The 108203-nt window shown below is 67.7% G+C and carries 123 protein-coding genes, 1 tRNA gene and 2 pseudogenes; 54 read left to right on the plus strand and 72 right to left on the minus strand.

Annotated elements, in window-relative coordinates:
- A pseudogene (locus CJZ78_RS08595) lies at positions 1-120 on the minus strand (photosystem II D2 protein (photosystem q(a) protein)); the annotation flags it as partial.
- 168 nt (positions 121-288) lie between these two features.
- Between CJZ78_RS08595 and CJZ78_RS08600 the strand changes: the two are divergent.
- The 4 genes from CJZ78_RS08600 (at position 289) to CJZ78_RS08615 (ending at position 2473) form a co-directional block, all read left to right on the plus strand.
- Positions 289-552 (plus strand): hypothetical protein, encoded by a 264-nt coding sequence (locus tag CJZ78_RS08600; RefSeq protein WP_094560692.1) that lies wholly within the window; start codon positions 289-291, stop codon positions 550-552.
- Between the two features lie 33 nt (positions 553-585).
- Positions 586-1269: an ABC transporter ATP-binding protein gene (locus tag CJZ78_RS08605; protein WP_094560694.1), complete on the plus strand. Its 684-nt coding sequence runs from the start codon at positions 586-588 to the stop codon at positions 1267-1269.
- 29 nt (positions 1270-1298) lie between these two features.
- Positions 1299-1370 (plus strand) — tRNA-Asn (locus CJZ78_RS08610).
- A gap of 338 nt (positions 1371-1708) precedes the next feature.
- A complete protein-coding gene (locus tag CJZ78_RS08615; protein ID WP_094560696.1) occupies positions 1709-2473 on the plus strand; it encodes a response regulator transcription factor in 765 nt (254 codons plus the stop codon).
- An 18-nt stretch (positions 2474-2491) separates the two neighbouring features.
- Here CJZ78_RS08615 and CJZ78_RS08620 read toward each other — a convergent pair whose 3' ends face one another.
- The 3 genes from CJZ78_RS08620 to CJZ78_RS08630 are packed head-to-tail and all read right to left on the minus strand — an operon-like array spanning position 2492 to position 6439.
- Positions 2492-3442 (minus strand): DNA polymerase III subunit delta', encoded by a 951-nt coding sequence (locus CJZ78_RS08620; RefSeq protein ID WP_094560698.1) that lies wholly within the window; start codon positions 3440-3442, stop codon positions 2492-2494.
- Positions 3439-4131 carry a dTMP kinase gene (tmk, locus tag CJZ78_RS08625; protein WP_094560700.1) on the minus strand — a complete coding sequence of 231 codons (693 nt, stop codon included), beginning with the start codon at positions 4129-4131 and terminating at the stop codon, positions 3439-3441. The genes CJZ78_RS08620 and tmk overlap by 4 nt, the downstream gene beginning before the upstream one ends.
- Positions 4109-6439 carry a heavy metal translocating P-type ATPase gene (locus CJZ78_RS08630; RefSeq protein ID WP_369802038.1) on the minus strand — a complete coding sequence of 777 codons (2331 nt, stop codon included), beginning with the start codon at positions 6437-6439 and terminating at the stop codon, positions 4109-4111. The genes tmk and CJZ78_RS08630 overlap by 23 nt, the downstream gene beginning before the upstream one ends.
- 77 nt (positions 6440-6516) lie before the next feature.
- Between CJZ78_RS08630 and CJZ78_RS08635 the strand changes: the two genes are divergently transcribed.
- Complete coding sequence (locus tag CJZ78_RS08635) at positions 6517-7038, plus strand: photosystem I assembly protein Ycf3 (RefSeq protein WP_094560902.1); 522 nt, start codon at positions 6517-6519, stop codon at positions 7036-7038.
- Between the two features lie 6 nt (positions 7039-7044).
- Here CJZ78_RS08635 and CJZ78_RS08640 read toward each other — a convergent pair whose 3' ends face one another.
- The 3 genes from CJZ78_RS08640 to radA are packed head-to-tail and all read right to left on the minus strand — an operon-like array spanning position 7045 to position 9256.
- Positions 7045-7476 carry a TA system VapC family ribonuclease toxin gene (locus tag CJZ78_RS08640; RefSeq protein ID WP_094560704.1) on the minus strand — a complete coding sequence of 144 codons (432 nt, stop codon included), beginning with the start codon at positions 7474-7476 and terminating at the stop codon, positions 7045-7047.
- Positions 7477-7500: 24 nt separating this feature from the next.
- Positions 7501-7761, minus strand: a complete 261-nt coding sequence (locus tag CJZ78_RS08645; protein ID WP_094560706.1) for a hypothetical protein — start codon at positions 7759-7761, stop codon at positions 7501-7503.
- Between the two features lie 37 nt (positions 7762-7798).
- Positions 7799-9256, minus strand: coding sequence for a DNA repair protein RadA (gene radA, locus CJZ78_RS08650; RefSeq protein WP_094560708.1), 1458 nt, complete (start codon positions 9254-9256; stop codon positions 7799-7801).
- A 123-nt stretch (positions 9257-9379) separates the two neighbouring features.
- Between radA and rpaB the strand changes: the two genes are divergently transcribed.
- The 5 genes from rpaB (at position 9380) to CJZ78_RS08675 (ending at position 14253) form a co-directional block, all read left to right on the plus strand.
- Positions 9380-10150 (plus strand): response regulator transcription factor RpaB, encoded by a 771-nt coding sequence (rpaB, locus tag CJZ78_RS08655; RefSeq protein WP_094560710.1) that lies wholly within the window; start codon positions 9380-9382, stop codon positions 10148-10150.
- Positions 10131-11474 carry a phosphate acyltransferase PlsX gene (gene plsX / locus CJZ78_RS08660; protein WP_094560712.1) on the plus strand — a complete coding sequence of 448 codons (1344 nt, stop codon included), beginning with the start codon at positions 10131-10133 and terminating at the stop codon, positions 11472-11474. Before rpaB ends, plsX begins: the two co-directional genes overlap by 20 nt.
- 63 nt (positions 11475-11537) lie before the next feature.
- Positions 11538-12530 (plus strand): beta-ketoacyl-ACP synthase III, encoded by a 993-nt coding sequence (locus CJZ78_RS08665; RefSeq protein ID WP_094560714.1) that lies wholly within the window; start codon positions 11538-11540, stop codon positions 12528-12530.
- Positions 12531-12589: 59 nt separating this feature from the next.
- Positions 12590-13504 carry an ACP S-malonyltransferase gene (fabD, locus tag CJZ78_RS08670; protein ID WP_094560716.1) on the plus strand — a complete coding sequence of 305 codons (915 nt, stop codon included), beginning with the start codon at positions 12590-12592 and terminating at the stop codon, positions 13502-13504.
- Positions 13501-14253, plus strand: coding sequence for a 1-acyl-sn-glycerol-3-phosphate acyltransferase (locus CJZ78_RS08675; RefSeq protein ID WP_094560718.1), 753 nt, complete (start codon positions 13501-13503; stop codon positions 14251-14253). Before fabD ends, CJZ78_RS08675 begins: the two co-directional genes overlap by 4 nt.
- On the opposite strand, the gene CJZ78_RS08680 is transcribed toward CJZ78_RS08675, so the two are convergent.
- From CJZ78_RS08680 to CJZ78_RS08690, 3 genes are read right to left on the minus strand one after another with little or no spacing between them, the layout of a single operon-like run.
- Positions 14195-14827 (minus strand): YdcF family protein, encoded by a 633-nt coding sequence (locus tag CJZ78_RS08680; protein WP_094560720.1) that lies wholly within the window; start codon positions 14825-14827, stop codon positions 14195-14197. The genes CJZ78_RS08675 and CJZ78_RS08680 overlap by 59 nt on opposite strands.
- Positions 14827-15498, minus strand: coding sequence for a tRNA (adenosine(37)-N6)-threonylcarbamoyltransferase complex dimerization subunit type 1 TsaB (tsaB, locus tag CJZ78_RS08685; protein WP_369802039.1), 672 nt, complete (start codon positions 15496-15498; stop codon positions 14827-14829). The genes CJZ78_RS08680 and tsaB overlap by 1 nt, the downstream gene beginning before the upstream one ends.
- Entirely contained in the window at positions 15449-15700 is a 252-nt protein-coding gene (locus CJZ78_RS08690; RefSeq protein ID WP_094560722.1) for a Ycf34 family protein, read from the minus strand. The genes tsaB and CJZ78_RS08690 overlap by 50 nt, the downstream gene beginning before the upstream one ends.
- Before the next feature lie 28 nt (positions 15701-15728).
- On the opposite strand from CJZ78_RS08690, the gene CJZ78_RS08695 reads away from it, so the two are divergent.
- The 3 genes from CJZ78_RS08695 (at position 15729) to CJZ78_RS08705 (ending at position 18431) form a co-directional block, all read left to right on the plus strand.
- On the plus strand, positions 15729-16997 hold the full coding sequence (locus CJZ78_RS08695; RefSeq protein WP_233128616.1) for a CCA tRNA nucleotidyltransferase: 1269 nt from the start codon (positions 15729-15731) through the stop codon (positions 16995-16997).
- Positions 16998-17064: 67 nt separating this feature from the next.
- Positions 17065-17490 carry an RNA-binding protein gene (locus tag CJZ78_RS08700; RefSeq protein ID WP_094560726.1) on the plus strand — a complete coding sequence of 142 codons (426 nt, stop codon included), beginning with the start codon at positions 17065-17067 and terminating at the stop codon, positions 17488-17490.
- A gap of 44 nt (positions 17491-17534) precedes the next feature.
- Entirely contained in the window at positions 17535-18431 is an 897-nt protein-coding gene (locus tag CJZ78_RS08705; RefSeq protein ID WP_233128617.1) for an alpha/beta fold hydrolase, read from the plus strand.
- Positions 18432-18436: 5 nt separating this feature from the next.
- Here CJZ78_RS08705 and CJZ78_RS08710 read toward each other — a convergent pair whose 3' ends face one another.
- A complete protein-coding gene (locus CJZ78_RS08710; RefSeq protein ID WP_369802040.1) occupies positions 18437-19348 on the minus strand; it encodes a phytoene synthase in 912 nt (303 codons plus the stop codon).
- A 2-nt stretch (positions 19349-19350) separates the two neighbouring features.
- Entirely contained in the window at positions 19351-20760 is a 1410-nt protein-coding gene (gene pds, locus CJZ78_RS08715) for a 15-cis-phytoene desaturase (protein WP_094560728.1), read from the minus strand.
- Between the two features lie 103 nt (positions 20761-20863).
- On the opposite strand from pds, the gene CJZ78_RS08720 reads away from it, so the two are divergent.
- Together CJZ78_RS08720 and CJZ78_RS08725 are read left to right on the plus strand one after the other, a co-directional pair.
- Positions 20864-21256, plus strand: coding sequence for an NAD(P)H-quinone oxidoreductase subunit M (locus tag CJZ78_RS08720; RefSeq protein ID WP_094560730.1), 393 nt, complete (start codon positions 20864-20866; stop codon positions 21254-21256).
- Entirely contained in the window at positions 21253-21957 is a 705-nt protein-coding gene (locus tag CJZ78_RS08725) for a DUF3172 domain-containing protein (protein ID WP_094560732.1), read from the plus strand. The genes CJZ78_RS08720 and CJZ78_RS08725 overlap by 4 nt, the downstream gene beginning before the upstream one ends.
- On the opposite strand, the gene CJZ78_RS08730 is transcribed toward CJZ78_RS08725, so the two are convergent.
- Positions 21948-22928, minus strand: a complete 981-nt coding sequence (locus CJZ78_RS08730) for a LysR family transcriptional regulator (RefSeq protein WP_094560734.1) — start codon at positions 22926-22928, stop codon at positions 21948-21950. The genes CJZ78_RS08725 and CJZ78_RS08730 overlap by 10 nt on opposite strands.
- Positions 22929-23068: 140 nt before the next feature.
- Between CJZ78_RS08730 and CJZ78_RS08735 the strand changes: the two genes are divergently transcribed.
- The 6 genes from CJZ78_RS08735 to CJZ78_RS08760 all read left to right on the plus strand — a co-directional run bounded on the left by CJZ78_RS08735 (position 23069) and on the right by CJZ78_RS08760 (position 30506).
- Positions 23069-23770 (plus strand): NnrU family protein, encoded by a 702-nt coding sequence (locus CJZ78_RS08735; protein ID WP_094560910.1) that lies wholly within the window; start codon positions 23069-23071, stop codon positions 23768-23770.
- 84 nt (positions 23771-23854) lie between these two features.
- Positions 23855-25885 carry an NAD(P)H-quinone oxidoreductase subunit 5 gene (locus CJZ78_RS08740; RefSeq protein ID WP_094560736.1) on the plus strand — a complete coding sequence of 677 codons (2031 nt, stop codon included), beginning with the start codon at positions 23855-23857 and terminating at the stop codon, positions 25883-25885.
- A gap of 259 nt (positions 25886-26144) precedes the next feature.
- Positions 26145-27725 (plus strand): NAD(P)H-quinone oxidoreductase subunit 4, encoded by a 1581-nt coding sequence (locus CJZ78_RS08745; RefSeq protein WP_094560738.1) that lies wholly within the window; start codon positions 26145-26147, stop codon positions 27723-27725.
- 145 nt (positions 27726-27870) lie between these two features.
- Positions 27871-28278, plus strand: coding sequence for a lipopolysaccharide assembly protein LapA domain-containing protein (locus CJZ78_RS08750; RefSeq protein ID WP_094560741.1), 408 nt, complete (start codon positions 27871-27873; stop codon positions 28276-28278).
- A 109-nt stretch (positions 28279-28387) separates the two neighbouring features.
- Positions 28388-29278 carry a segregation/condensation protein A gene (locus tag CJZ78_RS08755; protein ID WP_094560743.1) on the plus strand — a complete coding sequence of 297 codons (891 nt, stop codon included), beginning with the start codon at positions 28388-28390 and terminating at the stop codon, positions 29276-29278.
- A gap of 46 nt (positions 29279-29324) precedes the next feature.
- Complete coding sequence (locus CJZ78_RS08760; protein ID WP_094560745.1) at positions 29325-30506, plus strand: NDP-sugar synthase; 1182 nt, start codon at positions 29325-29327, stop codon at positions 30504-30506.
- On the opposite strand, the gene CJZ78_RS08765 is transcribed toward CJZ78_RS08760, so the two are convergent.
- Entirely contained in the window at positions 30503-31339 is an 837-nt protein-coding gene (locus CJZ78_RS08765; RefSeq protein WP_233128626.1) for a methylenetetrahydrofolate reductase, read from the minus strand. The genes CJZ78_RS08760 and CJZ78_RS08765 overlap by 4 nt on opposite strands.
- A gap of 129 nt (positions 31340-31468) precedes the next feature.
- On the opposite strand from CJZ78_RS08765, the gene CJZ78_RS08770 reads away from it, so the two are divergent.
- A complete protein-coding gene (locus CJZ78_RS08770; RefSeq protein WP_094560749.1) occupies positions 31469-31759 on the plus strand; it encodes a response regulator transcription factor in 291 nt (96 codons plus the stop codon).
- Positions 31760-31762: 3 nt separating this feature from the next.
- On the opposite strand, the gene CJZ78_RS14200 is transcribed toward CJZ78_RS08770, so the two are convergent.
- The 10 genes from CJZ78_RS14200 to CJZ78_RS08815 form a co-directional block, all read right to left on the minus strand.
- Complete coding sequence (locus CJZ78_RS14200) at positions 31763-31927, minus strand: hypothetical protein (protein ID WP_198953872.1); 165 nt, start codon at positions 31925-31927, stop codon at positions 31763-31765.
- Positions 31928-31953: 26 nt separating this feature from the next.
- Positions 31954-32520, minus strand: coding sequence for a CYTH domain-containing protein (locus CJZ78_RS08775; protein WP_094560751.1), 567 nt, complete (start codon positions 32518-32520; stop codon positions 31954-31956).
- A 20-nt stretch (positions 32521-32540) separates the two neighbouring features.
- Complete coding sequence (locus CJZ78_RS08780; protein ID WP_094560753.1) at positions 32541-33476, minus strand: NAD(+) kinase; 936 nt, start codon at positions 33474-33476, stop codon at positions 32541-32543.
- 15 nt (positions 33477-33491) lie between these two features.
- A complete protein-coding gene (gene nuoK / locus CJZ78_RS08785) occupies positions 33492-33821 on the minus strand; it encodes an NADH-quinone oxidoreductase subunit NuoK (RefSeq protein WP_094560755.1) in 330 nt (109 codons plus the stop codon).
- A 69-nt stretch (positions 33822-33890) separates the two neighbouring features.
- Positions 33891-34493, minus strand: a complete 603-nt coding sequence (locus CJZ78_RS08790; RefSeq protein WP_094560757.1) for an NADH-quinone oxidoreductase subunit J — start codon at positions 34491-34493, stop codon at positions 33891-33893.
- Complete coding sequence (gene ndhI / locus CJZ78_RS08795; RefSeq protein WP_094560759.1) at positions 34490-35116, minus strand: NAD(P)H-quinone oxidoreductase subunit I; 627 nt, start codon at positions 35114-35116, stop codon at positions 34490-34492. The genes CJZ78_RS08790 and ndhI overlap by 4 nt, the downstream gene beginning before the upstream one ends.
- Before the next feature lie 95 nt (positions 35117-35211).
- Positions 35212-36342 (minus strand): NADH-quinone oxidoreductase subunit NuoH, encoded by a 1131-nt coding sequence (gene nuoH, locus CJZ78_RS08800; RefSeq protein WP_094560761.1) that lies wholly within the window; start codon positions 36340-36342, stop codon positions 35212-35214.
- Between the two features lie 24 nt (positions 36343-36366).
- Positions 36367-37521: a citrate synthase gene (locus tag CJZ78_RS08805; RefSeq protein ID WP_094560763.1), complete on the minus strand. Its 1155-nt coding sequence runs from the start codon at positions 37519-37521 to the stop codon at positions 36367-36369.
- A gap of 25 nt (positions 37522-37546) precedes the next feature.
- Positions 37547-38038, minus strand: coding sequence for a histidine phosphatase family protein (locus CJZ78_RS08810; RefSeq protein ID WP_233128618.1), 492 nt, complete (start codon positions 38036-38038; stop codon positions 37547-37549).
- Positions 38031-39653: a DUF3352 domain-containing protein gene (locus tag CJZ78_RS08815; RefSeq protein ID WP_094560767.1), complete on the minus strand. Its 1623-nt coding sequence runs from the start codon at positions 39651-39653 to the stop codon at positions 38031-38033. The genes CJZ78_RS08810 and CJZ78_RS08815 overlap by 8 nt, the downstream gene beginning before the upstream one ends.
- Before the next feature lie 54 nt (positions 39654-39707).
- Here CJZ78_RS08815 and CJZ78_RS08820 point away from each other — a divergent pair, with 54 nt between their 5' ends.
- Positions 39708-40076, plus strand: a complete 369-nt coding sequence (locus CJZ78_RS08820; RefSeq protein ID WP_094560912.1) for a rhodanese-like domain-containing protein — start codon at positions 39708-39710, stop codon at positions 40074-40076.
- Positions 40077-40203: 127 nt separating this feature from the next.
- Positions 40204-41112 (plus strand): heat-inducible transcriptional repressor HrcA, encoded by a 909-nt coding sequence (locus tag CJZ78_RS08825; RefSeq protein ID WP_233128627.1) that lies wholly within the window; start codon positions 40204-40206, stop codon positions 41110-41112.
- Here the strand turns inward: CJZ78_RS08825 and trpB are convergent.
- Positions 41109-42359 (minus strand): tryptophan synthase subunit beta, encoded by a 1251-nt coding sequence (trpB, locus tag CJZ78_RS08830; protein WP_094560914.1) that lies wholly within the window; start codon positions 42357-42359, stop codon positions 41109-41111. The two genes, CJZ78_RS08825 and trpB, sit on opposite strands and share 4 nt — an antisense overlap.
- Before the next feature lie 78 nt (positions 42360-42437).
- Here trpB and CJZ78_RS08835 point away from each other — a divergent pair, with 78 nt between their 5' ends.
- A complete protein-coding gene (locus tag CJZ78_RS08835) occupies positions 42438-42770 on the plus strand; it encodes a translation initiation factor (RefSeq protein WP_094560771.1) in 333 nt (110 codons plus the stop codon).
- A 60-nt stretch (positions 42771-42830) separates the two neighbouring features.
- Positions 42831-43493, plus strand: coding sequence for an adenylyl-sulfate kinase (gene cysC, locus CJZ78_RS08840; RefSeq protein ID WP_094560773.1), 663 nt, complete (start codon positions 42831-42833; stop codon positions 43491-43493).
- Here cysC and CJZ78_RS08845 read toward each other — a convergent pair.
- Entirely contained in the window at positions 43450-44556 is a 1107-nt protein-coding gene (locus tag CJZ78_RS08845) for an AI-2E family transporter (protein WP_094560775.1), read from the minus strand. The genes cysC and CJZ78_RS08845 overlap by 44 nt on opposite strands.
- Complete coding sequence (purE, locus tag CJZ78_RS08850) at positions 44556-45062, minus strand: 5-(carboxyamino)imidazole ribonucleotide mutase (protein ID WP_369802042.1); 507 nt, start codon at positions 45060-45062, stop codon at positions 44556-44558. Before purE ends, CJZ78_RS08845 begins: the two co-directional genes overlap by 1 nt.
- Before the next feature lie 120 nt (positions 45063-45182).
- Between purE and CJZ78_RS08855 the strand changes: the two genes are divergently transcribed.
- The 3 genes from CJZ78_RS08855 to bchM all read left to right on the plus strand — a co-directional run bounded on the left by CJZ78_RS08855 (position 45183) and on the right by bchM (position 48210).
- Complete coding sequence (locus tag CJZ78_RS08855; RefSeq protein ID WP_094560779.1) at positions 45183-46349, plus strand: N-acetylglucosamine-6-phosphate deacetylase; 1167 nt, start codon at positions 45183-45185, stop codon at positions 46347-46349.
- Positions 46350-46501: 152 nt separating this feature from the next.
- On the plus strand, positions 46502-47452 hold the full coding sequence (locus CJZ78_RS08860; RefSeq protein ID WP_094560781.1) for a hypothetical protein: 951 nt from the start codon (positions 46502-46504) through the stop codon (positions 47450-47452).
- Between the two features lie 53 nt (positions 47453-47505).
- On the plus strand, positions 47506-48210 hold the full coding sequence (gene bchM / locus CJZ78_RS08865; protein WP_094560783.1) for a magnesium protoporphyrin IX methyltransferase: 705 nt from the start codon (positions 47506-47508) through the stop codon (positions 48208-48210).
- Here the strand turns inward: bchM and CJZ78_RS08870 are convergent, their stop codons facing one another.
- The 4 genes from CJZ78_RS08870 to CJZ78_RS08885 are packed head-to-tail and all read right to left on the minus strand — an operon-like array spanning position 48211 to position 51198.
- The gene (locus CJZ78_RS08870) at positions 48211-48900 is read right to left on the minus strand and encodes an alpha-ketoglutarate-dependent dioxygenase AlkB (RefSeq protein ID WP_094560785.1); all 690 of its coding nucleotides are present in this window, start codon (positions 48898-48900) and stop codon (positions 48211-48213) included.
- Positions 48893-49927, minus strand: coding sequence for a pseudouridine synthase (locus CJZ78_RS08875; RefSeq protein ID WP_369802041.1), 1035 nt, complete (start codon positions 49925-49927; stop codon positions 48893-48895). Before CJZ78_RS08875 ends, CJZ78_RS08870 begins: the two co-directional genes overlap by 8 nt.
- Positions 49928-49933: 6 nt before the next feature.
- Complete coding sequence (locus CJZ78_RS08880) at positions 49934-50677, minus strand: response regulator transcription factor (protein ID WP_094560787.1); 744 nt, start codon at positions 50675-50677, stop codon at positions 49934-49936.
- A gap of 20 nt (positions 50678-50697) precedes the next feature.
- On the minus strand, positions 50698-51198 hold the full coding sequence (locus CJZ78_RS08885) for a hypothetical protein (protein WP_094560789.1): 501 nt from the start codon (positions 51196-51198) through the stop codon (positions 50698-50700).
- 20 nt (positions 51199-51218) lie between these two features.
- Here CJZ78_RS08885 and CJZ78_RS08890 point away from each other — a divergent pair, with 20 nt between their 5' ends.
- Both CJZ78_RS08890 and CJZ78_RS08895 read left to right on the plus strand, forming a co-directional pair.
- Positions 51219-52352, plus strand: coding sequence for a cysteine desulfurase family protein (locus CJZ78_RS08890; RefSeq protein WP_094560791.1), 1134 nt, complete (start codon positions 51219-51221; stop codon positions 52350-52352).
- Between the two features lie 84 nt (positions 52353-52436).
- Positions 52437-53204 carry a hypothetical protein gene (locus CJZ78_RS08895; protein WP_094560793.1) on the plus strand — a complete coding sequence of 256 codons (768 nt, stop codon included), beginning with the start codon at positions 52437-52439 and terminating at the stop codon, positions 53202-53204.
- On the opposite strand, the gene rsmH is transcribed toward CJZ78_RS08895, so the two are convergent.
- A complete protein-coding gene (gene rsmH, locus CJZ78_RS08900) occupies positions 53197-54069 on the minus strand; it encodes a 16S rRNA (cytosine(1402)-N(4))-methyltransferase RsmH (RefSeq protein WP_233128619.1) in 873 nt (290 codons plus the stop codon). The genes CJZ78_RS08895 and rsmH overlap by 8 nt on opposite strands.
- A 70-nt stretch (positions 54070-54139) precedes the next feature.
- On the opposite strand from rsmH, the gene CJZ78_RS08905 reads away from it, so the two are divergent.
- Positions 54140-55324, plus strand: a complete 1185-nt coding sequence (locus CJZ78_RS08905) for an NAD(P)H-quinone oxidoreductase subunit H (protein ID WP_094560797.1) — start codon at positions 54140-54142, stop codon at positions 55322-55324.
- Positions 55314-55769, plus strand: coding sequence for a thioesterase family protein (locus tag CJZ78_RS08910; protein ID WP_094560799.1), 456 nt, complete (start codon positions 55314-55316; stop codon positions 55767-55769). Before CJZ78_RS08905 ends, CJZ78_RS08910 begins: the two co-directional genes overlap by 11 nt.
- On the opposite strand, the gene CJZ78_RS14670 is transcribed toward CJZ78_RS08910, so the two are convergent.
- Genes CJZ78_RS14670 through menA form a run of 5 tightly spaced genes read right to left on the minus strand, consistent with a single transcriptional unit; the run spans position 55766 to position 59251 of the window.
- On the minus strand, positions 55766-55900 hold the full coding sequence (locus tag CJZ78_RS14670; RefSeq protein ID WP_254988103.1) for a hypothetical protein: 135 nt from the start codon (positions 55898-55900) through the stop codon (positions 55766-55768). The two genes, CJZ78_RS08910 and CJZ78_RS14670, sit on opposite strands and share 4 nt — an antisense overlap.
- Positions 55901-55934: 34 nt before the next feature.
- A complete protein-coding gene (locus tag CJZ78_RS08915) occupies positions 55935-56201 on the minus strand; it encodes a TM2 domain-containing protein (protein WP_094560801.1) in 267 nt (88 codons plus the stop codon).
- Positions 56185-57420 carry an AMP-binding protein gene (locus CJZ78_RS08920; protein ID WP_094560803.1) on the minus strand — a complete coding sequence of 412 codons (1236 nt, stop codon included), beginning with the start codon at positions 57418-57420 and terminating at the stop codon, positions 56185-56187. The genes CJZ78_RS08915 and CJZ78_RS08920 overlap by 17 nt, the downstream gene beginning before the upstream one ends.
- Positions 57417-58388: an o-succinylbenzoate synthase gene (menC, locus tag CJZ78_RS08925; protein WP_233128620.1), complete on the minus strand. Its 972-nt coding sequence runs from the start codon at positions 58386-58388 to the stop codon at positions 57417-57419. The genes CJZ78_RS08920 and menC overlap by 4 nt, the downstream gene beginning before the upstream one ends.
- Positions 58376-59251, minus strand: a complete 876-nt coding sequence (gene menA / locus CJZ78_RS08930; RefSeq protein ID WP_369802043.1) for a 2-carboxy-1,4-naphthoquinone phytyltransferase — start codon at positions 59249-59251, stop codon at positions 58376-58378. The genes menC and menA overlap by 13 nt, the downstream gene beginning before the upstream one ends.
- A 158-nt stretch (positions 59252-59409) precedes the next feature.
- On the opposite strand from menA, the gene CJZ78_RS08935 reads away from it, so the two are divergent.
- Positions 59410-60843 (plus strand): isochorismate synthase MenF, encoded by a 1434-nt coding sequence (locus tag CJZ78_RS08935; protein WP_094560807.1) that lies wholly within the window; start codon positions 59410-59412, stop codon positions 60841-60843.
- Here the strand turns inward: CJZ78_RS08935 and gshB are convergent.
- Both gshB and grxC read right to left on the minus strand, forming a co-directional pair.
- Positions 60813-61775: a glutathione synthase gene (gene gshB, locus CJZ78_RS08940; RefSeq protein WP_094560809.1), complete on the minus strand. Its 963-nt coding sequence runs from the start codon at positions 61773-61775 to the stop codon at positions 60813-60815. The genes CJZ78_RS08935 and gshB overlap by 31 nt on opposite strands.
- A 3-nt stretch (positions 61776-61778) precedes the next feature.
- Entirely contained in the window at positions 61779-62039 is a 261-nt protein-coding gene (grxC, locus tag CJZ78_RS08945) for a glutaredoxin 3 (protein ID WP_094560811.1), read from the minus strand.
- Between the two features lie 112 nt (positions 62040-62151).
- Here grxC and CJZ78_RS08950 point away from each other — a divergent pair, with 112 nt between their 5' ends.
- The 8 genes from CJZ78_RS08950 (at position 62152) to CJZ78_RS08985 (ending at position 66543) form a co-directional block, all read left to right on the plus strand.
- Positions 62152-62382: a type II toxin-antitoxin system Phd/YefM family antitoxin gene (locus tag CJZ78_RS08950; RefSeq protein ID WP_198953873.1), complete on the plus strand. Its 231-nt coding sequence runs from the start codon at positions 62152-62154 to the stop codon at positions 62380-62382.
- Positions 62379-62780, plus strand: a complete 402-nt coding sequence (locus CJZ78_RS08955) for a type II toxin-antitoxin system VapC family toxin (RefSeq protein ID WP_094560815.1) — start codon at positions 62379-62381, stop codon at positions 62778-62780. The genes CJZ78_RS08950 and CJZ78_RS08955 overlap by 4 nt, the downstream gene beginning before the upstream one ends.
- Before the next feature lie 78 nt (positions 62781-62858).
- Positions 62859-63984 (plus strand): peptide chain release factor 2 gene (prfB, locus tag CJZ78_RS08960; protein ID WP_143592890.1). Its coding sequence is split into 2 segments (ribosomal slippage): positions 62859-62933 and positions 62935-63984, totalling 1125 coding nucleotides; the frame shifts between segments, so codons are not numbered across the junction.
- Positions 63977-64168, plus strand: coding sequence for a DUF3285 domain-containing protein (locus CJZ78_RS08965; protein ID WP_094560819.1), 192 nt, complete (start codon positions 63977-63979; stop codon positions 64166-64168). Before prfB ends, CJZ78_RS08965 begins: the two co-directional genes overlap by 8 nt.
- Before the next feature lies 1 nt (position 64169).
- Positions 64170-64706 (plus strand): rRNA maturation RNase YbeY, encoded by a 537-nt coding sequence (gene ybeY, locus CJZ78_RS08970; RefSeq protein ID WP_094560821.1) that lies wholly within the window; start codon positions 64170-64172, stop codon positions 64704-64706.
- Entirely contained in the window at positions 64703-65167 is a 465-nt protein-coding gene (locus tag CJZ78_RS08975) for a diacylglycerol kinase family protein (protein WP_094560823.1), read from the plus strand. The genes ybeY and CJZ78_RS08975 overlap by 4 nt, the downstream gene beginning before the upstream one ends.
- A 23-nt stretch (positions 65168-65190) precedes the next feature.
- Positions 65191-65808, plus strand: coding sequence for an aminodeoxychorismate/anthranilate synthase component II (locus tag CJZ78_RS08980; RefSeq protein WP_094560824.1), 618 nt, complete (start codon positions 65191-65193; stop codon positions 65806-65808).
- Positions 65809-65832: 24 nt separating this feature from the next.
- Positions 65833-66543 carry an MBL fold metallo-hydrolase gene (locus CJZ78_RS08985; protein ID WP_094560826.1) on the plus strand — a complete coding sequence of 237 codons (711 nt, stop codon included), beginning with the start codon at positions 65833-65835 and terminating at the stop codon, positions 66541-66543.
- Here CJZ78_RS08985 and CJZ78_RS08990 read toward each other — a convergent pair.
- The 7 genes from CJZ78_RS08990 to mnmE form a co-directional block, all read right to left on the minus strand.
- Positions 66540-67673 carry a histidinol-phosphate transaminase gene (locus tag CJZ78_RS08990; protein ID WP_094560828.1) on the minus strand — a complete coding sequence of 378 codons (1134 nt, stop codon included), beginning with the start codon at positions 67671-67673 and terminating at the stop codon, positions 66540-66542. The two genes, CJZ78_RS08985 and CJZ78_RS08990, sit on opposite strands and share 4 nt — an antisense overlap.
- On the minus strand, positions 67673-69481 hold the full coding sequence (gene argS, locus CJZ78_RS08995) for an arginine--tRNA ligase (protein ID WP_094560830.1): 1809 nt from the start codon (positions 69479-69481) through the stop codon (positions 67673-67675). The genes CJZ78_RS08990 and argS overlap by 1 nt, the downstream gene beginning before the upstream one ends.
- Before the next feature lie 31 nt (positions 69482-69512).
- Positions 69513-70715, minus strand: coding sequence for a cyclophane-forming radical SAM/SPASM peptide maturase GrrM/OscB (grrM, locus tag CJZ78_RS09000; protein ID WP_094560832.1), 1203 nt, complete (start codon positions 70713-70715; stop codon positions 69513-69515).
- Entirely contained in the window at positions 70715-71113 is a 399-nt protein-coding gene (gene grrA, locus CJZ78_RS09005; RefSeq protein ID WP_143592887.1) for a GrrA/OscA1 family cyclophane-containing rSAM-modified RiPP, read from the minus strand. Before grrA ends, grrM begins: the two co-directional genes overlap by 1 nt.
- 21 nt (positions 71114-71134) lie before the next feature.
- Entirely contained in the window at positions 71135-72070 is a 936-nt protein-coding gene (grrP, locus tag CJZ78_RS09010; protein ID WP_094560834.1) for an extracellular substrate binding-like orphan protein GrrP, read from the minus strand.
- Positions 72071-72125: 55 nt separating this feature from the next.
- On the minus strand, positions 72126-73013 hold the full coding sequence (gene nadC, locus CJZ78_RS09015) for a carboxylating nicotinate-nucleotide diphosphorylase (protein ID WP_094560836.1): 888 nt from the start codon (positions 73011-73013) through the stop codon (positions 72126-72128).
- A 227-nt stretch (positions 73014-73240) separates the two neighbouring features.
- The gene (mnmE, locus tag CJZ78_RS09020; RefSeq protein ID WP_094560838.1) at positions 73241-74629 is read right to left on the minus strand and encodes a tRNA uridine-5-carboxymethylaminomethyl(34) synthesis GTPase MnmE; all 1389 of its coding nucleotides are present in this window, start codon (positions 74627-74629) and stop codon (positions 73241-73243) included.
- Between mnmE and CJZ78_RS09025 the strand changes: the two genes are divergently transcribed.
- Positions 74619-75098 (plus strand): DUF2062 domain-containing protein, encoded by a 480-nt coding sequence (locus tag CJZ78_RS09025; protein WP_233128621.1) that lies wholly within the window; start codon positions 74619-74621, stop codon positions 75096-75098. The genes mnmE and CJZ78_RS09025 overlap by 11 nt on opposite strands.
- A gap of 10 nt (positions 75099-75108) precedes the next feature.
- On the opposite strand, the gene CJZ78_RS09030 is transcribed toward CJZ78_RS09025, so the two are convergent.
- Positions 75109-75297 (minus strand): hypothetical protein, encoded by a 189-nt coding sequence (locus CJZ78_RS09030; RefSeq protein ID WP_094560840.1) that lies wholly within the window; start codon positions 75295-75297, stop codon positions 75109-75111.
- A 151-nt stretch (positions 75298-75448) separates the two neighbouring features.
- Here CJZ78_RS09030 and CJZ78_RS14205 point away from each other — a divergent pair, with 151 nt between their 5' ends.
- On the plus strand, positions 75449-75613 hold the full coding sequence (locus CJZ78_RS14205; RefSeq protein ID WP_198953874.1) for a hypothetical protein: 165 nt from the start codon (positions 75449-75451) through the stop codon (positions 75611-75613).
- Here CJZ78_RS14205 and CJZ78_RS09035 read toward each other — a convergent pair.
- Positions 75610-77970, minus strand: coding sequence for a bifunctional (p)ppGpp synthetase/guanosine-3',5'-bis(diphosphate) 3'-pyrophosphohydrolase (locus CJZ78_RS09035; protein WP_094560842.1), 2361 nt, complete (start codon positions 77968-77970; stop codon positions 75610-75612). The two genes, CJZ78_RS14205 and CJZ78_RS09035, sit on opposite strands and share 4 nt — an antisense overlap.
- A 52-nt stretch (positions 77971-78022) precedes the next feature.
- On the opposite strand from CJZ78_RS09035, the gene CJZ78_RS09040 reads away from it, so the two are divergent.
- Positions 78023-79624, plus strand: a complete 1602-nt coding sequence (locus CJZ78_RS09040; RefSeq protein WP_094560844.1) for an ABC transporter ATP-binding protein — start codon at positions 78023-78025, stop codon at positions 79622-79624.
- On the opposite strand, the gene CJZ78_RS09045 is transcribed toward CJZ78_RS09040, so the two are convergent.
- Genes CJZ78_RS09045 through CJZ78_RS09055 form a run of 3 tightly spaced genes read right to left on the minus strand, consistent with a single transcriptional unit; the run spans position 79575 to position 81866 of the window.
- Positions 79575-80591 carry an RluA family pseudouridine synthase gene (locus CJZ78_RS09045; RefSeq protein ID WP_094560846.1) on the minus strand — a complete coding sequence of 339 codons (1017 nt, stop codon included), beginning with the start codon at positions 80589-80591 and terminating at the stop codon, positions 79575-79577. The two genes, CJZ78_RS09040 and CJZ78_RS09045, sit on opposite strands and share 50 nt — an antisense overlap.
- A complete protein-coding gene (ylqF, locus tag CJZ78_RS09050; RefSeq protein ID WP_094560848.1) occupies positions 80584-81492 on the minus strand; it encodes a ribosome biogenesis GTPase YlqF in 909 nt (302 codons plus the stop codon). Before ylqF ends, CJZ78_RS09045 begins: the two co-directional genes overlap by 8 nt.
- Positions 81492-81866, minus strand: coding sequence for a universal stress protein (locus tag CJZ78_RS09055; protein ID WP_094560850.1), 375 nt, complete (start codon positions 81864-81866; stop codon positions 81492-81494). The genes ylqF and CJZ78_RS09055 overlap by 1 nt, the downstream gene beginning before the upstream one ends.
- A 163-nt stretch (positions 81867-82029) precedes the next feature.
- Here CJZ78_RS09055 and pgk point away from each other — a divergent pair, with 163 nt between their 5' ends.
- Entirely contained in the window at positions 82030-83235 is a 1206-nt protein-coding gene (pgk, locus tag CJZ78_RS09060; RefSeq protein WP_094560852.1) for a phosphoglycerate kinase, read from the plus strand.
- Between the two features lie 142 nt (positions 83236-83377).
- On the plus strand, positions 83378-84292 hold the full coding sequence (locus tag CJZ78_RS09065) for an NAD(P)-dependent oxidoreductase (RefSeq protein WP_094560854.1): 915 nt from the start codon (positions 83378-83380) through the stop codon (positions 84290-84292).
- Between the two features lie 2 nt (positions 84293-84294).
- On the opposite strand, the gene CJZ78_RS09070 is transcribed toward CJZ78_RS09065, so the two are convergent.
- On the minus strand, positions 84295-85077 hold the full coding sequence (locus CJZ78_RS09070) for a hypothetical protein (protein ID WP_233128622.1): 783 nt from the start codon (positions 85075-85077) through the stop codon (positions 84295-84297).
- 50 nt (positions 85078-85127) lie between these two features.
- Between CJZ78_RS09070 and CJZ78_RS09075 the strand changes: the two genes are divergently transcribed.
- The 3 genes from CJZ78_RS09075 (at position 85128) to CJZ78_RS09085 (ending at position 86839) form a co-directional block, all read left to right on the plus strand.
- Positions 85128-86198 carry a glycosyltransferase gene (locus CJZ78_RS09075; RefSeq protein WP_094560856.1) on the plus strand — a complete coding sequence of 357 codons (1071 nt, stop codon included), beginning with the start codon at positions 85128-85130 and terminating at the stop codon, positions 86196-86198.
- A 78-nt stretch (positions 86199-86276) separates the two neighbouring features.
- Positions 86277-86576, plus strand: coding sequence for a type II toxin-antitoxin system Phd/YefM family antitoxin (locus tag CJZ78_RS09080; RefSeq protein WP_094560858.1), 300 nt, complete (start codon positions 86277-86279; stop codon positions 86574-86576).
- Positions 86573-86839 (plus strand): Txe/YoeB family addiction module toxin, encoded by a 267-nt coding sequence (locus CJZ78_RS09085; RefSeq protein ID WP_094560860.1) that lies wholly within the window; start codon positions 86573-86575, stop codon positions 86837-86839. The genes CJZ78_RS09080 and CJZ78_RS09085 overlap by 4 nt, the downstream gene beginning before the upstream one ends.
- Here the strand turns inward: CJZ78_RS09085 and CJZ78_RS09090 are convergent.
- The 3 genes from CJZ78_RS09090 to CJZ78_RS09100 are packed head-to-tail and all read right to left on the minus strand — an operon-like array spanning position 86763 to position 88640.
- Positions 86763-87260, minus strand: coding sequence for a type II toxin-antitoxin system VapC family toxin (locus CJZ78_RS09090; RefSeq protein ID WP_233128623.1), 498 nt, complete (start codon positions 87258-87260; stop codon positions 86763-86765). The two genes, CJZ78_RS09085 and CJZ78_RS09090, sit on opposite strands and share 77 nt — an antisense overlap.
- Positions 87257-87526, minus strand: a complete 270-nt coding sequence (locus tag CJZ78_RS09095) for a plasmid stabilization protein (protein WP_233128624.1) — start codon at positions 87524-87526, stop codon at positions 87257-87259. The genes CJZ78_RS09090 and CJZ78_RS09095 overlap by 4 nt, the downstream gene beginning before the upstream one ends.
- A gap of 19 nt (positions 87527-87545) precedes the next feature.
- Positions 87546-88640: a histidinol-phosphate transaminase gene (locus tag CJZ78_RS09100; RefSeq protein WP_094560862.1), complete on the minus strand. Its 1095-nt coding sequence runs from the start codon at positions 88638-88640 to the stop codon at positions 87546-87548.
- A 196-nt stretch (positions 88641-88836) separates the two neighbouring features.
- Here CJZ78_RS09100 and CJZ78_RS09105 point away from each other — a divergent pair, with 196 nt between their 5' ends.
- Complete coding sequence (locus CJZ78_RS09105) at positions 88837-89592, plus strand: pentapeptide repeat-containing protein (protein WP_233128625.1); 756 nt, start codon at positions 88837-88839, stop codon at positions 89590-89592.
- Between the two features lie 75 nt (positions 89593-89667).
- Here CJZ78_RS09105 and CJZ78_RS09110 read toward each other — a convergent pair whose 3' ends face one another.
- The 6 genes from CJZ78_RS09110 to CJZ78_RS09135 form a co-directional block, all read right to left on the minus strand.
- Positions 89668-91776, minus strand: a complete 2109-nt coding sequence (locus tag CJZ78_RS09110) for a general secretion pathway protein D (protein ID WP_094560866.1) — start codon at positions 91774-91776, stop codon at positions 89668-89670.
- 227 nt (positions 91777-92003) lie between these two features.
- Entirely contained in the window at positions 92004-92771 is a 768-nt protein-coding gene (locus CJZ78_RS09115; protein ID WP_094560868.1) for a hypothetical protein, read from the minus strand.
- On the minus strand, positions 92771-93481 hold the full coding sequence (locus tag CJZ78_RS09120) for a PilN domain-containing protein (RefSeq protein ID WP_094560870.1): 711 nt from the start codon (positions 93479-93481) through the stop codon (positions 92771-92773). Before CJZ78_RS09120 ends, CJZ78_RS09115 begins: the two co-directional genes overlap by 1 nt.
- Positions 93478-94293 (minus strand): hypothetical protein, encoded by an 816-nt coding sequence (locus CJZ78_RS09125; protein WP_143592888.1) that lies wholly within the window; start codon positions 94291-94293, stop codon positions 93478-93480. The genes CJZ78_RS09120 and CJZ78_RS09125 overlap by 4 nt, the downstream gene beginning before the upstream one ends.
- Before the next feature lie 104 nt (positions 94294-94397).
- A complete protein-coding gene (locus CJZ78_RS09130; protein ID WP_094560874.1) occupies positions 94398-95570 on the minus strand; it encodes a quinone-dependent dihydroorotate dehydrogenase in 1173 nt (390 codons plus the stop codon).
- Between the two features lie 8 nt (positions 95571-95578).
- Positions 95579-96298, minus strand: a complete 720-nt coding sequence (locus tag CJZ78_RS09135) for a ribonuclease H (protein WP_233128630.1) — start codon at positions 96296-96298, stop codon at positions 95579-95581.
- Between the two features lie 78 nt (positions 96299-96376).
- On the opposite strand from CJZ78_RS09135, the gene CJZ78_RS09140 reads away from it, so the two are divergent.
- Positions 96377-97135 carry a DUF3747 domain-containing protein gene (locus CJZ78_RS09140; protein ID WP_094560878.1) on the plus strand — a complete coding sequence of 253 codons (759 nt, stop codon included), beginning with the start codon at positions 96377-96379 and terminating at the stop codon, positions 97133-97135.
- A gap of 264 nt (positions 97136-97399) precedes the next feature.
- Here the strand turns inward: CJZ78_RS09140 and rplL are convergent, their stop codons facing one another.
- The 8 genes from rplL to gloA form a co-directional block, all read right to left on the minus strand.
- Positions 97400-97789, minus strand: coding sequence for a 50S ribosomal protein L7/L12 (gene rplL, locus CJZ78_RS09145; protein WP_094560880.1), 390 nt, complete (start codon positions 97787-97789; stop codon positions 97400-97402).
- Between the two features lie 69 nt (positions 97790-97858).
- Positions 97859-98386, minus strand: a complete 528-nt coding sequence (gene rplJ / locus CJZ78_RS09150; RefSeq protein WP_094560882.1) for a 50S ribosomal protein L10 — start codon at positions 98384-98386, stop codon at positions 97859-97861.
- A 243-nt stretch (positions 98387-98629) separates the two neighbouring features.
- On the minus strand, positions 98630-99337 hold the full coding sequence (gene rplA, locus CJZ78_RS09155; RefSeq protein WP_094560884.1) for a 50S ribosomal protein L1: 708 nt from the start codon (positions 99335-99337) through the stop codon (positions 98630-98632).
- An 87-nt stretch (positions 99338-99424) separates the two neighbouring features.
- On the minus strand, positions 99425-99850 hold the full coding sequence (gene rplK / locus CJZ78_RS09160; RefSeq protein WP_094560886.1) for a 50S ribosomal protein L11: 426 nt from the start codon (positions 99848-99850) through the stop codon (positions 99425-99427).
- 105 nt (positions 99851-99955) lie between these two features.
- The gene (nusG, locus tag CJZ78_RS09165) at positions 99956-100573 is read right to left on the minus strand and encodes a transcription termination/antitermination protein NusG (protein ID WP_233128631.1); all 618 of its coding nucleotides are present in this window, start codon (positions 100571-100573) and stop codon (positions 99956-99958) included.
- A gap of 103 nt (positions 100574-100676) precedes the next feature.
- Entirely contained in the window at positions 100677-100898 is a 222-nt protein-coding gene (gene secE / locus CJZ78_RS09170; protein ID WP_233128632.1) for a preprotein translocase subunit SecE, read from the minus strand.
- 62 nt (positions 100899-100960) lie between these two features.
- Entirely contained in the window at positions 100961-103672 is a 2712-nt protein-coding gene (locus CJZ78_RS09175) for an ATP-dependent Clp protease ATP-binding subunit (RefSeq protein ID WP_094560890.1), read from the minus strand.
- Positions 103673-103684: 12 nt separating this feature from the next.
- On the minus strand, positions 103685-104077 hold the full coding sequence (gene gloA, locus CJZ78_RS09180) for a lactoylglutathione lyase (RefSeq protein WP_094560892.1): 393 nt from the start codon (positions 104075-104077) through the stop codon (positions 103685-103687).
- Positions 104078-104217: 140 nt separating this feature from the next.
- On the opposite strand from gloA, the gene eno reads away from it, so the two are divergent.
- Positions 104218-105513, plus strand: coding sequence for a phosphopyruvate hydratase (gene eno, locus CJZ78_RS09185; RefSeq protein WP_094560894.1), 1296 nt, complete (start codon positions 104218-104220; stop codon positions 105511-105513).
- Positions 105514-105542: 29 nt separating this feature from the next.
- Here eno and CJZ78_RS09190 read toward each other — a convergent pair whose 3' ends face one another.
- The 3 genes from CJZ78_RS09190 to CJZ78_RS09200 are packed head-to-tail and all read right to left on the minus strand — an operon-like array spanning position 105543 to position 108009.
- Positions 105543-107240: an AarF/ABC1/UbiB kinase family protein gene (locus CJZ78_RS09190; RefSeq protein WP_094560896.1), complete on the minus strand. Its 1698-nt coding sequence runs from the start codon at positions 107238-107240 to the stop codon at positions 105543-105545.
- Positions 107237-107542, minus strand: coding sequence for a hypothetical protein (locus tag CJZ78_RS09195; RefSeq protein ID WP_094560898.1), 306 nt, complete (start codon positions 107540-107542; stop codon positions 107237-107239). The genes CJZ78_RS09190 and CJZ78_RS09195 overlap by 4 nt, the downstream gene beginning before the upstream one ends.
- Positions 107539-108009, minus strand: coding sequence for a hypothetical protein (locus CJZ78_RS09200; protein ID WP_143592889.1), 471 nt, complete (start codon positions 108007-108009; stop codon positions 107539-107541). Before CJZ78_RS09200 ends, CJZ78_RS09195 begins: the two co-directional genes overlap by 4 nt.
- Before the next feature lie 67 nt (positions 108010-108076).
- Between CJZ78_RS09200 and CJZ78_RS09205 the strand changes: the two are divergent.
- Positions 108077-108203: pseudogene (locus CJZ78_RS09205) on the plus strand (IS5/IS1182 family transposase); the annotation flags it as partial.

The following is a 108203-nucleotide window of genomic DNA, read 5'->3' on the forward strand; positions in this document are numbered from 1 at the left end:
GGCGGTGGGGAACAGGAGCAGACCCGACCAACCCACAAATACGAAGCGGTCGCGCTTGAGCCAGTCATCGAGGATGTCGAACCATCCCCGCTGCGGCGCGCGACCTAAAGCGATCGTCATGAGAGCGGCTTCATGAAGCGTTACATCAGGACTCTACGGGTCGCGGCCCTCGAAACGCGCATGCCCGACCGAAGCTGAGCACTTCTACTTAGCGCTCCAGCGCCCGGCGACGCGCGAACGCCAAGCGAGTCCCGATTCGCCACAGTGGGGCGAGTCCATTCCGGTTTCATGTACGTCGTCGAGCTCTCCCTCAAGCTCAGCCCCATGCCCGTTGCCGTGCAGCGCAAAGAGCTGGCCGACGCCCAGGCCCTCTATGACCAAGTGCGCCAGGCACTGGATGGCACTGGACCGCGGCTACTCGAGTTGACCTGCGAGAAGGAGGAGGAGAAGCGGATCAGCCTGCTGACCAGTGAAGTGGTGGCGGTGCAGCTGTATGAAAAGTCGGCGATGGGCAGCGGCGGCAAGCGCCCCGGCTTCAGCTTCGAGGGCTGAACCCCCGCCGAGCGATTTGGAGCCACTCCCGCCATGACTCCTCCCCTGACGGTGGAGCGGCTCAGCTTCGCCTGGCCCAACGGTCGCCCGGCGCTGCGCCATTGCACGTTGCAGATCCCGCGGCCGGGGCTGTGGATGCTGGTGGGCAGCAACGGCAGCGGCAAAAGCACCCTGCTGCGCCTGATCGCAGGGCTGCTGGAGCCCCGCAGCGGCCGCATCCACGCCCCCGGCAAGGCCGCCCTGGTGTTCCAGAACCCCGATCACCAGTTGCTGCTGCCGAGCTGCGCCAGCGATCTGCAATTGGGCCTACCGGCCGACCTCAGCGACGCGCAACGGCACCAAAGGGTGGAACAGGCCCTTGACCAGGTCAGCCTCCATGGGTTTGCAGAGCGACCAATCCACACCCTCAGCGGCGGCCAGAAACAACGCCTAGCCATCGCCGGCGCCCTGGCCAGCTCCGCCGACCTGGTGCTGCTTGATGAGCCCACCGCCCTGCTCGATCCCGACAGCCAGCACGAGGTGTTGCAGCTGCTCTGGCAGCTCACCCACCGCGCCGACGCCCCACTCACGGCCCTGTGGATCACCCATCGGCTCGAGGAGCTGCAGCGTTGTGACGGCGCCGCGCTGATGGAGCACGGGGCCGTCGGGCGCTGGCAGGACGGCCCCGTGCTGGCCCAGCAGCTGGACCCCTTGCAGGCCGGCAGGCCTGAGGGGTAAGTTCTTCGAACCGGTTTCGACCGGCGCATTCCTCGGTAGCTCAGCGGTAGAGCGATCGACTGTTAATCGATTGGTCGCAGGTTCGAATCCCGCCCGGGGAGCTTTTTTAATCAACCGCAACCCACAGGTTGCGGTTTTTTTATGGCCGGTAGAGCGCCAGGGGCTGGGCAACTGACCCCAGCGCCCACCTGCTACAACAAAGAACTACGAAGAAATCCTTAAGATCCACCGGCTTGACTCGTCCCCCGGGACGCGGCAAACCCTGGCCAGTCGCGCCCTGAAGGCTCTTCGCCATGGGCCCTCGCCCACGCCAGGGTCCAATCCACGGCGCTCCACACGCAACGGGCCCTCGCCCAGGCAGCAAAACCGTAGAAAATGCCTGCAACTTCGCTGCAGCGGTAGCGATTGATTCACTCCCCGCCGCTCCCCGCCTGATCCCATGAAGCCCTGCATCCTGCTGATCGAAGACGACAGCGATATGCGCGAGCTGGTGGCAGGCCACCTCGAGCATGGCGGCTTCGACGTGCAGCGGGCTGATGACGGCATCAAGGGGCAGGCCCTGGCCCTGCAGTACAGCCCCGATCTGATCCTGCTGGATCTGATGCTGCCGAAGGTGGACGGGCTCACCCTCTGCCAGCGGCTGCGGCGGGATGAGCGCACCGCCAAGATTCCAATCCTGATGCTCACCGCCCTTGGCAGCATCAAAGACAAGGTGAGCGGCTTCAACTCCGGTGCTGACGACTATCTCGCCAAACCGTTTGACCTCGAAGAGCTGATGGTGCGGGTCAAGGCGCTGCTGCGCCGCAGCGACCATGCCCCCCTCTCCGCCAAGCACAACGAAATCCTCAGCTACGGCTGTCTCACCCTGGTGCCGGAGCGGTTTGAAGCCATCTGGTTTGATGTGGCGGTGCGGCTCACCCACCTGGAATTCGAGCTGCTGCACTGCCTGCTGCAGCGCCACGGCCAAACCGTTGCACCCTCGCTGATCCTCAAGGAGGTGTGGGGCTACGAACCCGACGACGACATCGAGACGATCCGGGTGCATGTGCGCCACCTGCGCACCAAGCTCGAACCCGATCCGCGCAAGCCCCGCTTCATCAAGACGGTGTACGGCGCCGGCTACTGCCTGGAACTGCCCAGCGACGATCAACTGACCGACCTGGTGCCCCTGATCCACCAGGCCCGCCAGGCCCAGGCCAGTTGAACTGAGCCCGCCAAGAACTCAAAGGCCGGCCAGCTCGAGCAGGGCCACTTCCCAGGCAAGCCGGGGCTGCACGTAAGCCCGCAGCTGGCTACGCAGGCGCTCGAGGCGCTGCAGCTGGGCCACCGGGGCCTGGCGGCGCCAGAGGGCCAACTGCCACCAGTTGAGCAACCACAGCTGCTGCTCCCCATCCAGGGCCTCGGCCAGATCCCGGGCCAGCGCCAGGGCCTGCACAGGGTCCGCGGCCTTGGCCAAATCCAGGAGCCGCTCAACCAAACCCTCCGGCAGGGCGGCCCAGCTCTGGCGGCAGCGCAGCAACGCCCCCGGCGAGCCCGCCGCCAGCTCCAGCAGCTCCGGCGGATCGTGACTGGGGGCCGGCTGACCACACCGCTCCAGCACCGCCGCCAGCTGCTCGGAGCTGAGCCGGGTGAAGGGGATCTGCTGGCAGCGGGAGCGGATCGTACTGAGCAGCTGATCCGGAGCCGCCGCGATCAGCAGGACCAAGCCATCGCCGGGCTCCTCGAGGGTTTTGAGCAGGGCATTGGCCGCCCCTTCCGCCATCGCCTCAGCCCCCTCCAGCACCACCAGACACCCCTTGGCCTCCACGGCCCGGCGGGAGAGAAACCGCGAGACCTCGCGGATCTGGTCGAGCCGCAGCTGGGGTGCCGCCCGCCGCGCCAGCCCCAGCTCCTCGGCCTTGGAGGCGGGCACCAACTGGCCCTTGTCCTGATAGGTGGGCTCGACCCAGAGCAGGTCGGGATGGTTGCCCTCCTGCAGCCGCCGCCGGATGCCGGCATCGCCCATCGGCCCCACCAACACTCCCTCGAGAAAGCGCAACGCCGCCAGCCGGCGGCCCACGCCATCCGGGCCGGCAAACAGATAGGCCGGCGCCAGGCGCCCTTGGGCCAGGGAGGCCTCCAGCAGGGCCACGGCGCGCGGCTGACCCAGCAGATCCTCAAACAGAGCCGTCACGAAACCGAGCCAGCCGCCAGGCCGGCCAATTGGCTGCGGCAGGACGCCGCCACCTGCTCCGGCAACTGGGTGGCATCAACGCGCCGCCAACCACGCTCGCGGGCCAGGGCCGCAAAGCCATCCGCCACCCGCTGCAGAAAGGCCTCCCCACTGGCCTCAATGCGGTCGGCGGAGCGGGCGCCCCGGCGGCGCAGCGATTCGGCCAGGGGCAACTCCAGCCACAGGGTGAGATCCGGCTCCAGACCGCCGGTGGCCAACTGCTCCAACTGGGCGATGGTGGGCAGGTCGAGGCCGCGGCCATAGCCCTGGTAGGCGGCCGTGGAGCCGCTGAAGCGATCGCTCAGCACCCAGTGACCCGCCGCCAGGGCCGGGCGGATCACCTGCTCCAGATGCTGGGCCCGGTCGGCGGCATAGAGCAGCAGCTCCGCCATCGGCTCCGGCGCCGCCTCCCCGGGCGGATGCAACAGCAGCTGCCGCAGGGCGGAGCCCAGGCCTGTACCCCCCGGCTCCCGGGTGACGATCAGCTGGGCACCCGGCGCCAGCAGGCCACTGCTGGGCAACCAGGTGCGCAGGGCTTCCAACTGGGTGGTTTTGCCGCAGCCGTCGATGCCCTCAAGCACCACGAACCGACCGCGGGGAGCCACTGCCGGTTCTGCCACCTGGAGATCAACGGGAATCAGAGAACCCATCCTGCAGCAGCAGGGCGTTGACCACCACCGTGATCGAGCTCAAGGCCATCAGCAGGGCCGCCAAGGGCGGGGTGAGCAGCACCCCGAATCCGGGCAGCAGCACGCCGGCGGCCAGCGGCAACACGATCAGGTTGTAGCCGAAGGCCCAAGCGAGGTTTTGACGCACTTTGGCCATGGCGCGCCGGGCCAACAGCAAGGCCCGCACAATGCCCTCCAGGCGATCGCCCATCACCACCAGATCCGCCGTGTCCTGGGCGATCTGAGTGCCGGTGCCCACGGCGATGCCCAGATCCGCCGCCGCCAGGGCCGGGGCGTCGTTGATGCCATCGCCCACCATCGCCAGGGCGCCGCGGGCCGGGTGCTGCAGGATCCGCTCCAGCTTCTGCTCGGGCCGCAGCTCCCAGGCCAGCTCCGCCGGCGCCAACCCCAGCCGGGCTCCGAGCTGCTGCACCGGCTCCCGCCGGTCGCCACTCAACAGACCCAGCTGCAGCCCAAGGCCCCGCAAGGCCTCCAGCACCGAAGCGGCATCGGGGCGGGGCTGGTCGTCCACCGCCACCAACCCCAGCAGGCCCTGCTGATCGGCCACCGCCAGCACGCTGGCGCCGTGGCACTCCAGCAGCGCCTGCCTGGCCAGCAACTCCGGCGTGGGGCAGGGATCCACCCAGGCCAACCGTCCCACCCGCAAGCTGTGGTCGGCGATGCAGCCGCTGACGCCCTGGCCAGCCACGCTGTGGCCCTCCACCACCTCCAGCAGCTCCAGACCGCGCCGCTGGGCCTCCTGCAGCAAGGCAAAACCAAAGGGATGGCGGCTGCCCGCCTCCAGGCTGGCGGCCAGCTGCACCAAGCGATCGGGAGGCAGATCCCCCAGGGGTTCCACCGCCGCCACCAAGGGCCGCCCCAGGGTGAGGGTGCCGGTTTTGTCAAACAGCAGGGCTTCGATTCCGGCCGCGGTTTCAATCGCATCGCCGCCTCGAAACAGAAGGCCGGCGCGGGCGGCGCGACCGGTGGCCACCGTGATCGCCACGGGAGTGGCCAGCCCGAGGGCACAGGGGCAGGCCACCACCAGCACGGCAATCGCCAGCTGCATGGCCAGGGCAAACGGGGTGTCGGCACCAGCCCCCAGCACCCCATGGCTGCCATGGTGCCCACCCATCACGCCAGACGCGTGAGCTGGGCTGAGCACCTGGGGCCACAGCTGGGTGCCCAGCAGCCACCAGAACAGCAAGGTGGCGACGGCCAGGGCCAGCACCACCAGGGTGAAGCGGCCCGCCACCCGATCGGCCAACCCCTGGATCGGCGCCTTGCGGGCCTGGGCCCGCTCCACCAGGTGGATGATCCGGGCGATGGCGCTGTCGGCGCCGCGGCGGCGCACCTCCAGCACCAGCGGGGCCTCCAGATTGAGGCTGCCCGCGGCCAGCTCGCTGCCCGCTACAGCCTGCAGCGGCAGCGGTTCGCCGGTGAGGCCCGACACATCCACCGCCGAGGCTCCCTCCAGCACCACACCGTCCACCGGCACGCGATCGCCGGGCAGCAGCTGAACGCGATCACCGGGACGCAGGCCGCCCACCCGCACCGGCCGGGGCGGCCCCTCGCCCAACAGCAGCAAGGCGGTGTCGGGTTGCAGCTCGGCCAGCTCTTCGAGGGCGCGGCCCGTGCGGAAGCGGGCCCGTTCCTCCAGGAAGCGACCCAGCAGCACGAAGCCCAGCAGCATCACTGGCTCGTTGAAGAAGCAGGGCCAACCTCCTTGGGGCCAGAGAAAAGCCACCAGGCTGGCCAGATAGGCGCTCAGCACCCCCAGCCCCACCAGGGTGTCCATGCTGGGCAGCCCCGCCAAGGCCGCCTGGACGCCCCGCACCAGGATCGAGCGCCCCGGCCCGGCCAAGGCCAACGTGGCCACCAGGGCATGAATCCACAGGGCATCCAGCCCGGTGCCGGGCAGATGGCCCAACCCCGAAACCAGCAGCAGCACCAGGGCTACCACCAGCTGGCGCCAGTGCTGCCACCAGGTTTGGGTCTGCAGCCGCTCCCGCCGCGACGACAACGCGCCATCGCTGGGGCGCAGCCGGGCCTCAAACCCCAGACCCGCCAGGGCCGCTAGCAAAGCGGCCTGGTCGGCCTCGGCGGAGGCGAGGTCAACCCAGGCCGTACGGGTGAGCAGGTTGACGCTGGCCTGGCGCACGCCGGGCTGATCGAGCAGCCGTTGTTCGACGGCCCGCACGCAGCCACCGCACTTCATGCCCTCTATTTCCAGCAGGAGGGGCTCCAGCGGGAGAGGTTCCAGCGGGAGAGGCTCCTGGAGCGGGGACAAGGCCTGAAGGGGGCAACGATGGACTCACGTTAGGCAGATCCGCCAGGATGGGATCCACGCCGCTCACCGACGTCACCGTGCCCCGCAGCCAACGCAACGACAACTTCATCGACAAGAGCTTCACGGTGATGGCTGACCTGATCCTCAAGGTGCTGCCCACCAACCGGCGCGCCAAGGAGGCCTTCGCCTACTACCGCGATGGCATGAGCGCCCAGGCTGACGGCGAATACGCCGAGGCGCTGGAGAACTACGAGGAAGCCCTCAAACTCGAGGACGACCCCAACGACAAAGCCTTCATCCTCTACAACATGGCCCTGGTATTCGCCAGCAACGGCGAGCACGCCAAGGCCCTCGACTTCTACAGCCAGGCCCTGGATCTCAACAGCAAGATGCCCCAGGCCCTCAACAACATGGCGGTGATCCACCACCACCTGGGCTCGATCGCCGAGGAGCGCGGCGACGCCGATGAGGCCGACCGCTGCTTCGACCAGGCCGCCGACTTCTGGGGCAAGGCAATTCGCCTGGCCCCCAACAACTACATCGAAGCCCAGAACTGGCTCAAGACCAGCGGCCGCGGCAGCGTCGACGTGTATTTCTGATCCGGTTCACAGATCGGCAGGGTTGAGCCAGCGCAGCGCTTTGAAGCGGGCAAAACCGCGGTCAAAGGAAACCCAGGTGGCATTCACCTCCAGGGCCGCTGCCGCCAGGTACACGTCGGTCATGTCGACAGAGCTGGGCCGATACTCCAGAACCAGCTGGCGGAACAGGCCCCAGTGCCTGGGCCCGGGATCAAGGATGGATACCGCTGGCGACGCCAAGAGACTGTCGATGAAGGCCAAGGCCGCCGCTGGATCGAGGGGCTCGCTGAAGACACGGCGATCGGTGGCCACCCGCAGAAAGCCGCTGACCACAACGGAGAAGAGACCCAGGCCTTCCGGGTCAGCGCGATGGGCCAGCAACCAGGAGTGGGCTACTGCGTGGCGCGGAGAAGCGGCCACACAGGCCTGCACCAGGACATTGACGTCAACGCAATGCATCTTCGTCAGTCCAGATGATCCAGGTCAATGCAACTGATCCAGGGGCAGCCCTTCGTCGAGCAACGCCCGCACGGTGGAGAGGTCGTCAAGGTCGACACCTGGGCGCAGCATGCCACCGGCATGAACAGGCAACGGGGGCAGCGCGGCCTGTTTCAGCAGGTGGGCACGATTCAGATAGGCCTGCAGCGCTGCCTCAAACACCGAGCCCACCGTGCTGCCTTCACGAGCGGCCTGGACCTTTGCCTGCTCGTAGAGGGCGTCATTGATGGTGAGCGTCGTTCGCATTAGTCCATCTTAGTGCGCAAGCCATGCATCTTGATGCTCAAACCCGATCATCTGCCGGGTTCACCCCCAGCGCCGCCACCAGCGCTTCGGCCACGGCACCGGCCTCCAGCAGCTGCAGGCCCAGTCCAGCGGCCGCCTTGGCCAGGCCAGAGCCCTTGGGCACCACCGCCCGGGTGAAGCCCAGCCGTGCCGCCTCCTGCAGCCGCAGCTCCAGCTGTCCCACGGGCCGCAGCTGGCCGCCCAGACCCAGCTCCCCCACCAGCACCGTGCCGGGCGGCAGGGTGAGGTCGCGGTAGCTGGCCACCACCGCCGCGGCCACGCCGAGATCCGCCGCCGGCTCCTCCACCTCCAGCCCGCCGGCCACCGCCAGGTAGCAGTCAAAGCGCGACAGGGGCAGGCCCAGGTGCTTCTCCAGCACCGCCAGGATCTGGTGCAGGCGGTTGGCGGCGATGCCGGTGGCACTGCGGCGCGGGCTGGCGTAGCTGGTGGTGCTCACCAGGGCCTGGAGCTCCACCACCAGGGGGCGAGTGCCCTCGCAGGCCACGATCGTGGCGGTGCCGGCACTGGGTTCGTCGCTGCCAAGAAACAGCTCGCTGGGGTTGGTCACCTCCGCCAGGCCCCGATCGCGCATCTCAAACACCCCCAGCTCATGGGTGGCACCAAAGCGGTTTTTAACGGCCCGCAGCAGCCGGTGGCTGGCGAAGCGGTCCCCCTCGAAGGTGAGCACCGCATCCACCAGGTGTTCCAGCACCTTGGGGCCCGCCAGGGCACCCTCTTTGGTCACATGGCCCACCAGCAGCAGGGCCGTGTCCTGGCGCTTGGCGATGCGGGCCAGGGCAGCGGCACATTCCCGCACCTGGGACACCGAACCGGGGGCGCTGCCGAGTTCGGCGTCGTGCAGGGCCTGGATGCTGTCGATGATCGCCACCGCCGGCCGCAGGGCCTCCAGTTCCTGCAGCACCAGCTCCAGGTCGGTTTCCGAAAGCAGCTGAAAATCGGCCCCAGCTTCGGGTTCGCCGCCTGCATCAGAGTCGCCCGAGGCCACCTGGGCCAGCCGGCGCCAGCGCAGCTTCACCTGCTGGGCCGATTCCTCCGCACTCACGTAGAGCACGGACGCCCGGCCGGCCATGGCGCGGGCGCTCTGGAGCAGCAGGGTGCTCTTGCCGATGCCCGGGTCGCCGCCCACCAGCACCAGTGACCCGGGCACCAGCCCGCCGCCCAGCACCCGATCCAGCTCGCCGTAGCCGCTGCTGAGCCGCTGCAAAGGCCGCTCCCCCACCGCCTGGATCGGCTCGGAGCGCCGCGGCTGACCGGCGGCGGCCGCCAGCCCCGCGGACGACTCCGCCAACGGCCGGCGGCGCCGGCTATCGGCAGCCGGCGCCGCCTTCTGCTCCACCAGGGTGTTCCAGCTGCCACAGCTGGCGCACTTGCCAAAAAACTGGCGCGCCTGGGCCCCACAGCTGGTGCACACAAAAACGGAGCTGGGCTTGGCCACGGGCAGGGCTGCGAGGAAGGGCTGGGAAGAGGGGCTGTATGAAGAAAGGTGGCGTTGATTGAAAAGTTTGCCCCTCTGGCCTTTTCAGTAGGGGCTATCTGATGTAGCAGCCCGGCTGCAGTGATGACGGCTTCCGCCCCCTCCACCATCTCCGGAACCCACCACGGCAAAGAGACCATCCTGGTCGTCGATGACGAAGCCAGCATTCGGCGGATTTTGGAAACCCGGCTGTCGATGATCGGCTACCAGGTGGTCACCGCCAGCGATGGCGTCGAAGCCCTGGAGCTGTTCAAGACCACCCAGCCCGACCTGGTGGTGCTCGACGTGATGATGCCCAAGCTCGATGGCTACGGCGTCTGCCAGGAGCTGCGCAAGGAATCGGATGTGCCGATCGTGATGCTCACGGCCCTGGGCGATGTGGCTGACCGCATCACCGGTTTGGAGCTCGGCGCCGACGACTACGTGGTGAAGCCCTTCAGCCCCAAGGAGCTGGAAGCCCGCATCCGCTGCGTGCTGCGCCGCGTGGAGAAGGAAGCCGTGGCCGGCATCCCCAATTCCGGCGTGATTGCCGTAGGCGACCTGCGGATCGACACCAACAAACGCCAGGTGTACCGAGGCGACGAGCGCATTCGGCTCACCGGCATGGAGTTCAGCCTGCTGGAGCTGCTGGTGAGCCGCAGTGGCGAACCCTTCAGCCGCGGCGAAATCCTCAAGGACGTCTGGGGCTACACCCCTGAGCGCCATGTGGACACCAGGGTCGTGGATGTCCATATCTCCCGGCTGCGCTCCAAACTGGAAGACGATCCGGCCAACCCCGAGCTGATCCTCACGGCTCGCGGCACCGGCTATCTGTTTCAACGCATCGTTGACGCCGTTGCCTCCGAAGGAACCTGACAAGCGCGCCAAGCCCAGCCGGGCCATCCGACGGCTGGTGATCTGGTATCGCCGCAACGCGGCGGTCACCAGCCTGGTGGACACCGCCGCCACCGCCGCCACCTCTGCCGCCAGCACCGCCGGGAGCATGGCGGGGACGATGGCCGGCAGCATGGCCGGAGCAGCCGGGGCCGCCACCAGCGCTGCAGGTAGCATAGCCAACACGGTGCTGCAGCCGTTGGTGTTTGATCCGCTGCGGCGCCTGCAGCGGGGGCTGGGCGGACCCGATGAGGACAAACCGATCAACGACGCCGACCGCCTCTGGGTGGCCGTCGACGGCATGGGAGGCGACTACGCCCCCGGACCGATCCTGGAAGGCTGCCTGAGGGCGGTGGAGCTGCTGCCCCTGCGGGTGCGGTTCGTGGCCGAAACAGACCGGCTGGACGCCGCCATGGCCGAAATGGGCCTCCAGGAGCAGCTCGATGCGGCCGTGGCGAGAGGCCTGATCCAGCTAGTGCCGAGCGGCCCCTCGGTGGGCATGGACGAGGAGGCCACGGTGGTGCGCAAAAAGCGCGACGCCAGCATCAACATGGCCATGGACCTGGTCAAACAGGGCCAGGCCACCGCGGTGTACTCCGCCGGCAACTCCGGCGCCGTGATGGCATCGGCAATCTTCCGGCTCAGCCGGCTCAAAAGCATCGATCGCCCGGCCATCGGCGCCCTGTTCCCCACCAAGGACACCGAACAACAGGTGCTGGTGCTGGATGTGGGCGCCAACATGGATTGCAAGCCCAGTTACCTGCACCAGTGGGCCCTGCTGGGTCACATCTACAGCCGCGATGTGCTGCAGGTGGCCCGCCCCCGCATCGGCCTGGTGAACATCGGCGAAGAGGAGTGCAAGGGCAACGAGCTCTGCCTGCGCACCTACCCGCTGCTGGCGGAGGAGCAGCGTTTTGACTTCGCCGGCAACTGCGAAGGCCGCGACATCCTTTCAGGCAACTTCGATGTGGTGGTGTGCGATGGCTTCACCGGCAACGTGCTGCTGAAATTCCTCGAGAGCGTCGGGAGTGTGCTGCTGGATGTGATCAAGGAGGAGCTGCCCCGGGGCCGCCGCGGCAAGGTGGGCTCAGCCTTTCTGATCAACAACCTGCGCCGCATCAAAAAGCGCCTCGACCACGCCGAGCACGGCGGCGCTCTGCTCCTGGGCGTTGACGGAGTGTGCGTGATCGGCCACGGCAGCAGCAAGGCCCTCTCGGTGCTGAGCGCCCTGCGCCTGGCCCACTCCGCCGCCAGCCATGGCGTAATGGCCAACCTGCATGCCCTCTGTACAGCTGTGGTTGACTGACCCCACTGTGGGCTGATCCCGGTGTCGCTCGGCGGAGTCAACACATCAGCGGGGCTGGGCGGCATGGCCCTGGTGGGCTCCGGCAGCGCCGTGCCGGCAGCCAGCATCAGCAATCAGCAACTCAGCGAGCGGGTTGACACCAACGACGACTGGATCCGCACCCGCACCGGCATCGGCGCCCGTCGGGTCGCCGGCCCTGGCGAATCCCTCACCTGCCTAGCCACCCGTGCCGCCCAGGCCGCCCTCGACCACGCCGGCTGGGCACCGGAGGATCTCGACCTGATCCTGCTGGCCACCTCCAGCCCCGACGATCTATTCGGCACGGCGCCGCGGGTGCAGGGGGCCCTGGGGGCCACCAACGCCGTGGCCTTTGATCTCACCGCTGCCTGCAGCGGCTTTCTGTTTGCGCTGATCACCGCTGGCCAATACCTGGGCAGCGGCGCGATGCGACGGGCCCTGGTGATCGGCGCCGACCAATTGAGCCGCTGGGTCGACTGGGACGACCGCACCACCTGCGTGCTCTTCGGTGATGGAGCCGCAGCGGTGGCCGTGGAGGCCTGCGCGGCGAGCGACACGGGCCTGCTGGGCTTCCGCATGCGCTCAGACGGCAGCCGCAATGCCTGCCTCACCCTGGCCCAGGTGGATCGGCATGCCCCCCTGCTCGGCGGTCTCACGGCCCAACAGGGCGGCTTCGCCCCGATCCAGATGAACGGGCAGGAGGTCTACAAATTCGCGGTGCGCGAAGTGCCGGCGATCCTCAGCGAGCTGCTGGAGGCCACCGGCACCGCCCCAGAGCAGCTCAACTGGCTGCTGTTGCACCAGGCCAACCAGCGCATCCTTGATGCGGTGGCCGACCGCTTCGCCATGCCCCATGCCCAGGTGCTCAGCAACCTGGCCCACTACGGCAACACCTCAGCCGCCACTATCCCGCTGATGCTGGATGAGGCGGTCAAAGACGGCCGGGTGCAGCCGGGCCATCTGCTGGCCAGCAGCGGCTTTGGCGCCGGCCTTAGCTGGGGCGCGGCCCTGCTGCGCTGGGGTGGGCCACAACCCTGACAAGGAGCGACGGGTGGCCGAGACCTAATCTCCAGCCGTCTTCCTCGGAGAGCGGCAGCATGGGCATTGCCTGGGTGTTTCCTGGCCAGGGCTCACAAAAAATCGGCATGGCTGAGGCCGTGCTGGAGCTTCCTGGAGCCCAGCAGCGCTTCGAGCAAGCGTCAGCCCTGCTGGGCCGCGACCTGCTGGCCATCTGCGCGGGCACGGCAGACGGGTCATCCGAGGGCGAGCCATCCGACCTCAACGACACCCGCAACACCCAGCCGGCCCTGTTCGTAATCGAAAGCCTGCTGGCTGATGGGCTCAAGGCCCAGGGGCGCACGGCCCAGGTGGTGGCAGGCCACAGCCTCGGCGAGCTGGTGGCTTTGCACGTGGCCGGGGTGTTTGACTTCGCCACCGGCCTGGCGCTGATGAAAACCCGCAGCACCTTGATGGCCGCCGCGGGCGGCGGCGCCATGACGGCCGTGATGGGCTTCGATCGCGGCGAGCTGGAGGCCCTGGTGGCCGCTAACGATGGCGTGGTGATCGCCAACGACAACAGCAGCGCCCAGGTGGTGCTCTCCGGCAGCCCGGAAGCGGTGGCGGCCGTGAGTGGCCAGCTCCAGTGCAAGCGGGCCATTCCCTTGGCGGTGAGCGGCGCCTTCCATTCCCCCTTCATGGCTGATGCAGCCGCCGCCTTTGCCGCCGAGCTGGAGGCGGTGCCCTTCGCCGATGCGGCGATCCCGGTGCTCAGCAACACCGATCCCACCCCGGAAACCAGCGGCCCAGCCCTCAAGGCCCGCCTGATTCACCAGATGACCACCGGCGTGCGCTGGCGCGAAACCATGGAGCAGTTCAGCGCCCTGGGCATCAGCACCGCTGTGGAGATCGGCCCCGGCGCCGTGCTCAGCGGGCTGATCAAGCGCAGCTGCGACGGCATCACCACCGCCCAGATCGGCGGCGGCGCTGACCTGGGGCTGGGAATCGGCCTGTGAATCGCCCTGTCGCTGCCGTTAGGCGGGCCCTGCGCCGCCGCAAACCGGCAGAGCCGCCGGCCCTGATCCGCACACCCCGGCCCAGCCTCACCTACCGGCTGATCAGCTACCTGCTGGTGTTTCCGGTGTACCGGTTGCTGTTCCGGGGCCGCACCGCTGGCAACGCCAACGTGCCGATGGAAGGCGCCTTGGTGGTGGTGGCCAACCACGGTTCTCACCTCGATCCACCGCTGCTGGGCCATGCCCTCGGCCGTCCCGTGGCTTTCATGGCCAAGGCTGAGCTGTTTCGGGTGCCGATCCTGGGGCCGATCATCCGCGCCTGCGGGGCCTATCCGGTGTCCCGCGGCGCCAGCGACCGCGAGGCGATCCGCACCGCCACCGACCGACTGCTGGAGGGTTGGGCCACCGGCGTGTTCATCGACGGCAGCCGCCAGAGCAACGGCCGGGTCAACGATCCCCAGGCCGGTGCAGCCCTGCTGGCAGCCCGGGCCGGTGTGCCCCTGCTGCCGGTGGCGATCATCAACAGCCACCGGGCTCTCGGCCCAGGCCAGAAGGGCGCCCGCCTGGTGCCGATCCACATCCGCATCGGCACGCCGATCCCACCACCCGCCTCGCGTCGCCGCCCCGACCTCGACGACGCCACCGCCGCCTGCCAGGCCCAGATCAATGCCCTCCTGGATCAGGGCCTGATCAGCGGGCGGCAGCTGGCCCCAGGCCTGGAACGCGCTGCGTTGCCGCCCAGCTCTTGAGGTCGCGGCCACTCAGCACCCACAGGGCCGCCCGAAGCCCATCGCCCCAGATCTTGCGGCGCCCCTCAGGCTGACAGCGATCGGCGCAGTCGACGGACTCGGGCGTGAGGTGAATGCCGCGGCTGCCCGCCACAATCCGGCCCACCAGCAGGGCCCGATCCATGTGGTCGCTGCTGGTCACCAGCAGGGCATGACGGATGCGGGCGCGGCGAAGATCGTCCACCAGAGAGGTGAAGTTGGAGAGGGTGTCGCGGGCGCGGTAGTCGAGTTGCACCTGGCTGGGCGGCAGCCCCTGGCGTTGCTCAAACAACCAGCGGGCGTACTCAGGATTGCTGCCGCCACTCACCACCACCGGCAGGCCCTGACGGGCTGCCAGGGCCGCAGCCCGCTGCTCCCGCGCCACATCGCCGCCGAGCACCAGGATCATCTGGGGTGGCGGCGGGGCCGGCCTCCACCATCCGCGGGATAGCCAGATCAGGCCTCCCGCCAGCAGCAGCACCACCCCCACCCGGGGCCGGAGGAGCGGCCGACTGGAACGGCGGTGGCGCCGAGGCCGTTGGGGTGCTCGCCCCATCAGAGCCCGGCCACCGGCGAGGTGGGATAGAGCGGCAACACGGGCTGCCAGGGGGCCTCCAGACCCTGGACGTGGGCCCGCACGCTGAGCTCCAGCAACTGCGCCACATCGTCGGGCAGCTGGGCGGCGGATGGCAGCTGCGGGCCCGGCGGCACGGGCGTGCCCGGGGCGAACAACCGCGGCGCCTCCAACTCGAGGCAGCCCGCCCCGGCACCGCCGGGCGCTGGGGCATAGAGGCCCGCCACCACACCGCGACGGGGCAGCTCCTGCACCAGCCAGGTGGGCTCCCTGATCCCCAGGCGCTGGGCCACCAGCAGAAAACTGCCCACCCCATCGAGGGGAAGCTGCAGCTGCTGGGCCAGGGTGCGGGCCAGCACCACGGTGAGCCTGGTGCCGGTGAAGCCCCCTGGCCCCGTGGCCACCGCCAGACGGGTGAGCTGGGGCCATTGGTGGGCCGGCAACACCTGCTCGACGCAGCTGAGCAGCTGGTTGGAAAGGCCGCGACCGAGCGGGAAGGCACGCACCTCGCCGCCGCCCGAGCCGGCATCAAGCCAGCGCACCCCCACGCCGAGCACCTCGCTGGAACTGTGCAAAGCCAAGACAGCACCCATCACCAGCACCTCATCGGGGCAGGGCAGCGCCGGGGCACAACCGCTGCCAGCGGCCTGCATCACGCTGGAAGCTGGCGCAGGCCCGCACATCCCATTCCACGCCCACGCCGCCCTGGGGCAAATCCTGCACCTGCACGTGGATCCGCGGCTCCTCGGGCGTGAAATCGGGCTGGAGGGCAAGGTGGGGCACACCGTGCTGCCGCTCCACCGCGTGGTAGGCCTGACAGCGGTCGACCCAGCGGCAATCCACGCAGATGCACATGCTGCCCAGGCCGAGCCAGGCGCCCATTGTGACGGCTGACCGTTCTGCCGGCGAGGTGGCTCACCAGCTGTGGCAGCGCCTGCTGGCCGAGCCCTGGCCGCTGCCGCTGGCGGCGCTGCCACCAGGCACAGCCCTGGTGGGGGGCGCCATCCGGGATGCCCTGCTGGGCCGCCTCGCGCCCCAACCCGACCTCGACTTCGTGGTGGAGGGCGATGCCATCACCCTGGCCCGCCAGCTGGCCCGGCACCACGGCGGCAGCGCCGTGGTGCTCGATGCCGACCATGGCATCGCCCGGCTCGTGGTGAAGGGCTGGAACATCGACCTGGCCCAGCGGGACGGCGCGACCCTGGAGGCCGACCTGGGTCGCCGGGATTACACCGTCAATGCCATGGCCCTGCCCCTGCCCGCCAGCGCAGGCAGCCCAGCCGGCTTGGTGGATCCCACCGGTGGCCTCGCTCACCTGCAGCGCCACCAACTGGTGGCCGTGAGCGAAGCCAACCTGCTGGCCGACCCCCTGCGGCTGCTGCGGGGCATCCGCCTGGCCTGCAGCCTCGAGTTCAGCCTGGAGCCCACCAGCCAAGCCTGGATTGAGCGCCATGCGAGCCAGCTGAGCGCAGTGGCCGGCGAGCGGGTGCTGGCGGAGCTGGAGAAGCTGGCCGAGGCCCCCGCAGGAGAGCGGGGCTTGGTGCTCGCCCTGCGCTGCGGACTGGTGCAGGGCTGGCACGCCGATGCCGCCGCCGCCCCGGCCTTGAGCGCCCTCAGCCAGGAGCAGGCGCAGCGGCAGGGGCTGCTGGACGCCGAAGTGGCCTGGGCCCTGCCGCTGGCGCGGCTCAGCGCCCTGCTACCCCCCGAGGCCCTGATGGCACTGCGCAGCAGCCGAAAGCTGCAGCAGCGCTGCCGGGCCCTGCGGCGCTGGCGTGGGGAACTGGAGGATGCCGGCGGCTGGACTGGGCTGGCGGAGCCCAACCGCGTGGCACTGCATCGGGACCTGGACGGCGATCTGCCCGCCCTGCTGTTGCTGCTGACCCAGCCCCCCGGCAACCTGTTGGAACGCTGGCGCAACCCCCACGATCCGCTGCTGCATCCACGCCCGCCGCTGGATGGCCGCCAACTCCAACAGCAGTTGGGGATCCCGGCCGGACCCGAGCTGGGGCGGCTGCTGGATCACCTCACCCTGGAGCGGGCCTTCGGCCGACTGGGAGACGGCCCGAAGGAGCGCTCCACGGCCCTGGCGGCAGCACAACGCTGGTGGATGCAGCAGAAAGGGAGCGACGGGCTGGACAGCCGGCGTGATTAACTTTCTGAGCAAAGGCGCATCGAGAGGCTTCTCCTCGCCTGCAGAAAGTTTTTCCTACCCCTTCCCCATGAGCATTCGCCTCTACGTCGGCAACCTGCCGCAGACCTTCGATGCCAAGGAGCTTGAGGCTCTGTTCAGCGCCGTGGGCGAAGGGGTGCGCTTCAAGGCCGTCAACGATCGTGACACCGGCGCTTGCCGTGGTTTCGGCTTTGCCAACGTTGACGATCAGAAGCTGGCCGACACCGTGATCGAGCAGCTCAACGGCAAGGACTTCGGCGGCAACGCCCTGCGGATCGAGGTCTCTGAGCGCAAGGACAGCCGCAGCGCAGCCCCCAGCGAGCGCCGCAACGGCAGCGCTCCCACCGCAGCCCGCAAGGCCGTCAACAAGGTGGTGCATGCCGACAACGTCGATAGCGAAGCCCCCGATCCCCGCTGGGCCGGCGAACTGGCCAAGCTCAAGTCACTGCTGGCCAACCAAACGGCCGCAGTCTGACCACCCCCATCCCCTGGACCTGGCAAGACCACAGGATTCACTTGGTGGAGGCCGGCGATCCCGGCAACAGCACCAAGGTGCTGTTGATCCATGGCTTCGGCGCCTCCGTGGGTCACTGGCGTCACAACGTGCCGGCATTGGCGCGCCAGGCCCATGTTCTGGCGGTTGATCTGCTGGGCTTCGGTGCCAGTGACAAACCACGCTCCCGGCTGGCCGACGAACCCGAGCAGCCGGGCGCCGTGCAGTACAACTTCGACCTCTGGGGTCAGCTGGTGGCCGATCTGGTGCGCGAGCGGTTGCTTCCGCACGGGGCAGGTACAGCCCCACGCGTGCACCTGGTGGGCAACTCGATCGGCGCCATGGTTGCTCTGACGGCCGCCAGAGTGCTGTTGCGCGAGGGCACCCCACCGGCCCAGGTGGTGTTGATCGACTGCGCCCAGCGCACCCTCGACGACAAACGGGCCGCCCAACTCCCAGGCTGGGAGCGGGCCAGTCGCCCCCTGGTGAAAAGCCTGGTGCGGCAACGCTGGGTGATCGCCCCCCTGTTTCGCCTGCTGGCCAAGCCGGCTTTTATCCGCAGCGTGCTGGCGCGGGCCTACCCCAGCGGAGCCAACATTGACGACGCACTGGTGACCCTGCTGCATCGCCCCAGCACCGATCCCGGGGCCACCGAAAGCTTCCGAGGCTTCGTCAACCTGTTCAACGACCACCTGGCCCCGCAGCTGCTCGCCGATCTCACTGCCGCCGACCCACCAGTGCCGGTACGGATGCTCTGGGGCGAAGCCGACCCCTGGGAAGATCCCGCCGAAGCCAGCCGCTGGGCTGACAGCTTTGCCTGCATCCAAGAGCTGAACGTGCTGCCAGGGCTGGGCCACTGCCCCCACGATGAAGCGCCTGAGCAGGTGAATCCAATCCTGCTCAACTGGATTGGCCAAGCCTGATCAGCTCAGCGCGCCTGGGCGATCACAAACGACCGCGGCAGATCCAGAAATTTGCCTGAGGTGGGCACATAGGCCCGGTGGTTGAACACGTCGTAATCCAGTTCCTCGATCACATCGAGGATGCCGCGATACAGGCGCAGCGATGCCCAAACCGGCCAGCGGGCATCGGGCGCCAGCCAGCGCACGCCTGCCTCTGAACGGGCGAACCAGTCGCGGGCGCGGGCAAGCTGAAACCGCATCAATTCACGCCAGCTGTCGTTGAGGGTGCCGGTCATCAGCTCAGCCTCGCTGTAGCCGAAACGGGTGAGGTCCTCCTGGGGCAGATAGATGCGGCCGCGGCCGCGATCTTCACCCACATCGCGCAGGATGTTGGTGAGCTGATTGGCGATCCCCAGCGCCACAGCGGCCTCGCTGGTGTCGGGCCGCGCACTCCATGGAGCTGAGGTGTAGGCGGGATCCACGCCCATTACCTCCTGGGTCATCAGGCCCACGGTGCCCGCAACCCGATAGCAATAAAGCTTGAGCTGCTCAAACGTGGCGTAGCGGCTGGTGGTGAGGTCCATCCGCATCCCCTCGATCATGTCGAGATAGGGCTGGATCGGTTGGGGGTAGCGCTCGATCGTGTCAACCATCACCCGATCCAGGCCATCCCGCACCTTGCCCGCGAACAGTTCCCGGGTGCGCCGCTCCCAGCTGTCCAACCGGGCCGCCAGCTCCTCCACCGGGCGAGCCATCGCCTCCGGGCTGTCCATCAGCTCATCCGTGCGGCGGCACCACACGTAAATCGCCCAGATCGCCCGCCGCTTGGGAGAGGGCATCAGCAGGGTGCCCAGATAAAAGGTTTTGGCCCACTCCGCCGTCTCGCGGCGGCAGGCCTCATAGGCCTCCTCCAGGTTTGGAACCGAGGAAACAACCACGCTCAGACCGCCACCGGGACCCCTGCCGCCGACTGGGCCACGGGGGACGTGGCGATCGCCTGGGCGCACTGCTTACCGCTGAGCACCGCTCCTTCCATCGACGCCAGGTAGCGCTGCATCGTGTAGCAGCCGGCCAGAAAGAAGTTGGGGATTGGCGACGCCTGGTCGGGCCTGAGCTGCTGGCAACCCGGCACGGTTTTGTAAACCGACAGGGGCGTTTTCACCACGATCGACTTGCGCAGCTGGGCCTGGTTGTCTCCGGTGAAGTGCATCGGGAACAGGCGCTTCAGCTCCTCCATGGTGGCGGCCACGATTTCCTCATCGGGGCGACCGATCCAATCCTTGGCCGGGGCAAACACCAACTCCAACATGGAACGCTCAGGGTCTTCATATTCCTTGCAGGTGTTGCTCATGTCGGCATAAACGCTCAGCAGCGGGCTGCGGCTGAACAGCAGATGATCGATCTCGGTGAGCTTGCGGTCAAACCAGAGGTGGATGTTAATCACCGGCACACCATTGAGGCCATCGAGCTTCTTGAAATAAGGAATTTCCTTCCAGGGCTCGGGCAGCAGCAGCTTGAAGGGATCCACCGGCATGGCACTGACATAGGCATCCGCCGTGAGCGTGCGCGGCTCCTGGCCCTTGATGCCACCGATCTGGAACGCCTTCACGCTGCCGTCGGCATTGAGCTCGATCTGGCGCAGGGGGGCGTTGAGGTGCACCTCACCACCACGGGCTTCGATGTAATCGACGATTGGCTGGCACAGCCGCTGAGGCGGGTTGCCATCGAGAAACGCCATCTTGGAGCCATCGCTCTCCTGCAGGAAGCGGTTGAGGGCAGTCAGCACCACCGTGCTGGAGATCTCCTCAGGATCAATGAAGTTCAGCGCCTTGGCCATGGCGATGAACACCTCGTCATTCACCCGCTCGGGGATGTTGTGCAGCCGCAGCCACTCGGTCCAGGAGTATTGATCGCACTCCTCCACGTACTGCTGACCGCGCAGCATCGCCGGCACGAGGCCGAGGCCGAAGGAGATCTTCTCGGGCCAGGTGAGCAAGTCGTTGTTGCCGAGGATCGCGGCCACCCCATTGAAAGGGGCTGGGATATCAGGAAAGTCGAAGCGGCTGTAGGTGCCGGGGGTTTCCTTCTGGTTGAAGATCATCGAGTGGCTCTTCCACTGCAGACGGTCTTCGATGTCCAGCTCCTTAAACAGCTGGCGCATGTTGCGGTAGGCGCCGAAAAAGATGTGCAGACCGGTCTCGTACCAGTCGCCGTCTTCGTCCTGCCAGGCCGCAACCTTGCCGCCCAGCACATCTCGAGCCTCCACCACCACCGGGGTGTGGCCGGCATCACAGAGGTATTTGGCACACGACAACCCGGCCAGTCCTGCTCCGGCGATGACGACGCGCATACCCATCCTTGAATCCAATGACAACCTTAAAGGGGGGCTTCCGACCTTCGCGGCCTGGAGGGTTTCTAGAGTTGGCTGATCGGGTGCCCGCAACTGCTTCCCCATGGCCGACTTAAGCCCTGCCGACCCTCTCACTGCTGCAGCTCCGAACGCAGAGACCCTGCTGAAGTCCACAACCCGTCACGTGCGGCTGTTCACAGCCCGGGTTGACAACGGCAATTTGGTGGCGGATCCCAGCCAGCTCACCATGGATGTGGATCCAGACAACGAATTCCTCTGGGACGCCCCGGTGCTGGCCAAGGTGCAGGAGCGCTTCCGGGAGCTGGTGGCAGCCCAGGCCGGCGCCGACCTCACGGAATACACCCTGCGCCAGATCGGCTCAGAGCTCGAAGGTCTGATCCGCCAGCTGCTGCAGGCCGGGGAGCTTCGCTACAACTCGGATGCCCGCGTGCTCAACTACTCCATGGGCCTGCCCCGCAGCACCGAAACCCTGTGAGCCGCTCCCGCCCGTCCGACTACGGCAATGGCCGCTCCGGCGGCAGTCGATCCAGCAGCGGTCGCTACGCCGAGGAGCGTTTTGACGACGACCGCTATGGCCCTGGGTCCTATGGGCGAGGAGAACCGCGGCGGCCAGCAGGGCGCAGCGGGGGTGGGGGCAAGGGCGCTCCAGGGGGCGGCCCCGGTGGCAACGGACCTGGTGGCAACGGCCCCTTTCAATTCAACGTAGGAACCCTGGCGATCCTGGCCGGCGTGCTGGTGGTGGGCATCGGCATCGGCACTGCGATCTCCAGCACCACCCAGGGCGACCAGGGCAACATCGCCAGCTCCCAGCAGCTCGACTTGGCTGTGCCCGATCCGGAATTCTGCAAGCAGTGGGGCGCCAGCGCCTTCGTGATGGACATCGAGCTCTACACGACCATGAACCCCAGCTCGAGTTTTGTGACCCAGCCGGCACTCAAGCCGGGCTGCGTGATCCGCCGGGAGAACTGGAGCGTGCTGCAGAAGGAAGGGGCCGTTACCGCCGAGCAGATGCGGCAGTGCAAGCAGCGGATGAACACCTTCGCCTACATCGGCTCGGTCAAGGACAAACCGATCGTGCGCTGCGTGTATCAGACCGACATCAGCGAGAACAAATTCCTCACCAAGGGCGTCGCTGACGACACCGTGGGCATCACCCCTGAAGCCGATCAGTTCTGAGTGGCAGCGGCAGGGGTCTCCTGCTGCAGCGGCCGGCGCAGGGGGCTATCGGGGCTGGCGAACACCGGCAGCACCTCCTTGCGGAAGGCATCGGCGGCCCGTGAGCAATAGCGGGCCGGGTGGGTGATCAACTTCAACTGGCGGCGCACCAGCAGATCAGCCACCTGGGGGCGGTGCAGCGTGCCGGCCGAAAGCTCCCGCTCGATCGACACCACCGGCAGGAACGCAGCCCCCAAGCCCGACTGCACGGCGTTTTTGATCGCCTCAAAGGAGTTGAGCTCCATCTCGATCTTGAGGCGGCCCACATCGAGGCCGGAGCGGGCCAGCAGCTGGTCGACCATCTTGCGGGTCGTCGACTGGGCATCAAGACAGACAAAGCCCAGTCGGTAGAGGTCGTCCTTGGTGAGCTCGGGCAGGCGGGCCAGGGGGTGCTTCACCGGCAGCACCAGGGCCAGTTCGTCGCTGGCATAGGGCACCACCTGCAGCAGCTCACCGAGCTCGGTGGGCAGCTCGCCGCCGATGATGGCCAGATCAACCTGGCCATTGGCCACGCTCCAGCCCGTGCGTCGGGTGCTGTGCACCTGCAGCTGCACGGCCACCTCCGGGTATTTCTGGCGGAACAGGCCAATCATCCGCGGCATCAGATAGGTGCCGGTGGTCTGGCTGGCGCCCACGATCAACGAGCCACCGCGAAGATTGTGCAGGTCTTCCAGGGCTCGACAGGCCTCCTGGCACTGGCTGAGGATCCGGTCGCAGTAGCTGAGCAGCAGGTGGCCGGCCTCGGTGAGCTGGGCCTTGCGCCCACCGCGATCAAACAGGCTGACGCTCAGCTGCTTCTCCAGGTTCTGGATCTGCAGACTCACCGCCGGCTGGGTGACGTACAAACTGTCGGCGGCCTTCTTGAAGCTGCCCTCCGAGGCGATAGCCCGCAGGATGCGGAGCTGATCAAGGGTGAAAGGCAGATCTGCCATCGGGTTGCCTGGGTGGGCCTGGGCCTGCCGGCTGGCGAGGAGAAAACTCTAGGGGGGAAGTTGGGCAGCGAGAATCAGAAACTTCACAACTCCCCACCCGGCCTGTGCCCCCCAGCTCTCTCCACCACAGCAGTTGGGTGATGCTCGGCCTGCTGCTGGCCTTCGCCGTGATCCACAGCGGGGGCGCCTCGCTGCGGGCCTGGGGCGTGGAGCGCATCGGTGAGCGGGCCTGGCGGCTGTTGTTTGCCGCCGTGAGCATTCCCTCGGCAGTGGTGGTAATCGGCTACTTCCTGGCCCACCGCTACGACGGCATCCGCCTCTGGAACCTGCAAGACCAGCCCTGGATCGTGCCGCTGGTGTGGACCGGCACCGCCATCAGCTTCCTGTTTCTGTATCCAGCCACCTACAACCTGCTGGAGATCCCGGCGGTGCTCAAACCCCAGGTGCGGCTCTACGCCACGGGAATCATCCGCATCAGCCGCCACCCCCAGGCCGTCGGACAGATCCTCTGGTGCGCCACCCACCTGCTCTGGATCGGCAGCAGCTTCATGGTGGCCACTTGCGCCGGCCTGATCGCCCACCACCTGTTTGCGGTGTGGAACGGCGACCGTCGCCTGGCCAACCGCTTCGGGGCTGCCTTCGAGGAACTCAAGGCCAGCACCTCGGTGCTTCCCTTCAAGGCCGTGCTCGATGGCCGCCAGCAGCTGGTGCTCTCCGAATTCCTGCGGCCGGCCCAGCTGGGCATCGGCATTGCCGTGGCGGTGTTCTGGTGGGCCCACCGCTACATCGGCCTTGGAGCCACCGCCTTCTCCCGGTCGGCCCTGGGCCACTGGCTGGCCTGAGGGTTGGCCTGATGGGCGCCCCCGCACAGGGCAGAGGCCCAACCTGAACGGCTGCCTACACTTCCCCCAACCAGCCTGCGCCGCATGCCGTCAGCCGCCGAACTCGCCTGGTTGATCCCGGTGCTGCCCCTGGCCGGAGCCTGTCTGACGGGCCTGGGGCTGATCAGCTTTAACCGCACCGTCAATCGGCTGCGCAAACCCGTGGCCTGGCTGCTGATCAGCTGCGTTGGCGCCGCGGCGGTGCTCAGCTATGCCGTGCTGGCCCAGCAGCTGGCCGGAGCCGGCCCCACCGAGGTGCTGTTCAACTGGGCCAGCGCCGGCACGTTCAACCTGCAGATGGGCTTCCGGGTGGATGCCCTCGGAGCGGTGATGCTGTCGCTGGTCACCACCATCGCCGTGCTGGTGATGGTCTATTCCGATGGCTACATGGCCCACGACAAGGGCTACGTGCGCTTCTTCACCTATCTGGCCCTGTTCAGCAGCTCGATGCTGGGCCTGGTGATCAGCCCCAACCTGCTGGAGATTTACGTGTTCTGGGAGCTGGTGGGCATGTGCTCCTACCTGCTCGTGGGCTTCTGGTACGACCGCGACGGCGCCGCCAATGCCGCCCAGAAAGCCTTCGTGGTGAACCGTGTGGGCGACTTCGGCCTACTGCTGGGGATCCTCGGCCTGTTCTGGGCCACCGGCAGCTTCGGCTTTGAAGAGATCGGCAGCCGGCTGCAGGAGGCCGTGGCCGGCGGCAGTCTCTCCAACGCTGCGGCAATCCTGCTGTGCCTGCTGGTGTTCATGGGCCCGATGGCCAAATCGGCCCAGTTCCCCCTGCATGTGTGGCTGCCCGATGCCATGGAGGGCCCGACGCCGATCTCAGCCCTGATCCACGCCGCCACGATGGTGGCCGCCGGCGTGTTCCTGGTGGCCCGGTTGCAGCCGGTGTACGAGCCCTTCCCGGCGGTGCAGGCCACGATTGCGGTGATTGGCACGATCACCCTGTTTCTGGGGGCCTCGATCGCCCTCACCCAGATGGACCTCAAGAAGGGGTTGGCCTACAGCACCGTCTCCCAGCTCGGTTACATGATGCTGGCGATGGGTTGCGGCGCCCCGGTGGCGGGCATGTTCCACCTCGTCACCCACGCCTTCTTCAAGGCGATGCTGTTTTTAGGCTCCGGCTCGGTGATCCACGCCATGGAAGAGGTGGTGGGCCATGAGCCGGTGCTGGCCCAGGACATGCGCCTGATGGGCGGCCTGCGCAAGTTCATGCCGATCACCAGCACCACCTTCTTCATCGGCTGCATTGCCATCAGCGGCATTCCGCCCTTGGCAGGCTTCTGGAGCAAGGACGAAATCCTGGGGGTGGCCTTCGGCCAGTTCCCGATCCTGTGGGTGGCCGGTTTCGTCACCGCCGGCATGACGGCGTTCTACATGTTCCGGCTGTACTTCCTCACCTTTGAAGGCGAGTTCCGCGGCGGCGACAAGGCGATGGCAGCCCAACTGATGGCGGCTGCCGGTAAAACCGCTGAGGACCACGGCGATGACCATGGCCACAGCGAAGACCGTGGTCACAGCCAAGCCAAGCACCCCCACGAATCCGGCTGGCAGATGGCCATGCCCCTGGCGGTGCTGGCGGTGCCGTCGGCGCTGATCGGCCTGCTCGGCACCCCGTGGAACAGCCGCTTCGGCAATCTGCTGGATCCCCAGGAGGCCGCCGAAGTGGCCGAGCACTTCAGCTGGGGGGAGTTTCTGCCCCTCGCCGGAGCCTCGGTCGGCATCTCCGTGGCCGGCATCAGCGTGGCGGTGCTGGCCTACGCCCTGCACAAACTCGATCTGGGCACCGCGGTGGCGGCCCGCTTCCCGGCCGTCAACGCCTTCCTGGCCAACAAGTGGTATCTCGATGCCATCAACGACAAGTTGTTCGTGCAGGGCAGCCGCAAGCTGGCCCGCCAGGTGCTGGAGGTGGACTCGAAGGTGGTGGATGGGGTCGTCAACCTCACAGGCTTGGTGACCCTCGGCAGCGGCGAGGGTCTCAAGTACTTCGAAACCGGCCGGGCCCAGTTCTATGCCCTGATCGTGTTTGGCGGTGTCATCGCTCTGGTGGTGTTGTTCGGCTCGCTGGGCTGAGCGCAACCGCTCAGCCCAGCGAGCCGAACACCGCCGAGGGGCCGGCTCTCTAGCCAACCAGCACCCTCCCTCCAGCGCACAGAGCCCTCTCCCCCAGCTTTGCGCGCCCTTGGCCGTGCAGGCGGCGTGAGCGCGCAGCGCGTGACGCCAGCACGGCCAAGGGCGCGCAAAAAACCAACGGTCTGTGTGACTCCCCGCATCACAACAGGGACAGGCCGGCTGGAATTTCTACACTCCGCCAAACGGTGAGGCCTGGTTCGTGCCCTTCCCCTGGTTGAGCGCGTCGATCCTGTTCCCGATCGCCGCCGCCCTGCTCATCCCCTTCATTCCAGATGCCGGCGATGGCAAGCGTGTGCGCTGGTATGCCCTCGGCGTCGCACTGACCACCTTCCTGCTCACGGTGGGGGGCTACCTCAACGGCTACGACCCCTCGGTGGAGGGGCTGCAACTGGTGGAACGGGTGCAGTGGCTACCCAGCCTGGGTCTGGCCTGGTCGGTGGGGGCCGACGGCATCTCGATGCCGCTGATCTTGCTCACCAGCTTCATCACGGCCTTGGCGGCCCTGGCGGCCTGGCCGGTGACGTTCAAGCCGAAACTCTTCTTTTTCCTGCTGCTGGCCATGGATGGCGGCCAGATCGCGGTGTTCGCGGTGCAGGACATGCTGCTGTTCTTCCTGGCCTGGGAGCTGGAGCTGCTGCCGGTGTATCTGCTGCTGGCCATCTGGGGCGGCAAGAAGCGCCAGTACGCCGCCACCAAGTTCATCCTCTATACGGCCGGCAGCTCGCTGTTCATCCTGGTGGTGGGCCTGGCGATGGCCTTCTACGGCGGGGGCACTCCCAGCTTCGAGTACACGGTCCTGATGGCCAAGGACTTCTCGACGAAGTTCCAGCTCTTTGCCTATGCCGGCCTGCTGATCGCCTTCGGGGTGAAGCTGCCGATCGTGCCGCTGCACACCTGGCTTCCCGATGCCCACGGCGAGGCCACGGCGCCGGTGCACATGCTTCTGGCCGGCATCCTGCTCAAAATGGGCGGTTACGCCCTGCTGCGCTTCAACGTGCAGCTGCTGCCGGAAGGCCACGCCCAGTTTGCGCCGCTGCTGGTGGTGCTGGGGGTGGTGAACATCATCTATGCCGCGCTCACCTCGTTTGCCCAGCGCAACCTCAAACGCAAGATCGCCTACAGCTCGATCAGCCACATGGGCTTCGTGCTGATTGGCATCGGCAGCTTCAGTGCCCTCGGCACCAGCGGCGCCATGCTGCAGATGATCAGCCACGGCCTGATCGGGGCCAGCCTGTTCTTCCTGGTGGGCGCCACCTACGACCGCACCCACACCCTGCAGCTCGACGAGATGGGCGGCGTCGGCCAGACGATGCGCAAGATGTTTGCTCTCTGGACCATCTGCTCCCTGGCCTCCCTGGCCCTCCCAGGCATGAGCGGCTTCGTGAGCGAGCTGATGGTGTTCACCGGCTTCGTCACCAGTGAGGCCTATTCCCTCAGCTTCCGCATCGTCATGGCGGCGCTGGCGGCGGTGGGGGTGATCCTCACTCCAGTCTACCTGCTCTCGATGCTGCGGGAAATCTTCTTCGGCAAGGAAAACGCCGAGCTGGCATCCCACACCCACTTGGTGGATGCCGAACCGCGCGAGATCTACGTGGTGAGCTGCCTGCTGGTGCCGATCGTGGGCATCGGCCTCTATCCCCGGATCATGACCGACACCTACCGCGCCTCCATCGAAGCGCTGGTGCAACGGGAAACCACGGCGCTGGCCAAGGTGATCCAGCCCCCGCCGGGCGATCTGATCCGCCAGCCACTGCTGGTGGCCCCGCCCCTGCCGGCCTGACCCACCAACACCGGAGGGCGGTAACAAAACTGTGCAGATCGACGCCAGGACATGCCACCCCCGGCTGCCCTCCTTACGCTCCTGCTCAGCTCTGGAGCTCCGCGCCACCCGCCTCTCCACCGCGACGCCCCTGGGAGACCCCGCGATGAAACAGCTGAACTTCCTGCTGATCTTCAGCTTCGGCCTGGCCACGGTGATGTTCACCCTGGAAAACACGGCCCCCACCACGGTCCACTTCTTGCCCGGACTGAGCGGCACCCTGCCCTTGGCGGCGCTGCTGTTGCTGGTGGGCGGCGTCGGCGCTGCTGCCGCCTGGGTGTTTGCCGTGTGGACCGGCGTGGTGCGCAAGGTGGAAACACTGCAGAACCAGAGCGAATTTGCCGCCCAGCAGGTGCGGATCCAGGAGCTGGAAAACGACCTCCAGCGCTATCGGGCCACCGTCGATGCCCAATTAGGACTGTTGCCCGCCGCTGGCGAGAGCTCGGCTCCCAGTGATCCTGGCCAGGCTGAAGAGGCCGCCCGCAGCGAGTCGATGACGGTGTCGGTGAGCTGAAGGCCCAGCCCAGCGCAGGCACCACCGGTAGTGGCCGGACGGCGCCGCTAGCCCGGTTCAGGCAATACCGGTAGCGTATCCATCATTCACATTGGATTGAAAGAGCGGATTGGCTGAAGGAGGCGCCAGGCTGGCCATCCGTCTGCTGCAAGACGCAGCGGAGCGGGGCGAACTCGACCCGTGGGACGTGGACGTGATCGCCGTGGTGGATGGCTTCCTCGACCAACTGCGCCAGCGCATCGAAGTGCCGCGCCTGGTGGCCGCGGCAGGGGCGAGCCGGGGCGGCAGCTACGAGCAGGATCTGGCCGAAACCAGCGAGGCCTTCCTGGCCGCTTCGGTGCTGGTGAGCCTCAAGGCCGAGGTGCTCGAGGCGGCCACCTTCCCGCCGGAACCCCTCGACGATCAGGACTTCGGCTTTGACTTCGACGCCGATGGCCAGGGCTGGCTGGTGAGCCCGGGGATGGAACTGCCGCAGCGTCCGGAACGGCACCTCTGGCGCCGCCCTGTGGCGCCCCCGCCCCTGCAGCGCCCCGTGACCCTGGGGGAGTTGATCCGCCAGCTGGAGGACATCGCCGAGCGGCTGGAGCAGGACGAGGGCCGCACCCGGCAGCGCCATCGCCCCAAGCGCTACAGCGAACGGGCCGCGATCGAACAGGTGGCCGCCCTGGCCCACCGCGAAAAACTGCCGGAAACCACCGCCGCGCTCAGCCAGTTCTTGCTCGGCTGGGAACCGGCCCATGACTGGGCTGCCTTCAACGACCTCGTGCAGGATTGGGCTGCCAACGTGGAGTCGCGGCGCGCCGATGCCGACTTAGACCGCGATCGGGTGGGCGTGTTCTGGGCCCTGCTGTTTCTCTGCCACCAGGGCAAGGTGGACCTCGACCAACAGGGTGGGCTGTTTGGGCCGCTGCGGCTCAGGCGCCTGCTTAGCGCCGGCGAAAGCCGCCAGCTGCCCCTCGTGCCAGAGATCGGGGCGGCGGAAACGCTGATGGCAGCCTGAGCAAGCCGACTAGGCTGGTTGCTCCGACCGATGTGAGCAAACGCCGATGAAGGCGATGATCCTGGCGGCCGGCAAGGGAACACGGGTGCGTCCCATCACGCACACCATTCCCAAGCCGATGATCCCCATCCTGCAGAAACCCGTGATGGAGTTTCTGCTGGAGCTGCTGCGGGAGCACGGCTTCACCGAGATCATGGTGAACGTCTCCCACCTCGCCGAGGAGATCGAAAACTACTTCCGCGATGGCCAGCGCTTCGGCGTGGAGATTGCCTACAGCTTCGAAGGTCGGATTGAAGATGGCGAGCTGATCGGCGACGCCCTGGGCTCAGCCGGAGGCCTCAAGAAGATTCAGAACTTCCAGCACTTCTTCGACGACACCTTTGTGGTGCTCTGCGGCGATGCCTTGATCGACCTGGATCTCAGCGAAGCGGTACGCCGCCACAAGGCCAAGGGAGCCATGGCCAGCCTGATCACCAAACGGGTCCCCAAAGACCAGGTGAGCAGCTACGGCGTGGTGGTCACCGACGACGACGGTCGGGTGCGCTCCTTCCAGGAAAAGCCGGCGGTGGATGAAGCCGCCAGCGACATGATCAACACCGGCATCTACATCTTTGAGCCCGAAGTGCTCGACTTTGTGCCGAGTGACCAGCCCTTCGACATCGGCTCCGACCTCTTCCCCAAGCTGGTGCAAGCAGGGGCGGCCTTCTACGCCCTGCCGATGGAGTTTGAGTGGGTGGATATCGGCAAGGTGCCCGACTATTGGCAGGCGATCCGCAGCGTGTTGCAGGGCCAGGTGCGCCAGGTGCAGATTCCGGGCAAGGAAGTGCGCCCGGGGGTGTTTGCCGGCCTCAACGTGGCGGCTGACTGGGACCAGATCAAGGTGACAGGCCCCATCTATGTGGGCGGCATGACCCGCATCGAGAACGGTGCCACGATCATTGGCCCGGCGATGATCGGCCCCAACTGCCACATCTGCGAGGGGGCCACGATCGACAACTCGATCATCTTTGACTACTCGCGCATCGGAGCGGGGGTGCGGCTGGTGGAGAAGCTGGTGTTTGGCCGCTACTGCGTCGACCGCAACGGCGACCACTTCGACCTGCAGGAAGCTGCCCTCGACTGGCTGATCACCGACGTGCGCCGTCAGGATGTGGTGGCTCCTTCACCCCAGCAGAAGGCCATGGCCGAGCTGCTCGGCACCGACCTGGCCCTGAGCAACGCCAGCTAAGCAGGCTGCAGGGGGGCCAGGCCGGCCTGCTGCAGGATCGCTGGAATCTTTTCCTCGGCCTTGATCGCCATCAGGTGCACCCCCTGGGCGATCTGCAGATAGTCCGCCACCTGTTCCGCCGCAATCGCCACACCCTCAGCCGCCGGATCCGCCGCCGCAGCCAGCCTGTCGATCACGGCCTGGGGAATGTTGGCCCCTGGCACCACCCGGTTGATGAAGGCCGCATTGCGGGCCGACTTGAGCAGAAACACCCCGGCCAACACCGGCAGCTCCAAGGGGGCCGCGAGCTCGCCCACAAAGCGCTTGAGGGCTTCGGCGTCCATCACCATCTGGGTTTGCACGAAGCGCGCTCCAGCCTGCTTCTTTCGCGCCAGGCGGCTCTTGAGGCCACTCCAGCTGGGCGACTGGGGATCGGCCGCAGCACCGGCAAACAGGGCGGTGGGCCCATCGGGCAACAGTCCCTGCACCGGATCCTCGCCCGCGTTGAACTGCTGCACCAACTGCAGCAGCCGCACCGCCTCCAGCTCATTCACCGGACGGGCTCCAGGCTGATCCCCGGCCCGCACCGGATCACCGGTGAGACAGAGCACATTGCGCACACCCAGGGCATGGGCGCCCAGCAGATCGGCCTGCAGGGCAATGCGGTTGCGATCGCGGCAGGCCAGCTGCAGCACGGGCTCGATCCCCGCATCCAGCAGCAGTCGACACAGGGCCAGGCTGCTCATCCGCATCACGGCGCGGCTGCCGTCGGTGACGTTGACAGCATGCACCCAGCCCCGCAGGGCCCCAGCGGCCTCCAGGGCACGGGATGGGTCTGCGCCTCGAGGCGGCATCACCTCGGCGGTGAGGGCTGGTTCACCGCTGGCCAGGGCCTGTTGAAACAGCAAGCCAAACCGTTCTTATCGGACCCATCATGGAACAACGCCCTGCCTACAGTGGGGTTCAGCCTGCGGCCTGGGCCAATGGATTCCGATCGCTCCACGGCTGGCTCACTGGGCCAGGGCCGCCATGACCTCTCGGAGCGGGAAATCGAAATCATCGAGCTGGTAGCCGAGGGGCTCACCAACCAGGAGATCGCCGCTACGCTCACCATCAGCAAGCGCACCGTGGACAACCACGTGAGCAACATTTTCACCAAAACCGGCGCCAAAAATCGCGTAGCCCTGCTGAATTGGGCCATGGATCACGGCAAGATCTGCCGGGATGGCTTCAATTGCTGCGCAATCGACGGCAGAAAGGCTCAGGCCAACTGACGGTCAGGCAGCCGGGGCCGCCTCCAAGGGAGTGGATCCATCATCGGCAAGCGCCGCCAGGCTGTAGCCATCAGTCCCGAGCCCGAACAACTCGGCATAGGCCAGGCAGTCGGCTTGATCACGCCCAGTAAAACGCAGCATGCCCTGGTTGTCGTAGAGACCGGTCACGCAGCGTCTTTGGAATTTCTTCGGATTTATCTTACGGCCTCAAGCAGCTCTCGCCGTTGAGCCTCAGGCCAATGGGCCAGGGGGGAGCGCGCCAGGGCCGCATTGCTGAGTTCGTGGCGGCCGGTCAGTTCACGGACGCACCAGGCAGGGGGCTCCAGCTCCACCAGGCTGCGCTCCCATGTGGCGGGCGCCAGCTCCACTTCTGCCACCACGAGCGGGGCATTCTCCGCCTCAAACACATCCAGCACCCACTCACCGCCAGGCAGATCCAGCCCGTAGCGCCACTTGCTGAGCCGCTGGGGAGCCAGGGCCAGCAGAGCCTCGGCATCGCCGGCGGGAATGGGGTACTCGAATTCGTGGCGCACCAGGCCCTCCGGCAACGCAACCGCCGCCGCGGGCAGCCCCCCTGGTCGCGCCTTGAGGGTGAGCCAGGCTCCTGCCACGGCGGGCACCCCACTGGCGCTGCGCACCCGCACGGTGACGCCATCGGCCGCCGCCACCAGGTAGCCCTGCTGCAGCCAGGCCTGCCAGCGGATGTGCTGGCGCCAGTCGTCACCCTGAACCAGAAAGCGCCGTTCGATTTCCAGGGCCATGGCACACCTCAGCAGGGGGCCTAATTGTGGGAGGGCTCGACAGCCGTAAGGCTGCCGGCCCAATGCAGCTTGTGGGTGAGGGTGCGGTAATACGACGGGCTCTGCTCCAGCAGCACCTGCAGTGCGGGATGGGGACTGCGCTCCACCACGGCCCGATCCCCCGGCTCCAGCACCGTGGCATGGGCGCCGTCTTTCCAGAGCTTCACCCGGCGGCTGGTTTCCCCCAGGGGCCACACCGAAAGCTGGGCCCGCGGCGGCACCACCACAGCGCGGCTGGAGAGGCTCATCGGGCAGATCGGATTGACCACGATCGCCTCGATACCGGGGTGGAGGATGGGCCCGCCAGCCGCCATCGAATAGCCGGTGGAGCCGGTGGGGGTGGCAATGATCAAGCCGTCGCCGCGGTATTGATCCACCACTTCGCCGTCGATCTCCAGCTCGAGCACGCAAGTGGGAGACACCTCATCGAGGCAGGGCCGAAAATAGAAATCGTTGAGGGCCAGGTGGGGGCCATCGGCCTGGTCCACCCCATCACCGCGGTCGATGTGGGCTTGCAGCATCATCCGGCGCTCAAGAGCAAACCGGTCGTTGCGCAGACGCTCCCAGAGGCTCTCCTCCTCCGACTTGCCGGCATCAGCGCTGAGGCGCAGGAAGCGGCGGTCGTGGGTCAGAAAACCCAGGTGGCCACCGACATTGAAGCTGAGGATCGGCACATCCAGGGGGGCCAAATGACGGGCGGCACCAAGCACGGTGCCATCACCGCCCAGCACCAGGGCCAGATCGGGCAGATGGGCTTCGGTGGCCAGCAGGCCGGGAAAGGGGTTGCGGGCCAGGCCACTGGAGGCCACCACCACATGCACCCCCTGGGCCGCCAGGTCTTCGGCGCAGCGCTTGGCCTGGCGATGGGCAGCCTGGCTGCCCGACCGTGAAATCAACCAGACCCTCTCAAGCCGCATCGGGGAAGGGCCGGGTTACCAACGCAGCAGATTGAAGCGCTCCATGTCAACCGTCTCCCGGTTGCGGTAGAGGGAGAGCAGGATTGCCAGACCCACAGCCGCCTCCGCCGCCGCCACGGTGATCACGAAGATGGCAAACACCTGACCGCGAATCAGCTGGCCATCGAGATAGCTGGAGAAGGCCATCAGATTGATGTTCACCGCATTGAGCATCAGCTCAATGCTCATCAACACCCGCACCGCATTGCGGCTGTTGATCAAACCCCAGACTCCCGTGCAGAACAACACGGCAGCCAGGGCCAGATAGGCCTGCAGGGGGATGGTGCTGGGAAGGGTGATCTCCATGGAGCTGGGGGGGATGAGCAGATGGGTCGGTGGGGACTGGATCAAGCAGACGGGGGATCAAACGCCCCCTCAACGGGGAGACTTTTCCAGCAGCAACGGAGTGCGCTCCTTCTCGATCAGGCCCTGATCCGCCGCTTCGCCGGTGATCACATCGCTGCTGAGCACATCGCGGCGCGCCAGCACGATCGCACCGATCATCGACATCAACAGCAGCACCGAGGCCAGCTCAAAGGGCAGCAGATAGTCGCTGAACAGGTGTTCGCCGATCCGGATGGTCGCCTCCTCACCAACCGGCTCGGGTCCAGGCAGGGCCCAGGGCGTGGTGAAGGCCACCCGGATCAGCAACACAAACAGACCACCGCAGACGGCGCCCGACAACAGACGACGCACCCCCAGGCCTGGAATGGCCGCGAGGTTTTCCTTCTTGTTCACGAGCATGATCGCGAACAGGATCAACACGTTGACAGCGCCCACATAGACGAGCACCTGGGCAGCTGCCACGAAGCTGGCATTGAGCAGCAGGTACAGACCCGCGACCGACAGAAACACCCCGCCCAGCAGAAAGGCGGAGTAGACGATGTTGGGCAGCAAAACCACCCCAAGGGCCCCGAGCACAAGCGTGGCGGAGAGGGCCACGAAACAGATCAGCTGGGTGGTGGAGGCGATGGTCATGACGCGTCTCCGCTGGGCTGGGAGGGAGCTTTGGGCTCGGCTTTCGGCAGGGTTTCGAGCACCTGCTCCGGCAGTTTGCCGGCGCGGGGGGCTGTGTCGGGCACGCCGTGGGGATCCATCACTCCCTTGGGCAGGTAGACCAACTCCCGCAATGGCACCACCGCAGGGTCGCTGGTCACGCTGGTGGGCAGACGACCCAAGGCAATGTTGTCGTAGTTGAGGCTGTGGCGGTCGAAGGTGGACAGCTCGTATTCCTCGGTCATCGATAGGCAGTTGGTGGGGCAGTACTCCACACAATTGCCGCAGAAGATGCACACCCCGAAATCGATCGAATAGTTGCGCAGCTCCTTCTTCTTGGTGGCCTTGTTCATCACCCAATCCACCACCGGCAGATTGATCGGGCAGACCCGCACACACACCTCGCAGGCGATGCACTTGTCGAATTCGTAGTGGATCCGGCCGCGGTAGCGCTCCGAGGGGATCAGCTTCTCGTAGGGGTACTGGACGGTGACCGGCCGGCGCCGTAGGTGGTCAAAGGTCACCGCCAGACCCTGGGTCATGTACTGGGCCGCACCCACAGCATCGCGGGTGTAGTCGCCGACTTTCTTGAGGAACCCAAACATGGAGCTGGCTCTGAGGGGGAATGCGGTCGGAGAGTGTCAGCCCATGATGGCTGGTCTGGAGTGGGGCCGGGCCGGAGGCCTGCCGAAACAGGGGGTCAACCGCCGAAGGCCATCGGGAAGGCGAGCTTGAGGGCCGCGGTGATCAGCAGGTTGACGAGGGCAATCGGCAGCAGAAACTTCCAGCCCAAGTCGAGCAGCTGGTCGATCCGCACCCGCGGTGTGGTCCAGCGCAGCAGGATGGCCAGAAACACCAGCAGGTAGGCCTTGAGCACGGTCATGACGATGCCCACGGAGCCGGTGATCAGCTGCACCAAGGGCGCATCGATCGGCTGACCCAGCCAACCGGCCAGCCACTCCACCGGAATCGGGAAGCCCCAGCCACCCAGGTAGAGCACCGACACCAGCAGGGCCGAGAGCACCAGGTTGATGTAGCTGCCCAGATAGAAGAGGGCAAACTTCATGCCGGAGTACTCGGTCTGGTAGCCAGCCACCAGCTCCTCTTCGGCCTCCGGTAGGTCAAAGGGAAGGCGCTCGCATTCAGCCAGGGCGCAGATCCAGAAGATCACGAAGCCCACCGGCTGGCGCCAGATGTTCCAGCTGAGGATGCCGGCCCCGGTCTGCTGGTTGACGATGTCAACGGTGCTGAGCGAGTTGCTCATCATCACCACCGCCAGCACGGCCAGGGCCAGGGGGATCTCGTAGCTGATCGACTGGGCAGCGGCTCGCAGGCCACCTAAAAGGGAGTACTTGTTGTTTGAGGCATAGCCGCTCATCAGCAGGCCGATCGGCTGAATGCTGCTGAGCGAGATCCACAGGAAAATGCCGATCCCCACGTTGCTGATCAGCAGGTGCTGCCCGAAGGGCACCACCAGCCAGCTGAGGATCACCGGGATCAGCACCAGCACTGGCCCCAGGGTGAACAGCAGGCCATCAGCCTTGGCCGGGATGATGTCTTCCTTGAAGACGAGCTTGATGCCGTCAGCGATCGGCTGCAGCACACCGAGGGCACCGGCATATTCCGGGCCGATGCGCTGCTGCACGGCGGCGGAGATCTTGCGCTCCAGCCACACGTTCACCAGCACACCCACCACAGCGGCGACCAGCACCAGCACCATCGGCAGCGGCAGCCAGAGCATGTGGGCCGCAGCCGGGCTCAGCCCTAGCCCTTGCAGGGCCTGCTCAAAGCTGGCTTCCAGATCCAGGCCTGGAGCCGTGTTGGTCAGCATGGCGGCAGCTCAGATGGGGGCAACTTAGCGGGCACCAATGGGCTGCCAGTCTCTCCCAGCCTCACCGGTATAAATCTGGGAGGGTCGATAGATGCGGTTGGCACCCAGCTGCTCCTTCCAATGGGCCAGCCAACCAGCTGTGCGGGCAATGGCGAAAATCGGCGTGAACAGGTCTTCCGGGATGCCGAGCTTGCGATACACCAGGCCTGAATAGAAGTCGACGTTGGGGAAGATGCCCTTGGGTCCCAGGCGCTGGGTGGCGGCCTCCTCGAGCTTACGGGCCAGGTCGTACATCGGGTCGTGGCCGAAGCGATCGAACAGCTCCTCAGCCAGTTTCTGCAGGATCACGGCCCTGGGATCCTTGACCTTGTACTCACGGTGGCCGAAACCCATGATCTTCTGCTTGCCAGCGATCGCCCGATCCAGCCAGGGCTCCACCTGATCTTCCGTGCCGATGCTCTCCAGCATCTCCAGCACGTCTTCGTTGGCTCCGCCGTGCAGGGGGCCCGCCAGGGTGCCCACCGCCGAGGCCACCACGGCGTAGGGGTCGGTGAGGGTGCTGGCCGTCACCCGGGCGCTGAAGGTGCTGGCATTGAGGCTGTGCTCGGCGTGCAGGATCAGGCAGGCATCAAAGATGCGGGCCGCCAGGGGGTCGGGTTCCCGCTCCGTGAGCATGTAGAGAAAATTGGCCGCATAGGCCAGGTCGTCGCGGGGCTGGATCGGGTCCTGGCCCTTACGGATCAGCTGGAACGCCGCCACCATCGTCGGGATCTTGGCGATCAGCCGCACCACCGCCGAAACGATGTATTCGGGGTTGTCCAGAGCGCGCCTGGAATAAAAGAGCCCCAACGACGCCGCACTGCTCTGCAGGGCATCCATCGGATGTCCGCCTGAGGGGAAGCACTTCATCATGTCGCGGATGCGGAAGCTCACCCGCCGGTGCATCTGCACCTCGTGCTCAAACTCCCGCAACTGATCCGACGTGGGCAGCTCACCCCAGATCAGCAGATAGGCCGTTTCCAGGAAGGTGCTCTGAGAGGCCAGCTCATCCACGCGGTAGCCGCGGTAGGTCAACACCCCCAGCTGGCCGTCGATGTCGCAGATCGACGACTGGGTGGCCGGCACCCCTTCCAACCCAGGGCGAAAAAGGCTCGGGGCCTGAGCTCCGCTTGCTGCCATGCGCGACGCGATCGATGCTGCGAACCTACGGCGACCGGCGCGACGACTGCCGTAGCCGCAGCAACCGAGGGCCGATCAGGGCCTCCAGGCGGGCACCAGCCGCCCCGAGCCTGATCATCACGATGCCGGCCTTGCGGAGGGTGAGCGTGCCCGCCGGTACCCCCAGCAGGCTGGAGGCCAGGTGGCCCAGATCCGGCTCATGGCCCACCAGGCCCAACCGCCGCCAGGCGCCTGGCTGCAGCAGCGGCCGCGGATCGCCCCCTGGGGCCAGGCTGGCCTCCACCACGAAACCGGCGGCCAGGCCAGCTGCCACGCCCAGCTCCGCGGTCTGCACCGCCCGCCGCAGGGGACTGCTCAGCAGCTGATCGCAATCGAGCTGCAGCCGGTGCAGCTGCTCCGCCACCGCCGCCGTGCGGCGGATCCCCTCGGGCGTGAGGGCCCTCGCGCTATCCGGGAGGTCGGGGTGACGCTCCTCGGCCAGGCCATGGCGCCAAAGCAGCAGTTCGCGCTCAGCCAAAACCCAGGCGCGCCTTGAGGTGCGCACCGGCTCCCCCGTCGGGGGGGGCATCTGGGGCCGCGGCGAGGCCGAGGCTGAGCCCCTGCACCCCCGGAGCCAGGGGATGGCCCGCCAAGCCCGAGAGCAGCTGCCAGGTGCTCCAGCGCTGCAACAGAGACCGGGCCCGCTCACCACCCATCGCCCATTGCAGCGGCGCCTGGGGCAGATCGAGAGCGGCAACTTGCTCCAGCCGCAACCGGGGAGGCTGGCGGGAGTCGCGCTGCTCCTGAAGCACCGCCAGGGTCTGCCCCCACCAAGCCAGGCGCCCCTGGCTGGAGCGGGCACCGGCCAGGCTCGCCTGGAGCTGGTCTGACTCGGCCCGCGTCGCACGACGACCGCCCTGCGGCGCCTCCAAGCGGGTCCAGACCCGAACGCTGGTGTCACCCTCCACAGGCAGGGGGGCAGCAATCAAGCCCTCAGCGGCCAGGGCCCCATCGAGCACGGCGGGATCGGGTTGGTCGGCGGCGGTGCCGAGCAACCAGCCCTGGCGGCTCTGGCTCCACAGCAGCGGGCCGGCATCGGCCGCCGCCACCTGCGCTGGCAAGGATCCCTCGGGCACCTGGAGCACCGCCGCCAGCAGCGGTTGCCAGAGCGCGGGCCAGGCCGCGGGCTGTTGCACGAGCGCCAGGCTGTCGGAAGGGGCCTGCAGGGCCTCCAGCAGGGCGGCACCGGTGGCAGCGCCTGCAGCGGGGACGGGCAGAAGAGCCTTGGGCTCAACATCCGGGCCGACCTGCAGCCAACCATCCAGCACCAGTGAGCGGCCATCGGGGCGCAGGCTGGCCACCAGCTCCTGCACGGCTCCCGGCGCCGTGAATGCAGGAGGCAGGCCCAGCCAGGACCCCAGGGCCTCCGGGCGGGCCGTGAGCAGGGCAGCACCCTGGCCCAGGCGCTGGACGGCCTGGCGGAAGCGGGGGCTGGCGGCCTGGTTGAGTTCGTCGATCTGGGACACGTCGAGGGCCTGCTCGAGCACGCCGCGGCCGGAGGCGATCAGCACCAGGTCGTCGTTGATCAGCGCGGTGGCGATCGGCACCGGCGTGGTGCCCACCAGGGCGCCGCGGCCACTGATCAGCCCCATGCCGCGGTAGCTACTGATCTGCAGATCGGTGCCGGCCAGGCTGCGGGTCTGCCAGAAGCGCTGCAGGAAGCGGCGGGCCCCATCGGCATCGCGGCTGCGCAGCGACAACAACCAACCATCGGGGGCCGCACCAGGCTCGGAGGCCAACAGGGCCAGGCCCAGTTCGCGGCCCAGCCAGGGGGCCAGCTCGCCGGGGTAATTCAGGCCTGCCGCCGCGAAGGCGCCGTCCCGCAGGCCTGCTACCGCCGCCACAGCCGCCCGCCGCTCGCGGGTGGGCGCCACCGCCCGGGCGTAGGCCACAGGTTGCTCCCCATCGGTGAGCAGGTAGAGGCTCAGCGCGGCCTGCCGGGGCACGAATCGGGCCGCCTGCGGCGGAACCAGGGCCTGATGCTGCAACTGCAACGGGGAGCGCTGCAGCACCAGCCACCAGCCGCCGGCCGCCAGGCTCAGCAACAGCAACGCTACCGCCAGCACGACCGCCAGAAACGGGCGGGCCTTCATGCGCCCCACGCAGGATGGGCCCATCTTGACCCCAACCCACCCCCCGTGCCCGAGATGCACCATCCAGACCGCCCCGAGGCCGGCACGCCGCAGACCATCCGGGCGCGCGAGCTGCAGGCCCGACTGGAGCAGGGCGAGCCGATCCAGCTGGTGGATGTGCGCGAAGACGCCGAACTGGAGTTGGCCCAACTGGCTTGCCCCGTGGTGCACCTCCCCCTGAGCCGCTCCGCCGACTGGATCGGCAACCTCCACCAGCTGCTCGACCGCGACCGCCCCGTGGCGGTGCTCTGCCATGCGGGCGTGCGCAGTTGGCACCTGGGCTGCTGGCTGATCCAGGAACACGGCTACGGCGCAGTGTGGAACGTTCAGGGGGGCATCGATGCCTGGAGCATCGAAGTGGATCCCGGCGTGCCCCGCTACTGAGACCAGCGGTGTCTGCCTACGATCGCCGCACCCCTGCAGCGTTCGCTTGCAGTCTCCGTCCCCCCGCCCCTTGCCTCTTCGGCAGCAGGAGGTGCTCCAGCTCGCCGTGCGGCACTACGTGGACACCATGGAACCGGTGGGCAGCCAAACCCTGGTGCGGCGCTTTGGGCTGCAAGCCAGTCCGGCGACAGTGCGCTCGGCGATGGGGGCCCTGGAGCAACGCGGCCTGCTCACCCAGCCCCACACCTCCGCCGGCCGGATCCCCAGCCAGCAGGGCTACCGCACCTATGTCGACCAGCTGCTGCCCGCCCCCGGCGCAGCGGCCCTGCAGCTCGAGCGAGAGCTCACCGGGCTGAGCCTGCAGTGGGCGGCCCTCGACGACCTGTTGCTGCACCTGAGCCGGCGCCTGGCCGATCTCACCGGCCTGCTCAGCCTGATCACCCGCCCCCAACGCCACCAACCCCAGCTGCAGGCGCTGCGGCTGGTGGCCAGTGGCGAGCGGTTGTTGGTGTTTCTGGTGGAGGGGGGCGCGACCGCCAGCAGCCTCAACCTGCGGCTGCCCGCCCAGGCCGTAGCCGAGCTGGCCGCCCTGGAGCGCTGGGTCAGCGCCCAGCTCCAGGGCGGGGCGATCGACTGGGGCACCTTGCCGTCCCATCTGCGCAGCAGCGGCGCCGTGCTGCGCCAGGCCTTGACCAGCCATGGGCAATCGCGGCAGCTGGAGGGTGAAAGCGCCGTCACCACCGGCCTGGCGGGCCTGCTGGCGCAACCGGAATTCAGCCAGACCCTCAGCCTGCGGCCCCTGGTGGAGCTGGTGGAGGATGCCCCCCAACAGCTCCTGCCCCAACCGGGCATCTGGATTGGCGCCGAGCATCCGCACCGGGCCCTGCATCAGTGCGCGGTGGTGCAGGCCGACTACCGCAGCGGCGATGGCGGCATCGGCCAGGTGGCCCTGGTGGGTCCGATGCGGATGGCCTATGCCACTGCCCGGGCCGCGGTGCAGTCGGTGGCACAGGTGCTGGAACGGCTGTTGGGTTAGCCCCCCATCTGATCACCGAGCTTCTCGGCCACGGTGTTCACGTCCTTATCGCCGCGACCCGACAGGTTGAGCACCACCTCGGTGCCGGGGGCCAGGGTGGGGCAGAGCTTCTCCAGCCAGGCGAAGGCGTGGGCCGTTTCCAGGGCCGGGATGATGCCCTCCAGGCGGCACAGAAGTTGCAGGGCCTCGAGGGCCTCCGCATCGGTGACGGCGCCGTATTCGGCGCGGCCGATGGTTTTCAGGTAGCTGTGCTCCGGGCCCACCCCGGGGTAATCGAGGCCGGCGCTGATCGAGTGGGCCTCCTGCACCTGGCCCTCCTCGTCCTGCAGCAACAGGCTCATGGCGCCGTGCAACACGCCCACCCGCCCCTCGGTGATGGTGGCGGCGTGGCGGCCGGTGGCCACACCATCGCCGGCCGCTTCCACGCCCACCAGCCGCACGGATGTGTCGGGCACGAAGGGGTGGAACAGACCCATGGCATTGGAGCCACCGCCCACGCAGGCCACCAGCACATCGGGATTGCGGCCGAAGGCCTCGTGGCACTGGCGCTTGGTTTCCTCACCGATCACGGCGTGGAAATCGCGCACCAGCATCGGGAAGGGGTGGGGGCCCGCCACCGAGCCGAGGATGTAGTGGGTGGTCTCCACGTTGGTCACCCAGTCGCGGATCGCCTCACTGGTGGCGTCCTTCAGGGTGGCGGTGCCGGCCGTCACGGGTTGCACCCTGGCCCCCAGCAGGCGCATGCGGAACACGTTGAGGGCCTGACGGCGCATGTCTTCGGCGCCCATGTACACCACGCAATCCAGGCCGAAGCGGGCGCACACGGTGGCGGTGGCCACGCCGTGCTGGCCGGCGCCGGTTTCGGCAATGATCCGCTTCTTGCCCATGCGCAGAGCCAGCAGCGCCTGCCCGAGGGCGTTGTTGATCTTGTGGGCACCGGTGTGGTTGAGGTCTTCGCGCTTCAGCCAGATGCGTGGGCCGCCCTCGGCGCGGCGGTAGTGCTCGCTGAGCCGCTCCGCTTCATAAAGAGGATTGGGCCGCCCCACATAGGTGCGCAGGAGGTGGTTGAGCCGGTCGGTGAAAGCCGGATCCTTCCAGGCCTCGGCAGCGGCCTGCTCCAGCTCCGCCAGGGCAGGGATCAGGGTTTCCGGCACGTACTGACCGCCAAACTGGCCATAGCGACCCAGGCCATTGGGGCGGGCGGCGAGCTCGAGGGCGGCGGGATCGGGGCCGGTAGCCGAAGACAGGCCGCCAGCAGACGACACGGGGGGGACGGTGCTGGTCACCAGCGGCGGAGCAAGATCAGTGCAGCGTAAGAAGCAGCCATGGCCAAGGGCGGCTGGCAGGAATTCAGCAAGCCGGAAAGCCTGCAACGCGCCGCGGCCGGCAGTGCCGCTGGCGGGCCCAACCCCAAGGCCCAGCAGCGGGTGCGGGTGCAGCGCACCAAGGCGGGCAAGGGCGGAAAACTGGTGACGGCGATCACCGGACTGGAGGCGCTGGAAGCCGAACTCAAGACCCTGCTCAAGCAGCTCAAGGCTGCCGCCGGCACGGGCGGCACCGTGAAAGACGGGGTGATTGAGCTCCAGGGCGACCAGGTGGCGCCGGCCCTGGCCGCCCTGGAGAAGGCCGGCTACCGACCCAAGCAGGCGGGAGGCTGAGCACTCGGGCCCGCGCCGGCAGCGGGGGATACTTGGCCCATCAGCCTGCAGCAGAGCGCGATGGCCGCCTCCCCAATCCCGCCAACGGTCCCCTACGGCGAACTCACCAACCAGGGAGCCTCCACCAACATCGCCTGGCACCACACCTCCGTGGACCGGGCTGCCAGGGCCGAGCAGCGGGGCCACCGCAGCGCCATTCTCTGGTTCACCGGCCTCAGCGGCGCCGGCAAGAGCACCCTGGCCAATGCCGTGAATTCGGCCCTGTTTGAGCGGGGGCTGGCCTGCTACGTGCTGGATGGCGACAACATCCGCCACGGCCTCTGCAAAGACCTGGGCTTCTCCGACGCCGACCGGGAGGAGAACATCCGCCGCATCGGCGAGGTCAGCAAGCTGTTTCTGGATGCGGGCGTGGTGGTGCTGACGGCGTTCGTGTCACCGTTCAAGGCCGACCGTGACAAGGCCCGTGACCTGGTGGACGCCGGCGACTTCATCGAGATCCACTGCGCCGCCAACCTGGACGTGTGCGAGCAGCGCGACACCAAGGGGCTCTACGCCAAAGCGCGGGCCGGCGAGATCAAGGAGTTCACCGGCATCTCCAGCCCCTATGAGGCCCCCGAGCAGCCCGAGCTGCGGGTGGACACCGGCAGCCAGAGCCTGGAGGACTCGGTGGCGCAGGTGCTCAGTTACCTGGCAAGCCAGGGCGTGATTCCCCAGGCGGGCTGAGCGACTCCCCAGCCCGCAGCTGGTCGCCCCAGGCATCGAGGAAAGTCTTGGCGCAGCTGGCCGTGGGCACCGCCAGCAGCAGGCCCAGTAGATCGCCCAGCCCCAGCAGGCTGCCCAACCGGGCCCCCACCGGCAGGCTGATCAGCAGCCAGGCCGGCTGCAGGCCAACGATCAGTCCCATCAGCCGGGGCTGGATCACCTGATCGACCACCTGGCCCACACTGATGGCGGCCGCCAGCACCTCCAGGCCGGTGCGGGGATCGTCAAGGGCCAGGAGCAGGCTGACCACCACGATCGTCAGGGCGCTGGCGTAGGGCACCAGGGTGGTGAAGCCGATCGCCACCGCAAACAGCACGCCATAGGGAATGCCCAGCAGCGTGAACACCACGATCTGGGCGGCGCTGAGGATCAACGCCAGCACCACCTGGCCGGCGAAGTATCCCCGGAAGGTGCGATTGAGGGTGGTTACCACCAGCTCCCGCACCTTTGGCGGCAGCCACTGGGCGAGGCCCGCACTGATGCCCTCCCCGCCCAACAGCAGAAACACCGCCAACACGAGCACGATCACGGTGTTCACCGTGAGACCCACGGTGGCGCCGAGCAATCCGAGCAGCTGCTGACTGACCTGACGGGCCAGCAGGCTGGTGCGCGTGAGCAATTCGCTGCTGAGGTCGCCGAAATCTGTGGGCAGCCCCCGGGTGCCAGCCCAGGCCTGCAACTGCTGCAGCAGCGTTTCGCCCTGGGCCAACCAGCCGGGCAAGGCCGTGATCAGCTCGCCCAGCTGCTCAATCAGCCGCGGCACCAGCCAGACAGCCGCCAAAGCAAGCAGCCCGAAACTGAGACCCACCACCAAGGCGGTGGCCAGCCAGCGCGGCAGACCGCGGCCCATTAGCCAGCGGCTGGGTAAATCGAGCAGGAAGGCGATCAGGGCGGCTCCCACAAACAGCGCCGGGAAGGGGGCGAGGGGTAGCAGCAGCTGACGCAGCACCCAGAGGTTGAGCACCAGCAGGGGCAGGGCCAGGCCGGCCTTCAACCAGGGGGGCAGGACAAGGCGCTCGAGCATCAGCCCATCTGCTCCAGGTAGGCGCGGCTGCCGAGCTCCACCAGGCGGCGGTCCTTGCTGGTGACCTGGGCGTGCAGCTCAGCGCGATAGGCCGCGATGGCGGCCGCCAGGCGTTCGTCAGCGGTGGCCAGGATCTGCACAGCCAGCAGGCCGGCGTTGGTGCCGTTGCCGATGGCCACCGTGGCGACGGGGATGCCCGCCGGCATCTGCACGATCGAGTGGAGCGAATCCACCCCGGCGAGCGCCCGGCTCTGCACGGGCACGCCGATCACCGGCAGGGTGGTGAGCGCGGCCACCATCCCGGGCAGGTGGGCGGCCCCACCCGCGCCGGCAACGATGACTTTCAGGCCGCGGCCAGCGGCCTGCTGGGCAAAATCCATCATCTCGAGCGGCGTGCGATGGGCCGAGAGCACCCGCACTTCCACCACCACCCCGAAGCGCTCCAGCACCTCCACCGCCGGCTGCATGGTGGGCAGGTCGGAATCGCTGCCCATCACCACCGCCACGCGGGGGGCGGGATCCGGCGCAGACGATCCAGGGGAAGGAAGCGCAACCACGCAGGCGCAGGCAGAGAATGGCATTGTCACGTCTGACCGCCCAGACGCCACACCTGCGCTCCTCTGCCCATGCACTGGCTCAGCAACGTTCGCCTGCCCCAGGCTCGGCGCTGCAGCCACGGCGCCGAGCAGCGCTGGCGCATTGGCCTCGACGACGACAACCTGATCGCCCTGGTGGAACCCCTGCCGGATGGCAGCCGGGCCACCGGTGACGACTGGGGCGGCGACTGGCTCAGCCCGGCCGGGGTGGACCTGCAGATCAACGGCGGCCTGGGGCTGGCCTTCCCGGAACTCACCGCCACCGATCTACCTCAGCTGGAGCAGCTGCTGGAGCTGCTCTGGCGCGATGGCGTCGAAGCGATCTGTCCCACCCTGGTGACCTGCGGCGTCGCGCCGCTGCGCCAGGCCCTCACCGTGCTGGCCGAAGCACGCGCGCGGCATCGCCCGGGCCGCTGTCAGCTGCTGGGGGCCCATCTGGAAGGCCCCTTCCTGGAGCCAACGCGGCGCGGCGCCCATCCCGCCCAGCACCTGGCCGCCCCGAGCCTGGCGGCGCTGCTGGAGCGCATCGACGGCTTCGAGGACGACATCGATCTGGTGACCCTCGCCCCGGAGCTCGACGGAGCCGAAGCGGTGATCGCCGCCCTGGCCGAGCGAGGCATCGTGGTGAGCCTGGGCCACAGCGCCGCCAGCGAAACCCAGGCCGAAGAGGCCTTTGCGCGCGGGGTGACGATGCTCACCCACGCCTTCAATGCCATGCCCGGCATGCACCACCGGGCACCGGGGCCGGTGGCGGCGGCCGCCCTGCGGGGCGACGTGGCGATCGGCCTGATCGCCGATGGGGTGCACGTGACCCCCACCATGGCGGTGCTGCTGCAGCGGCTGGCCCCGGAGCAGGTGGTGCTGGTGAGCGATGCCCTGGCCCCCTACGGTCTGGGGGAGGGACAGCACCGCTGGGATGAGCGGCTGCTGATCGTGCAGGACGGCAGCTGCCGGCTGCAGGACGGCACCCTGGCCGGGGTCACCCTGCCGCTGCTGGAGGGGGTGCGGCGTCTGGCGCAGTGGACCGGCGAACCCGGCCGCGCCATCGCCGCGGCCACCGTGCTGCCGCGCCGGGTGCTGGGGGATGACCGCAGCCTGCCCCAGCTGCTGCTGGGCACGCCCCTGGTCGAGGCCCTGCGCTGGCATGCGGGGGCTGAGGGTCTGGTGTGGCAGCGGGCCGTGGCCGCCTCCATCTAGGCGCTGCAGTCCTTCCTACGGATTCATGGCATCAGCGATGCCTCGATGGCGCTGGCCTGACGGAGGTGGCGGCCATGCAGGCCAGCTCGAGGGGTGTTGCAGTACGAGCAAAGCGTGGATAGGACAGGACAGCCGACGACCAACCGGGCACCATGGCGTTTCACGACCTGGCTTCCCTGCCACCCGCTGCGGTGCGGGCCGTTGCCCAAACCTGTGAGGCCCTGATCAGCGCCGAGGGGAAAGAGCGCCCAACGGAGCGGGAGCGCGAACTGCTGGCGACGCTGTTCCCCTCCTTGTTGGGCCAACCCTGGCCCAAAGATCCAGCCGCCACCATCCCAGTGGGGTTATCGGGGCTGGTGCTCAGCCGCCGCCAGCGGCAGGAGGTGATGCAACTGCTCACGCTGCTGGCCTTCCTGGAGCCTCGGCTCGATCAGGCCAAGGTGCAGCTCCTGATGCGCATCGCCGTCGAGCTCCAGGTGGAGCCCGAAACGATGGCCGATCTGGAGGAGGTGTGCCGCGGGCACGTGCTCAAGAGCTTCGGCGACATGTACCGCCGCACCTTCCATGCGCTCAACAACGATGGCGTGGTGCAGGGCTATGCCCGCTTCATCCTGCCAATGCTGGGCGTGGGCATCGATCGGGAACACGAAAGCCGCTACGCCGCCCTGAATGCGGCACCAGCCGGCAGCTTGGGGGCAGGCCTGCACGCTTACTACATTGACAACAACTTCCCTTACCCCGGGAGTCGCAGGGGCCTTCCTTACGCCTATGTGGCCATCCACGACCTGCACCATGTGATCGGCGGGTACGCCACCGATCCCAACGGCGAACTGCAGGTGCTGGGCTTCACGATGGGCTTGTTCCCGGACCACGCCCTGCTGATTGGCCTGCCAGCACTGTTGCAGTTCCAGATGGGCATCGCCGATCCCCTGGCGGGAAGCGTTGCACCAAAACTGAAAGATCAGCTCGATGCCCCTACCTTCGCGCAGGCCCTGCAGCGCGGCGGCGCTACAACCGGGCCGATCCGCGATTTCCACTGGGACTTCTGGCCCTGGATCGAACGCCCCTTGGCAGACGTGCGGCGTGAACTCCAGGTGCTCTGAGAAGGGGTAGCTCCCTAGGATCCGGCCCATCCAGAGGCCCATTGCCCCGCTCGATGCATATCGCAGCCGAAACAGCAGCCGAAAAAGCCGAGGTGAAGGGCTATTTCGAAACCACCGGTTTCGACCGCTGGAACCGCATCTACAGCGAGTCCGAGGACGTCAACCGGGTGCAGCGCAACATCCGCATCGGCCACCAGAAAACGGTGGACAACGTGCTGGCCTGGCTGCAGGAGCAGGGCAACCTGGGCGAGCGCAGCTTCTGCGACGCCGGCTGTGGCGTGGGCAGCCTGACCCTGCCCCTGGCCCAGCTGGGGGCAGGATCGATCGCCGCCTCCGACCTCTCGGCCGCCATGGTGCAGGAAGCCGAGCGTCGCGGCGTCCAAGCCGGCATCGCCCCGGGCCGCATCCACTTCCTGGCCTCCGATCTGGAGAGCCTCAGCGGCCGCTACGACACGGTGATCTGCCTGGATGTGTTCATCCACTACCCGCAGGCCCCTGCAGAGGAGATGGTGCGCCATCTGGCTGGCATGGCGGAGCAGCACCTGATCGTGAGCTTTGCCCCCTACACGCCGCTGCTGGCGCTGCTCAAGGGCATCGGCCAGCTGTTCCCGGGCCCCAGCAAAACCACCCGGGCCTACACCCTGCGCGAGGCGGGCATCGTGGCCGCCGCCGCCGAGGCCGGCTTCCGGCCCGTGCGCCGCAGCCTCAACAAGGCGCCCTTCTATTTCTCCCGCCTGATCGCCTTCGAACGGGCCTGATCAGACCTGCGCGCCTGAGCGCACCACCCGAAAGGTGAGGTTGAGGCGCTCCTGTCGGACGCGCAGGCGCTTGGGCAGGGCGTGCTGCCACCAAAGCTGGGTGGGGGGGTCCATCAACAGCAGATCGCCGTTGTGCAACGCGATGTTGAACGGCGCGCAGGGGTCGCCTCGCCTGATGCCCTCCTCGCCATACCCGTCGGGCAGCGGGGCACCAGGCGGCCGGCGGGGGCTGGGCCGGGGCCGCAGGCGGAAGTCGCGGGGGGCCCCGAAGCTGAGCGAGGCGATCGGCGCAGCGGGATCGAGCTCGGGTTCGTCGTCGGCATGCCAGCCCATGGCATCGCGGCCGTCGCGGTAGCGGTTGAGCAGCAGGGAGTTGAAGCGCCAGCCGGTGAGCTCCTGCAGGGCCTGGCGCAGCTCGGCGGCGGCCGGCGACCAAGACTCAATCGCGTTGGCCAGGCCGCTGTAGCGGTAGCCGCAGCCCGGATCAGCCATCCAGCAGGTGAGCCGCGGCAGCAGGTGACGGCGGCCATAGAGCGTGATCGCCTCCTGCTTCCACGGCACCTCGGCCTGCAGCGCCGCCAGGAGCTCGGCCGCCCGGGCCGGCGGCAGCCAGGCCGGCCAGTGGCGCAGGTGCAGACCAGGGCGTTCAACAGTCTGTTCAACAAGCCCCGAATGCAAAAACTCAACCATCGGCGGCACCGCGCAGGGCCTCGGGCAATGGCGCCTCCAACTCGAGCAGGCCGCCATCGGGGCAGGCCAACTGCAGCCGATGGGCATGCAGGTGGTAGCCCCCATCCCCCGGCAGGGCCCCCGCCTGGGCGCCACCGCCAGGGCCATAGAGCGGATCGCCCAGCAGCGGGGCCCCGGCGGCGGCGGTGTGGATGCGGATCTGGTGGGGGCGGCCGGTGGCGATCGTGACCTCCACCGACCAGGCCCGCTCGCGCCGCTCCAGCAGGCGCAGCACGCTCAAGGCCGGCAGTGCGGCGGGATCCGCAGGGGCGGCAGGGGCGGCAGGGGCGGCAGGGGCGGCAGCCCAGATGGTGCCCAGGCTCCCATGGGCACAGCGACCGATCGGGGTGGTGAGGCTGAGCAGCTCGCCGGGCTCCAGCGCCAGCAGAGGCGAGCCGGGGGCGGGTGGCTGCAGCAGGGCCCGGTAGGTCTTGCGGCAGGGGCTCACCAATGTGGTCACAGTTGTGGAGCTTTTTTGAAGGCGCTGTTGTTGTGCCGTGCTCTCCCGCAGCTGGGCGCTAAGCCAGGCGCGGGTGGCGCTGCGGCGGGCGCAGATCAGCAGCCCCGAGGTGAAGCGTCCCAGGCGGTGCACGGGCCGAGCGTCAGGCCAGCGGGCCTGCAGCTGGGCCAGCAGGGTGTGCTCCAGAAAGCCACCGGCCGGCAGCACCGGCAGGCCACTGGGTTTGTCGAACACCAGCAGGTCGCCGTCGTCGAACAAGGGGCCGGGCAACACCGGCACGGCGGCTTCCTGCCAGGGGGGCCGATGCCAGATCAGCCCATCCCCGGCTGCGAGGGCGACATCGGCCTGGAGCTGTTGGTTGTTCCTGCAGATCTCGCCGGCGGCGAGCCGTTGTCGCCACACCGCCGCACTGGAATGGGGGTAGCGGGCTGCGTAAAACGCGCTCAACAACTGGCCCCCGTCGCGGGGAGTCACGCGATCGCGGTAGGCGTGGCCCCGGTTGAACGCCGCTGGCAGCTCAATCCACAAGACGGTTCAGTCCACAAGACCGTGCTCGAGGGCGTAGCGCACCAGCTCGGTGCGGCTGGCCGTGCCGGTTTTGATGAACAGGCGGCTGACGTACTTCTCGACATTTCGGATCGAGGTTTCCAGGCGCCGGGCGATCTCCTTGTTCATCATTCCCTCGGCCACCAGCTGCAGCACGCTGGCCTCCCGCGGCGTGAACACATGCTCCGAAGTGGTGGCCGGCTTCTTGGTGCCACCGGTGGCGAGCAACGAGCGGATCTCGGTGATCTGCTTGGAGAGCTGGCCGATGTCGGCGTCGGCGAAGCGGGCGGCCTCGGCCAGCAGACGCTGCTGACGGTTCACCACGTTGTGAACCCGGGCCACCAGCTCGTCGGGATCGAAGGGCTTGGGGATGTAGTCGTCGCAGCCGGCCTGGAAGCCAGCGATGCGATCGGCGGTCATGCCCTTGGCGGTGAGGAAGATCACCGGCGTGCCCCCCAGGCGCTCATCGGCCCGCAGCTTCTTGAGCAGGCCGTAGCCGTCGCAGCGCGGCATCATCACGTCGCTGAGGATCACATCGGGCAGCAGCTCCTGGGCCACCGTCCAGCCCTCCTCGCCGTCGTTGGCGGTGGTGACCGCGAAGCCCACATCTTCCAGATAGGCCTTCACGGCGGTGCGCAGGCCGGGCTCGTCGTCGACCAGCAGCAGGCGCACGGGCGTGGCCGGGGTTTCCGGAGCCGCGGTGGCCTGGGTGGGATCGGATTCAAGGTTCATGGCCGCAAGTCTGCAGGCGCTCAGCGGGGCCGTCCAGGCAACACCTGCTCGGATTCCCGAAGCATGCCGCTGTAGCCCAGCTGGAGCGCCAGAGCCGCCAGGCCGGCCGGATCCTTGCCCGCCTGCTCGGGGAAGCAGGTGGCCCACCACACCAGGTGGTCGATGCGGTTGGCCGGGGTGATTGGGCCGCCGGGGTTGAGTTCGCGCAGGAAGAGGTAGGCCCCATTGCTGGTGACCCGCATCGGTGCGGCCGGGCTGCAGCGGACCGTTTCGCTGCGCACCTTCACATCCTTGGGCTGCTCGTCCCAAAACTTGATGCGCCACAGGCCGGGGCTGCTGGGATCGGCCACGACGTTGTAGATGCCGACCGCCTGCATGCCGCCCAGGCCGGGGCGCTCCTGCAGCAGGATCAGCCCCGGCGGCCGGGCGTCCTGAGGCCGCACCCCACCGCCCTCCGCCCAGGCAGGCGATGCCAGCAAAGCGGCCAGGGCCACCAGGGTGAGGGTTCTGGTTGGCACCATGGAGTTCTAGAAGCACCTCCATGCTCGCCTACCTCGACCACCACGCCACCACGCCCTGCGATCCGGCGGTGGTGGCGGCGATGGCGCCCTGGTGGAGCGAGCACTGCGCCAACCCCGACAGCCGGCTCTACCGCCCGGCCCTGGAGGCCGCTGCCGCCGTGGAGAGGGCCCGCGGCCAGCTGGCCCGCGCCCTGGGCGCCGCCCCGGAGGCGGTGATCTTCACCAGCGGTGCCACCGAAGCCAACAACCTGGCCCTCAAGGGGGTGTGCGAGGCGGCTCTGGAGCAGGGCCATCCCCGCCGGCGGCTGCTGAGCCTGGTGAGCGAGCACCGGGCCGTGCTGGATCCGCTGGCCTATCTGGGACGCCATGGCTTTCCGGTGCAGCTGCTGCCGGTGGGCCCCGATGGCCTGGTGGATCTCGCCCAGCTCGAAGCCGCTCTGGGCGACGACGTGCTGCTGCTCAGCGTGATGGCCGCCAACAACGAGATCGGCGTGCTTCAGCCCCTAGCCGCCATCGGCGAGTTGTGCCGCCAGCGGGGGGTGCTGCTGCATGTGGACGCCGCCCAGGCCGCCGGCCACATCCCCCTGGCCATGGACGCCCTGGGCATCGACCTGCTGAGCCTGAGCGGCCACAAGCTCTACGGCCCCAAGGGCGTGGGGGCCCTGCTGGTGAGGCCGGGGTTGCGGCTGGCACCCCAACTGCACGGCGGCGGTCAACAGGACGGGCGCCGGGCCGGCACCCTGCCGGTGCCCCTGATCGTGGGACTGGGGGAGGCGCTGACGCAGGCGGAGGCCGACCGGGAGGAGCGGGCCGGGCGGCTCGGGGCCCTGCGGGACCAGCTCTGGGAGGGCCTGCAGGCCCTCGGGGGCATTGAGCTCAACGGAGGCCTGACGCCCCGGCTTCCCCACAACCTCAACGTGACGGTGCAGGGCGTCGACGGCCAGCGGCTGCACCGGCTGCTGCGCGGGCGGATCGCCGTGAGCAGCGGCTCGGCCTGCAGCCAGGGGTCGCCCTCGCATGTGCTGGCGGCCTTGGGCCGCAGTCGCGCCCAGGCCGCCGCCTCGATTCGCTTCGGATTGGGCCGGGAAACCAGCCCGACCGACATCACCCTGGCAATCGACGCGGTGGCAGCGGCAGTGCGGGAGCTGCGCTGAGGAGCGCTACTTCCATCAAAGCTTCACAAAGCGGATGCGCCCTTGTGTGTCCATCGCTACCGTCCGGGCCATCTGCCCTTGGTCATGGCCCTCACCCCCTCCGACAACAGCCGCCTGCACATTCTCCAAGCCGTTGAAGACGGGTGGGGCGCCTTCTGCCGGGCTCCCTGGGCCTTCCTGCTGTTTCAGGCCCTGGCGGGCCTGATCCTGCTGCCCTTTGCCGCCCTGACCGCCGTCGGTGCCGCCCGCCTGGCCAAGGTGGAGGAGCTGATGGTCGTGCACCCCGTGGGTGGCTGGATCGCGCTGATCGCGGGCGTGATCGGCTACGTGATCGTGGCCCTGTGGACCGTGGTGGGCCTCACCCGTGGTGCCTGGCTGAGCCTGGAGGGCCGCAAGCCCTGCTTCGCCGACTTCACCCGCTGGGACCGTCCCGCCAGCGCCCGCCTGCTGGGCTCGGCAGTTCTGCTGGCGATTGTGGTGGCCGTAGCCGGCGCCATCGCTGCCCTGATCGGTGCTGGCCTTGGCAAGCTCAATGAAGCCCTCTCCGTCATCCCGATGATCGTGGTGGCGATCTTTTATGTGTGGCTGCTGGTCACCCAGAAGTTCCTGATCCAGGTGTCGCTGCTGGGCACCTCCAAGGCCACCAACACGCTTGGATCAGGCGTGAACGTGGTGAACCCCAGCTGGTGGATGGTGCTGTGGCTGGGCATTGTCGAAGGTGTCATCCACGCCATCGGCGGCCTGTTCAGCTACGGCGGCCTGCTGGTGGTGGTGCCGGTGGTGCTGTGCATCTCCACCGCCGCCTACCGCCAGCTGTTCGGCGCCGAAGACCGCACCGGCCTGCTCAGCTGAGCCGCCGCGCAATCCGCAAGCGGGCGCTGCGGCTGCGGGGGTTGGCCTCCGCTTCCTCAGGGCTGGCCTGAATCGCCTTGCGCGTGACCCGCTCCAGCCGCTCATCGGCCAGAAAGGCCGTCTTCACCCGACGGTCTTCAAGGGAGTGAAAGCTGATGATCGCCAAAAGCCCCCCAGGCACCAACCAGTCCGGGGCGCTGTGCAACAACTTGTCCAACACGCCCAGCTCGTCGTTCACGGCAATGCGCAGGGCCTGAAACGTGCGCGTGGCGGGATGAATGCGGCCCCGGCGGGCCTGGGGTGGGTAACAGCCGGCCACCAGATAGGCCAGCTCAGCGGTATCCCGCGGGGCCCACGGGCCCTGCTCTTTGACGCGCCGAGCGATGCGGCGCGAGAGCCGCTCCTCGCCGTAGGCGTAGATCAGATCGGCCAGCGCCGTCTCGTCGAGCCGATCGATCAGCTCACCAGCGGTCTCACCGGCCGTGGGATTCATGCGCATGTCGAGCGGGCCGGCCAGCCGGAAGCTGAAGCCCCGCGCCGCCACATCCAGCTGCGGACTGCTCACCCCCAGGTCGGCCAGCACCGCCACAGCCAGCTCAGCTGGCACGTAATCGGCGAAGTTGGTGGCCACGATCGTGGCGCGATCGCCAAACGGGGCGAGGCGCTCGGCGGCGGCGGCACGGGCGCTTGGATCCTGGTCCAGCCCCACCACGCGCAAGCCGGGATGGGCCTGCAGCAGCAACGCACTGTGGCCGCCGCCGCCGAGGGTGCAGTCGATCAGCGTGCCGCCGCCACCCGGCAGCGCCGCCAGCAGCGGCTCGGCCAGCACGGGCACGTGGGCGAAGGCCCCAGGGGAATCGAACAAGCGGGAAGCCGGGAACGGCGGGCGCTTCCTTCCTAAGATCCCGGCATTCGACCCCTTAGGCCACGGCCCCATGACGCAGCTGGAGACGCGCACGGAGCCGATGGTGGTCAACTTCGGCCCCCACCACCCCTCGATGCACGGGGTGTTGCGGCTGGTGGTGACCCTCGACGGCGAGGACGTGGTGGACTGCGAGCCGGTGATCGGCTACCTCCACCGCGGCATGGAGAAGATCGCCGAAAACCGCACGAACGTGATGTTCGTGCCCTATGTGAGCCGCATGGACTATGCGGCCGGCATGTTCTACGAAGCGATCGTGGTCAACGCCCCCGAGCGGCTGGCCGATGTGCCGGTGCCGAAGCGCGCCAGCTACATCCGCGTGCTGATGCTGGAGCTCAACCGCATCGCCAACCACCTGCTCTGGCTTGGCCCCTTCCTGGCGGATGTGGGCGCCCAGACGCCGTTCTTCTACATCTTCCGCGAGCGGGAGATGATCTACGACCTGTGGGAAGCGGCCACCGGCCAGCGGCTGATCAACAACAACTACTTCCGCATCGGTGGCGTGGCGGCGGATCTGCCCTACGGCTGGCTGGAGAAGTGCCTCGACTTCTGCGATTGGTTCGGCCCCAAGATTGACGAATACGAGAAGCTGATCACCAACAACCCGATCTTCCGCCGCCGGATCGAGGGACTGGGCGTGATCAGCCGCGAGATGGCGATCAACTGGAGTCTTTCGGGCCCGATGTTGCGCGCCTCCGGCGTGCCCTGGGACCTGCGCAAGGTGGACCACTACGAGTGCTACGACGACTTCGACTGGGATGTGGCCTGGACAAAAGAAGGGGATTGCTTCGCCCGCTACCGGGTGCGCGTTCAGGAGATGCGCGAATCCCTCAAGATCGTGCGCCAGGCCTGCCAGATGATCCCGGGCGGCCCCACCGAAAACCTGGAAGCCCAACGGATGGCCGAAGGCAAGGGGGGGCCTTCCTCGGCCTTCGATCTGCAGTATGTGGCCAAGAAAGTGGCCCCCACCTTCAAGATCCCCGAGGGTGAGCTCTACACCCGCCTGGAATCCGGCAAGGGCGAGATCGGCGTGTACATCCAGGGCAACAACGATGTCACCCCCTGGCGCTTCAAGATTCGCGCCGCCGACTTCAACAATCTGCAGATCCTGCCCCACATCCTCAAGGGGGCCAAGGTGGCCGACATCATGGCCATCCTCGGCTCCATCGACGTGATCATGGGGTCGGTTGATCGCTGATTCAAGCGCCTGGTTGCTGCTCTGCCGCACGGTGCGCTTTGGCGACACCGATGCCGCTGGGGTGATGCACTTCCAGCAGCTGCTGCGCTGGTGCCACGAGGCCTACGAAGAGAGCCTGGAACGGTTCGGTCTTGCGGCCGCCGATGTCTTCCCGCGGCCGGGGCACACGCCCGCCGTAGCCCTGCCCATCGTGCATTGCAGCGCCGACTTCCTCGCCCCTCTGGCCTGCGGCGATCCCCTGGCCATCCAACTGGAGCCCCAGCGCCTCGATCCCGGGGCCTTTGAAGTGCGCTACAGCTTCCAGAGCGGTGATCGCAGCGTGGCGCTGGGGCTGACCCGGCATCTGGCCATCAGCGCCGGCAGTCGTCAGCGCTGCCCTTTGCCCGAACCCATCAACCGCTGGCTGGAGGCCTCGAGCCTGGGACAGGGCATTCAGCCGCTTTAGGGCCGGCGGAACACGTAGAGCAGCGCCGCCAGCTGGAGCGGCAACAGGGCTGCCATGAGGGCCATCGGATGCAGGCCATCGTGGGGAATGCTGCCGGCCGCAACAAAGCTGATAGCCCCGGCAAGGGCCAACAAAACAACGAGCGTCAGCCGTTGGGCCGACGACTCAGAACCAGTCTTTCTCAGCATCGAGATACTCAGCTCGAAATTCGTCGTTTGATTTGGTGAGATAAATGATCCCCTCAATAATGCCAATCACCTGAAAAACGAAATAACCCACTCCGCAGGTCAACAGCGACACCACCAACATGATGATGGCCGGCTTGTTGTAGCCCAGCACAAACTTGTGCACACCAAAGGCACCCAGGAAGATGCCGGTGAGTCCCGCCGCCAGCTTCTTGTTGCTGATTTCGGTGTCAGAGAGAGTCGACATCGGCCGATGTGGGTCGGGACTTCTGATTTGCTTCTAGCTCATCCATCCAATCCCGCCAACGGCTGCGTTGCCATTTGCCCAGCGCGGTGGGGGCCAGCTCGGGGCAGCACAGCCAACGCGTCGGGCGCTCGGCCGGCGCCCAGGGCTCACACAGCTGCCGCAGCTGGCGCTGCAGATCCGGCCAGGGCTGCATCCCCTCAGCCCGCACCAAGGCCACCAGGCGCTGGCCCCACTCGGGATCATGCATAGGCAGCAGCAGCAGCGCCTGCACGGGCAGACCGGCCGCCTGGGCCAGCGCCAGCAGCTGGGCCTCCAAAGGCTCAGGAAAGACGGTTTCACCACCGCTGTGGATGGCGCTATCGAGACGCCCCACCACGACCAGGCCCGCCGGCCCCAGGCGGCCGGCATCACCGCTGCGCCACCACCCGTCGGCGGAGCGGGGCAGGGGTTGCAACTGGCCGTTCGCCAGCCAACCCGGGCTGAGCCGCCCGCTGCGCACCTCCACGGCCCCATCCGGGCCCAATCGCAGCTCCACATCCACCAGGGGCGCACCGCAACCGGCTGCAGCCGCCAGAAAGCGCTTGGGGGGGAGGGCACACACCATGGCAGCCGTTTCCGTGGCGCCATAGCAAGGGGCAAGCCGCAGCCCCGCCTGACGCGCCCGCACTGCGAGCTGGGGAGGCAGCGGCGCCCCGCCCACCCAGATCAGCCCCAACTGCTGCAGCCAGGCCACACCCTCTGGAGCCGCCATCAAGCGCTGCAGCTGGGTGGGCACCAACGACAGCAGGGCGGGGCGAGTCGGATCCACGGGCGCAACGGCCGCCAACAGGGCCGGATCGCGCAGCCAGGCCGGCTGCAGGTGCCGGTGGGCAGCGCCCCACTGCTGCGCCCGCAGCCAGGGCAGCAGGCCGCTGACATGGTGCAGCGGCAGGGGGTTGAGATGCAGGCAAGCCGCCGGGTTCAGCCCCTGCTGCTCCAGCCACGAGCCCGTGGCCGTGGCGGAGGCTTGCAGGTGAGCCAGGGGTTGGAGGCACCAGCGCCTCCCGCCGCTACTGCCGCCGCTGCCCAGCACCACTCCAGGGCCCCACTGCCGCTGCAAGGGATCCAGCCCCTGGGGCCCGATCGCCGCGGCCAGCGCCTCCTGATCGCGCGGAGCAGGGCCCGCCAGCGCCACGATCTGGCCGGCCGCCCAAGCCTGCTGCAGCTGCTCGAATCTCATCGAGCCTCCACTCCAGCAGACGGCCCTGCGGCGGCCCACACCGTTTCAGGATCGGCACTGGCGAGGCCCCCCGGCGCCTGCCAGCCCGGCGCCAGACCCGGCGCCACGGGCGTGGGGCCCTCGGCCTGCAGGGCCGCCAGATGGTCGAGCCAGCGCCAACCGATGCCGGTTTCAAAGGCGGTGCTCAGCATCAGCCGCGGGGCACCCCGCTCCAGGGCCGCCAGCAGCTTCCGAGGATCTCCCTCCTGGCTGGGCCGGCGCACCTGCCAGCCGGGCCAGCTCTGGCGCAGGGCTGGCTGGCATTGCAGCGATTCATCGAGGGCCACCGGCAGGCGATCGGCCAGGGCCGCCAGACCGGCCTGGTCGGCGGGATCGAGGGGCTGCTCCAGCCACTGCAGCCGCGGCTCGCGGGACAGCCGCTCGGCCCAAGCGGCCGCGGTGGGCCGGTCCCAGCCGCCATTGGCATCGAGGCGCAACCGCGCCGCTGCCGGCAGCCGCTGAAGCAGCTGCTCCAGCAGCTCCCGCTCGAGGGGATCAGCAAACACGGCCACCTTCCACTTGAACACGGTCGCCGGGGCGCCGCGATCGAGGGCCTCCAACACCGCCGGCCCGGCCGGCAGCAGCTGGGCCGATGCCGGCGCCGCCAGCCAGCGGCGCTGCGGCAGTCCATCGAGCTCCGCCAGGGCGGCTCCCAGGGCGAAGGCAAGGGCAGCTGGCAGATCGCCGGCCGTCAGCGCTGCCTCCAGGCCGTGGCGGGGATGGCTGGATCCGAGGGCCTCGATCACCGCGGCCACCGGCTCCAGCTGCCCATCCAATGGGGCCGCCTCGCCCCAGCCTGCGCCCCCCTGCTCCCCCTGCAGCCGCAGCAGCCAGCCGCGCCGCTGGTGCACCGTGCCCGCCGCCGTGGCCAGGGGCTGGGGCAGGGCAAAGCCAAAGGGCCGCCACTGCAGGCGGATCAAGCCGGCCACCAGCGCCCCAGGGCCAGACCCAAGGCCAACCCCAACCCATTGAGCGCCTGGAAGCGCAGGGCAAGAAACTTGCTGCCGGCGATGCGCTCCGGGTGGCGATGCTGCTGCTGCAGCAGGCGAATCAGATCCCGGGCCGGCGGCAGACCCACCACCCCCAGCAGGGCCGTGAGGGGCCACTGGCCCACCAGCACCGGCGCCCATTGCAAGGCCAGGGCACCGGCCACAAACCAGGGCACCAGTGCCGCCGCAAGGCCCGTGCCCAGGTGCACCACGGGCGAGCGCTTGCCGTTGGCGGCGTCCTCCTCCACCTGGTGGAAATGAGAGCAGAACAGCACCAGGGTGGTGGCCAGGGCGGGACCGCTGCCCAACAGCAGGGCCGTGCCCCAGGGAATGGCCAGGGTGCTGGCAGCGCCAGACGGCGCCAGAGCGAGCAGGGCGGCGGCGGTGGCCAGCGGACCGAAGGCGATCCAGCAGAGGGGCTCCCCGAGGCCGCGGTAGCCCAGGCGAAAGGGCGGCCCCTGATACACATACCCAAGCCCGCAGCAGGCCAGCACCAGGGCCAGCACCGCCGGCGTGCTGCGCCAGGCCACCAGGGCCATCAGGGCCAGGCCCAGCAGCAGGCAGCCGTTGGCCAGCAGGGCCACCCGATCCCGCCGCCCGGTGAGATTCACCACCGAATGGGGTTTGCCGTGGGTGTCGACGCCGGTGTCGGCATCAAACACATCGTTGGCCAGGTTTTCCCAGACCAGTAGCAGCACTGCCGCCAGCAGGAACAGCAGCAGCTGCTCGACGCGCACCTGCTCTCCCCGGCCAAAGCGCCAGCCGGCGGCCAGCAGCACCGGCATCACCGCCACGGCATACATGGGCCATTTGATCGCCGCCTTCCAAAGCAGGCGTCGATCCGGGTGGCTGGCGTAACGGCTTGCGACGACCTTGGACACAGGGATGGGGGCCGCAGGCGGCAGCCGCTGCAGGACCCATACATTTGAGCAGCTCTTCGTCGCGGCAACGGCCCCTTCTGGTGCAGGCCTCCCCTTCCTTCACCGATTCCTCGGGTGATTCGTTCACCCAGCTGCTGGCCCTCGCCAACGAACAGGCACGCCAGCTGGAGGAGGACGGCGTGCTCAGCCTGGCGCTGCCCCTGGCCGGCGGCGACCCGATGCTGCTGCTGCCCCACCTCGAACCCACCGGTGGCGACGGCTTCCGCTTTCTCTGGGATGGCGCTCCCGGGCTCTGCATCGCCGCCGCCGGCCGCACCAACAGCCTGGAGCTGAGCGGGCCCCGACGCTTCGAGCTGGCCCAACGCTTTGCCAGTGCCAGCCTCAGCCGCCTGGCCACCGCTTCCCAAGGGCCGCCCCTGGCCAGGCCGCGGGTGCTGCTGGCCTTCGCCTTCTTCGATGCGCCCCTGCAGAGCGAACCGGGTGGGGTGCCGGGAGTGCAGGCCGTGCTGCCGCGCTGGCAACTCAGCCGCCAGGGCCAGCATTGCTGGCTGCGTCTGCAGCGTGCCATCGGCGGCGAGGTGACGCCGCGGCAGCTGGCCGAAGAGCTCTGGGAGCAGGCTCGCCGCCTGGAGCGGCTGGTGGTGGATCCCATCCCAGCCGATCGTGCACAAGCCAACCGGGTGGGCCTGCGCTGGAGCTCCAGCTGGCAGGAGCGCTACCGCTCCGCCGTGGCGGAGGCCCTGGCCCGGGTGGATCGGGGCGAACTGGAAAAAGTGGTGCTGGCCGTGCGCCAGGAGCTGCGCCTTGACGCCACTCCCGACCCCCTGGAGCTGCTGAGCCCCCTGCGGCGCCACCAGAGCGGCAGCTGCCGCTTCCTCTGGCAGCGGTGTCAGGGAGCCGCCCTGATCGGGGCCTCACCGGAGCGGCTGCTCACGGTGCGGCAGGGTCAGCTGCGCTGCGATGCCCTGGCAGGCACGGCCCCAGCAGGCGATCAGGCCGCGGCCCTGCTGCACTCCGACAAGGATCGCCACGAACACGAGCTGGTAGTGGACACCATCACCGCCGTGCTGGCGCAAGTGGGCCTCCGCCCCCGCCGGCCACGCCACCCGCGCCTGGCGCGCCACGGCCAGCTGGTGCACCTGCACACCCCGATCACGGCGGCCCTGGGCCCGCAGCAACCCCTCGCCATCGCCGCGGCCCTCCATCCCACCCCCGCCGTCGCCGGGCTACCGCGGCGCGAAGCCATGGCCTGGCTGCGCAGCCTGGAGCCGTTTGAGCGGGGCCACTACGCCGCACCGATCGGCTGGATCGACAGCGCCGGCGACGCCGACCTGCGGGTGGCCATCCGCAGCGGCACCCTGCGGGGCGATCGGCTCGAACTCACCGCAGGGGCGGGGCTGGTGCGGGGCTCCACGGTGGAGCGGGAGCTGCAGGAGGTGGCCCTCAAGCTGGGTGTGCTGCAGCAGCAGCTCAACCTGCCAGCTCAGCTGCGCAGCAGCCGCTCGATCACCTGATCTGCCAGGGGAATCCCCCCCAACCGCTCCACCTCCCGCACACCGGTGGGGCTGGTCACGTTGATCTCACTGAGCCGGCCATCGATCACATCGATGCCCACAAAGAACAGGCCTTCGGCCTTCAGGGCCGGCGCCAGTTCGGCGCAGATGTGGCGCTCCTGATCGGTGAGCTCGGTGGCCTCGGGCTGGCCGCCCACGGCCAGGTTGCTGCGGAATTCGCCGCCGCTCGGCACCCGGTTGACCGCCCCCAGCGGCTCCCCATCCACCAACAGGATCCGCTTGTCGCCAGCGCTCACTCCAGCCAGGAAGGACTGCACCATCACCGGCAGCTGCTCCTGGCCTGTCACCAGCTCCAGCAGCGCCCGCAGGCCTGGGGTGCTGGCGGAGGCAAACACCACCCCCTGACCGGCCCGCCCGCCCAGAGGCTTGAGCACCACCTCGCCGTGCTCGGCCGTGAAGGCAGCCAGCGTTTCCACCCGGCTGGCCACCAGGGTGGGCGCCATCAGGTGGCTCCAGCGCAGGGAACTGAGCTTCTCGTTCCAGGCTCGCAGCCCCGCCGGGCTGTTCAGCACCCGCACCCCCTGGCGCTCACCCAGCTCCAGCAGATGGGTGGCATAGAGGTAGGCCTCATCCACGGGCGGGTCCTTGCGCATCCACACGCGCGGAAAGGCCGTGAGGGGGAGGCGCTGCGCCTCCCCCAGGCGATACCAGGGTTCGCCGGCCTGGGGCTGGCCTTCGGGCCGGGATTCCAGAGGCTGGGCCACCACCCAGGCGCCATGGCCTCCAGGCGCATCGGCCGCCGACAGATCCGCCAGGTTGCACACCCACACCTGCTCGCCAGCCCGGAGGGCCGCCTGCATCAGGGCGACGCTGGAATCCTTGGCAGGGTTGAGCCGCGCAATCGGATCGATCACGAACAGTTGGGAAGCCACCGCTCAGCTCGCCAGCAGGGCGTCGAGCTGGCCGGAGCGCTCGAGGGCATGCAGATCGTCGCAACCGCCCACGTGCTGGCCGTTGATGAACGCTTGGGGCACGCTGCGCCGCCCCCCGCTCTTGGCGGCCATCGCCGCGCGGGCCGCCTCATCGCCATCGATCACGTGCTCGGTGTAGGCCACACCCTTGCGATCGAGCAGGGCCTTGGCACGAATGCAAAAGGGACAAAACCGCCAGGTGTAGATCTCAACCGTTGCCGCCATCGGGGCCTCTGTGCAGGTGCACTGATCCTAGAAGTGACCCGAGTGAGGTTTCTGAGCAACCATGGTCAGTACCATGGTCATCACGACCTCCAGCTATCACGGGAGCAGCGCCATGGTCCGGCAGATCAGCGCCAGCCAGTTCAAGGCCCGCTGCCTTGGTCTGATGGACGATGTCGCCCGCAGTGGCGAAACCCTGGTCATCACCAAGAACGGGCAGCCCGTAGCGGAGCTGCATCCCTGCCGAGGTGGTCGCCGCACCGATCCTTTTGGCCTGCACCTCTCCACCCGCCTCGACGGTGACGTGATGGCGCCCCTGGATGAGCCCTGGGATGTTCTGCAGTGATCCTGCTGGACACCCACGTGCTGCTGTGGCTGGACCGTGATGACGCCCAGCTCGGTAGCCAAGCCAGACAGGCCATCCGCGAAGCCTGGGAGCACGGTCAAGTGGCCGTCAGTGCCATCAGCTTCTGGGAGGCCGCCATGCTGGAACGCCGAGGGCGCATCCAGCTCGGCCTGCCGCCCGCGCGCTGGCGCGCCGATTGGCTGGAAGCCGGCCTGCTCGAACTGCCCCTCGAGGGCGGCGTCGCCCTGCAAGCCGTGGAGCTGGACGCCTTCCATGCCGATCCTGCGGACCGCTTCATTGCGGCCACGGCGATCTGGCACCGCGCCACCCTGCTCACAGCGGATCAAGCCATTCTCAACTGGGCAGGCTCCCTGGAGCGATTGGACGGGCGCCACTGATGGCGCCACTGATACGGTCAGACCATCAGCAACCCTGCGCACCCCGCCGTGACCGCCGCCAGCACCCCCGCTGCCGCCCTGCTCGACCTCACCGACTTCAAACGCGACCTCTCCGAGCTCACCGACCGCCTGGGCAACGCCCAGGACTGTCTTTGACGTACCGGCACTGAAAGCACGGCAGCAGCACCTCGAGCAACTGGCCTCCCAACCCGACTTCTGGGACGACCAGAAGCAGGCCCAAGCCAAGATGCGCCAGCTCGATGAGGTGAAGGCCCAACTCGAACAGCTGGGCCAGTGGCAGGCGGCGGTCGCCGACGGCGAAGCCACCCTGGAGCTCTACGGCCTGGAGCCCGACGACGACCTGCTGGCCGAATCCAACACCGCTCTGCAGAAGCTGCGCGCCGACCTCGATCGTTGGGAACTGGAGCGCCTGCTCTCCGGCCCCTACGACAAGGAGGGCGCCGTGATCAGCATCAACGCCGGCGCCGGCGGCACCGACGCTCAGGACTGGGCCCTGATGTTGATGCGGATGTACACCCGCTGGGCGGAAGACCACGGCATGAAGCTGACCGTGGACGAACTCAGCGAGGGGGAAGAAGCGGGCATCAAAAGCTGCACGATCGAGATCGAGGGCCGCTACGCCTACGGCTACCTACGCAACGAGAAGGGCACGCACCGGCTGGTGCGCATCAGCCCCTTCAACGCCAACGACAAGCGCCAGACCAGCTTCGCGGGTGTGGAGGTGATGCCCAACATCGAGGCGGAGGTGAAGCTCGACATCCCCGACAAGGACCTGGAAATCACCACCTCGCGCTCGGGTGGAGCCGGCGGCCAGAACGTCAACAAGGTGGAAACGGCCGTGCGCATCCTGCACATCCCCACCGGCCTGGCCGTGCGCTGCACCCAGGAGCGCTCCCAGCTGCAAAACAAAGAGAAGGCGATGGCCCTGCTGATGGCCAAACTGCTGGTGATTGCCCAGGAGCAGCGGGCCGCCGAGATCGCCGACATCCGCGGCGACATCGTGGAAGCGGCCTGGGGCAACCAGATCCGCAACTACGTGTTTCACCCGTACCAGATGGTGAAAGATCTGCGCACCCAGCACGAAACCACCGATGTGCAGGGCGTGATGGACGGCGACATTGATCCCTTCATCCAGAGCCTGCTGCATGCTGGCGTCGAGGTGGGAGCAAGCGGCGATGACTGACGACCCAGGCCCTCCGGCTCCCCAGGCTCCCGACGAGAACCCCAGCTTCGTCAAACTGGCCATGCGCAACATGGTGCGCAAGGGCCGCCAAAGCTTGTTTCACTTCGGCCTCACCGCCCTCGGCCTCACCGGCTTCCTCGTGCTGATCGCCTGGCTGGGCCGGCCGCAGCTGCCTGGGGGCTGAGATGGCCGCCCACCCCGACCTCGACCTGGCCTTCTCGGCCGATCCAGACCTAGCCGCGGAGCTGCTGGCGGCCGCCAACCCCTGGGCCGATCCGCTCACCGGTGCGGAGGCCTGGCACGCCCGTTTGGAGGACTGGCTGGTCCAGCTGACCGCCGAGCTGCCCAGCCACCTGCAAGCCCCCGCTTACAGCCTGGGGCTGAGCCTGGTGGGCGACGCCGAAATCGCCGCCCTCAACACCGACTGGCGCAACAAGGACGGCCCCACCGACGTGCTGGCCTTCGCCGCCCAGGACGACAACCTCGATGGCGCCCCACCCATGCCGATGCTGGGCGAACTGGAGCTGGGCGACATCGTGATCTCGGTGGACACCGCCGCACGCCAGGCGGCTGAACACGGCCACAACCTGGAGCAGGAACTGCTGTTTCTGGCCAGCCACGGCCTGCTGCACCTGCTGGGCTGGGACCATCCCGACGACGCCAGCCTGGCGGCCATGCTGGCGCGCCAGGACCAGCTCGTTAACGTGCCAGCGGAGCCATGACCAGCCTGCGTCCCCTGCCACCCCCAGAGCCCCTGCCGCAGCAGGTCCGGCCGCAGACCCGGGGCCGCCGCCTGCGGGCAAGAGCCTGGACGGTGGCGGGAGACCTGCCCGCCAGTTTTCGTTACGCCGCCCAGGGGCTGGCCTACGGCTTCGCCAGCCAGCGCAACTTCCGCATCCACGTCATCACCGGCGCCGTGGTGTTCGGCCTGGGGCTGTGGCTGCAACTGCCCACGGCCCAGCTGGCCGTGCTGGTGCTCACGGTGACCGCGGTGCTGGTGCTGGAGCTGCTCAACACCGCCACGGAAGCAGTGGTCGACCTGGCCATCGGCCGCCAGTTCCACCCCCTGGCCAGGATCGCCAAGGACTGCGCGGCGGCAGCGGTGCTGGTGGCGGCCCTGTCGTCGCTGTTGATCGCCCTGTTGCTGCTCGTGCCACCCCTGCTCACCCGGCTGGGCCTTTGAATGGGGGCAGGCCAGGCGCGGCGATGCTTCTCGTTCTCGACAACTACGACAGCTTCACCTTCAACCTGGTGCAGTATCTGGGCGAGCTGGCGGCGGAGCATCCGATCGCCGCCAACCTGCGGGTGGAGCGCAACGACGCCCTCACGCTGGAGCAGATCCGCGGGCTAGCGCCCGCCGCGATCCTGATCTCACCCGGCCCCGGCGACCCCGACCAGTCGGGGGTATGCCTGGAGGTGCTGCGGGAGCTCAGCCCCACCATCCCCACCCTGGGGGTTTGCCTGGGCCACCAAGCGCTGGCCCAGGTGTATGGCGGCAAGGTGGTGCGGGCCAAGGAGCTGATGCACGGCAAAACCTCCCCGGTGCAGCACAGCGGCCAGGGTGTGTTTGAGGGCCTGGCCAACCCACTCACCGCCACCCGCTACCACAGCCTGATCGCCGAGCGCGACAGCCTCCCCGCCTGCCTGGAGATCACCGCCTGGCTCAACGACGGCACGATCATGGGTCTGCGCCACCGCGACTATCCACACCTGCAGGGGGTGCAGTTCCACCCCGAGAGCGTGCTCACCCAGCAGGGTCACCAGCTGCTGGCCAACTTTCTGCGCCAGGCCAGCCAGCCAGCCTCGCCAGATCAGTTGGGTTAGCGTCACGGCGACTGCCGCCCCGCCATGCGTCTGCTGCCCATCCTGGCCCTGAGCTCCACGCTGCTGGCCGCCGGCCCGGCCCTGGCCGGCAGTGGCGTCACGATCACCAGCTACGGCCACAGCGCCCTGCTGATCAGCGGCGGTGGCACCAGTGTGCTGGTCAACCCGTTCAAGGCCGTGGCCTGCGCCGCCGGCCTGGCGGAGCCGCGGGTGAGCGCCACCTTGGTGCTGGCCAGCAGCCGCCTGCTGGATGAGGGTGCACCGGTGGCCCGCGGCAAGATGCTGGTGGATCCCGGCTCCTACAAGGTGGGTGGGCTGTCGATCGAAGGCATCTCCGGCCCCCACGACCGCGTTGGGGGCCGCCGCTTCGGCCAATCCACCCTGTGGCGCTGGAAGCAGGGCGGCCTCGACATCGCCCACCTGGGCGGCACCGCGGCTCGGCTCAGCCCCTCCGACAAGGTGATGCTGGGGCGCCCCGACGTGCTGATCATCGGCGTGGGCGGCGGCGCCAAGGTGTACACCGGCGCCGAAGCGGCCGAAGTGGTGCGCGAGCTCCAGCCCCGCCGGGTGATCCCGGTGCAATACGTCAGCGGCAAAACCCCCACAGACTGCGACCAAACCTCGGTGCAGCCGTTCCTCGACGCCATGGCCGGCACCCCGGTGCAGCGCCGCGGCAACCGCATCAGCCTGCCCGGCAAGCTCGACGGCGGGCCGGTGATCGAGGTGATGCGCTAATCAGCTGCGCCCAACGCTTCGATGTCGGCATAAGCCGCCCAGAACCGCCCCATCTGCTCGGTGGTACCGAGGCTCACCCGCAACGAACCATCGATCAACGGCTTGCCCGCCATCGAGCGCACCAGGATGCCGGCCTCCCGCAGACGCCGCTCCACGTCCTCAGCCGGGCTCTCGGGCCAGATCAGGAGGTAGTTGCCCCCGGCGGCGTGGTGCCGCACCCCAGCCTGCTGCAACTGCTGCACCAGCCAGGTGCGGGCCCGCAACACCTCGGCAACGAAGGCATCGGTGTAGGGCTGGTCAGCCAGGGCCGCATGGGCCGCCGTCACCGCAAAGCTGTTGATGTCGTAGGGCCCCGTGACGCGCCCGATGCGATCAATCACCGGCGCTGCCCCGATCGCAAAGCCGATCCGCAGGCCCGCCAGGCCCGCCGTCTTGGCCAGGGAGCGCAGCACCACCAGATTGGGCGTGGTGTCGAAGTTCGCCGAGGGCAGCACGCTGTCGCCCGTGAAGGCCTCATACAGCTCATCCACCACCACAAGGGTGCCTGGCGCCGCAGCCGCCAGCTCGAGGATTCGCTCAGGGGCCAGTCGGGTGCCGGTGGGGTTGTTGGGATTGCAGATCAGCAGGATGCGGGGCCGGTGCGCCAGCGCGGCACCCAGCTCCTCCAGCGGGAAGGCGAAATCCGGCAACCGGTAGGGGATCGCCTCAATCGCCATGCCCTGCATCTGGGCGCAGGGGGTGTAGTAGCCGAAGGTGGGGCTGGTGGTGAGCAGCGTTTGGCCGCGGTCGCCATAGGCGTGGAAGATGGCGTGGATCGCCGCATCCACACCGTTGAACAAGCCGATCTGGTCGCGGCTAAGCGGCAGCCCCTGGCCAGTTGCCGCAAGATTGGCGATCACCGCCTCCCGCAGGCCGTCGTACTCGGGATAGATGGCGTAGTGATCGGCGGGAATCGCCCGGATCGCCTCCACCACTCGGGGGCTTGGGCCCACGGTGTTCTCGTTGAAGTCGAGCCGCAGCAACCCCCGCCGCCCCTCCAGCGGCGCGCTGTAGGCCTTGAGGCTTTCCACCTCGGGGCGGGGCTGGGGGATCGGTCGTTCCTGCCGATCCGGCCTCTGCTGCGACTCCATCACATCCGCTCCAAGGTGGGAATGCCCAACAGCCCTAAACCCAGTTTGAGGGTGTCGGTGGTGAGGCGGCAGAGGGCCAGGCGGGAGCAGCGGGCGGGTTCGTCAGCCTTGAGCACCGGCACCTGGTCGTAGAAGCGATTGAACACCTGGCTGAGCTCAAACAGATAGGTGCAGAGCCGATTGGGCAGCAACTCCTCCTCCACCTCGGCGATCACCGCATCGAACTTGAGCAGCTCACGCACCAGGGCCCACTCCTGGGGTTCCGTGAAGGTGAGCGGGGCGGTAGCGGCACCAGGGCCACCAGCCTCGAGATCACCGCCCTTGCGGGCGATGCCCGCGATGCGCACGACGGCGTAGAGCAGATAGGGCGCCGTGTTGCCCTGCAGGGCCAGCATCCGATCAAAGCTGAACTGGTAGTTGGTGATCCGGTTCTGGCTGAGGTCGGCGTACTTCACCGCCGCCACGCCCACGGTGGTGGCCGCGTGCTGGATGAAGGCCTCGTCTTCGGTGCGCTCCTCCTCCGCCAAACGGCGACGCAGGTCGGCGTCGGCCCGCTCCACCGCTTCATCGAGCAGATCCCGCAGGCGCACGGTGTCGCCGGCGCGGGTTTTCAGCTTCTTGCCGTCTTCCCCCTGCACCAGGCCGAAGGGCACATGCTCGACACTGCCGTGGGAGGGAATCCAACCGGCACGGCGGGCTACCTGGAACACGCCGGCGAAGTGGTTGGCCTGGCCGGCATCGGTGACGTAAATGACGCGGCAGGCACCATCGCCATCGGGAGCCGCACCGAAGCGATAGCGAATCGCCGCCAGATCGGTGGTGGCGTAATTGAAGCCGCCATCGCTCTTCTGCACGATCACCGGCAGGGGCGTGCCGTCCTTGCCGCTCATGCCCTCCAGAAACACACAGCGGGCGCCGTCGTCAGTCACCAACAATCCAGAGGCCTCAAGGTCTGCAATCACAGCCTCCAAGTAGGGGTTGTAGAAGGATTCACCGCGCTCGCACAAGGAAATGTCGAGCCGGTCGTAGATCTTCTGGAACTCACGGCGGCTCTGGTCGCAGAGCAATCCCCAGGCCTTGAGCGACACCGGATCGCCGCCCTGCAGCTTCACCACCTCCTCCCGGGAGGTGGTCTGGAAGGCCTCGTCGTCGTCGAAGCGGGCCTTGGCCTGGCGGTAGAAGGCCACCAGATCGCCCAGATCCACCGCATCGGCGGTCGTGAGGGCCTCGGGCGCCACCTGCTTGAGGTGGGTGATCAACATCCCAAACTGGGTGCCCCAGTCGCCCACGTGGTTGAGCCGCAGCACCGGGTGGCCGCGAAACTCCAGCACCCGGGCCAGGGCGTCGCCAATGATCGTGGAGCGCAGATGCCCCACATGCATCTCCTTGGCGATGTTGGGGCTGGAGAAGTCGACGATCACCGGGGGCGTGCCATCGGTGTGGGGCACCCCCAGCCGCGAATCGCCCAGGCGGGCCTGCACCTCAGCCGCCAGCCGCTCGGGCCGCAGGGTGAGGTTGATGAAGCCGGGGCCGGCGATCACCGGCTCCAGGCAGAGCTCAGTGAAGGCGGGGTCGGCCGCCAGCTGCACCACGATCGCCTGGGCGATCTGGCGGGGCGGCTGGCCCAGGGGCTTGGCCAGGGGCAGGGCGCCATTGGCCTGGAAATCGCCGAATTCGGGCTTGCTGGCCGGCGCCAGCTGGGGATCGAGGGGCTGGCCAGCCTCACGGGCCCGTTGCGCCGCCTCGGGGAAGGCCCGCTCCATGGCCGCCAGCAACTGGCCATTCAGGGCTTGGGCGATGCGAAGCATGGGGGCCGGGCCGGGGCTGATTCGTCTTCGATCATCCCGCGCAGGCCGTCAGGCCCAACTCCTGCTCCAGGCCTTCGAGCACCACATCGGCCACCAACTGGATGCGGTAGCGGCAGTGCTGGGTCTGGGTGCAATCGAAGCGGCCGTGCTCCCAATACTTGTTGCTGCCGGTGCCGCCGCCACACAGCCCGAAGTGCTCGCAGCTGCCACGGCACAGCTCCACCCCCGCACGAATCTCAGCGGCCACCTGACGAAACTTGTCGGTGGCAGCCAGAGCTTCAAGGCTGTCGACGAGCACGTTGCCGAAGGAGAAGTCGCCGTACTCGGCCGTCTTCACCGACAGCAATTCGGGATCGAAGGTGGACACCTGGCCGACGGCATCGACATTGACGATCACAAACGGCGTGTTCATGTCGGTTTGCACCATGCGCGCCTGACTGCAGGCCAGGCTGGCGATGCCATCAAATTCGCGGATGCACAGGCGGCCGGGCTGCTCGCGGCTGCGCTGCCACAGCCGCGCCATGAAGGCGCGGTAGCGCTGCTCCAGGGCCACCTGAGCGGCACCGGCGGCATCGAGGCTCGAGTGGCTATTCGCCCCCTCCGTCTCCTCCATGTTGAAACCCACCTCAGCGATGCCGTGCTGGAGGAAAAAATCGGCGATGGCGTCGGCATGGTCGAGGGCATCAGCCGTGAGCACGCAGATCACCTGAAAGGGAATCTGCCGCCGGGCCAACCAGTCGATGCCACGCATCACCGCCGCGTGGGTGGGCAGGCCGGTGCGGGTGACCCGGTGGGCGTCGTGCAGGAAAGCCGGGCCATCCATGCTCACGCCCACATGGATGCCGTTGCGCTCGAAGCAGTCGCACCAGGCCGCATCGATGACGGTGGCGTTGGTCTGCAGCGACTGCACGATCGTGCCGGGAGGCAGACCGCGCCGCGCCAGGAGCTGACCGATCCGATCGGTGGCCTCGTCGTAGAAGGCGATCGGCGCCATCAGCGGCTCACCGGCGTGCCAGAGCAGGGTGAAACCACCGTCGAAATAGGGGCTGTCCAGCACCCGCTCCACAGCGGCCTCTAACACCGCCATCGACAGGCGGCTGCGGTCTCCCCGGTCGGGGAGATAGCAGTAGTCGCAATCGAGGTTGCAAAAGGGGGTGGGCTGCACCACCAACAAGCGCACCGGCCCCCATCCCTGGCCAGGCGCCGCGTCCAGCTCAGCGACCGAACCAGGCATCAGCGCCAGTAGCGGCCACCGTTGAGGAAGCCGCCATTCCGGAAGCCGCCGTTGCGGAAACCACCGTTGTAGAAGCCGCCATTGCGGAAGCCACCGTTGTTGAAGCCGCCGTTGTAAAAGCCGCCATTGCGGAAGCCGCCGTTGCCCCAACCCAACCCAGAGCCATTCACAAACACGTAGGAGAGGGCGTCATCGGGCACGGCTGTTGAGCCCTCAGACACAGCTGTTGAGCCCTCGCGCTCCTGCAGGGCCGCCGAGATTCGGCTCAGCCGTTGCTCGATGCTGCGCTGGGGTGGGGCTTCCTGCACGCTGGCGAAAGCCAGGGCGGCCGCCCCATCGAGCGGCAGGGAGGCCAGCAGCAGCAGGCCAAACAGGTGGGAGCGGTTGAAGAAGGCCATGACAGCAACGGGGGAAGGGGATCAGCGAGCAGCGGCGGGAATCAGACGGATCGTCTCAACCCCCAGCAGGATTGCCTCGAAGCTGGCAAGAAGGGCGGATTCGGGCATCGCCACGGCACTGGTCGGCCCCAGCCAACGGTTCACCGCCGCGACCGTGTCCGGCTCACCATCGAGGTAGCCCTGCAACAGGCGGGCGATGGCCAGGTTCGCCAGATTGCGGAAGGCCGAATCGTTCTCGGCCAGCACGCAGCTCACCGCATAGGCCTCGAAGGGCAAATCGGGCGTCAGGGCCAGACCCTTGAGCCCCTGTTGGCGCACCAGACCAGCCAGCACAACCGTGTCGCCGACCACACCCTCAACCGTTCCAGCCCTCAGCGCCGCCACCGCCGCGCTGAGGTTGTCGAAGGCCACCACCGTGGCCTTGGGTTGCATGCCCCGCAGCTCGGTCTCACCCAACGACTGGCGCACCACGGCGATACGCCGTCCGGCCAGGGCCGCCGGGCTGCCATCAAAGCGGCCGGCCGGAGCCAGCAGCCTCAACCCCGAGATCCCGATCGGCAGCGAAAAGTCCACCTGCATGTCCAGCTCCCAGCTGAACGGAAAACCGCAAGCCAGATCCGCCTTGCCATTGGTGATGGTGTCGACCAGGCTGCGCGGATTGGCAACCGGCGCGAAGCGCACCGTCACCGGCCGGCCCACGGCCCGGGCCACCTCGGCTGCGATCCGATCGGCCACCAGGATGCCGTAGCCACTGGGCTGCCCCTGGGGACCCACCACCACCAGCGGGGGCACATCGGCGAGCCCGCTCATCACCAGCTCGCCGGTGCGCGCAGCCCGCTGAACCACACCCTCGGCCAGGGCAGCCGCCGGCATCACGGCCAGCAGGCCCAGCGTCGCGATGCTCCCGGCGAGTCCGCGCCAAATTTGTGTCGCCACCCTGCCTTGAGAGGAACTCATCGCATTATGCAGAGGGCCAGCCCGGCTGCCAACGCAACGGGCTCAAGCGTCAAATTCAGGTGTCAAAGCGCATGCTCAGATCCAACCAGACGCTGCAGGTGATCGACGCGCTGGTGGAGATCAGATCAATGCCCGTAGCGGCGTAGCTCCGCAGCTGCTCGGGTTGCACGCCGGAGGCCTCCAGCACCAGCTGCCTCCCCTGGGCGAGCGCCCGCAACTGGGGCACCAGCTCCGCCAGCTGGTGGGGGGTGAATTCATCGAGTAGCACCCCATCCGCCCCGGCCCGCACCGCAGCTTCCGCTTCTGCAGCGGTTTCCGCCTCCACGATCACCCGGGCCGGCCAGGGGGCCGCGGCCCGCACCGCCGCGATCGCGGCATCCACCCCACCTGCCCAAGCCAGGTGGTTCTCCTTGAGCATGGCGGCGTCATCGAGGCCTTGGCGGTGGTTGAGGCCGCCGCCGCAGCGCACGGCGTACTTCTCCAGCACCCGCAGACCCGGTGTGGTTTTGCGGGTATCGGCCAGGCGCACGCCCGTGCCGGCGAGCTCCGCCACCAGCGCCGCCGTGGCGGTGGCGATGCCGGAGAGCCGCATGGCCAGATTCAGAGCGGTGCGCTCACCAGCCACCAGGGCCGTGGCCGGGCCCTCCAGCTCCAGCAGCCGCTGCCCCGCCGCCACCGCCGCCCCATCGCGCACCAGCAGCCGCACCACCACCCCGGGATCCAGCAGCCGGAACAGGGGCTCCACCAGCACGCCGCCACAGAACACCCCATCGGCCTTTGCGAGCCATTGGGCCCGGCCGCTGCAGCCCGCCAGGGCCGCGGCCGTGAGGTCGCCGCGGCCCAGATCTTCCGCCAACCAGGCGCGCAGCTGGGCCTCCAGCTGGGGGGTGAAGGGCAGGCGGGCGGTTGTCACAGGGGTGATGGTCAGGGCAGGGATGGGCATTGCCCCTCCGAGCCAGAGCTAGCCAATGATGCGGCGGAACTGATGGGCGAAACGATTGGCGATATCGATGCTGCGAAATGAATCCCTCCTGCAGGAGCCGCTGGTACACCTGCACAACGCTGTCGAATTCTGTACAAGTTGTACAGAATTCGACAGCAGATCTCGCCCAGATCAACCCACCGCCGCACCAACACGGATCGAGGCCTGTTTTGCCAGCAGAACCCTGGCTACTTGCCGATGCAGAAACGGGCGAACACCCGATCCAGCACCGCCTCGCTCACCTCCTCGCCGGTGATCTCGCCCAGGGCCCGCACAGCGGCCCGTAGGTCGATCGTCCAGAAATCCCAGGGCAACTGCTGCGCAGCCGCCTCGAGGGACGCCCCCAAGCTCAAGGCCGCTGCGGCCGCCAGATCCCGCTGGCGGGCGTTGAGAGCTACCTCCAAACCCTCGGCAGGGCCGGCGCCGCAGCGGCGCAGCAGCTCCGCCACCAACGCATCGCGGCCGGCACCCGTGAGAGCGCAGAAGCGCACATCGGCCGGCTCTCCAGCCCCAGCGGGCACCAGGCCCACCGCCAGGCCAGCCACATCAGCCTTGTTGCCCGCCACCAGCAGCACGGCGCCCTCGGGCACCAACTCCCGCAGGGCCTGATCCTCCGGGCTCCAGCCGGCGCTGAGATCAAACAACAACAGCACCGCATCGGCGGCGGCCAGGGCGGCCCGAGAGCGCTCAATGCCCAGCTGCTCCACCCGGTCGCCGGTGTCGCGGATGCCGGCGGTGTCGAGCAGGGTGAGCGGCACCCCATCGAGCACCAGCTCGCTCTCCAGCAGGTCGCGGGTGGTGCCGGGCAGGTCGGTCACGATCGCCCGCTCACGGCGGCTGAGCAGGTTGAGCAGGCTCGATTTGCCCACGTTGGGGCGGCCCACGATCGCCACCCGCAACCCCTGACGCAGCAGCTCCCCCTGACGCGCTTCGGCCACCAGTTGCTCCAACGCAGCCCTCACAGCCTCCAGCTCCGCCACCACCGCGGTGCCATCGAGGGGCGGGAGATCCTCCTCGAAATCCACCCGCGCCTCCAGCTCCGCCAACTGGTCGAGCAGGCGCGAGCGCAGGGCGCCCAGGCGCCGCTGCAGGCCGCCGTCGATGCCGGCCATGGCCAGCTGGGCCGCGCGGCGCGAGCGGGCCGTGATCATCTCGCCAATCGCCTCGGCCCGGGTGAGATCGAGCCGGCCGTTGAAGAAGGCCCGCTGGCTGAACTCCCCCGGCAGGGCCCGGCGCGCCCCGGCCGCCAGCACCAGCTCCAGCACCCGCTGCACCGCCACCAGGCCGCCGTGGCAGTGCAGCTCCACCACGGTTTCACGGGTAAAGCTGCGGGGAGCCCGCATCAGCAGTAGCAGCGCTTCATCCACCCGCTCACCGCTGGCGGGATCCACCACGTGGCCGTAGAGCACCCGGTGGCTATCCCAGGCCTGCCGCCCAGGCGCCGCAAACAAAAGCCGGCCGATCGGCTCCGCCGCGGCCCCGGAGATTCTTACGATCGCCACACTGCCTTCGCCCGGCGCCACCGCCGTGGCGATGGCCGCGATGGTGTCAGCGGTTCCGGAGTCGTTGAGGCGCATCCCCCCATTCCAACCCCACACCGCCGTGGGCCGCCGCCTGCGCCAGCTGCTGGCCTGGCTCTGGCACCAGGAGGGCAGCCATGGCCAGCGGGCCCGGGGTCTGGCCGCCGGACTGCTCTGCGGCTGCTACCCGTTCTTCGGCCTGCAGATCCTGGGGAGCGTGGCGCTGGCCTCGTTGGTGCGGGGCAATCACCTGCTGGCCGCGGCCGGCACCTGGGTGAGCAACCCCTTCACCTACGTGCCCCTCTATTGGTTCAACTACCAGGTGGGCTGCTGGCTGCTCGGGCCCGGGGGGGGATGGCCCGGCCCCGACAGCCTTCAGGACGGAAGCATCTGGCACAGCAGTGGGGCGTTCGTCAGCCGCCTGCTGCTGGGCTCCACCCTCGTTGGCCTGATCACCGCGCTCCTGGGGGGCTGGCTCTACTGGCACTGGCTGGAGCGGGAACATCGCCGCCGGCAGCAGGGCTGATCAGCTCCGCTCAGGAACTGGCCAAACCGGGAAACACCATCAGGTCGATATGGCCCCCTTCAGGGTGGCGCCACTCGCGGAACTCCTCGGCCAGGGCATGCTGCTCCCGGGGCAAGGCCTGGGCCTGCAGGTCCTGGAGCCGCTGATGCACCAGGTCGAGGGTTTCGTCGATCAGTTGGGCCGCTTGCTCGGAGGTCATGGCGTGGCACGCGGGGGATGGAGTGGTTGTAAGGGGGCGCCAGCCGAGCCGCTGTAGCCGTCGTGACGGCTGAACCAGCCCTGTGGTCAGACCCTCACCCAGGAGCGGCCAGGCCGGTGGTGCGAAGATCGGCACTCATCAACGCGAGCCTGTGGCGGACGGCAAGGGTTCAGAAGGCAAGGGAACTTCGCGCTCGGCACTGTTCGGCCTGCTGCTGGTGTTGGGCTCCATGGGCGGCCTGGCCCTGCTGGTGTGGGTGACGCTGGTGATGCTCGACCTGAAGCACCTCAACACCGGCGGATTCACCCTGCCCTAGCCGATCCCGGTGCGGGCGATATCGAGCACATCCGCCATCGAGCGGATCTGATTGACCGTGTTGGCCAGCTGGCTGGCACTGTCGAGCTCCACCCGCAGATCGATGCGGGCGGGCTTGCCGGGATTGGTGCGCACCCGGGCATCACTCACGTTGATGCGGTGGTCGGAGAGGCGGGTGAGGATGTCTTTCAGCACGCCCACCCGGTCGAGCACCTCGATGCGCAGCTGCACCGGATAGCGGCGCGGGCGGGCATCGGTGGCCGAATTCCAGCGCACCGGCAGACGCCTCTCAGCCGGCACCTGGTCCACGTTGGAGCAGTCCTGGCGGTGGATCGTGATGCCGTGGTTGCCCAGGGCCACGGCTCCGAGAATCGGCTCACCCGGCAGGGGACTGCAGCAGCCCCCCAGCCGGTAGTCGAGGCCCTCGAGGCCGAGGATCGGGCTGGCGCCGCCCGCTCCGCTCCCCTGGGAGTCGGCCTGGCCTGCATGGGCGGCCGCCACGCTGGCTGCCACCTGCTCGTTGCTGGGCACGGGGGCCGAGGCCTCGCTGGCCAGGCGCAGTTCCTCCCGCAGGCGGTTGAGCACCTGGTGCAGGGTGACCCCGCCGAACCCCAGCGACGCCAGCAGGTCTTCGGTGCCCGTGAGGTTGCAGCGGCGGGCCACCTTGGCCATCGCCTCCCCATGGAGCAGGGCATCGAAGCCATCGCGGCCCAACTCCCGCTCCAGCAGTTCCGTGCCGCGCAGGATGTTCTCCTCACGGTGGCTGGTTTTGTACCAGTGGCGGATGCGATTGCGGGCCGTGGGGGTGGCCACGAAGTTGAGCCAGTCGAGGCTCGGGTGCGCCGTCTTGGCGGTGATCACCTGCACGAAGTCGCCGTTTTGCAGGGGAGTGGCGAGGGGGCAGAGACGGTCGTTGATGCGCACGCCCTGGCAATGGTTGCCGATCTCCGAGTGGATCCGATAAGCGAAGTCCACGGCTGTGGACCCCTTGCGAAGGCCCACCACATCGCCATTGGGAGTGAACACGAAGACCTCTTCATCGAAGAGGTCTTCCTTGATCGAACGCAGGAAATCGCTGCTGTCGGTGCCGCCGTCATCCTTCTGCCAGTCGACCAGCTGCCGCAGCCAGTTGAACCGCTCCGCATCGGCACCGGACGCCGCTGGCGAACCACCTTCCTTGTACTTCCAGTGGGCCGCGATGCCGTACTCGGCCACCTGGTGCATGTCGGTGGTGCGGATCTGCACCTCGATCGGCCGATGACGGCCGATCACGGCCGTGTGCAGGGATTGGTAGCCGTTGGGCTTGGGCAGACCGATGTAGTCCTTGAAGCGCCCAGGGATCGGCCGGAAGGTGTCGTGCACCACCGCCAAGGCCCGGTAACAGCTCTCGAGATTCGGGCAGAGAATCCGCAGGGCGGCCACGTCGAAGATCTCGTGGAACGCCTTCTGCTGGCGCTGCATCTTGCTCCAGATGCCATAGAGGTGCTTGGGCCGGCCGCTTACCTCGCAATGGGCCAGCCCCACGGCGGCCAGCCGATCGCGCAGCAACTGCACGGTCACCTCCAGCCGCTCCTCGCGCTCGCTGCGCTTGGTGGCCACCTGCTGCTGCACATCCCGATAGGCCTCGGGCTCGAGGATCTTGAAGGCCAGATCCTCCAGCTCCCACTTGAGCCGGCCGATGCCGAGGCGATTGGCCAGGGGGGCGTAGATCTCCCGGGTTTCGCGGGCGATCCGCAGCTGCTTCTCGGGCTTGAGGGCACCCAGGGTGCGCATGTTGTGCAGGCGATCCGCCAGCTTCACCAGCACCACGCGGATGTCGCTGGCCATGGCCAGAAACATGCGGCGCAGGTTTTCAGCCTGGGCCTCTGTGTGGTTGGTGAAGTGGATGCCGCCGAGCTTGGTCACCCCCTCCACCAGGGCCCGCACCTCGGCGCCGAAGTGCTGCTCGATCTCCTCGGGCGTCGCCTCGGTGTCTTCCACCACATCGTGGAGGAAGCCAGCAGCGATCACACCGGCACTGGCGCCGATGTCGCGCAGCAGATCGGCAACGGCAACCGGATGAATGATGTAGGGCTCGCCGCTGGCCCTGAACTGGCCCTCGTGGAGCTGGTAGGCGAAATCAAAGGCGGAAGCCAGCAGGGCCTCGGGATCGGTTGGGCAGCTCTCCCCCTCCCCCGGCGGCACGTGCTCGATGCAGCGCTGCAACCACTCGGGCAGGGGCAGGCCGTAGTCGGCGGGGGTGCGGATCGGCCGGCGTCCCAGGGCTTGGCTCTCCGGGGCTGGCCCAGGGGCAGGTGGAACAGCCGCGACTGAAACAGCCACGGCGGTTGCGTCCAGATCGGGAACCGCCCTGAGCATTCCACCCTGCGGAATTGCCTCATCGTATGCAGCGGCGGCCAAGCTGGGGACCATGACCAGCCCCGTGCTTGCAATCGACAACCTGGTGGTGCGCTACCCCGGTGCGGAGCGTCCCACCCTGGATGGGCTGACGCTCAGCCTGAGCCCGGGCGAGCGGCTGGCCCTGGTGGGCCCCTCCGGCTGCGGCAAAAGCACCGTGGCCCGGGCGGTGCTGCAGCTGCTGCCCCCGGGCAGCCAGTGCAGCGGTGGGCTGCTGCTGGCTGGGCAAAACCCCAGCCGGCTGCGGCGGAGTGCCCTGCGGCAGCTGCGCGGCGAAGCGGTGGGGCTGGTGTTTCAAGACCCGATGACCCGCCTGAACCCGCTGCTCACGATCGGCGACCATCTGGGCGACACCCTGGCGGCCCACCGACCCCGGTGGCGGCGGCGCCAGGTGCGGGAGCAGGCCGAAGCCTTGCTGGAGCGGGTGGGCATCCAGGCGGAGCGCTACGGCAGCTACCCCCATGAGTTCAGCGGCGGCATGCGCCAGCGGCTGGCGATTGCGCTGGCCATGGCCCTGCAGCCGCCCTTGGTGATCGCCGACGAACCCACCACCAGCCTGGATGTGGCTGTGGCCGGCCAGGTGATGGGGGAACTGACCAACCTCTGCCGGGAAGCGGGCAGTGCCCTGCTGCTGATCAGCCACGACCTGGCGATGGCGGGCCGCTGGTGTGACCAGATCGCCGTGTTGGATCAGGGCCGGCTGATCGAGCAGGCCCCAGCCCAGCAGTTGCTCACCGCCCCGGCCTCCCCCCTGGCCCAGCGGCTGGTGGCCAAGGCGCGGGAACGGGAAGGCGCCCAGAGCCCCGCACCGCTGCCGGCCGCTGCCTTGCTGGAGCTGGAGGAGCTGCGCAGCTGGCACGCCCTGCCCTCGCTGCCCTGGCAAACCCGCTGGCTGAAGGCGGTGGACGGGGTGAGCCTGCGGCTGCAGCCGGGCGAAACCCTTGGCCTGGTGGGGGCCTCCGGCTGCGGCAAGAGCACCCTCTGCCGGGCGCTGATGGGACTGGCACCGGTGCGGGGCGGCAGCGTGCGGCTGGAGGGCCGCAACCTGCTGAGCCTGCGGGGCCGGGCTTTGCGGCAAGCGCGGCGTGGCATCCAGATGGTGTTCCAAGACCCCCTGGCCTGCCTCAACCCCCAGATGGCGGTAGGTGAGGCGATCGCCGATCCGCTGCTGATCCATGGCCTGGCCAGCCGCGCCCAGGCCCGCCAGCGCGCCCGCGAGCTGCTGGGCGCCGTGGGGCTCACCCCGCCCAAAGCCTTCGAAAATCGCCTGCCCCGCCAGCTCTCGGGCGGCCAGCAGCAGCGGGTGGCCATCGCCCGGGCCCTGGTGCTCGAGCCCAAGGTGCTGCTCTGCGATGAGAGCGTGAGCATGCTCGATGCCGAGGTGCAGGCCGACGTGCTGGCCCTGCTGCGGGAGCTGCAGCAGCGCCTGGGGCTGGGGATGCTGTTTGTGACCCACGACCTCTCGGTGGCCAGTGGCTTCTGCCACCGGGTGATCGTGCTGGAGGGGGGGAAGATCGTGGAGGAGGGCCCCGGCGCACGGCTACTGACCGATCCCCAGGCCGCCATCACCCGCGCATTGGTGGAGGCATGCCCGCGGCTGCCGGGCGTCGCCTGAGCACCGCCAGCAACCGCTCAAACACCTCCGGCAGCGGCGCCTCGCACACCAGCCGCTCGCGGCTGATCGGGTGATCGAGGCCCAGCTGCACCGCATGGAGCGCCTGGCCGGGCAACTCGATCGGCAGCTTGCGGCAGCGGGAATACACCGGATCGCCCACGATCGGATGGCCCATGTGGGCGCAGTGGACCCGGATCTGGTGGGTGCGGCCGGTGTCGAGCTTGAAGCGCAGCAGGGCGTAATCCCCCAACCGCTCGATCAAGCGCCAGTGGGTGCAGGCATGGCGACCGCTGTCGTCGTGCACCACGGCGTATTTCTTGCGGTCGGCCGGATGGCGGCCGATGGCGCCCACGATCGTGCCGCTGTCGCCCGCCGGCTGGCCGTGCACCACCGCCAGATACTGGCGCGAGGCGATCCGCTTCTGAATCTGCACCTGCAGCTTCACCAGGGCCTCCTGGCTCTTGGCCACCACGATGCAGCCCGTGGTGTCCTTGTCGAGACGGTGCACGATGCCGGGGCGCAGCTCGCCGCCGATGCCGGGCAGGTCGGGGCAGTGGTGCAACAGGCCGTTCACCAGGGTGCCATCCCGGTTGCCAGGCGCCGGGTGCACCGTGAGGCCGGCGGGCTTGTTGAGCACGATCAGGTGCGCGTCTTCAAACAGCACATCCAGTGGCATTGCCTGGGCCACCAGGTAGGGCAGCGGCTCGGGCGGCGGCATCCACAGCTCCACCGTGTCGCCCTGCCGCAAGGGGGTCTTAGCGCGACCCGTGACGCCGTTCACCCGCACATAGCCGGCCTCGATGAACTTCTGGATGCGGGCACGGCTCTGCTCGGGCCGCTGGGCCACCAGCCAGCGGTCGAGCCGCATCGGCAGCGGCTTGGGATAGGTGAGCGTCAGCAGCTCGCCTTCCCCCTCGCCAAAAGCCGTGCCAACCCCGAAGCCCGATTCGTGCGGCGCCCTATCCATGGGCAGCCGGCAATTCCAGGGCAATGGCGCCCAGGCGGGCGCAACGGAAGTCGTCGAGCAACTTGGTGGCCATGCGCAGGCTGTCGCCACTGGTGTGGCGCGCCGCGGCGGCGGCCAGCCAGCCCTCCACGTCGGGGCCGCCGCCCACCAGCGCAGCGAGGGGAATGCCGTAGCGCTTCTCCACCAGGGCGGGTTGCACCCCGGCGGCCGGCTCAGCCTCCAGCAGGGTGAGCAACTGCAGAAACGCCCGGGCGGCGGCTTCGTTGTCGTAGGCGGCCTGGCCGATGTCGTCGCACAGGGCCAGCCGCAGGGCGGCCTGCTGATCGTCGAGGCGGGGCGGCAGCACGCCGGGGGCATCGAGCAGGTCGAGGTCCTGGCCGAGGCGCACCCAGCGCAGGCTGCGGGTGACGCCAGCGCGGCGGGCACTGTCCACCACCTTCTGGCGCACCAACCGATTGATCAGGGCCGATTTGCCCACGTTGGGGAAGCCCAGCATCAGGGCCCGCACCGGCCGGGGCTTCATGCCTCGCCCAGCCCGGCGGGCATTGAGGGCCGCGCCGGCCCGAATCGCCGCCTGCTGCAGCTGTTTCACACCGGTGCCGGCCTTGGCGTCGCACCACCAGCAGGTCTGGTCCTGGGCCTTGAACCAGGCGGTCCAGGCCTGGCGCACCGGCGGCGGGATCATGTCCACCCGGTTGAGCACCAAGAGATGCTGCTTGCCGCTGATCCAGCGCTGCAGCCGCGGGTGGGAGGTGGCCAGGGGGATGCGGGCATCCCGCACCTCGATCACCAGGTCCACCTTGGCCAGATTGGCGTTGAGGGCCTTCTCCGCCTTGGCGATGTGGCCGGGATACCACTGAATCGCCGGGGCATTGACGCTGAGCGGAAGCGTCTGGGGCATCAGGGCACCACCAGCACCGGACAGGGGGCCAACTGAATCACCCGAGCCGCGGTGCTCTGCTGGTCGCTCTCGATCGCGATGCCACGGGTGCCCATCACGATCACATCGGCGTTGATCTCATCGGCCACATCGCCGATCACGAAGGCCGGCTTGCCCTCCCGCTCGATCACCTGACAGCTGACCCCCGCCTCGTCAAAGCGAGCCCGCGCTTGCTGCAGCAGCTCCGCCACGGCCGTGGGATCGTCCTGGCCGGGCTCCACCACCGACAGCAGCACCAACGTGCTGGCGTGCTGCTGGGCCAGTTTCAGGGCCACCGCCGCCGTTTCCATCGCCTGGCGGCTCTGGTCGATGGGAAAGAGAACGGTGTCAAACATGGAGCAATGACCGAAGGCAGGGCCCAGGCAGGTGGGAGTTTCAGTCTGGGGGGGCGTCCGGGATCCGGCCAGGGCGGCTGGTTGGCGGAAATCCGAAATCCGGGGAGCAGAAGGCGCCGCGGGGGCTAACCTCCCCCGGCAATTCCGTAATTTCCATACCCCCATGGCGAAGCGATCCCTGGCCAGCCTTTCGGCCGATGAGCTCCGCGGCAAGCGCGTGCTGGTGCGGGTCGACTTCAACGTACCGCTCGACGACGCCGGCGCCATCACCGATGACACCCGCATCCGTGCCGCCCTGCCCACCATCAACGACCTCACCGGCAAGGGCGCCAAGGTGATCCTGGCCGCCCACTTCGGCCGTCCCAAGGGTCAGGTGAACGAGGGCATGCGCCTCACCCCCGTGGCCGCCCGCCTGGCTGAGCTGCTGGGCAAGCCCGTGGTGAAGACCGACAGCTGCATCGGCCCCGATGCCGAAGCCAAGGTGGCCGCCATGGCCGAGGGCGATGTGGTGCTGCTGGAGAACGTGCGCTTCTTCGCCGAGGAAGAAAAGAACGACGCTGGCTTCGCCGCCCAGCTGGCCGCCCTGGCCGATGTGTATGTGAACGACGCCTTCGGCGCCGCCCACCGCGCCCACGCCTCCACCGAGGGCGTCACCAAGGCCCTGAGCCCCAGCGTGGCGGGCTACCTGATGGAGAAGGAGCTGCAATACCTGCAGGGCGCCATCGACGAGCCCAAGCGTCCCCTGGCGGCGATCGTGGGTGGCTCCAAGGTGAGCTCCAAGATCGGCGTGCTCGAAGCCCTGATCGACAAGTGCGACAAGGTGCTGATCGGCGGCGGCATGATCTTCACCTTCTACAAGGCCCGCGGCCTGGCAGTGGGCAAGAGCCTGGTGGAAGAGGACAAGCTGGAGCTGGCCAAGGAGCTCGAGGCCAAGGCGGCCGCCAAGGGCGTGCAGCTGCTGCTGCCCACCGATGTGGTGCTGGCCGACAACTTCGCCCCCGACGCCAACAGCCAGACCGTGTCCATCAACGCCATCCCCGATGGCTGGATGGGCCTGGACATCGGCCCCGACTCGCTCAAAGCCTTCCAGGAGGCCCTGGCCGACTGCAAGACCGTGATCTGGAACGGCCCCATGGGCGTGTTCGAGTTCGACAAGTTTGCGGCCGGCACCAACGGCATCGCCCACACCCTGGCCGACCTGAGCGGCAAGGGCTGCTGCACGATCATCGGCGGCGGTGACTCCGTGGCCGCCGTGGAGAAGGTGGGTGTGGCCGAAAAGATGTCGCACATCTCCACCGGTGGTGGCGCCAGCCTGGAGCTGCTGGAAGGCAAGGTGCTGCCCGGCGTGGCAGCCCTGGATGAGGCCTGATTTGGCAGAGGCCTGACGGTTCAGGAGGGGGCTTCAAGCCCCCTTTTTGCTTGGCAGGGGTTGTGCAACAACCTGTTCAACAGGCGCAAAACACCGGCTCAGACCACGCCGAGGCAGGCTGGGGATCGGACCAGGCAAGTGAATGAGCCCAACAGACAGGCCTGCCGTCGGCTGGATTGGACTGGGGGCCCTGGGCGCACCGATGGCGGCCAATCTGCTGGCCGCTGGCTTTCCGCTCACCGTTCACAACCGCAACCGCAGCCGGGAAGCACCACTGCTGCAGGCGGGGGCCAGGGGGGCCGGCAGCCCTGCGGAAGCGGCGACCGCGGCCGAGGTGCTGCTGGTGTGCGTCAGCGACGACTGCGCCGTGGAGGCTGTGCTGCTCGGCGCTGACATCCTGGGCACCGACCAAACCGCGGCCCGCCAAGGGCTGCAGCCGGGGACGCTGGTGATCGACTGCTCCACAGTCAGCCCGGCCACCAGCCGGCGCATGGCGGCACAGCTCGCTCAGCAGGACGTGGACTACATCGACGCCCCGGTGACCGGCGGCACAGAAGGCGCCCGCACCGGCACGCTCTCGGTGCTGGTGGGCGGCGATCCGGCCCACCTGGAGCGAGCCCGCCCGCTGCTGGAGGTGATTGGCAGTCGCATCAGCCACTTGGGCCCCGTGGGCTCGGGCCAGCAGGCCAAAGCGGTGAACCAGGTGCTGGTGGCCGGTAGCTACGCGGCTGTGGCGGAAGCCATGGCCCTGGGGCAGCGGTTGGGACTGCCGATGGAGCAGGTGTGCGAGGCGCTGGCAGCTGGAGCGGCCGGGTCGTGGGCCTTGGAAAACCGCGCCGCCAACATGCTCAGGGGTCAGTTCCCCCTCGGCTTCAAGCTGGCGCTGCACCGCAAGGATCTGGCGATTGCCCTGGAGGCGGCCGCTGCCGCCGGCATGGAGCTACCGGTGAGCCAGCTGGTGGCCGCCATGGAAGACAGCTTGCTGGCGTCGGGCCACGGCAACGACGACGTGTCGGCCCTGGCCCGTTGGTTTGGCAGCCAGGGCAAAGCAGCCTGAGCTCAGGGATTCAACTGGGCCTTATCGGCCACCACCAGCACCCGCTTGGTGGCACTGACGATGCCCTGGGGATGCACCAACAGGACCGCCCAGGTCTGGGAGCCGGGGGTGAACGGAGCCTGAACCGACTTGAACAGGCCACCGCCACCCAGGGCGCCCAGCTGCAGATTGGGGCTCTCGAGGGCATTCACCTGCTGGCCGGTGAGGGCCACCAGGCCGCCGGCAGCAATGGCGCCCTCCAGGGGCTCATCAAACAGCACGTCCACGTCGTAGCGCTGACCCGTGAGCACCGCATCGGGGATCTGCAGGCTCACCGGCAGGTCGGCTTCGCCGCTGCGCAGGAGGGTCTGCTCACGGATCACGCTTTGGCCGTTGATGCGGCCACCGGGGCCAACGCTGCGGCTGAGCACCAGCTGCTGCTGGGCCAGGAGCCGATACAGGGTGGGGCCCTCCTGGCGGCTACCCGTGACCTGGAGCTGCACGGTGCTGCGTCCATCGCGCAGCGCTTTGCCCGGGCTCACCTGCCAGCGGGCATCAGGGAACTGACGAAGCAGGCTGCGGCGGCGCAGCTCCACCAGGGTGACATCGAGACCCGGACCGTTCTCCAGCACGGCCGCCAGCTCACCGGAGCCGTTGAGGGCCGCCTCTAGGGCCTGCAGCTGGGCCGCCGTGGGGCCGGCGGCAGCCACTGCCGGCAGGGCTCCGCCCAGCAGGGCCGCCAGGCCGAGCAGGACGCTAGGCAGTAAGGGGTGCAGGATTCGGCTCGGCAGCTGGGGACGCGGCATCGGGGCGGCGGAAACCGCTTTTAAGTTAGGCGCGCTGCAGGCCAACACCCATGCCCAGGCTCCTGATCGCTGCCAGCGGCACCGGCGGCCACCTGTTTCCCGCCCTGGCGGTGGCCGATGCGATGCCGCCCGGCTGGAGCGTGCAGTGGCTGGGGGTACCCGACCGCCTGGAAACCCAACTGGTGCCCAGCCGCTATCCGCTCCACACCGTGCGGGCCGGCGGGCTGCAGGGCCGGGGGCTGAGGCGACTGCTCAACCTGCTGCAGCTGCTGCAGGCCACCCGCTCGGTACGGCGGCTGATCCGCCGCGAACAGATCAACGCGGTGTTCACCAGCGGCGGCTACATCGCCGCACCAGCAATCCTGGCGGCCCGCTGGTGCGGCGTGCCGGTGGTGCTGCACGAGAGCAATGCCCTGCCCGGCAAGGTGACCCGCCTGCTCGGCCGGCTGTGCAGCCAGGTGGCGGTGGGATTGCCCCAGGCCGCCGCCCGCCTGCCCGGCTGCCGGCCAGTGGTGACGGGCACGCCGGTGCGGCAGGCGTTTCTGGAGCCAGCCCCCCTGCCCGCCTGGGTGCCGCCGGGCCCCGGGCCCCTTCTGCTGGTGATGGGCGGCAGCCAGGGCGCCGTTGGCCTCAACCAGATGGTGCGGCCCCTGCTGGCCAAGCTCACGGCGGCGGGTGTGCGCGTCGTGCACCTCACTGGCCGCAACGACCCCGATGCCGGCCAGCCGTTGCCCGCTGGCGCCGTGGAACGACCCTTCAGCGACGACATTCCCGGCCTGCTGCAGCACGCCGACCTGGCCATCAGCCGCAGCGGTGCCGGCGCCCTCAGCGAACTGGCCGTGTGCGGCACCCCGGCGATCCTGGTGCCCTACCCGGCCGCCGCCGATCGCCACCAGGATGCCAACGCCGCCGCCGCCGCCGAAATCGGCGCCGCCGTGATCGTGTGGCAGCACCTGCCCAGCGAGCCCGCCCTCGAGCGCAGCCTCTGGCGCCTGCTGGGCCCGCGCCTACGGGGGGCGGCAGCCGCGCGCGATCCTTTAGCGGGTATGGGCGCCGCCATGACGCAACTGGCGGTGCGCGATGCCGATCAACGGGTGGCCGCGATGCTCAGCCAGCCCTGAACAACCAACCCTGCCAACAGCCCTAGACTTGTCCAATAGGTCTGTCCAGCAGACCCGGCCCATCGGTATGGCAAAGCGATGCCCATCGAGACCACCTACAGCAAAGCCCGTGAGGGTTTGAAGGGCCTGATGGATCGGGCCGTCGAAGATCGCGAGGTGGTGCTGGTGCGGCGGCGAAAAGGGGGCGATGTGGCCCTCGTGGCCGCCGATGAACTGGCAGGCCTATTGGAAACGGCCCACCTGCTGCGCTCACCCGCAAACGCGGAGCGTCTGCTCACGGCCCTAACCAGAGCTCGCGAACAAACACTGCCGCCCCTCAACCTGGCTGATCTGGAAAGCAAGCTGGCCGATCTGGGAAGCAGCCTCACAAACAGATGAACACGGCCTGGCAGGCGGTGGTGCATCCGGAGTTTCTGGATGATCTCCACCATTGGATTCGCCACGAACCCCGCACCGCCAAACGCCTGATCGAGCTGATGCGTGCAACCCTGCGGGACCCCTTTGAGGGCATCGGCAAACCGGAACCACTTAAATACCTGGGACCAGGGGTGTGGTCACGCCGAATCACCCAGGAACATCGCTGCGTGTATTTGGTGCAGAACACGCGGGTGGAGTTTCTACAGGGGCGTTATCATTACTAGCCCAGGGATTGATCAAGTCCAAACCCACATCGGCGAAATCAGCCACATCGCCGGTGGCGAGCTGGGCGCCATGGGCGAGGGCCGTGGCCGCAATCACCGCATCAGCTGTGGCCATGGGCCGCGCCAACCGTTCACGGGTGCGCAAGAGATCGGCATACCAAAGGGCAGCTTCGCTGCTGAAGGGCCAGACCCAGCCAGCAAAGATGTCGGCCACCAGTTCGTCCCAGCACTGCTGAAGAGCAGCCTTACGACGGCCATCCGGCAGCCGCCTGATGCCGTGCAAAATCTCCGCTTCATTCATGGCCGTGATCGCTACGAGGCCAGGATCCAAACCATCCACCCAAGCCAGCACCTGGGGGTTGGGCCGAGGACGCATCAGCTCGGAGAGCACATTGGTGTCGAGGACGATCACGCCGATCACGCCCCAAGATCCGCCGGCTGCGGCTGAGAGCTGCGGTCGGGCAGCTCCAGCTCAACGCCACCCAGCGCATCAAAATGGGCATGAATCCGTTGGCCAAGCCCCTGGCGACTGGGCCCACTGGGCTTGGATGGCCCGCGAAACAAGGCCTCGCGCAGGATCGTGCGCACCTCCTCCTCCATCGAGCGGCCGTGGCGTGCCGCCTGGAGACGCAACTGGGCCTTGGTGGCCTCATCCAGGTTGCGAACCGTCAGCGTTGCCACGGGCATGCATGCAATGCAATCAACGCTAGCGACCAAGCTCCTGCCGCAAGGCCCGAATCATGCGCCGGTTGTCGCGGCGGCTCTGATAACCGATCCGCAGCCAGCGTTCGCCCAGTCCGTCGAAGGAGCGGCAATCGCGCAGCAAGATGCGGTGACGGCGCTCCAGGCGCTCGCGCAGCGGCACCAGGGACGCGTCGCCGCGAATCAAGAGAAAGTTGGCGGCCGACGGCAGCGGCGTGATGCCCGGCAACGCCTCCAGCCGGGCTGAGAGCCAGGCCCCCTCGCGGGCCGTCCAGCGCTGCACCCGGCGGCACCAGCGCCCGTAGGACATGGGATCGCCCAGCAAGCGCTCGCCCACCGCCACCGCCAGACCATTCACCGGCCAGGGATCGCGCCAACGGGCCCAGCGCGCCAGGCGCTCGGGCTGGCCAAGGGCATAGCCCAGCCGCAGCCCGGCGATCGACCAGAGTTTGGTGAGGCTGCGGATCACCACCAGGTTGGGGTGGGCCTGCAGCAGCGGAATCAGGCTCTGGGCTTCCCCGCCTGGCACCAGCGGCAGAAAGGCCTCATCGGCGATCACCAGGGCAAAGCGCTCCAACAAGGGCTCGAGGGAGGCACGGCTCCACAGCGCTCCAGTGGGGTTATGCGGGTTGGTGAGCCATAGCACCGCTCCCGGCGGAGCCGCCGGAAACGGCTGCGGCCCCGAACCGCCCTGCAGCGGCAACTGCAGGGCTCGCCAGGCGCCGCCCCAGCAGGCCAGGGCGCGGGGGTAGTCGGCGAAGCCCGGCTGGGGCACCGCACTCAAGCCGGCGGCCGCCGCATCGCGCGCTGCCCAGGTGAACAATTCCGCCGCCCCGTTGCCCGGCAGCACCGACTCGGGCTCCACCCCATGCAGCTGGGCCAGGGCTGCGCGCAAGCCAGTGGCGTGACGATCGGGGTAGGCCCGCAGCGGCGAGCCAGCGGCAAGCCCCAGCACCGCCTTCAGCAGGGATACGCGCACCCGCCAGGGCGGCCCGAAGGGCACCAGGGAGGCACTGGCATCCAGCAGCTGGGAGGGCCGGCAACCCAGGCGCGCGGCGGTGGCGGCCAGATTGCCGCCATGGCGCTCGGAGGGCGGCATCGGCATGGCCGAAAGCTAAGTGCCGGCGGCGAGTGCGAGGCGATCAGGCCTGTGCCGCCGGGGAAACAGGCGAAATCCTGCGCTATAAGCCGTTGCAACAGGCACGAATGCCATGCCAAGCCGCATAGTGCCTCCGACGTTGCCAGGTCAAGGGCACCTGCTGAGCGCCACCGCCAGTTTGCTCGCTGCTGTGGCCATGCTGATGGCGCTTGGCGCCAAGGCGGATTCGACCGACCTGTTCAAGCTGCTGGACACCCGCAGATGCCGTGGCTGCAAGCTCCAGAATGCGGATCTGGTGCACGCGGATCTGCGCGACGCCGATCTACGCCAGGCCCAGCTGCAACGGGCCAACCTGGGGCAGGCCCGCCTGGATGGCGCCCAGCTCAGCGGCGCCAATCTGAGCTTCACGAGCTTGATGGGGGCTTCCCTGCGCGGTGCCGACCTGCGCGGCGCGCGGCTGGATGGCACCGATCTACGCCAGGCCGATCTCAGTGGTGCCCTGCTGGACCCAGGAGCCCTATCGCGCAGCCACTGGCAACGGGCCACGGGCATCGAGCCCACACAACTAAGTTACGCGGAATTGCACAACGCTGGTGCCGAGGCGGCCCAGCAGGGCCGCTATCCAGAAGCGGAAACATTGTTCAGCGCAGCTATCAGCAAAGAACCCGCCGCCGCCATCAGCTGGGTGGCCCGGGGGATCTGCCGCGGTGAGCAGGGCAAGAGCGAACTCGCCGCCAACGATTTCAACTACGCCGCGAGCCTCTATGGAGAACGCGGCGAGCAGGAGCAGGCGTTGCAATTGAAGCAAGCTGCCAACACAGTGGTGGCATCAACCAAGCCGAACACCCCCGACGGCAACGGAGCGGGCAGTAAAGCCCTGAGTGGCGCCCTCGCCGCCTTTCAGTTTCTGGCCCCGCTGGCGGCCAAGGCCTTTCTGCCAATGGGCCTGTAAGGGCTCTCAAAGTGCGGGGCCGAACTCAGAGGCGGTGAGTACCGCCAGCCACCGCTTGGGCATACCCGTCATTTTCTAATACCCCGATGCCCCCATAAAGCTGCGAGCATCAGGAGTTGAAGGCTGATAGCCGTAGCCATAGACACCACCTTCTACATCATTAATGATTTTTGGCGTCACCATGATCACCAACTCTCGCTTTTCGCGGCGAGTCCCACTAGAGCGGAATAAAGAACCAATCAGGGGCATATCACCAAGAACAGGCCACTTGCTGACTTCAGCACGATCAAACTCTGAGATCACACCCGTCATGATTAACGTTTGACCATCTCGCACCCGTAGCGCACCCGTATCCAATCTCCGCACACTCAAAATATCAATATTTCCGCAGCCGGGGACTGGCTCACGATCCGTTACCGCAGAAACACTGGGAGACAAAGCAAAAGTGACAAAGCCATTATCATCAATCTTCTCGATACGGGCCCCTAAAACAAGTCCAGCCGTGGAAAGGGTGGGCTGACAGGTGATTATATTGCTGGCACCAGCAGAGTTTGCCGCATTATTAACTTGGTACTGGGTAATCACATTGGTGCCAACCCTGACGACCCCCTCGTTAGCCCTGCGGCGGCCAATTGGCGAATCAATACTATACTCATCTAATGATCCTCCCTGGCTTTGACCAGAGCCGCTACCACTCGAAGAACCACTTTCAGCTGCACGCAGCTCAGCAGGATTTTCTTGAAGAATTAAAGTTGGACTTGCCAAAAGCTTAGTACTTTGAGAAATAATTTGGGCCCTGAGAAAGTCGTAAAACTGGTTTTTTGGATAAGCCGTACCAGGATTTGCTTCGGCAGAGCTAAAACCAGTCAAAGGATTATAGCTAGGTGGCAAATTATTCCCGAAAGCTCCGAGCAGCTCGCCGCCATCATTGACAATGAAGTTATTGCCCCACCTAATTGCAAAGCTGTTTTCCATAACGGAATCATTGTCAAGATTCACATCTAATATTTTTACCGATAATGCCACCTGCCTTTGACGCAAATCAAGCTGACGCAAATATTGCTCGGCGACCACAACTACAGAAGAACTGCCTACCAAAGTTATAGTCCCAAGCCTTGTATCTGTAGTCGCCCTTAGGCCAATAAGTGGTCCAGCTGAAGCCCCATAGGCCTCCACCCTAGTCTGACTACTAGATTGAGTAGTAGCACTAGAAGGTGCATTGCTTACGGTGCTGGATTGGCTTACCCCCTGCGTAACAGCAGTCGTTATGGTGTTCGTCTTAGTGACTGAAGCGCCTAGATTGGCAAGATAATCGGCCGAGGCATTCGGGCTAACTTGATTTAGTCGATAAACCTTGGACACAAGAGATCCTAATGCCAATCCCGACACCCTGGGGCCTACTATGATTACATTTCCATCTTTTTTGGCCTGAAGACCAGATACGGCCAGGATGAAATTAAAAGCCCGCTGATAGCTCTCACTTTTAAATGCTACAGTGACAGGGTAGCTCCCATCCACCTGGACCCCGGCAGGCTTAGTAGTATTAGACTCTTGAACTGTTCCAAAGCTATATGATCTAATTTCGGACAAAGTAGTTTCATTTCTTCCTGAATCAGAAGTAAAAGCGAATCCATATCCACCCAATTGAGCGAGTGCCATTAAAGCATCTCTGGCAGGTGCATTTTTTAAAGTCATTGTGACCGGTGGCCCACTCACTTCGACATTCAATGGATTACGAAGTGTCATCGTCCCCACAGCCATATCTCCCAACGGCGGAGCAACAGCCCTCGCCTGCAGCGGAGGCGCATAGGCGGGCTGTGGCACCGCCCCAGGCTGACTTAAATCCAGCTGATTTGTCTGCAGGGAAACCTGCGGAGAAGCAGGAAACGTGAGAATCAGATTCACACCATCAGCACTCACCACCGGACGTGCCAGGAGAACCCCGGGCATCGGGGTCACCGACAGGCTGTAGCTGCTACCCGAGCCATCAAGGCTGACCGACTGAAACCCCAGCTCCGGCATCGATAGCCGTTGGGGGCCAACCCGCAGACCCGTCGGCGATGCCGTGGTGAGCTGACCCTGCCAGCCGTTGGGCTGCGCCAACTGCTGCAACTGAGGCGCAGGACCAGCTCCCACCACCACCAGCTCCACCGCATTGCCCAGGCGACGCACCTGCAGCTGCATCGGTCCCGCTGCGGCAGCAGCAGAGCCGCGGGAGGAGGCAGAGGCTTGGCGCGGGGAGGCCTGGCCAGCAGCATCAAGAACAGCAAAGCTAGGGAGAACTGCTGCCGCAGCGGCCGTAGCAAGACGACGACCCCAATCCCTACCCAACGTTCTTCACACAACTTTGTACGGATCTTACCGAACCGATTTCTGAAAAGCTAGGGCAGCGAAGAAGACGTCGACGCTTGCTAAGTTTGTTTCTTGGGCGGCACAAGTGTGGGCTTCACTGCATTGCCAGACTGGTAATAAGTCAGCGTCAATTTCAACTCAGTTTTCGCCGCCACAGGGATCGCCGCTGGTGCACCCATGCCGCTCTGATTGCCCGCCTGATTACCACCCTGGGGAGCAGGCTGGGGGGCTGCCTTGGGAGGCTCCACGGCAGTCAGCGACAAGTTGCTTTGTGACACCAAAACAGTCAGCTTTTCCGTGGCGCGCAAAAACGCCAAAACATTGGGGTAGGGGCCCTCGGCCGTGAGCAACACCTGCTGGGCCTTCAGGCCAGCCGCCTCGAGGGGAGACTTGGGGGGCGCCGCCGGCTGCTCGCCTTTTTGAGCCGTCTTCTCATCCGCAGCTGGGGGCGGCAGTGCTGCCACAGGCTCATACAGATCCAGCTGCACACCGAAGCGAGCTGCCTCCTGATCCAGCTGGGCCAGGAAGGTGACCAACTCGCCACTTCCCTCGATCAATCGCAGCACCTTTTGCTGCTTGCGCTCCGCCGCCTCCTGGCTTTCCGCCGTTTTGGCGATCTGGGCCCGCAGCAGGGGGATCCGGCCCTGGATCTCCTCCAGCTGGGCCAGTCGTTCACTGTCGGACTGCAGCTTCAGCCACTGGGGAACCACCCCCACACCCACCACCAAAATCGCCAGCAGCGCACCCACCCCAATCGGCAGCCCCAAAAGCAAGCGCTGCTGCACTTGGGAGGCATTCCGATCAGCTCCATCCTGAAGGTTGGTCATCAGAGCAAGCCCTCCTGCTGGAGCAACTCCAGGCGACGCACCAAGCCCTCCGCTCCGAGCTGGGTGAGAATTTGCTTCTCCGCCAACGGACTGATCGGCGGACGAAAGGTCACCAACAACTCAAAACTGACCGGTGCTGACCCCGCTGCAGACGCATTGGTCTCACCTGTACCCCGTGACGCTTTGACAAGGGTGACGCCATTGGGATCCAGCAACGGGGAGCGCTTCAACTGGAGCTGAAGCGCATTGATGCGGGCAAAGGCCTGGGGATCCCGCGACACCCCCTTGAGCCGGTAGCCACTCCCCTCTTCCGTAGCAGCGGTGAGTTGCACCCCTGCCGGCACCCGCAGCTGCAGATCGCGCATCAGCGCCGATCCGGAACGCACCGCAATCAGTCCCTTGACCAGATCCGCATTGGCGTTCTCCACCCTCTTGAGCTTGCCCCGGGCCGCCGTGAGCTGGGTTTCAAACAACTGCACCTCCGCCTCCACCGTGCCAAGGCGATCCACCGCAGCGCTCACCATCAAGGCGCGCAACAACACGAGCACAGCCATGCCCAGCGAGAGGCCGATCAGGGCGGCGCCGATCGCCACGCCCTGCACCAGCCGCTGACGGCCCTGCGTCGCAACCGCAACGGGTTCCGGCAGGTTCAGTTCCTGGCGTTTTTCGCGCAGCAGGTCGAACTGGCTGGTGGTTGGGGTTGTCGTCATCTGACCAGCTCCAAGCTGCCCAGGCCCTGCAAACAGAGGGAGCCAAAGCCATCGTGATCGACCACTTCGGCCTCCAGATCCAGCGCCTGCTCCAACAACGCCTGATCCTCCAGCGGTGCCGCCAACAACAACCGCACCGGCGCGCCGGGAGCCTGCAGGTTCCGGTAAAACTCCAAGCTCTGTTGCAGGGCGGGGATCAGATCGACCATCGGCCCAGGCAACATCCGCTCAAACTCGGGCACGCCCTGGTGCCAGAGGATCAGGCTGGTTTGCTGATCAAGCGGCTGCAACAGCGCCACCAGGGTGCCGGCAGGCGTGGCCGCCAGAGCGTCGCGCAGGCCCCACATCAGGCACACCTGCGACGGCAACAGATGCTGGAGGGTACTGCCGGCGATCGCAAACACCTCCACCCAGGCGTCCACCACCGACCGCTCCGCCGCGATCACCAACGAACTGGCAGGACGACCCGGCAAGGGATGCACATCCAGATAAGCCGCTTCCAGCGAAAACGGCCAGCCCAGATCCGGATTCAGCGCGCGCAGGGCATCGACCGAGTCACCCGGCTGCTGACCCGCCCGCCAATCCACCACCCGCCAGTGGGACGCCTGCCGAGGCAGCGACACCACCAGCTGGGCGTCGATCCCCCCGTACTCCAGCAGCAGGTCGCCCAAAAAATCCCCCACCGCATCCTTGAGCTGCGGCACCCCATCCCGGCAGGTGAGTGCCGGGATGGGAGCGGTCCAGATCGGCTCCTGCGGCCTGCCCCGCTTCACGCGCTGGCCGATCACCAACTGCTCGGACAGATCGATCATCACCAGCTTGGGAAACAGCTGGGCACGTAGGGGGCGCCATGTCTCCTGGAGTCCCGCCAGTACCAACGATCGGTTCGAATTGTTACAGGGAACCTACCGAACTTTCAGCGCCAGGGAAGCCCCGAGCCCACCGCCTCGCCCACATGGGACAGTCCGTGGCGCTCGAGTTGGGTCACCAACCCTTCGAGGATTTCGGGCACCAAGGCCGGGCCGCCATAGATCCAGCCGGTGTAGAGCTGCACCAGCGAGGCGCCGGCGGTGATCCGCTCCCAGGCGCTCTCGGCTGAATCGATGCCGCCCACTCCGATCAGGGGCAGGGCTGGCCCCGCCGTGGCCCGCAACCGCCGCAGCACCTCCAGGGCCCGGGCCCGCAGCGGCAGCCCACTCAGTCCGCCGGCCTCCTCAGCCAGCGTTTGGCCCGTTTGGGCCAGGCGACGCTGCTCCAGCCCCAGGCGGTTGAGGCTGGTGTTCACGGCGATCACGCCAGCCAGGCCCTCCTCGTAGGCCATGCGCGCAATCGCATCGATGGCGTCGTCCTCCAGGTCGGGAGCGATCTTCACCAGCAGCGGCGGGCAGGCGGGCAGCCGCCGCAGCCGCTCAACCAGCCGCCGCAGCAGGGTTTCCTCCTGCAGCTCCCGCAGGCCCGGCGTGTTGGGCGAGCTCACGTTGATCACCGCGTAGTCGGCCAGGGGGGCGAGCAGCTCCAGCGACGAGGCGTAGTCGTCGGGGGCGAGCTCCAGCGAGGTGATCTTCGATTTGCCGAGGTTGATGCCCAGCACAGCCGGGCGCCGGCCCGGGGCGGGGAGCTGCTGACGCTCCAGGGTGCGGCGCAAGGCCTGGGCGCCGTCGTTGTTGAAGCCCATGCGGTTCAGCGCCGCCCGCTCCGCCGCCAGGCGAAACAGCCTGGGCTTGGGGTTGCCCGGTTGGCCGTGCCAGGTGACCGTGCCCAGCTCCGCAAAACCAAAGCCGAACAGGTGCCAGATCCCCGCGGCGACGCCGTTCTTGTCGAAGCCGGCCGCCAGCCCCACCGGATTGGCAAAGCGGCAGCCAAACAGGCTCTGCTCCAGCCGGGGATCGGGCCGCTGCAATTCGGCGGCCAGACCGGCCAGGGCGCCACTCACCAGCGGCCACTGGCGCCGCAACGAGGCCTGGGCCAAGGCCGTAAGCGTGAGCTGGCTGAGCTGCTCCGCATCGGCGCCGTCGTCGCGGCTGAGCAGCGGCCCCACCAAGCGCCCGTAGAGCGCGCCCGTGTTGGTTGCGGTGCCTGAATCCGCCATCTCCCCGCCTACTCCCGGTCGCCCAATCCTCCCGCGTCGCGTTGCAAACGCCAGCGGCCGCCCTCCAGGGGCTGCACCTGCCAGTCGCGCCAGCGCCAGGGGCTGCTGCGGCGCTCCAGCTGCTGCAGGGGCTGCTCCACCAGCTGGGCCAGCTCCACCAGGCTCAGGCCATAGCCCTGGGCGGCGAAGCGTTCGGCCAGCTCCAGGCGGGAGAGCAACTGCTGCAAGCCTGGGGGCGGCACATCCGCCTCGATCCGGGCTGTGGTCAGCACCTCGCCGGCGGCCATGGCCGGCATCAGGCCGCGGGAAAAGGCCACGGCGATGGCATCGCAGCGGTCGTTGTCGGGGTCGCCGCTGTGCCCCTTGACGTGCACCAGCTCCACGCCCGGCAACCGGGCCTGGTCGAGCTGCTCCCACAGATCCCGGTTGAGCACCGCGCCACCAGATGCCGTGCGCCAGCCCTTGCGCTTCCAGCCCTGGATCCACTTGCCGAAGCCGTCGATCAGGTAGCGGCTGTCGGTGCGAATCGTCAGCCGGGGATCACGGGGCAGGGCCTTGAGGGCCTCCAGCAGGGCCAGGGCCGCGGTGAGCTCCATCCGGTTGTTGGTGGTGGCCGGATGGGCCCCGCCCATTTCATGCACCGAGCCGTCAGCAAAGCGCAGCAAGGCCCCCCAGCCACCGGGGCCCGGGTTGCCGCTGCAGGCGCCATCACAGGCCGCAGCCACCACGTTCACCGGCTTAGCCGCCACTGGACAACCCCAAAAAATTCGCTAAAGAGCATCCCTGACCCACTGTCGCGCCCAGCCATGGACTCCTCCACTCCGGGCCCGTCCGTGGGTCGAACAACAGGACGACTCTTGGCTCGAACTTACCTGGCCCTGGCGGCTGCAGGGCTAGCCGGCGCTGGCGTGGCCGCACTCAGCCCCTGGGCCCAGGCCGCCAACGTGTTCAACAGCCGCCCGCTTGATGCCAGCCGCTTTGCCGTGCTGGCGCGGCCGGTGGGCAACAGCGCCTGGAGCCTGTTGGTGCTCGAGCAGATCAAAACCCAGCCCCTCTGCTGGGAGCAGCGCCCCGACGGCCTGGTCGATCCGGCTCTCAACCGCTTCAACTTCACCGGCATCTGCAGCCGCTACCTCGACAGCAACGGCTACTCCCTGCGCATCGCCGATCAGGATCTGGCCAGCCGCTACCGGCTGCAGCTGCGCCAGAGCGGTACCGAACTGCAGCTGGAGGCCAGCACCACCAGCGATCCCACGGTGCTGGTGGTGGGGCGGGCCCAGGTGCCCGCACGCGAACGGGATGGCTTCGTGGCGCTGAAGCTCGAGCCAGGCTGGGATCTGCAGCGGCGGGCCTATGGCGAGCAGACCCTCAGCCACATCTATTTCGCCAACGCCAGCCCTCTGCCGGAGCTGGTCGCCAAAGCGAGAAGCTCCTCGTCGGGAGGCCCCGGCCAGAAGATGTTCCACGCCAGCCTGCAGCCGCCGGTGGCCCCACCCAGCCTGGTGGCTCAAAACCTGGGCCCGGGGCCGATCCGGCTGCCCGTGATCCCCTTCAGCAACCAATAACCCCGTGACAGTTGCCAGAGAGTCCTCCCGCCCCTCATGGACCCTGAAAGCAGCCGTTAAGTTTTCCTCGTGTGAGGAGTGGGAACGCTCTTCCGGGGTCGAAACGAGGACAGACTCCCAGAATCGTTCCAACTCAGAGCCCTGCCTTCGGCGGGGCTTTTTTATTGGCTCGATCCCCCAACAAAAAGCCGGCCCTGGAAGGGGCCGGCGAGGAGACAGAGGAGCTGTCGACGGACGAGGCAGGGCCGCAAGCGGCCCCAGCGATCACTTGATGGTGACCTTGCCGCCGGCTTCTTCCACGGACTTCTTGATGGTTTCGGCTTCAGCTTTGGCGATGCCTTCCTTGATGGCCTTAGGAGCGGCTTCCACCAGAGCCTTGGCTTCGCCCAGGCCGAGGCCGGTGGCCTCGCGGACAGCCTTCAGCACCCTGATCTTCGCCGTATCTTCGAAGCCATCGAGGATGACGTCGAATTCGGTCTTCTCTTCGGCGGCTTCAGCACCACCACCGCCAGCGGCGGGGGCGGCCATCATCACGCCAGCGGCGGGAGCGGCGGACACACCGAAAGCCTCTTCGATCTGCTTGACGAGCTCGGAAGCCTCAAGCAGCGAAAGGGTTTTCAGCGATTCGAGAATCTTGTCGGTAGTAGCGGACATGGTTGGGAATCAGCAACAGATCTGTTTGTGAACAGTCGGATCGAGGGAGCTCGAACTCGCGAAATGCGATCAGCCTTCGCCGGATTCGGCGTGCTGGTTGAGCGCCCGGGCAAGGCCGGACGGAACCTCGTTGATGCCCACAGCCAGCTTGGTGGCCACGGCATTGATCGCACCGGCGATCTGGGCCATGAGCACCTCCTTGGAGGGCAGATCCCCGATGGCCTTGATGTCGTTCTGAGAGAGGAGCTTGCCTTCGAAAAGGCCACCCTTCACATCCGACTTCTTCGTGTCCTTCTGGAAGGACTGCACGGCCTTCACCGCACCACCCACATCGCCCTTGACCAGGACGAAGGCGTTGGTGCCGGTGAGCAGGGAATCGAGATTCGACCAGGCGCTATCGCCATCAATGGCCCGGCGCATCAAGGTGTTTTTGGTCACCTTGCACACACCGTTGCTGGCCTGCAGACGGGTCCGCAGATCAGACATTTCCTTGATGGTCAGGCCCTTGAAATCAAGGACCAACGCCATTTCGGCCTCGCCGAGGAGCCCTTTGAGCTCTTCGACGATCTGTTGCTTGTTCTCCAGAGTGCGGCCCATAGGGAAGGAACGGATCGGGGGAACAAGCCGGGTACGCGGCCCTGACGCCCCTGGAGGGGGCTCGAGGCCGCGGCCTGTTCAACACCCGATGCGATCCAGCTGACGATCAGCTGAGCCGCGGCGGAGAACCAAACCAGTCGCGTGAACCTCGGCAGGACTTACGGGCGTGAACCCACCTGCTGTCTGGGGTAGGGCGCGTGCCCTTCTGGCCTAAGCCAGTAGGCCACCCTACACCACAGCAATTCAACCCTCCTGCTTGATGTCCTGCAGGGCCGAGAAGTCCACTTCCACCGAGGGGCCCATGGTGGAGGTCACATAGAGGCTCCTCCAGTAACGGCCCTTGGCACCGCTGGGCTTGTTGCGGTCGATGGTTTCCTGCAGAGCCTTGAGGTTGTCGAGCAGCTTGGCCGCATCGAAGCTGGCCTTGCCGAAGCGCACGTGCACGATGCCGGTGCGGTCGGCGCGGAACTCGAGCTTGCCGGCCTTGAACTCGTTGATGGCACCAGCCAGATCGGTGGTGACAGTGCCGGCCTTGGGGTTCGGCATCAGACCCCGGGGACCCAGCACCCGGCCCAGCTTGGCCACCTTGGGCATCATGTCGGGGGTGGCGATCAGCAGGTCGAAATCCATCTCACCCTTGGCGATCTGATCCACCAATTCGTCGTCGCCGGCCAGGTCGGCACCGGCTGCCTTGGCAGCGGCCACGGCCTCACCGCGGGCGATTACCGCAATGCGAATCGACTGACCGGTGCCATGGGGCAGGGCCACGGTGGTGCGCAGCTGCTGGTCGGTGTACTTGGGGTCGATCCCGAGGCGCACGTGGGCCTCCAGGGTCTCGTCGAATTTGGCGTTGGCGTTGGCCTTGACCAGCTCAATGGCCTCGAGGGGGGTGTAGCTGCGGTCTTCAACCGTGGCGCTGAGCGCGGAAAAACGCTTGGAAATTTTTGGCATGGTGGGAATGGGGTGCGAGCGATTCAGAACCGGGCCCCTCAGGGCTGCCTGGATCTCCCCCGGCTAAGGGTGGATGGGTTTGGGGATTTAATCGTTGACGGCGACGCCCATGTTGCGGGCGGTGCCTTCGATGATGCGCATGGCCGATTCAACGCTGGAGCAGTTGAGGTCGGGCAGCTTGGTCTTGGCGATCTCCTCGAGCTGGGCGCGGCTGATGGCGCCGACGCTGCCCTTGGCGGAGGTGGCGGCACCCTTCTCGATACCGGCTGCCTTGGAGATCAGCACGGAGGCGGGAGGGGTCTTGGTGATGAAGGTGAAGCTGCGGTCTTCGAAGACCGAAATTTCAACCGGAATCACATAACCGGCCTTCTCCTGCGTCCGAGCGTTGTACTCCTTGCAGAACGCCATGATGTTGACGCCGTGCTGACCGAGGGCAGGGCCCACCGGCGGTGCAGGGTTGGCTTTGCCGGCCTGGAGGGCCAGCTTGATAACGGCAACGACTTTCTTGGCCATCGTCTCGGGCTACTGGGGCAAATTCTGCGGATCACCCCCATCGCCGGGGGTGTGGACTGAACGGCCGTCCTCCGCAGGGAGACGGCCGCTGAGCTGGGCCGAGGCCTAGCTCTGTTTGCTGATCTGGGAAAACTCCAGCTCCACCGGGGTTTCCCGGCCGAAGATCGAGAGCAGGGCCTTGAGCTTGTTGCGCTCGCCGCTCACCTCGATCACCTCGCCCTGGAAGTCTTTGAACGGACCGGCCGTAACCAGGATCTGATCGCCCTCGGTGAGGTCGACCTTGACGACGGCCTTCTTCTCGGCGGCCCGCTTGAAGATCCGGTCCACCTCGGAGCGGCTCAAGGGGCGAGGCTTGATGTGGCCCCGGGCCTTGGCGGTGGCACGCCGCTCTTCCGCCCCCACGAAATTGATCACGTTGGGGGTGCTTCGCACCGCCATCATCGTGTCCTCATCCAGGATCATCCGCACCAGCACGTAGCCGGGAAACACCTTCTCCTCCGTGCTCTGGCGGGAGCCATCCTTCTTGAGCTTCACCCCCGGGGTCTGGGGGATCTCGATCTCCAGGATGCGGTTGTCCACGCCGAGGGTGACGGCCCGCTGCTCAAGGGTGGCTTTGACCTTCTTCTCACAGCTGGAGGCCACCTGCACGGCGTACCAGCGGGCCACCTGGAGCTTTTCGCCGCTGGCGGCGGGCACCTCCAGCACCTCTGCTGCAGGCTCCAAAACGTCGAGGGGGCTCTCAGACAGGGGCTCGGACACGGGGCTCAAGAAAGGAACGGGATCAACGAAACATTTGACGAAGCACTGGACTTAACGGGACACAGGCTCAACGAAACACCTGAAGGGCGGCCCAGCCGTAGAAGCGATCAATCGCAGCGATCGCCGCCGCCGAGAGACTCACCATCAAGATCACGGCCACCGATTCACTGAACAGCTGCTGGCGACTGGGCCAAACCACCTTGCGCAATTCCGCCAGAGTGGCGGCAGCAAAGCCCTGGGGCTCGGCTGGCGGTGTGGGCTGATCAGGGGTTGGGGAATCTGGATTGATGGCGTCGGAATCCACGGGCGCTGGCGCACGGGGACGTCCGCGCGTATCGGCAAACGACCACCCTACCCGAGGGGCACAAAGGTCAAGGGAGTCCCCGGCTCGACGCGCACACCCCGGGCGCCGCTGAAGCGCTCCGCCAGCAGCTCGGTGGCCAGGGGATTCTCCAGCTGACGGCGCAGCACCCGCCGCAGGGGCCGAGCGCCGTATTCGGGCTCATAGCCCTGCTCGGCCAGGGCCTGCACCACCGGCTCCGGCACCTCCAGCTCCAGGTGCTGCTCCGCCAGCAGGCGGGCCAGCTCGGCCAGCTGCAGGCGCACGATCCGCTGCAGATCCGCCGGCCCCAGCGGCCGGAAGCGGATCACCTCGTCGATCCGGTTGAGGAATTCCGGCCGGAACTGGGACGCCAGCGCCTGGTCGATCTGCTGGTCAAGCCAGGTCTGCTGCTCTTCAGCTCGTGAGGAATCGGCCCGGACGCTCTCGAGGATGGCGCGGCTGGCCAGGTTGCTGGTCATGATCACCACCGTGTGGCGGAAATCCACGGTGCGGCCCTGGGAATCGGTGAGCCGGCCGTCGTCGAGCACCTGCAGCAGCAGGTTGAACACCTCCGGGTGGGCCTTCTCCACCTCATCGAGCAGCAGCACCGCGTAGGGCCGGCGCCGCACCGCCTCGGTGAGCTGGCCACCCTCCTCGTAACCCACGTAGCCGGGGGGCGCCCCCACCAGCCGGGCCACGGCGTTGCGCTCCATGAATTCGCTCATGTCGAGCCGCACCAGGGCGTCGTCCTCGTCGAAGAGAGACGCCGCCAGGGCCTTGGCCAACTCGGTTTTGCCCACGCCGGTGGGGCCCAGAAACAGAAACGAGCCCACCGGCCTTGTGGGCGACTGCATCCCCGCCCGGGCCCGCCGGATCGCTGCGGCCACCGCCGCCACCGCCTCCGGCTGGCCGACCACCCGCTCGCCCAGGCTGGCCTCAAGCTCCAGCAGCTTCTGACGCTCACCAGCCAGCAGCCGCTGCACCGGAATGCCGGTCCAGCGGGCCACCACATCGGCGATGTCGCCCTCCTCCACCTGCTCCCGCAGGATCGTTTCCCCCTGCAACTCCGCCTCGAGGGTTTCGCGGCGCTGCTGCAGGGCATTGAGCTGGTCGTGCTGGAGCCGGGCCGCCTCCTCGTAGTCGCCGTCGCGCTCGGCTTCGGCGATGGCGTGGCGCAGGTCTTCGTCCTGCTGCAGCAGGTCGCGCAGCTCCGCCAGCCGCTCCCGCTCGGCCTGCCAGCGCTGCTGCACCCGCTGCAAAGCCTCGGTGGCCTGGCGGCGCTGCTCCTGCCACTGCACCCGCTCCTCCAGCGGCGCCACCTCGGCCGAGAGCAGGGCCAGCTCCACCCGACGCAGCTCGGCCTCGGCCGCCTCCACCAGCTGGGGCTTGGAGGTCACCTCCATGCGCAGCTGGGCAGCGGCCTCATCCACCAGATCAATCGCCGAATCGGGCAGGCAGCGGTCGGTGATGTAGCGGTCGGCCAGCCGAGCGGCCGCCACCAGGGCCGGATCGGTGATCGCCACGCCGTGGTGCAGCTCATAGCGCTCCTTGAGCCCCCGCAGGATCTCCACGCTGGTGTCGAGCCCGGGCTCCTTGATCAGCACCTGCTGGAAGCGGCGCTCCAGGCCGGGATCCTTCTCAATACTGCGGCGGTAGTCCTCCGGGGTGGTGGCGCCGATGCAGCGCAGGTAGCCCTGGGCCAGGGCCGGCTTGAGCACGCTGCCGGCATCGGCATTGGAGCGGTCGTTGCTCACCACCGTGTGCAGCTCGTCGATGAACAGCACCACCCCTGCGGCACCCGGCACCGCATCGGCGTCGCGCACCTCCTTGAGCACGGCCCGCAGGCGCTCCTCAAACTGGCCGCGAAACTTGGCGCCGGCGATCAGGGCGCCCAGATCGAGCGCCACCAGCCGCAAACCCTGGAGCGAATCCGGCACTTCACCGGCCACGATCCGCTGGGCCAGCAGCTCGGCCACGGCGGTCTTGCCGACGCCCGGCTCGCCGATCAGCACCGGGTTGTTCTTGCTGCGGCGGGAGAGCACCTGGATCAGGCGGCGCATCTCCAGGTCGCGGCCGATCACCGGATCGAGCTCACCGGCGCGGGCCGCCGCAGTGAGGTCGCGGCCGTAGCGCTCGAGGGCGCTGGGCTCAGGCGGCTCCTGCTCCAACCGCAGCTCGGCGCTGGGCGCTGCTGCCGGTGGCGGGGCGGGAGTGGCGGTATCGATCCAGGCGTCGGGAGGTGCCGCGGGGGCAGCTGGGGGCGGTGCAGACACCGGGACCGCCGCAGCCCCACTGGGCCGGAACTGCCGCAGCAACAGGTCTTCGCTGAGACCCTCCGGCCCCAGCAGAGAGGCACCGATGCGGGGCTCCCGCACCAGAGCCACCAGCAGATGGGGCACCTCCAGCAGGCCCGCGCCCCAGGCGGCCCGGCAGCGGTCGGCGTCCTCGAGCAGGTCTTCCAGGGCATCGCCGATGTAGAGCTCGCTGCCGCTGCCACCGGGCTGGTCGGCGCAGAAGCTCTCGAGCCGATCCAACAGGCGATCGGGATCGAGGGGCAGGCGATCCAGCCAACGGCCAAAGCGCTGCTCCAGCAGCAGGGCCTGCAGCAGATGCTCAACGTCCATGGCGCCGTGACGCCAGCGCCGGGCCGTGTCCTGGGCGGCCAGGAGCAGCTCCCAGGCGTCGTCGCTGAAACGATCGGGATCGCTGGTGAGGCTGGAGGGCACTGGATCGGCGCGCATGGGCTTGCGGGGTCAGCCGCGGGACGAGAGCTGGATCAGTTCCACCTTGTAGCCATCGGGATCCTCCACAAAGGCGATCACCGTGGTGCCGTGCTTCATCGGCCCGGGTTCTCGCACCACCTTGCCGCCCTTGACGCGGATGGCGGCGCAAACGGCCTGGATGTCATCCACCCCCAGGGCGATGTGGCCGTAGCCGCTGCCAAGGTCGTACTGGCTGGTGTCCCAGTTGTGGGTGAGCTCCAGCACGGTGTTGTCGGCCTCATCGCCATAGCCGACAAAGGCCAGGGTGAAGCGTCCGGAGGGGTAATCCTTGCGGCGCAGCAATTGCATGCCCAGCACCTCCGTATAGAAGGAGAGGGAACGCTCCAGATCTCCCACCCGGAGCATGGTGTGCAGCATGCGCATCAATCAACCCGGCCAGGCATCAACCAGGACTCACGAACTCCCATTCTGGCCAGCAACATCAGCCGTTGTACCGAGTGGCACAAAATGAGCGGAGGGGGTGCCCCATAGGATCGCCAATCAGACAGCCGTGGCGCGCCAACGTGATTGACTCCCTCGACCTTGTGATCGACACCGTGGTGGCACGGGAGGTGCTCGATTCGCGCGGCACGCCCACCGTGGAGGCCGAGGTGCTGCTGGAGGGTGGTGCCAGCGGCCGGGCGATCGTGCCGAGCGGTGCCAGCACCGGCGCCCATGAAGCCCACGAGCTGCGCGATGGCGGCAGCCGCTACTTCGGCAAGGGGGTGACCCAGGCTGTCAACAACATCGAAGAGCGCATCGCCCCGGCCCTGTGTGGCCTCAGCGCCCTGGATCAGAGCGCCGTCGATGGCGCCATGGCCGAACTGGACGGCAGCGACAACAAGTCGAGCCTCGGCGCCAATGCCGTGCTGGCCGTGAGCCTGGCCACCGCCCGGGCTGCCGCCAACGGCGTGGGCCTGCCCCTCTACCGCTACCTGGGTGGCCCGCTGGCCAATCTGCTGCCGGTGCCGCTGATGAACGTGATCAACGGCGGCGCCCACGCTTCCAACAACATGGACTTCCAGGAGTTCATGCTGGTGCCCCACGGCGCCAGCAGCTTCCGCGAAGCGCTGCGCATGGGCGCTGAGGTGTTCCACACCCTCAAGGGCCTGCTCCACGACCAAGGCCTGTCCACCTCCGTGGGTGATGAGGGTGGCTTCGCCCCCAACCTGGCCAGCAACGATGCCGCCGGTGAGCTGCTGATCCAGGCGATCGAAAAAGCCAGCTACCGCCCCGGCGACCAGATCTCCCTGGCTCTGGATGTGGCCAGCACGGAGTTTTACAAGGACGGTCGCTACACCTTCGGCGGCGGCAGCTACAGCAGCGCCGAGATGGTCGATCAGCTGGCCCAACTGGCGAGCCGCTTCCCGATCGTGTCGATCGAGGACGGCGTGGCCGAGGACGACTGGGACGGCTGGGCCCTGCTGACCGAAAAACTGGGCAAAACCGTGCAACTCGTCGGTGACGACCTGTTTGTTACCAACACCGCCCGGCTGCAGCGCGGCATTGATCTGGGTGTGGCCAACTCGATCCTGATCAAGGTGAACCAGATCGGCTCCCTCACCGAAACCCTGCAGGCGATCGATCTGGCCGGCCGCGCCGGCTACACCAGCGTGATCAGCCACCGCTCCGGCGAAACCGAAGACACCACCATCGCCGATCTGGCCGTGGCCACCCGGGCTGGCCAGATCAAGACGGGCTCCCTCAGCCGCTCCGATCGGGTGGCCAAGTACAACCAGCTGCTGCGCATCGAAGACGAGCTGGGCAGCCAGGCGATCTACGCCGGCGCCGAGGATCGGGGCCCCCGCGGCAAGGCCTGATCCACGGTGCTGATCCACGGTGCGAAGGATCAGCCCTGGCCCACTCCAGGCAACTGATCCAGGCGCCCATCGCGCTTGAGCCGGCCCTGAAGCTTGAGCCAGCTCAGGCCCAGGGGCAGGCCAGCCACAAGGGGGATCGCCACCAAAGCTGGCCGCGCACTGGCTGCCAGCAGGGCCGCAGCAACCGCCAGCCCTGCCAGCAGCATCGACTGGCCAGCAGCCTGCTGGGCCAGGGCGAGCCGGCGCAGCAGCCGATCAGTTTCTCCGGCCCGGATCTGCACCTGCAAATCGCCCTGCTCGATGCGGGCCAGGCTGTCGTCGAGGCGTTTGGGAATGCCCAGGGCGCGGCTGCCTACCTCAGCGGCCTGCCGTGAAATCTCATTGAACAATTCGCTGCCGAAGCGGTCGCCACTGCCACCGCTGCCACTGCCACCACCCACACCGCTTCCCGAACCGCTTGATGTCATCAGAGGAAGCAGGTAAGGACGAGCAATCGCCACCAGGCTAAAGCCGCTATCGAGGCTGCGGCCGACCCCCTCGAAGGTGGAGAGCGCCCGCATCACGAAGATCAGCTCGGGCGGCAGGCGGAAGGGCTGGCCGTAGACCAGGTCGTAGAGATCGCCCGACAACCGCTCCAGCACGTTGGCGGAGAAGGGGGGCGTCAGGGCCTCCTCGAGCATCACGCGCACCAGGCGGCGCACCGGCCCGGGATCGACGCCAGGGGCAATCACCCCAGCCTGTTGCAGTTCCGCCACCAGGCCGCTGGCATCGCGGGCCGCGGCGGCGCGCACCATGGTGCCCAGGCGGCCCCGGAGCTGACCGGACAACTGGCCCATCATGCCGAAGTCGTAGTAGATGAGCGCTCCGTCGGGGGCTACGGCCAAGTTGCCGGGGTGGGGATCGGCGTGGAAAAAGCCAAAGCGCACCAGCTGCTGCAGATAACTGGCCGCACCCTTCTCGGCCACCGCCGCGGGCACGATGCCGGCCTCGAGCAACGCCTGACGGTCGGTGATCTTGATGCCGGGCACGTAGTCGAGGCACAACACCCGCCGGGTGCTCAGCTCCCACACCACTGCGGGAATGCGGATGCCGGGATCATCAAGAAACTGCTGGCGGAAGCGGGCCGCATGCTCCGCTTCGAGGCGGAAGTCGAGCTCCCGCAGCAACACCCGCCGGCACTCCTGGGCGATGCCGATCCAGTCGCGGCCGCGGCCCCAGCGGGGATGGCGCTGCACCGCGGCGGCCACCTGCTGAAGCACCTCCAGATCCAGCCGGAAGGTGCGCTCCAGACCAGGGCGCTGCACCTTGAGCACCACCTGACGGCCGCTGCGCAGGCTGGCGCGATGCACCTGGGCCAGGCTGGCGGAACCGAGTGGTTCGGCTTCAAGGTCGATGATTTCAGCGCAGCGCTCACCCAGCTCCTGCTCCAGCAGGTCCTGCACCACGGTGAAGGGGAAGGCCGGCACCCGGTCTTGGAGGGTGGCCAACTCCTCAACGAGCTCGGCGGGCATCACGTCCGGCCGGGCGGATAACAACTGACCCAACTTGATGAAGGCCGAGCCCAGGGCCAGAAATTCCTGGGTGAGCCAGCGGGCCCGGCGACGCTGACGCCGTTGCCGGCGCTCCAGGGTGACGCCACCGGGATAGGTCCAATCCTGACCGTCCCACCACAGCCCCAGAACAAGGGCCAGGGCCAACCACCAGATGCGCAGCGGCCGCAGAATCACGAACGCTGGTCCAGACGTCGCGCCAGTGCCGCCACCCGAGCGCGCAGGGCATCGATCTGATCCTGGGGATCGAGAGGGCCAGCGGCGGTCGGGGCCGCTTCGGGCCCTTCTGCCTCCCCCCGTTCGATCCGGGCCGCCTCGGCTTCCACCTCCTCCCAGAACAACTGCAGCTCCTGGCGCAGCCGCTCGGGCGCATCCTGGGCGAGCAGGGCCAGGTTGGCGGCTGCATCGACGAGACCGCTGCCCAGCCGAACCCCCAGTCGCTGCACGGCGGCCTGCACTAACGATTGCGGCGCACTCATCGCGGCCCGGCCTCTGGGGAGAACTGTGGCAGATCCGCACTCGGCAGCTGGGGCGGCGGTGGGGCCTCCAAGCGGGGGACAGGAGCTGTCGGCCGGGGCATCGGAAGCGGCGCCGGGTCCAGAGGGGCCTCACGCAAGCCAGCCCCTGGATCGGGGGTGGGCTGATCCTCAGGCTTTGCCGCCGGTGGATCAGCCGTGGGCTTGTTCTCCAGCTCCAGCAGATCCAAATCGCCGCGAATCTCCTGATTGTCTGCGCCAAACCGCAGCCGCAGGCTCTCCAGCGTGATGCCGGGAAAGGGCCTCATCTCAAAGCCCTGACCCAACCGCACCAATGAAGGCAATTGCAGGGCAAGCAGCCGGTGGGTGATGCCGTAGCCAAAGCCAAAGCAAACACCCACCACCAATGGCACCTGCCAGTGTGACCGAGGGCGAGCAGGAGCGGGAGCAGCGACCTGGGCGTGTGCCATGAGGTTCACCCTAAGAGTTTGCTGAAAAACCCAGCCCGCGTGACAATGGGCCAACTGCCCACCTGAGATGCGAGGTCACCGGGAGCGCAGCGGCTCTCTGTTCTCCTACGTGTCGATCGAGGAGCGGATCCCGGCCAGTCATCCACTGCGGCGGATCCGGAAACTGGCCGATCAGGCCCTCGATCGGCTCAATC

It is taken from the genome of Synechococcus sp. 8F6 (genome assembly GCF_002252665.1).
GTDB lineage: Bacteria > Cyanobacteriota > Cyanobacteriia > PCC-6307 > Cyanobiaceae > Cyanobium_A.

Excerpts from the sequence above, each read along its gene's own strand:
- CJZ78_RS08600 (WP_094560692.1), top strand. The coding sequence starts at position 289 with ATGTACGTCGTCGAGCTCTCCCTCAAGCTCAGCCCCATGCCCGTTGCC.
- CJZ78_RS08605 (WP_094560694.1), top strand. The coding sequence starts at position 586 with ATGACTCCTCCCCTGACGGTGGAGCGGCTCAGCTTCGCCTGGCCCAAC.
- CJZ78_RS08615 (WP_094560696.1), top strand. The coding sequence starts at position 1,709 with ATGAAGCCCTGCATCCTGCTGATCGAAGACGACAGCGATATGCGCGAG.
- tmk (WP_094560700.1), bottom strand. The coding sequence starts at position 4,131 with ATGGGTTCTCTGATTCCCGTTGATCTCCAGGTGGCAGAACCGGCAGTG.
- CJZ78_RS08640 (WP_094560704.1), bottom strand. The coding sequence starts at position 7,476 with ATGCATTGCGTTGACGTCAATGTCCTGGTGCAGGCCTGTGTGGCCGCT.
- CJZ78_RS08645 (WP_094560706.1), bottom strand. The coding sequence starts at position 7,761 with ATGCGAACGACGCTCACCATCAATGACGCCCTCTACGAGCAGGCAAAG.
- rpaB (WP_094560710.1), top strand. The coding sequence starts at position 9,380 with ATGACGGCTTCCGCCCCCTCCACCATCTCCGGAACCCACCACGGCAAA.
- CJZ78_RS08665 (WP_094560714.1), top strand. The coding sequence starts at position 11,538 with ATGGCCCTGGTGGGCTCCGGCAGCGCCGTGCCGGCAGCCAGCATCAGC.
- fabD (WP_094560716.1), top strand. The coding sequence starts at position 12,590 with ATGGGCATTGCCTGGGTGTTTCCTGGCCAGGGCTCACAAAAAATCGGC.
- CJZ78_RS08680 (WP_094560720.1), bottom strand. The coding sequence starts at position 14,827 with ATGGGGCGAGCACCCCAACGGCCTCGGCGCCACCGCCGTTCCAGTCGG.
- tsaB (WP_369802039.1), bottom strand. The coding sequence starts at position 15,498 with ATGCAGGCCGCTGGCAGCGGTTGTGCCCCGGCGCTGCCCTGCCCCGAT.
- CJZ78_RS08690 (WP_094560722.1), bottom strand. The coding sequence starts at position 15,700 with ATGTGCATCTGCGTGGATTGCCGCTGGGTCGACCGCTGTCAGGCCTAC.
- CJZ78_RS08700 (WP_094560726.1), top strand. The coding sequence starts at position 17,065 with ATGAGCATTCGCCTCTACGTCGGCAACCTGCCGCAGACCTTCGATGCC.
- pds (WP_094560728.1), bottom strand. The coding sequence starts at position 20,760 with ATGCGCGTCGTCATCGCCGGAGCAGGACTGGCCGGGTTGTCGTGTGCC.
- CJZ78_RS08720 (WP_094560730.1), top strand. The coding sequence starts at position 20,864 with ATGGCCGACTTAAGCCCTGCCGACCCTCTCACTGCTGCAGCTCCGAAC.
- CJZ78_RS08730 (WP_094560734.1), bottom strand. The coding sequence starts at position 22,928 with ATGGCAGATCTGCCTTTCACCCTTGATCAGCTCCGCATCCTGCGGGCT.
- CJZ78_RS08735 (WP_094560910.1), top strand. The coding sequence starts at position 23,069 with ATGCTCGGCCTGCTGCTGGCCTTCGCCGTGATCCACAGCGGGGGCGCC.
- CJZ78_RS08740 (WP_094560736.1), top strand. The coding sequence starts at position 23,855 with ATGCCGTCAGCCGCCGAACTCGCCTGGTTGATCCCGGTGCTGCCCCTG.
- CJZ78_RS08750 (WP_094560741.1), top strand. The coding sequence starts at position 27,871 with ATGAAACAGCTGAACTTCCTGCTGATCTTCAGCTTCGGCCTGGCCACG.
- CJZ78_RS08760 (WP_094560745.1), top strand. The coding sequence starts at position 29,325 with ATGAAGGCGATGATCCTGGCGGCCGGCAAGGGAACACGGGTGCGTCCC.
- CJZ78_RS08765 (WP_233128626.1), bottom strand. The coding sequence starts at position 31,339 with ATGCCGCCTCGAGGCGCAGACCCATCCCGTGCCCTGGAGGCCGCTGGG.
- CJZ78_RS08770 (WP_094560749.1), top strand. The coding sequence starts at position 31,469 with ATGGATTCCGATCGCTCCACGGCTGGCTCACTGGGCCAGGGCCGCCAT.
- CJZ78_RS08775 (WP_094560751.1), bottom strand. The coding sequence starts at position 32,520 with ATGGCCCTGGAAATCGAACGGCGCTTTCTGGTTCAGGGTGACGACTGG.
- CJZ78_RS08780 (WP_094560753.1), bottom strand. The coding sequence starts at position 33,476 with ATGCGGCTTGAGAGGGTCTGGTTGATTTCACGGTCGGGCAGCCAGGCT.
- nuoK (WP_094560755.1), bottom strand. The coding sequence starts at position 33,821 with ATGGAGATCACCCTTCCCAGCACCATCCCCCTGCAGGCCTATCTGGCC.
- CJZ78_RS08790 (WP_094560757.1), bottom strand. The coding sequence starts at position 34,493 with ATGACCATCGCCTCCACCACCCAGCTGATCTGTTTCGTGGCCCTCTCC.
- ndhI (WP_094560759.1), bottom strand. The coding sequence starts at position 35,116 with ATGTTTGGGTTCCTCAAGAAAGTCGGCGACTACACCCGCGATGCTGTG.
- nuoH (WP_094560761.1), bottom strand. The coding sequence starts at position 36,342 with ATGCTGACCAACACGGCTCCAGGCCTGGATCTGGAAGCCAGCTTTGAG.
- CJZ78_RS08805 (WP_094560763.1), bottom strand. The coding sequence starts at position 37,521 with ATGGCAGCAAGCGGAGCTCAGGCCCCGAGCCTTTTTCGCCCTGGGTTG.
- CJZ78_RS08815 (WP_094560767.1), bottom strand. The coding sequence starts at position 39,653 with ATGAAGGCCCGCCCGTTTCTGGCGGTCGTGCTGGCGGTAGCGTTGCTG.
- CJZ78_RS08820 (WP_094560912.1), top strand. The coding sequence starts at position 39,708 with ATGCACCATCCAGACCGCCCCGAGGCCGGCACGCCGCAGACCATCCGG.
- CJZ78_RS08825 (WP_233128627.1), top strand. The coding sequence starts at position 40,204 with ATGGAACCGGTGGGCAGCCAAACCCTGGTGCGGCGCTTTGGGCTGCAA.
- CJZ78_RS08835 (WP_094560771.1), top strand. The coding sequence starts at position 42,438 with ATGGCCAAGGGCGGCTGGCAGGAATTCAGCAAGCCGGAAAGCCTGCAA.
- cysC (WP_094560773.1), top strand. The coding sequence starts at position 42,831 with ATGGCCGCCTCCCCAATCCCGCCAACGGTCCCCTACGGCGAACTCACC.
- CJZ78_RS08845 (WP_094560775.1), bottom strand. The coding sequence starts at position 44,556 with ATGCTCGAGCGCCTTGTCCTGCCCCCCTGGTTGAAGGCCGGCCTGGCC.
- CJZ78_RS08855 (WP_094560779.1), top strand. The coding sequence starts at position 45,183 with ATGCACTGGCTCAGCAACGTTCGCCTGCCCCAGGCTCGGCGCTGCAGC.
- CJZ78_RS08860 (WP_094560781.1), top strand. The coding sequence starts at position 46,502 with ATGGCGTTTCACGACCTGGCTTCCCTGCCACCCGCTGCGGTGCGGGCC.
- bchM (WP_094560783.1), top strand. The coding sequence starts at position 47,506 with ATGCATATCGCAGCCGAAACAGCAGCCGAAAAAGCCGAGGTGAAGGGC.
- CJZ78_RS08870 (WP_094560785.1), bottom strand. The coding sequence starts at position 48,900 with ATGGTTGAGTTTTTGCATTCGGGGCTTGTTGAACAGACTGTTGAACGC.
- CJZ78_RS08880 (WP_094560787.1), bottom strand. The coding sequence starts at position 50,677 with ATGAACCTTGAATCCGATCCCACCCAGGCCACCGCGGCTCCGGAAACC.
- CJZ78_RS08885 (WP_094560789.1), bottom strand. The coding sequence starts at position 51,198 with ATGGTGCCAACCAGAACCCTCACCCTGGTGGCCCTGGCCGCTTTGCTG.
- CJZ78_RS08890 (WP_094560791.1), top strand. The coding sequence starts at position 51,219 with ATGCTCGCCTACCTCGACCACCACGCCACCACGCCCTGCGATCCGGCG.
- CJZ78_RS08895 (WP_094560793.1), top strand. The coding sequence starts at position 52,437 with ATGGCCCTCACCCCCTCCGACAACAGCCGCCTGCACATTCTCCAAGCC.
- CJZ78_RS08905 (WP_094560797.1), top strand. The coding sequence starts at position 54,140 with ATGACGCAGCTGGAGACGCGCACGGAGCCGATGGTGGTCAACTTCGGC.
- CJZ78_RS08915 (WP_094560801.1), bottom strand. The coding sequence starts at position 56,201 with ATGTCGACTCTCTCTGACACCGAAATCAGCAACAAGAAGCTGGCGGCG.
- CJZ78_RS08920 (WP_094560803.1), bottom strand. The coding sequence starts at position 57,420 with ATGAGATTCGAGCAGCTGCAGCAGGCTTGGGCGGCCGGCCAGATCGTG.
- menA (WP_369802043.1), bottom strand. The coding sequence starts at position 59,251 with ATGTATGCCGTGGCGGTGATGCCGGTGCTGCTGGCCGCCGGCTGGCGC.
- grxC (WP_094560811.1), bottom strand. The coding sequence starts at position 62,039 with ATGGCGGCAACGGTTGAGATCTACACCTGGCGGTTTTGTCCCTTTTGC.
- CJZ78_RS08950 (WP_198953873.1), top strand. The coding sequence starts at position 62,152 with ATGGTCCGGCAGATCAGCGCCAGCCAGTTCAAGGCCCGCTGCCTTGGT.
- CJZ78_RS08965 (WP_094560819.1), top strand. The coding sequence starts at position 63,977 with ATGACTGACGACCCAGGCCCTCCGGCTCCCCAGGCTCCCGACGAGAAC.
- ybeY (WP_094560821.1), top strand. The coding sequence starts at position 64,170 with ATGGCCGCCCACCCCGACCTCGACCTGGCCTTCTCGGCCGATCCAGAC.
- CJZ78_RS08975 (WP_094560823.1), top strand. The coding sequence starts at position 64,703 with ATGACCAGCCTGCGTCCCCTGCCACCCCCAGAGCCCCTGCCGCAGCAG.
- CJZ78_RS08980 (WP_094560824.1), top strand. The coding sequence starts at position 65,191 with ATGCTTCTCGTTCTCGACAACTACGACAGCTTCACCTTCAACCTGGTG.
- CJZ78_RS08985 (WP_094560826.1), top strand. The coding sequence starts at position 65,833 with ATGCGTCTGCTGCCCATCCTGGCCCTGAGCTCCACGCTGCTGGCCGCC.
- CJZ78_RS08990 (WP_094560828.1), bottom strand. The coding sequence starts at position 67,673 with ATGGAGTCGCAGCAGAGGCCGGATCGGCAGGAACGACCGATCCCCCAG.
- argS (WP_094560830.1), bottom strand. The coding sequence starts at position 69,481 with ATGCTTCGCATCGCCCAAGCCCTGAATGGCCAGTTGCTGGCGGCCATG.
- grrM (WP_094560832.1), bottom strand. The coding sequence starts at position 70,715 with ATGCCTGGTTCGGTCGCTGAGCTGGACGCGGCGCCTGGCCAGGGATGG.
- grrA (WP_143592887.1), bottom strand. The coding sequence starts at position 71,113 with ATGGCCTTCTTCAACCGCTCCCACCTGTTTGGCCTGCTGCTGCTGGCC.
- grrP (WP_094560834.1), bottom strand. The coding sequence starts at position 72,070 with ATGAGTTCCTCTCAAGGCAGGGTGGCGACACAAATTTGGCGCGGACTC.
- nadC (WP_094560836.1), bottom strand. The coding sequence starts at position 73,013 with ATGCCCATCCCTGCCCTGACCATCACCCCTGTGACAACCGCCCGCCTG.
- mnmE (WP_094560838.1), bottom strand. The coding sequence starts at position 74,629 with ATGCGCCTCAACGACTCCGGAACCGCTGACACCATCGCGGCCATCGCC.
- CJZ78_RS09030 (WP_094560840.1), bottom strand. The coding sequence starts at position 75,297 with ATGACCTCCGAGCAAGCGGCCCAACTGATCGACGAAACCCTCGACCTG.
- CJZ78_RS09035 (WP_094560842.1), bottom strand. The coding sequence starts at position 77,970 with ATGCTCAGGGCGGTTCCCGATCTGGACGCAACCGCCGTGGCTGTTTCA.
- CJZ78_RS09040 (WP_094560844.1), top strand. The coding sequence starts at position 78,023 with ATGACCAGCCCCGTGCTTGCAATCGACAACCTGGTGGTGCGCTACCCC.
- CJZ78_RS09045 (WP_094560846.1), bottom strand. The coding sequence starts at position 80,591 with ATGGATAGGGCGCCGCACGAATCGGGCTTCGGGGTTGGCACGGCTTTT.
- ylqF (WP_094560848.1), bottom strand. The coding sequence starts at position 81,492 with ATGCCCCAGACGCTTCCGCTCAGCGTCAATGCCCCGGCGATTCAGTGG.
- CJZ78_RS09055 (WP_094560850.1), bottom strand. The coding sequence starts at position 81,866 with ATGTTTGACACCGTTCTCTTTCCCATCGACCAGAGCCGCCAGGCGATG.
- pgk (WP_094560852.1), top strand. The coding sequence starts at position 82,030 with ATGGCGAAGCGATCCCTGGCCAGCCTTTCGGCCGATGAGCTCCGCGGC.
- CJZ78_RS09065 (WP_094560854.1), top strand. The coding sequence starts at position 83,378 with ATGAGCCCAACAGACAGGCCTGCCGTCGGCTGGATTGGACTGGGGGCC.
- CJZ78_RS09070 (WP_233128622.1), bottom strand. The coding sequence starts at position 85,077 with ATGCCGCGTCCCCAGCTGCCGAGCCGAATCCTGCACCCCTTACTGCCT.
- CJZ78_RS09075 (WP_094560856.1), top strand. The coding sequence starts at position 85,128 with ATGCCCAGGCTCCTGATCGCTGCCAGCGGCACCGGCGGCCACCTGTTT.
- CJZ78_RS09080 (WP_094560858.1), top strand. The coding sequence starts at position 86,277 with ATGCCCATCGAGACCACCTACAGCAAAGCCCGTGAGGGTTTGAAGGGC.
- CJZ78_RS09085 (WP_094560860.1), top strand. The coding sequence starts at position 86,573 with ATGAACACGGCCTGGCAGGCGGTGGTGCATCCGGAGTTTCTGGATGAT.
- CJZ78_RS09095 (WP_233128624.1), bottom strand. The coding sequence starts at position 87,526 with ATGCCCGTGGCAACGCTGACGGTTCGCAACCTGGATGAGGCCACCAAG.
- CJZ78_RS09100 (WP_094560862.1), bottom strand. The coding sequence starts at position 88,640 with ATGCCGCCCTCCGAGCGCCATGGCGGCAATCTGGCCGCCACCGCCGCG.
- CJZ78_RS09105 (WP_233128625.1), top strand. The coding sequence starts at position 88,837 with ATGCTGATGGCGCTTGGCGCCAAGGCGGATTCGACCGACCTGTTCAAG.
- CJZ78_RS09110 (WP_094560866.1), bottom strand. The coding sequence starts at position 91,776 with ATGCAGCTGCAGGTGCGTCGCCTGGGCAATGCGGTGGAGCTGGTGGTG.
- CJZ78_RS09115 (WP_094560868.1), bottom strand. The coding sequence starts at position 92,771 with ATGACCAACCTTCAGGATGGAGCTGATCGGAATGCCTCCCAAGTGCAG.
- CJZ78_RS09120 (WP_094560870.1), bottom strand. The coding sequence starts at position 93,481 with ATGACGACAACCCCAACCACCAGCCAGTTCGACCTGCTGCGCGAAAAA.
- CJZ78_RS09125 (WP_143592888.1), bottom strand. The coding sequence starts at position 94,293 with ATGATCGATCTGTCCGAGCAGTTGGTGATCGGCCAGCGCGTGAAGCGG.
- CJZ78_RS09130 (WP_094560874.1), bottom strand. The coding sequence starts at position 95,570 with ATGGCGGATTCAGGCACCGCAACCAACACGGGCGCGCTCTACGGGCGC.
- CJZ78_RS09140 (WP_094560878.1), top strand. The coding sequence starts at position 96,377 with ATGGACTCCTCCACTCCGGGCCCGTCCGTGGGTCGAACAACAGGACGA.
- rplL (WP_094560880.1), bottom strand. The coding sequence starts at position 97,789 with ATGTCCGCTACTACCGACAAGATTCTCGAATCGCTGAAAACCCTTTCG.
- rplJ (WP_094560882.1), bottom strand. The coding sequence starts at position 98,386 with ATGGGCCGCACTCTGGAGAACAAGCAACAGATCGTCGAAGAGCTCAAA.
- rplA (WP_094560884.1), bottom strand. The coding sequence starts at position 99,337 with ATGCCAAAAATTTCCAAGCGTTTTTCCGCGCTCAGCGCCACGGTTGAA.
- rplK (WP_094560886.1), bottom strand. The coding sequence starts at position 99,850 with ATGGCCAAGAAAGTCGTTGCCGTTATCAAGCTGGCCCTCCAGGCCGGC.
- CJZ78_RS09175 (WP_094560890.1), bottom strand. The coding sequence starts at position 103,672 with ATGCGCGCCGATCCAGTGCCCTCCAGCCTCACCAGCGATCCCGATCGT.
- gloA (WP_094560892.1), bottom strand. The coding sequence starts at position 104,077 with ATGCGCATGCTGCACACCATGCTCCGGGTGGGAGATCTGGAGCGTTCC.
- CJZ78_RS09195 (WP_094560898.1), bottom strand. The coding sequence starts at position 107,542 with ATGAGTGCGCCGCAATCGTTAGTGCAGGCCGCCGTGCAGCGACTGGGG.
- CJZ78_RS09200 (WP_143592889.1), bottom strand. The coding sequence starts at position 108,009 with ATGGCACACGCCCAGGTCGCTGCTCCCGCTCCTGCTCGCCCTCGGTCA.